The sequence below is a fragment of the Paenibacillus dauci genome (genome assembly GCF_000971985.1).
Lineage (GTDB): Bacteria > Bacillota > Bacilli > Paenibacillales > Paenibacillaceae > Saccharibacillus > Saccharibacillus dauci.
In genome coordinates this window covers 403699-519041 of record NZ_LAQQ01000001.1, presented here as the reverse complement: position 1 = coordinate 519041, position 115343 = coordinate 403699, and the positions used below count along the sequence as shown (strand labels likewise).

Sequence of the window (115343 nt, the reverse complement as noted above, 5' to 3'; positions counted from 1 at the left end):
AGAGATTACATCACCTGGCTCCAACTCTACATCAAAGTAACCATATTCCGGACTTTTAATGATGAAAATACCATTGCCGGATACAATCGCACGAATCTCGTCTTCGGTATGGGTATGAATCTCCTCGAATTTGGCGAGCTTGGCTTCGAGATCCGGTGTTGCTTCGGACAAAGTAATGACATCCCAGGTACGGTAACCACGACGTGCTGAGAGATCTTTGATTTCGGCATCAAATGTAGTCAGAACCGCCTGCTTCTGTTCATCAGTCAGCGTGAAATTCTCACTCAGTTCTGGAGCCATCTTGGACACATCCCATTTTTCGTATACAACTTCATGTTTGTTCAGAAACTCCAGGACGTTGTCATCTCCAGCAATTCGTTCATTGGTATTTCTAATTCTGATTTCAGCCATCGGATTACCCTTCTTTCATCATTTTTATGATGTATTATAAAAGAAAATGCTTTCTTTGTCGACACTTTCATTCAGAATTCATGAGGATCAGACTTTAAAGCATATTTAATGATCATAAAGCAAGATACAGTCATGTTCAACCGAGCAGCATGATAACTTGATTTTATATTTTTAAATAAGGGTATTAGAATAAATCAGGCACTTGTGCCGAATAATTTGCATAGGCTATGAACAGTGCAGGATTTAGTGACTTTTGGAAGTGCCCATATCGTGGTATTATAATAGAGTTGAGCTTGAATGATGTAAGATCCGTGATCGGTACCGGAATGGTTTTCGGGCCGTGACGGTAGGGATAACAAGCACAATCCTCCGAAGTTATCGGAGGATTTTTATTAAACTGCGGCAAGCCTGGATTGTGGGCCTCATTATGACGCTAATCGGCTTGCTGTGCAACAATACGCTAACATCATGAAACGCTATATATAGAGAGAAGGTTGTTTTGGTATGGAATTATATTTTCTGGGAACCAATGCAGGAGTACCCACCCTGCAGCGTAATGTGACTTCAATTGGATTGCGGCTCTATGAAGAGCGCAAAGCGCTTTGGATGTTTGATTGTGGAGAAGGAACACAGCATCAGATTCTTCGCTCTCAGCTCAAACTGAGCAAACTCGAGAAAATCTTTATTACTCATCTGCATGGTGATCATTTATTCGGATTGCCTGGGCTGCTGTCCAGTCGCTCCAATCAGGGCGGAATTACTCCACTGATCGTCTATGGACCTCCGGGAATTAAGCAATTTGTTGATATGACACTTGGATTGAGTCAATCGCGTATGGAGTATGAACTGATTGTTGAAGAGCATACAGGTGGAGTTGTTTTTGAAGATGAGACATTCCGTGTAGAATCCGCTCTGCTGGAGCACCGGATCGATAGCTACGGCTACCGGATCATTGAAAAAGATCGTCCCGGACAGCTTAACCAGGAACTGCTCAAGCAGTACGGTATTAAGCCGGGACCCATTTACGGAAAATTAAAAAATGGTGGTAGTGTACAGCTGGAAAACGGAAATACTCTGCATTCTCACCAGGTAGTGGGACAGCCCAAAAAGGGTAAAATCGTTACAATCCTCGGGGATACCCGTCCGTGTCCCAATGTAGAAAAGTTGGCGCAAGACGCCAATCTACTCGTACATGAAGCAACATTCAGTGACGATCTCAAAGAAACGGCACGCAAATATTATCACAGCACTGCTGTGCAGGCTGCCGAAGCCGCCAAAGCAGCAGGTGTGGGCGAACTCATTATGACTCATTTTAGCTCACGCTACAAAGACGAAGACCAGCTTCATCCGTTGTTGGAAGAAGCGAAAGCCATATTTGCCAACACAGTGCTCGCAGAAGAACACAAACTATTTCCAGTGCATTAATCTGTTGATCTACCCCCCAAGTTGCGGCAAGGTAAGCAAATCGTTTGCCTTATGCCGCAACTTTTTTTACAATGGGGATTGTGAGTAATAGAGAGGATGGCTTGAAGATGAGCAATCGCAAAGGATTACTGATTGATCTGGATGGTACACTTTATCATGGTGATCGGGTGATTCCCGGTGCAGCGGAGTGGATAAGCAGTCTGGATGAGGCAAACGTTCCTTATTTATATGTAACAAACAATTCTTCCCGTACAGCGGAGGGAGTGGCGGGGCATCTGCGTCATCTTGGCATTGAAGCTTCTGCTGATCGTGTATGTACTTCAGCGCTTGCGGCGGCAGCCTATATCGCTGCAGAGTCACCGGCAGCATCCGTATATGTAATCGGTGAACCGGGGCTGCATGAAGCTGTATCTGAAGCAGGGTTGCATATTACCGAGGAAAAGCCGGATTATGTGCTTCAGGGAATAGATCGTTCTTTTACATATGAGAAGTTAACCAGTGCTTTACGGCTGATTGGACAGGGAGCCCGTTTTGTATTGACGAATCCTGATCTTCAGCTGCCTTCTCATGATGGATTGCTGCCTGGAGCAGGTACACTGGGCGCAGCAATTTCTGCAGCATCCGGTGTAGAGCCTGTTGTTATCGGCAAGCCTTCTTCCATATTGATGAAATATGCGATGGAACGTCTTGGACTGCCTGCTGCGGATACGATTGTAGTAGGAGATAATATGATGACAGATATTGCAGCAGGAGCTGCCGCAGGCTGTTATACTGTGCTGGTGACAACCGGTGTGACAACAATGGATAATCTTGCGAGTCATCAGACACGCACAGGCGTGAAGCCGGATCGGATTTGTCATACATTGGCAGAGATTCAACCGGATAAGCTATAAGGATTATACAGACTCATTATCTGTGTAGTCATGAAATATAGGAATGATACTTGGAGAGAGAGGGATACACCTATGCCTGAATTGCCAGAACTCGAAAATTATAAAATCCAACTGACAGGTTATATTCTGAATGTCGCTATTGAGAAAATGGTCGTTCATCGTCCAAAAGCTACAAATATAGAGGCAGATCATGTCAATCTGATGTTGGCGGGTAACCGGATTGCCTTTATAGAACGTCGTGGTAAATACTTGAACCTTCATCTTCACAGTGGCCATCGCTTGCTGATCAGCATTGTGCTTGGAAGCTCGCTCTACTATGGTATTCGCGAGCAGAATGCAGACCGCAAGTCGGATGTGGAGCTCCAATTTGAGGATGGAACTTCGCTGTACTATACAGCTGGGCGTCAAGGACTAATGTATTTCTGCTCCGCCAAGGAGACACAGGCGTATTTTGAAGACCTGGGACCGGAAGCAACCGATCGCAAGCTGACCAGAGAACAGTTTATTGCTCTGTTCAAAAGCCGCAGAGGTGCCCTTAAGACCGCTTTGATCAATCAATCTTTGATCGCCGGTATTGGAAGCTATTATGCAGATGAGATTGCTTTTACGGCAGGCCTGCTGCCTTCTGCCAAAGTACAGGATCTGGACGACGAAGCATTGTCCAAGTTATATGATGCTATACACACCGTATTGGAAGAAGCGATTGAGACAGGTGGACATATGGAAGGACAGCCGCTGACAGCCAATGACGCGCTGACTGGCGGATTCCATGCGCTGCGCCGTGTCTATGAACGAGAAGGTGAGCCTTCTGTAAGGTCTGCTACAGACAAAGTGGTCAAAACCGAAGTGGCAGGCAAAAAAACCTACTACTGTCCGGCATCCCAATTCGAACAATAATAATGGGAGGAACAGGCTGATGATCAATCTGTATATGGATGATTACCGCCCATGTCCCAGCGGATTTGCGCTGGCAAGAGACGGAGAGGAATGTCTGATGATGCTTCGTGATTGCGAAGTGAACATCCTGTCGCTCGACCATGAACTTGGCTTCGGTCAAATGGATGGAACAGATGTAGTGAAAGCCATGATTCATGAAGGACTGTATGCGAAAGAAATCTATCTTCATACATCTAGCATGCATGGCAAAAAAAGAATGTATGAGCTGCTTTATCAGGCGAAGCCGGAGCATGTGACTATTCATAATGGACCGATGCCGGCAGAACTGCTCGAACAGGTTGCCCGCGACGCCGGACGCAGCGAATAATACAGGGAGTGATCGGTATGATTCAGGAATTAACGGAGCAGGAGGCATTGGAACTCGCCTCGCAATCGGGAGAGGCTGCTGCAATCTATATATACACTCCGTTATGCGGTACATGCAGAATGGGCCGGCGCATGCTGGAAACTTCTCTGCCGCTGCTGCCGGATCATATGACCTATGCACTGAATATCAATTTTGCTCCCCGGTTTGTGCAGGCTTATGAAATTACAAGTGTGCCCTGTCTGATTGTTTTTGAAGCATGGCGTGTAAAAAGCCCGCGTATGCTTTATCGGATGGAATCAGTGCAGCGTATACTTGAACATATACGGAGTGTTATTGTATAAACTATTGGAGGCTATAAGAATATTCATGAATGAAGAGAACATTACACAGCAGGAGCAGGACACACAGGCGGAATCACGCTGGATCGGTACGGCTAATCACGGATTTGCCGCCTACGCGCAGGAGGAACTGAAACGTCTTTTTGGCTCAGTCAAAAGTTCGGTTCTGATACACGGTGAAGTGCTTTTGCTGACACTTCCTGCAGCACCAGAGGACGTTATCGCCCGTCTGACAGTGGAACCACCCATGTTCCTGCGTCATATTCAGCCGGTACGTTACGATCTGGTAATGGAGCAGCTGGAGCCTGAACAGCATCCGCTGGATGCACTGACAGAGCTGCTGCTCAAACGGGAAGAATTATACGGAATATCCCTGTCGGTCCAAGTGCGCAAGACAGGCGATGCCGCAGTAGAAGAGAATATGTCTGAACTGCGCCATCTGCTGGAAGAACGATTGTCCTCACTGCATTCCGAGTACACTGTACAGAATCCGGATCTCATTTTGTCCGTTTTCTGGACGACAGATCGTCTGTATGCAGGTATCTCGCTTCCGCAGGATAATCTGTCTGACTGGAACGGCGGCGCTGTACGTTTTCAGCGGGAAGAAGGGCAAATTTCCCGTGCCAAGTTCAAATTGCTGGAAGCAGAAAAAGTATTCGGTATTGATTTTACCAGCTTCCGTTCCGGACTGGATGTAGGTGCAGCTCCGGGAGGCTGGACTTCGTTCCTGTTGGAAAGAGGGATTAAGGTAACAGCAGTAGATCCTGCCAAAATGCATCCTTCCCTACAAAACCATCCGAATCTCAAAGTCGTTCGGCGTAATGCATCGGAAGTGAAGCTAAGCGCAGGTGAATTCGATCTGCTCGTCTGTGACATGAGTTGGAGTCCCAAACTGACTGCCCGGCTTGTGATTGATCTGCTGGACGCTGTAGTTCCCGGCGGTACGGTTATTGTTACTGTAAAGCTGATGCACAAAAAACCGCTGGCACTGATCAAGGAAGTAATTCATACATTTGAGGGAGCGCGTCTTCAGGTTCAACGTGCCAAGCAGCTGTTCCACAATCGTGATGAAATTACACTTTATATGGTAAAGTACTAATCTGTAATAGTTTGTATATCTTTGAGAGGGATGTGCATTATGCAAAATGCAATCTATCGTTATTTACCAGATATGGAACGTTTTATAGAACAGGTACGCTGCTATTCCGAGGCAGAATTGCAATTTAAGCCTGCTCCGGCATCATGGAGCATTCATGAGATCGTTGTTCATCTCTATGATGTGGAGATTGTACTGCAGCACCGCCTCAAAGCTATTCTGGCTGAAGATAATCCGGTGATTGTGGCTTTTGATCAGGATCGCTGGGCGCAGCGGCTGGGTTATGCTTCCCTGGATATGGAGCATCACCTCCAGGCACTTCTGGCGATGCGCAAAGCATTTGCTCCTGTCCTTGAGACCATCACGGAAGAAGATCAGAAACGTACAGGTCAGCATAATGTAGATGGAGAGATTACGGCTCGCGAGCTTGTAGAAAAGCTCTGTGTCACTCATCTGGAAGGTCATGTGAATCAGATTCAGCGTAATCGTGAAGCTTTTGCAGCACAGAAATAACCTTGTTACACTCAAGAGGAGTCTGAAGACTCCGGTTATCCTTTACAAAATCAGATGCAGTTACTATAATACAGATATATAAATACACAACGGATAGGGAAAGCCTCCCGTCTTTTGAACAGACATTACAGTCTGTTTAGATAGACGGAGGCTTTCCTTTTTTTGTTGTGTAGAGAGAGGAGAGCTATTCTATATGATTCATCCAACCCGGCTGTATCAGGGAATGGTACTGGCGGAGCGCTATCGTATCGAGGGCAAACTGGGAAGTGGAGGTATGAGCCATGTATATCTGGCACACGATCTGAGATTACCCGGGAAGAAATGGGCGGTCAAGGAAAGTGTGGCTCTGCCGTCCCAATACAGGGAAATAGCTGCAGAAGCCAAAATGCTTACTGCGCTCAGCCATCCATTCTTGCCGCGAATTGTTGATTTTATTACAGAGGATCCTGATGGCTATACCTATATGGTCATGGATTATATTGAGGGAGAGACACTGGAACAGAAATTCAAAAGGCAGCCTGCAGAAGTAGATGCAGCATTTATTATGCGTTGTGCCGATCAACTCTGTAATGTACTGGAATATTTGCATCAACATGAACCTCCGATTGTATTTCGTGATATGAAGCCATCCAATGTAATGATTACTTCGGAAATGGATATACGGCTTATCGATTTTGGTATTGCACGGATCTTCAAGCCCGAGGAAAGTCAGGATACTGTAAAGCTAGGCACTATCGGCTTCGCGGCACCCGAGCAGTATGGAAGCGGACAGACTGATCATCGTTCCGATCTCTATGGACTGGGAGCCCTCATCTTGTATTTGGCGACAGGAGGGCATTACAGTGAATGGATGCCTGGTATCGAGAAATTTATTAGAAATGATATACCCCGTGCTATGATTCCGGTGATTCGTAAGCTGCTGCATCATCAACCTGCAGAAAGATACCAGTCTGCTGCAGACACTCGGCAGGCACTGGGACAGATCGTAAATGAGCAGTATAACCGAGCGGATAGAAGATCGGGTACTTTTGTTGGTGGGTGGAACAAGATAACACAAGTCATTGCAGTCATGGGAGCTACGTCAGGTACAGGCACTACCCACACTGCGGTAGCGATTGCCCATTATCTGGCGAGAAGTCAGCAAAAGGTTGCACTGGTAGAAATGAATGATCATCCCGGAGCGTTTGCCCGTATACAGCAGGTAGCGGTAAATGGTATGGCCGAACAGCAGATGCTGCTGGAAGAACGGAAGTTTACGCTGGAAGGAGTAGATTACTGGCGTGAGTCTGCCAGAGCAGAAGTAGTCGGTCTACTGGGTGGAAGCTACAGGTTTATTATTCTCGATCTGGGACGTTATCAGCAAAATGCCAGACTGGAAGAATTTTTGCGTGCAGATATCCCTATTGTAGTTGGATCAGGCGCTGAATGGCGTTATCAGGATGTGCTGAAAATGGCTGCAGATTTGCATAGATACCCTCAGGACAAATGGCATTATTATCTGCCTTTGTCTCCAGGCGATGCAGTAGAGCGGTTGAAGCATGAGCTGCATACAGAACAGGTATACAGTATTCCCTGGCATCCAGATCCATTCGATAACCAGCCGGCAACAGCTGCCGTACTAAAAAAACTATTTGGCGAAGAGCTATCTTCATCGGTCAGGAAACGCAAATTATGGTTCAATCTTCGTTAACAAAAAGAAAAGGAGCAGGAAAATGACTACCGTAATGTTCTGGAGTCCAGATGGAGGACATGGTAGAACCTCCTTTCATACAGCAGTTACAGCAATTACTGCTTCTCTGCAGTACCGCTTAAGATTGCTGCTTTGCCATAATCAATGTCGTCATCACGGTATTGAAGCAGGTGTGCTAAGTACCGATATCCTTATGAATCATGCTCACAAACAGCCAGTTCCGGGAATAGATCGACTGCGTTATTTATACAAGTCCGGTATTCTAACCCGCAGCAATGTATCTGATTATATGATTTCACTGATTCAAGATCGGCTTGATCTACTGATAGGTACGGATGAGGAAGGGGATATTCAGCCAGATGACCCGTTCTGGAAATTCCTGCTTCATACGGCGGGACAAGATTATGATCTGATTCTGATGGATGCAGGATCGGGCATAAAGCAAATGCCCCTTCTCGCAGAAGCTGATCTTATTGTTGTTGATCTGGGACAGAATATCATACATCTAAAAATATTTTATGATGAGTATGCTAATACCGAGGTAATGCGCTCCAAGTTATGGATTCCTGTGATCGGCGCATACCAACCGGAATCGTTACTTATCAATTCCAACATTATTCGCCAACTTGGAATCCAGCAAAATGTGTATCGATTGAATTACTACCAAGATTTTCAGGATGCATGGGATACACACAATCTGATTTCTTTTCTGCGTCATCGCTTGATTCTGGATCGCACTCACACTGAATCTGCAGAATTTTTGAGACAGTCCTTTTTCCTCACAGCAGCCATTCTCGAACAGTTAGGTGGAGTTCCCTTCCTTTCAGGATCAGTGGTTAAGTTTCCTGTTTCTACATAAGGGTTTGCTTTATCAGAACAGTTTTGCTAAGATAAATATGCTTAAATTGAATAGCGACAATGCACTAGGGGAGCCTGTAATGGCTGAGATGGCAGAACTGATTGCCGAACCCTTTGTACCTGATCTGGATTATACCAGCGTAGGGAAGTGGTAGAAGAATAATTTTGGATAATATGGATATATCTATTTATCTGGCATAGGCTGTATGAAGGAATAGTAATACAGCAATCAGCATATATTTGTACATATCAGGGATCTATCTATTCCCTGTATATTGCTGGCTGGATGATCAGCATCTCCTGAATTGTATAATTATGGAGTGCATATCGGGATATAATAAATACACCAGATTATACTTCGACAGTCAGCGATATAAGATCGCCCTGTTATTGTTTATAACAAACAACCACTTTCCTTCGGGATGGTGGTTTTTTTGCATTTATTTCGTATTATCCAGTATTTGCGTCCCGGCTTACATCGTGGAAAGGCCATCAGAGTGTCTGCTATTCAATGATACAGATAAAGATACATGTCTGCGGGAGGTGCATAATGGAGCTGCACGTAGTGAGTACAGGTAATCAGACAGCGGAGAACATACTTTTAATTAGTAGACAGATCTATACTCAAGTAACGGCAATTCATATCCGGGAAAAGCAGTGGTCTGATGATCAGGTATACGAACTTGTGCAAGCCATGCGTAAGGAAGGAATACCTGCTGCTGCTATCCGGCTGAATAGTAGAATCGAGCTTGCTACACAACTGCAGCTGGGCGGTGCTCATTTGCCTGAACAACAGAGTCTTAGTCAATTCCGATTTCAGCCGGAAAAGCAGAGTTCAAAAACCGCATTAGGAAGCTATGAGGTTGATATCCATGCAGATAGGCAAAGTCCAAAATATGCTGAGGTTGCCGAAGAACCGGACTTCGCAACAGATTATTGGCGGGTAAATTCTTTTCTGTTGGGTAGATCGGTACACAGTATTGCACAAGCGATTCAGGCAGAACAGGAAGGAATGGATTATCTTTTTTATGGGCATATCTATGAGACAGCATCCAAACCCGGAGTTGCTGCCCGAGGGTTGGAGCAGCTGAAGCAAATATGTGCGGTCGTAGATATTCCTGTTATTGCGATTGGAGGAATACAACCTCATCATGCAGAGGAACTAATAGGTGCAGGCGCAGCTGGAATAGCTGTAATGTCCGGGATCTTCGCAGCAGAGCATCCGGCAGAACAGGTGGCAGCTTACAAAGCGGCATTATCTGCTGCATCTTCTCGTACCAGTAAGAACGGATCAGGGAGGCAGGAGACGTTATGAGAAGCAATGGTCATTACGATGCAACAGTAGTTGGAGCCGGTGTAATTGGGGCATCTATTGCTTATGAATTATCAGTAAAAGGGATGAAGGTTGCTCTGGTTGAGAAAAATCAGCCAGCCTCCGGTTCATCAGGAGCGGCAGGAGGTATGCTGGCAGCAGAGTCAGAGCATTTTGTAAATGATGATCTGCGCAAATTAGCGTTGTATAGCCGCTCACTTTATAACGAACTGACAGAGCAGCTGTATGAGCTGACTGGAATACACTGTGGATTACGAAGTGAAGGTTTTCTACTGCCTATGGATAAGAGCGATCTGAACACAAATTACACGAATGGGTTACTGCGTACTGCAGATAAGATCGATAAGGGGAATCATGACTATTCATCCGGTGTTTCACTAGAATGGTGGGATAAACAGCGGTTAGCCCTGGAAGAGCCATATATCCATGCAGAACAAGGTATGCTCTACAATCCGGCAGAGCAACAGCTTATACCTTCCTTGCTGAATGAAGCATTGGTTGTGGCTGCTGTACATTTGGGAGCCACCTTGTATCGACAGAACGAAGTGACGCGTCTGCTGCGCGAACATGGTGAGTATGGCAGGGTTACAGGAATAGTGACAGAGCAGGGAGTACTGTATGGAGAGCACGTTATTCTAAGTTCTGGAATTGGAAGTGGCAGGCTTGTGGAGAATGAAGGGTATCGACTTCCTTTTCTGCCTGTCAAAGGAGAGCTGCTGGAGATTCGCACACCATCATGTTGGCTGAATCACACCATTTATGGAGACCAGATTTATATTATTCCAAAGCAGGGCAATCGGATATGGGTAGGAGCAACCAGTAAGCCTGGTCGGACAGATACGTGGGTAGAAGCAGGCGCTGTCCCTGAGTTGCTGTTCAAAGCAAAGCAGTATATTCCGTCTATTATCGAAGGTGAACTGGTACGATGTTGGGCGGGAGTGCGCCCAGGGACACCTGACGAGCTTCCATATCTGGGACAGTTTACTCCGATACCGGGTCTATGGATGGCTTGTGGACATTATCGTAATGGGATTCTGCTATCTGCTGGAACAGGGCGGATTATAGCTGATGCTGTAATCTCGGGTCAATCTTCTATAATTCCGGCAGGGTTTTCCCCGGATCGGACACTTCAGCAGCTTGGAGTACAGGCACAGACAGAAGGAGGAACACCGGTATGGAATTAATGATCAATGGAACCAACCGTGTAGTAGCGCCGGATATTCAGACAATAGAACAGCTGCTTGAATCGCTACAGCTCACGGGGAAGCGGGTTATTGTCGAATGGAATGAACAGATTTTGCAAAAAGAAGAGCATGGTACAACAGTAATTGGTGATGGAGATACACTGGAGATTGTACATTTTGTAGGAGGTGGCTGATTTGTTAACAATAGGACAACATTCATTTACATCAAGATTACTGCTTGGAACAGGAAAATTCAGTGATTTGCAAGTACAGACGCAGGCAGTGGAGGCTTCGGGAACAGAGGTACTTACCTTTGCGGTACGAAGACTGAATCTGGAGCAGCCGGATGAGCCCAATTTTCTGGAGCAGCTGGATTTGTCCAAATATACATTGCTGCCCAACACAGCGGGTGCACGAACAGCAGAGGAAGCAGTACGTATTGCCAGGCTCGCCAGAGCATCCGGATTATGTGATATGATAAAGGTCGAAGTGATCGGAGATGACCAGCTGATTTTGCCTGATCCACTGGAAACGGTTAAGGCCTGCGAAATTCTACTGGCAGAAGGTTTTACTGTATTACCTTATATCTCCGACGATTATATGCTGGCCAAGCGGCTGCAGCAAATAGGCGTTCATGCCGTTATGCCGGGCGCCTCTCCTATTGGTTCCGGACGGGGCATACTCAATCCTGCTATGCTGGAATGGATTATCGGTGATGCACGGGTACCTGTTATTGTGGACGCCGGAATCCGTTCTCCCAAAGATGCAGCGTATGCCATGGAACTGGGAGCAGATGCTGTTCTGCTCAATAGTGCGGTATCCGGGGCAGATGATCCGGTCAAGATGGCGCTCGCCATGAAGCTGGCTGTAGAAGCCGGACGACTGGGAAAGGAAGCGGGAATGATTCCGCTGCGCAATTATGCTGTAGCAAGCAGCCCTGCAGAAGGGATGATTACAACTTGAGTCTTGAACATACGCAAGAAGAAACTACCAGCGATACATCTATGAATAACCATAATCCAAATACCGATCATGCAGAACATTTACAGCAGACAACGGTAACTGCCGGGACGCAGCCGGATCCCCATCGCCGCTATTCCAGACAGGAGCTATTCGCGCCACTTGGTAAAACAGGTCAGAATCAGCTGTCCCAGGCTATAGTTCTGATTATAGGCGCCGGAGCACTCGGTTCCAGTTCAGCGGAGACGCTGGTACGAGCTGGTGTAGGCAAAGTGATTATTGCAGATCGGGATTACGTGGAATGGAGCAACTTGCAGCGGCAGCAGCTATTTACGGAAGAAGACGCAGAGAATCGTATACCAAAAGCTATTGCTGCACGTGATCGGCTAATGCAAATTAATTCCTCTGTACAAATTGAAGCGCATATCGCGGATGTAACTGCAGATGAACTGGGAGAACTGGCCAAAGGCGTAGATTTGATCATGGATGCTACAGATAATTTTGAGACCCGCCTCATGATCAATGATATGTCGCAAAAGTATAATATTCCCTGGATCTACGGCGGATGCGTAGGAAGTTATGGAATTACCTTTACGATCCTGCCGGGTGTTACACCTTGTCTGCAATGTCTGATGGAATCTGCACCACTTGGAGGAGATACCTGTGATACATCGGGAATTATTCCACCTGCTGTACAGATGGTTGTAGCACATCAGACGACTGAAGCGATCAAGCTGCTTAGTGGGAATCAGGAACAATTGCGCGGCACACTGCTGTCCTTTGATCTCTGGAAAAATGAACAGGTCTCTATCAAAATGAATGCTGCCCGTAAGCCAAACTGTCCATCCTGCGGATCTCATCCGACCTATCCGCACCTAAGCCATGAGGGACAAAGCAAATCCGAAGTGTTATGTGGCAGAGATACTGTACAAATTCGACCTGCACAACGTCAAAAGCTGGATTTGCAGCAGACTGCCCAGCGTCTGCAAAAGCTGGATCAGCATGAAGTCAGTGTTAATCCATTTTTGCTTTCAATGACAATGGAGCAGGGACGACGAATGGTCGTGTTTCAAGATGGCAGGGTCATGGTACATGGCACCAAAGATATTGCCGAAGCTCGTAGTCTGTATCATAGGTATTTTGGATAATCTATTGAAGTTAAACCTAAATAAAAGCAATCCCCATGCTATCCAGTCTATTGGCATGGGGATTGCTTTTTTGATTTTGGAAAATATATAGATGATCAATAGTAATTTTTCAATCTACCAATGACAACTATCTACTTAATGGATAGTTGTCATTTTTTAATCCCTGCTCTGGATAATGAGCAATAATCCGCCTTCGATACTGACAGTTCCCTGCTCCTCGGCAAGATGATTGCTTACTCCGCGAGACTGTCCCATCCGGAGCATAGCATTTTCCAGCGGATACTGAAATCCTTTGAGATGAATACCAGTTACTTCCGATGTCACGGGCAGCAGCGACACATACGGATAACCCATATTGGAAATAACAGATGTAGTGGAGGTCAGCGATATGTAATTGTTCATATCCTGAATTGCACAATGGACCTGATGCTGCAATGCACGTACCAACAGCTGTACATTCGCCAGCGTATGATCAAATCGTGTACCTACCGCACCGAAAATAAGAATATCATCCATATGCCGCTCCATCGCTGCTTCAAAAGCCGCTTCCGTATCAGACAAATCCTTGTCTACCGGATCAAATACAACCATCTCATCGGAATTTTCTTCAATTCGGCGAAGTTCAGTCATATGATCAGTCAGTGAATCGAAATCACCGATAGCCAGATGTGGACGAATACCGTGTTCGATCAAAAATAGCGCACCACGATCAGCACCAATAATCAGATCATCTTCACGAATCTCGTTCAAAAAATCAGGATGTAACAGACCGCCTGAGAAGATAAGAGCTCGTTTTGCAGCCATGAAATCTCCCTCTTTCCTCAATAAATGAATAATTTTCTTCTATATGTTACGTTATAAGCGGTGAACAGTGAAAATTTCAGTTGCACAATTTTTGTCTGCACCGATACAATAGACGTTGGGAGTTCAATATATGAGATCTCCCGTAAAAGGAAAAGAGAAGCGACGAATATCGCATATTGTAAGCGTAAACATTGCCTTTATCCGTTTGAAGCTTCTCTTTTTAATGTAATAAGTAATGACAGATTATGGAGACAGATTACTGAAGGAAATATTTTAGCGCATCAGGAAGTTCTTTTTGCCAGAATCCCCAGAGGTGTTTTCCGTCTTTCTCAGCATAACGGACGGTCGCACCTCGTTCAAGCAGCAAATCTCGTGTCGCACGGTTGAGCTCGACAAAATCATAGATACCGGTATCGCTCTGGAAATCCCGTTCCTGCAGACCGACGATCATGAACACGTCGAGTGCCGACAGATCTTTCTCGGCAGCAATGATAGTTCGGCTTTCTTCATAATAAGCACCGGACAGGCTGATGATCTGACTGAACATCTCCGGATAGAGCAGGGCGATATGCATGGATACACTGCCTCCGAGAGAGTCACCTGCAAGAATACGCTGATCCGCAGTACGGCGTACCGGATACTTCTGTTCCACATAAGGAATAATTTCTTCGGCAAAACAAGTCGTATATGCTTCAAAGCGATTGCCGAAAGGAGCATATTCCTGCGTACGTATTTTGGTATTGACTTCTACGCCTACTATAATGAAAGGCTCGATATTGTCGTCGAGTATAAGCTCATTGGCAAAGGTAGCGATTCGGCCAAAGTTAAAAAACTCTTCACCATCCTGGCAATATACAACAGGATAGCTGAGCAGTTCATTATAACCAGGTGGCAGATAGATGCGTAAAGTGCGGGATTCGCCGAGATGACGGCTTTGTATTTCCTCTTTCAGGATCGTTCTTTTCAGGTAACGGGAATCTGTCATAGTGATCACCTTTTCATTAGAATTTTTGCAATGAATCCAACAATGGGTTAAGATTAGGTCGTGTGATTTTAAGACACTCTATTTTGAAATGGTTCAACTGTTATACCAAATTAAATAACCTGTTATACATACAATAATCCTATTGCTGCATTAATTTCAATGTATGCTTTGACGAACTCAGTAGAACAGGTGTATAATAATTCTATAACAGCGGAACATGATATTCAAATTTTTTATTGAGGTGAATAAAATGAGCAAGGTTCCATATGAAGTTTACACGGAAGAAGTGGAAGCACTTTCCGTTCTCTCCCCAGAAGGTAAAATTGTCAACCCTGACAAAGTGCCTGATCTGACTGATGATCAATTGAAAGAAATTATGTACCGTATGGTATTTACACGTACTTGGGATGACCGTGCTGTTAACCTGGGCCGTCAAGGACGTCTCGGTTTCTATGCTCCGGTTTCCGGACAAGAAGCTACTATGGTTGGTAGCGTATACGCGCTGGACAAAGAAGATTTCGTATGTCCTGGTTACCGCGATATGCCTCAGCTGGTATGGCATGGCTTGCCACTGTACCAAGCATTCCTGTATTCCCGTGGACATCAAGAAGGCGGACGCATCCCTGAGGGTGTTAACGTTCTGATGCCGCAGATCATTATCGGTGCGCAAATCCTGCATGCGATGGGTCTGGCAATGGGATACAAACTGAAAAAACAAAAACAGGTTGTTATCGCCTACACAGGTGATGGCGGTTCTTCCGAAGGTGACTTCTATGAAGGCATGAACTTCGCAGGTGCTTACAAACTGCCTGTTATCTTCTTTGTACAAAACAATGGTTATGCCATTACAACTCCATTTGCAAAACAAACAGCTGCACTGTCCATCGCTCACAAAGCAGTTTCCGCTGGTATCAAAGGTGTACAGATCGACGGTATGGACGTATTCGCTGTTATCACAGCAGTTCGTGAAGCTGCTGAGCGTGCTCGCAATGGCGAAGGCGCTACACTGATCGAAGCTCTGACTTACCGTTTCCGTCCGCACTCCATGTCGGATGATACAAGCAAATACCGTACCAAAGATGAAGAAGGTATCTGGAGCGAGAAAGATCCTATCGCTCGTCTTGCAAAATACCTGGCTGAAAAAGGTCTGTGGTCTGATGAAGATACAGAGCGTGTAAGAGAAGAAGCCAAAGCAAAAGTAAACGAAGAGATCAAAAAAGCCGAGAAAACAGAGAAAATGACTGTTACTGGCCTGATCGACAGCATGTTCGAAACAACACCTCATGATCTGGAAGAGCAAAAAGCAGATTTCAAATAAGAGGTTTCTGAATACTATATAACCGCAGCACATCCTTGATGCGTGAACATGAACAGTGAAATGTTTAAGGAGGAAATGAAGCAAATGGCACAAATGAATATGAAAGAAGCGATTCGCGACGCAATCCGCGTTGAGATGAAAAATGACCCTAACGTGCTCATTTTTGGTGAAGACGTAGGTAAAGTTGGCGGTGTATTCCGTGCAACAGAAGGTCTGCAAGCAGAATTTGGCGAAGAACGTGTATTCGATACACCACTGGCCGAGTCCGCAATTGGCGGTCTGGCGTTTGGTCTGGGTATCCAGGGCTTCCGTCCAATCGCTGAAATCCAGTTCGTAGGTTTTATCTTTGAAGCATTGGATCAAATGGCTATTCAGGCAGCACGTCTGCGTTACCGCTCCGGCGGTCGCTACAATGCACCAATCGTATTCCGTACACCTTACGGTGGCGGTGTTAAAGCGGCTGAGCTGCATACAGACGACCTGTCCGGTCTGCTGGCTCAAACACCGGGTATCAAAGTGGTTATCCCTTCGAACCCATACGACGCAAAAGGCCTGATGGTCGCTGCTATTCGTGAAAATGATCCAGTATTCTTCATGGAGCATCTTAACCTGTACCATGCATTCCGTGCAGAAGTACCAGAAGAAGCTTACACTGTAGAAATTGGTAAAGCGAATGTAGTACGTGAAGGTTCCGATGTAACGATTATTGGTTACGGCATGACTGTTCATACAGCTACCAAAGCTGCTGATCAGTTGGCAGAACAGGGAATTATGGCAGAGATCATTGACCTGCGTACACTGAGCCCGATCGATATCGATACAATCGTAACTTCCGTTAAGAAAACAAACCGCGTTATCATGGTTCAAGAAGCTCAAAAGAGCGCTGGTGTAGCTGCAGAAGTAATCGCTCAGATCAACGAAAAAGCGATTCTGCATCTGGAAGCTCCAGTACTGCGTGTGTGCCCGCCGGATACAATCTATCCGTTCGCTCAAATCGAGGATGCATGGCTGCCAACACCACAACGCGTTATCGATGCAGTTAACAAAGTAATGAACTTCTAAGACTCTGTTCTTACAGGGAATGATGAAGTAATGAATTAAACACTCAAAGCTCAAGAGGCGGTTTGCATGATAGTGTTCTATTTTTTAACAGCCGACCCGGGAGTGCTGTTGAAATGGAAATACTTTTCTACGGACGCCTTTTGGCTTTGATATATGTGAATACAGAAATACTTATCAAACGTTGTTGAAAGCATGACTATTTGAAGTCTTATTCAACAATTTTAATCAGGGAGGTTTTGCAAGTGGCAAGATTCGTATATAAATTTCCAGAGCTTGGTGAAGGTTTGCACGAAGGCGAAATCATCAAGATGCATATTAAACCAGGTGACAAAGTAACAGACGACAGCATTATCATGGAAGTACAAAATGATAAAGCAGTAGTTGAAGTACCTTGTCCGGTTGACGGAACAGTAGTAGAAGTACTGACTAAAGACGGTCAAGTTTGCCACGTAGGCGAAACAGTAGCAATCATTGAAGCAGAAGGCGAACTGCCTGATCAAGATGACGAGCCAGCTGAAGAATCTGCTCCTGAGCAAAAGAGCGGTCAGGAAACTGACGCTGTTAAAGGAAACGTAGATACTACTTCTTCTCCTGCAGCTACAAGCCCAGCCGATGCAAAAGATGGCCAGGCAACTAACGCTTCTACACCAGCAGCACCTAACAAAGATGTACTGGCAACTCCAAGCGTACGTAAATTTGCTCGTGAGCAAGGTGTAGATCTGGCTCAAGTGACCGGTTCCGGCAGCAATGGCAAAGTTACTCGTGAAGATGTTGAATCCTTCAAACAAGGTGGAGGCCAAGCTTCCGGTACAACTCAAGCGGCAGCAGCTGACGAAAAAGCAGCAGCACCAGTTGCATCTGCAGCAGCACCAACAGCTTCCGCAGCATCCGCTGGCGGCGACGAAGAGCGCGTACCATTCAAAGGTATCCGTAAAGTTATCGCTAACGCTATGGTTAAATCCGCATACACTGCTCCACACGTAACGATCATGGACGAAGTTGACGTTACTGAGCTGGTAGCTTTCCGTACTCGTATGAAGCCACTGGCTGAAAAACGTGGTACAAAAGTAACTTATCTGCCATTCATCGTAAAAGCACTGGTGTCCGCGGCTCGTCAATTCCCGGCTCTGAATGCTTCTATCGACGAAAAAACAGAAGAAATTGTATACAAAAAACATTATGACATCGGTATTGCTACAGACACACCTAACGGTCTGATCGTACCAGTTGTTAAAGACGCTGATCGTAAGAGCATCTTCATGATCGCTGATACAATCAACGATCTGGCTGTTCGTGGTCGCGACGGTAAACTGGCAGCAAACGAGATGAGAGGCAGCACAATCTCGATCTCCAACATAGGTTCTGCAGGCGGTATGTTCTTCACTCCAATCATCAACTTCCCTGAAGTTGCGATCCTGGGTACTGGACGTATCAGTGAAAAAGCGGTAATCAAAAATGGCGAAGTGGTAGCAGCACCAGTAATGGCACTGTCCCTGAGCTTTGACCACCGTATCATCGACGGCGCTACAGCACAACACTTTATGAACCATATCAAATCACTGCTTGGTAACCCTGAGCTGTTAACTATGGAGGTGTAATTCAATGGTAGTAGGAGATGCTTCTATCGATATTGAAACGTTGGTAATTGGTGCGGGACCTGGTGGCTATGTAGCCGCCATCCGCGCTGCACAGCTGGGACAAAAAGTCCTGATCGTTGATAAATCCGAACTCGGCGGTGTGTGTCTGAACCGTGGTTGTATTCCTTCCAAAGCCCTGATCGCTGCAGCTCATCATTTTGAATCTGCACAGCACGGCGAAGGATTCGGCGTAACTGTTGGCGATGTTAAAGTGGACTTTGCCAAAACTCAAGAATTCAAAAACGGCGTTGTTAAGAAAATGACAAGCGGTGTTACTGGCCTGCTGAAAGGCAACAAAGTAGAAGTATTCCATGGCGAGTGCATGTTCATCAACCAGAATGAAGCGCGTCTGTTCAATGATCATGAATCACCACGTTATCGTTTCAAAAATTGCATCATTGCTACCGGTTCACGTCCAATCGAACTGAAAGCATTCCCGTTCGGCGGTCGCATTCTGTCTTCTACAGAAGCACTGAACCTGCCGGAAATCCCTAAATCCATGATCGTTATTGGTGGTGGATACATCGGTGCCGAGCTGAGCCAAATGTATGCTAAATTCGGTACTAAAATTACAATCATTGAAGGTCTGGATACGATCCTGCCAGGCTTCGATAAAGATATGACTTCCCTGGTAGCGAAAAACATGAAGAAATCCGGTGCGGAAATCTTCACGAACGCAAAAGCGGAAAGTGCTTCACAAACAGATAACGACGTTACAGTGAAATTCACTGTAGACGGCAAAGAGCAAGAAGTAACTGCAGATTACCTGCTGGTTACTGTTGGACGTCGTCCAAACACTGACGGCGAACTGGGTCTGGATCTGATTGATCTGGAGCTGACAGATCGTGGTCTGGTGAAAATCGACCATCAGGGACGTACGAACATCCCGCACATCTACGCAATCGGTGATATCGTTGAAGGTCCTGCTCTGGCACACAAAGCTTCTTACGAAGCAAAAGTGGTAGCTGAAGTTATTTCCGGTATGCCTTCCGTTATCGATTACAAATGTGTACCAGCTGTAGCATTCACTGATCCTGAATGTGCAAGCGTTGGTCTGACTGAAACAGAAGCAAAAGCCAAAGGATACACAGTATCCGCTGGTAAATTCCCTTACGCTGGTAACGGCCGTGCAACTTCCCTGAACAACACAGAAGGCTTCGTGAAAATCGTAGCTGATGAAGCAACAGGCGTTGTACTGGGCAGCCAGATCGTAGGTCTGGAATCTTCCAACATGATCGCTGAAATGGGCCTGGCTATCGAAATGGGCGCGACATTGGAAGATCTGGCACTGACTATCCATGCGCATCCAACACTGGGTGAGATCGTTATGGAAGCAGCTGAGCTGGTTATGGGTCATCCGATCCACGTTATCGCTCCACGTAAAAAGTAAGCTTTGATTTGAATGTATTAGCCTGCAGCAGCTATAATTCGCAGCTTATCTCTAATTGTCCCTGTACTTGATTTTACCGCTGCGGGCTGTAAATAGATCGGATCATGATGTCAAAGCCGCCAGAGAGCTCCTGGCGGCTTTTGATATGCTTTGTACAGCTAAATCGAGGGATAATTAATCCGCTAAAATGTGAATACATGTTCGCAAAAATAGCTTGGATTTCATTTCAGTATATGGTAAAATAGATAAGGCATTTCAATTAATGTTTGCGGATTATTAGCTGACTATACAGTTCCAATAAATCTCAGTTGAACATTTATTGTAATTAGGTTAAATTAGTATAGTTGAATAATTTCTGATTACCAATGAAGTGAGGTGAATTCACATGCGCGTTATCGTTACTATGGCATGCACAGAGACTGGCGATCGTAACTACACTACAACCAAGAACAAACGGAACCATCCGGAGCGTCTTGAGCTGAAGAAATATTGCCCACGTCTGAAGAAATACACGCTTCACCGCGAAACTCGTTAATTCTTGTTTAAGCGTGTGAAGTAAGCACCCGACTATATTATAGTCGGGTGTTTATTTTTTATAATTAAATATTTGCTTTTTGTATATCCAGATATTTGACTAGGTTATATTTTATTTGTTATTTAATGAAGTTTATTATGAGGCTATTTTGATAGCTGATACACTTCTATTATCGGCATTTTCACATACATATTTGTTTCTATAGGTTTCTAGGCTTTCCTAATTTTGATTTCTTCTCTGGTATTTATCTATGTTACAATATGGCAGGTGAAGTTAAACTGAATTTGACGGCATATTCTTTGGGGATAGAAGGCCTGACTCTATTTTGGTAACTGTTTGGTTGTCTGAATAGCATCTAATTATCTTATAAGCCTGTCAAATCAAGTCGTATGAATGAGGTGTGATGATGAAAGCATATTTGGAATTATTGCAGGACATTATGGATCATGGAGTAGCCAAGGGAGATCGCACAGGTACAGGTACCATCTCTGTATTTGGACGGCAGATGCGTATCAATCTGCAAGAGGGTTTTCCTTTGCTGACAACGAAACGTCTGCATACACGGTCTATTATTCATGAACTGCTCTGGTTTCTCAGCGGGGATACCAATATTACGTATCTGCGTGAAAATGGTGTAACTATCTGGGACGAATGGGCTGACGAAGAAGGCAATCTGGGGCGTGTATATGGTTCTCAGTGGAGAGAATGGCGCGGTCCCGGTGGGGAAGTAGTTGATCAAATCTCGTCGGTTATTGAGCAGATTAAGAGTAATCCGAATTCGCGTCGTCATATCGTAAACGCTTGGAATGCAGCAGAAGTCGATCATATGGCGCTGCCGCCGTGTCATTACGCTTTTCAGTTCTATGTAGCAGAAGGCAAGCTGTCGTGTATGTTCCAGATGCGCTCGGTCGATACATTCCTCGGTCTGCCGTTTAACCTGGCATCGTACGCGCTGCTTACGCATATGGTCGCACAGCAGTGTGATCTGGAAGTGGGCGATCTGATCTGGACCGGCGGCGATGTACACATTTATAATAATCATATAGAGCAGGTGAAGCTGCAGCTTACACGTGAGCCGCATCCACTTCCACAGCTGCGTATCGAGCGCAAGCCGGATAGCATTTTCGATTACAAGTTTGAAGATTTCCATTTTGAAAATTACGAGTATCATCCAGGGATCAAGGCACCGATTGCCATCTAATCCTTGTAATATACCAATTGAATACCGGTACATTGATTCCGGAGATGGATTTGAGGAGATACACAGCTATGCTATGGAGCAGACAGCTTATCTATATCCTGTAAATCATCTCCGGATTTTTGCTAAGTACCCAACTGATCAAATTTCTGAATCGCTATAGATAAAACATTTGATAGCTTGCTTTTTACCGGATGATCGGTTAATAAGCGAGCAGTAACATTCGTAAAATATTACAAGAAGTTGATGCAGAATGATAGGTTTTAATGATATGATATAGAATAAACCTATCTGGATGAACAAATCCGGATGATAGGAGGACAGCGAGAATGACGATTACACTCATATGGGCACAAGGACGAGAAGGCATTATCGGCAAAGATAATGATATGCCCTGGAAGCTACCCAAAGATATGGCGTACTTCAAACAGCAGACCCAGCATAAAACCATTGTCATGGGGCGCAAAACATGGAACTCTTTTGGTTCCAAACCGCTGCCAAACCGGAAAAATATTATTTTGACCCGAGATGTTTCTTTTGAAGCGAAAGAAGTACAAGTGCTGCATTCGGTAGAAGAAGCGACTCAGCTTGCCAGTACGGAAGAAGAACTGATGATTATTGGCGGATCGCAAATTTATAAGGAATTCTTAAATTATGCAGATCGTCTGCTTGTAACCAGAATCGAACAAGATTTTGAAGGCGATACGTATTTTCCGGAGGTCGACTGGTCGGAGTGGACATTGGTGAATACGGTACCAGGCATTCGTGATGAAAAGAATGATTATGATTACCGGTTTGAAGAATACAAACGCAAGCGGGCAGAACACTAATTTGGGGTGACAGCAGTATAGAGGATATATAATCCTGTAAAAGGGTTTGTCATATAGTATAGGTAAGAGAGCCTGTAATATGCTTATGTCATACGTTAAAATGCATAAATATAACAAAAAGTTTATAATAGCTCACTCTCTATCTGTATAGGTAAATGTTCAAAGCACTAGCAATCCTAAAACCAAATATAAAGTTTATGAATAATGAATAATAAAAGTCAAATAAACATAGCTACAATCTGTTGTTAATGTACGCCATATTGAATATTGCTTATGCAAAATGTATATAGAAAAAGTGAAAGTAACAGAAAAGTTATTGCAAGATGTTTCACCACGGTGTAATCTCTATGTAAAAAGTACAAATAATCATGCGCTTAATCCATTTGTGATTCAATTGTCTCAATGCTACTCTTGAAAATAAACTTACGGCAAGCTGGTGATCGAAAGAAACTCGGCATCGTATAGAACGGATGGGGGAACTGTTAATATGTCTACACCTACTGGATTTATGGAATACAAAAGACAAATTCCCGCGGATCGCGATCCGCTTGAACGCGTAAAAGACTGGGAAGAATTCCATAAGCATATGTCTGAAGACGAACTGCGTACGCAGGGTGCACGATGTATGGACTGCGGAACACCGTACTGTCATACAGGTATGAATATGGCAGGGTCCACCTTTGGCTGCCCTGTTCATAACTTGATTCCCGAGTGGAACAATCTGGTCTACCGTGGTCTGTGGAAAGAAGCGCTGGAGCGCCTCCACAAGACAAATAATTTTCCCGAGTTTACCGGACGGATCTGCCCGGCTCCTTGTGAAGGTTCCTGTACAGTTGGCCTTATTGGTCAGCCGGTAACGATCAAGACGATTGAAGAATCCATTATTGAACGCGGCTTTGCAGAGGGTTGGGTTGTTCCCGAACCACCAGAAAAACGTACAGGACGTCGTGTAGCTGTTATTGGCTCCGGTCCGGCAGGTCTGGCATGTGCTGCGCAGCTGAATAAAGCAGGACATTCGGTAACGGTATATGAACGTTCCGATCGTGTAGGTGGACTTCTCACTTATGGTATTCCGAGCATGAAGCTGGATAAGCAAATTGTAGAGCGTCGAGTGAATCTTCTTCGACAAGAAGGTATTGAATTTATTACGAGCACCGAGATCGGCAAGGATATCCCTGCTCAGCAGCTGGTAGATGATTATGACGCAGTTGTGCTTTGCGGCGGTGCAACCAAACCGCGTGAATTCAATATTGAAGGCAGCCAGTTAAATGGTGTTATTTACGCAATGGATTATTTGAACGGCACTATTAAGAGTTACTTGGACAGCAATCTGGAAGATGGTAATTACATTTCTTCTACAGATAAAAATGTTATCGTCATTGGTGGCGGAGATACCGGATCTGACTGTGTAGCAACTTCACTACGTCACGGCTGCCGCAGTGTCACCCAGTTCGGTACGCATGACAAAGCTCCACTGGAACGTGATCCGATCGCGAATCCATGGCCGCAGTTCCCGAATGTATATACACTGGATTATGCGCAGGAAGAAGCGAAAGCTATTTTCGGCAGTGATCCTCGTGAATTCTCTATCATGACAACCAAGTTTGTCGGTGATGAAAATGGTAATCTGAAAGAACTGCATACGATCCAGATTCAGCGTATCGTCGATGAGACCGGACGCAAAATCTATCAGCCTATTCCAGGAACCGAGCGTATATTCCCGGCAGAGATTGCGCTGATCGCTATCGGATTTGACGGACCGGAACAGACACTGGCTCAGCAACTTGGTCTGGAAACGGATCGCTGGACCAACGTCAAAGCCCGCTACGGTAAATATACGACTAATGTAGACAAAGTATTTGCAGCTGGCGATATGCGGCGTGGACAAAGTCTGGTCGTATGGGCGATCAACGAAGGTCGCGAAGCAGCGCGCGAAGTGGATAAATATCTGATGGGTGCAACGGTACTTGTCTAAATCTAATTGGATCTCTACAATTGCAGACGTTAGACGTTAGACGTTAGACGTTAGACGTTAGACGTTAGACGTTAGGCAGTGTGTTATATGCACAATAACCGTTTTGTGTATGCAAGCTTACCATTACGAATAAACGTATAAGCGATATGGTTGAATAGTATGGAAAAAAGACTGCACCCTCCAGTGTAGTCTTTTTTCCATGCTACAAATGTAATTAATGGAAGTGTGCAGAAGTGTCCTTGTTGCTGCCGATTCTTTCATCGAATTCCAAAACACAATATGCTATAATGTGAAGTGAGTAATAGGTACGTGAGAAAGGGGGCTGCACTCCAGAGTGTAGCTCCTTTTTTGCCGAAATACCAATAGATGAGAATATCGAAAGTTTGAAAAGCTGGGAATGAAGCAATGAGGTAAATCGATAGCTATACAGCAATTAGAGTCTTCAATATCCAGCTCTGGAAGTCACATCGAAGAATGCAACCAACCTTATGGTAGTCCATTCCGGGAAAGGAATGAAAGCATGAAAATTCTAGTTATTGCCGAGAAGCCTGATATGGGCCGGAATATTGCGGCTGTTATTGAACCAAAAGCACGGAATCAGCGCACACATCTCGAAGGGGAACAGTATATTATCACCTGGGCGATCGGCCATCTGATTGGATTGGCTGAACCGGATGCTTATGATCCCAAATATAAAAAATGGAATTTCAGAGATCTACCGATTATTCCTGATGAATTCAAAATTGTACCGAACCCGCGCACCAAAGATCAGCTCAAGGTGATTGGCGATTTGGCCAAACGCTGTGACCGTATTGTTAACGCGTGTGATGCCGGGCGGGAGGGGCAGCATATTTTTGCACTGATCCAGCGTCAGCTCAAGCTGCGTCAGCCGGTCAAGCGGTTATGGATCTCTGACCTGACCCCGGAAAGTATACGCAGAGGTTTTGACCAGTTGCGGGACAGCAGTGAATTCGAGAATCTGACGCGGGCAGCACGTGCGCGCAGTGAAGCAGATTGGTTGATCGGAATGAATGCTTCACGTGCCTTTACAACCAAGCATAATAATCTTCTATCAGTAGGACGCGTACAGACTCCCGTACTGGCCTTGATCTATGATCGGCAAAAGGAAATCGAGGCCTTTGATTCCCAGACCTTCTATGAAGTAAGAGCCAGCTTCAAGCAGCATGATAAAACGTATGAAGGGGTATGGCAGGGAGACCGTATCACCGACAAGGCCAAAGGCGAAGCTATTGCAGACAAGGTGAAAGGCAAAGAAGGACAAATTACCAAGTACGATATTCGTGAAAGCAAGGAATATCCGTATAAACTGTATGATCTGACTCTGCTTCAGCGAGATGCCAATGCCAAATTTGGATATTCTGCCAAAAAAACGCTGGACATTGCCCAGGCTCTGTACGAGCGTCATAAAGTAATTACTTATCCGCGTACCAATTCCAACTATGTAACCGAGCAGAATATTGACGGAATGCATAAAGTGTTGGGTATGCTCAAGAATACGCCTTATGAAGAACTCGCAGGAGGCGCAGATGGCAAACGGGTACATGTCAATAACAAGGCTGTCTGTAACCCCGGCAAAGTGGAAGATCACCATGCCATTTTGCCGACTCTTAAAAAGCCGGGTACTCTCAGCAAAGAAGAGCAGCAGCTGTACGATCTGATTGTGCGTCGTTTTCTTGCCCAGTTCTATCCACCGGCAGAGTACAAGCATCATACAGTCATGACGGTTGTAGAGCAGGAGACGTTCAAAACGGCAGTTAAAGAATTATTATTTCTCGGCTGGAAAGCAACACTTCCTGATAAGGATAAAGCCAAAAGCGGCAACAAATCTTCTGCTCGCAAAAACTCGGAAAAGGAAGAGGATCAAGAAGAAGAAGTTCAGGAGCCTTTTATTATAGACAGCAAGCTGCCTGTTCTGTGCCGCAAAGTAGATGTAAAGGAAAAAGCGACACAGCCACCCAAAGCATATACCGAAGGTACACTGCTCAAAGCAATGGAAAGTGCAGGCAAGCAGATCGAGAACGAAGAGCTTCGGGATGCAATGAAAGAATCGGGTCTCGGTACACCTGCTACACGTGCAGCCACCATCGAGCGTCTAAAGCAGGTGGGATATGTTACTGCTAGCGGCAAAAAGATCGAGCTGACGCTCAAAGGACGTGCTGCGATCGAACTGATTCGCTCTGCTGGCGTCGAGCTGCTCACTTCTCCTGAAATGACGGGGCAGTGGGAACGCCGTCTGAACCAGATTTCCCGTGGCGAAGCTGATCCGGATCGCTTTCTGGAAAGTGTCAAAAAGTTCGCTGTGTCTGTTATTGATAAAGTAAGCACACAGCTGCCAGCGGCGGCGGGAGCATTTGGCGATGAAAACAGCCGTGCCAGAGGTAAAGGCAAATCCGGTGCTGGCAGTTCATCATCACATGCGCGCACAAAAGCTGCATCAGGTCCGAGCAAGAGTAGTTCAGCACGCAGCAGTAGCAGCCGGGGAGCTTCTCCAGCTGCAGCAACTGCGACTGTAGAGAAGAAAGTATCGCTGGGAGCCGCTGGGGAACATGCTGCGCTGGGGAGCTGTCCATGCCGTGGATGTGGTGGTGTCATTATCGAAGGTCGCAAAGGATACGGCTGTTCCCATTTCAAGCAAGGCTGCAAATTTGTCATCTGGAAAGAATATGTTGGCAAAAACATTTCAGTTACGATGTTAAAGTCACTGCTCGAAAAAGGAGAAACTCAGGTGCTGTCTTTTAAAAAGGGTGATCAAACGCATAAAGGAAGAATCAAGCTGGCCGAGAAAGAGACTGGCAAGCTGATGGTTGAAGCAGTGCATTCCTGATCTGCCTGATAGTTGGGTGAGGAAAGGAAGGACAGGCGGCCCAAAAAGAAGCCGTGTAAGTAGGATAAGACAGAGAGACCGTGAAGGGGATAACGCGCAGGTCAATAGATGAGACTAGCGAATAAATGCGCATGATCCACAAAAAAACGGACCCGGGATTATCCCGAAGTCCGTTTTTTCTCATGTATGCGCAGGCTCTGATGAATAACATCAGGTACCTCTGTTAATTTGGATACGGTGTGGAACGATTGCTCACTTCCAGCCTGGAGCTGTATGATATCGTAAGCCCATTCCAGTTCGTGCTTGATATAAATCATGTTTAGTGATGCCTGCAGAGCGGGCTGTACATCCGAACGCAGGGAGTTGCCGATCATCCAGGTATCCTGACGAGGCAGCAGATGAGAAGTAATGATCTCTTCCAGTGCGGTGACATTTTTATGCTGACGGATAAAGATACGGGAATCAAAATATGATGTCAGCTTCATCTGATCGATTTTGCGCTGTTGGATAGCATTTTCACCACCGGTGTACAAATACAGGGTATGTCCAGCCTGTTGAAGCATCTCCAGTGTCTCGACCATGCCAGGATAAGCTTCAACTTCTTTTTCGTAGACGCTACTGCCGAGTATGCGCAGCTGATGCTCTTCCGGTTCGGAGATTGGACGATTGTACAATTCGCTGAAATGGCGATAGGTTTCGACCAGGGAACGAGGAAAGTGTTCGCTGGCAAACCCCACTTGGTGCACGCCAGCTACATCAATCTCGATCTGCTTTTGGCGAATGTCCTGCATTTGCAACCCTTCGTCTGCAAACCAGCCGGACAGCAGGCTGATGAATTCATCAAGGATCAGATTAAAATATTTGTTGCAGTAAATCAGCGTATCATCCATATCGAAGATCAGATGCTGGTGCCGAATGTCTTTCATGAAGTTCACTCCTTAAATACGGATATACGATTCCAAAAACAACTGCAGCTCGGATACTCCATCCTGCCGCAGACTGAAGCGGTCAATATCTTCCCGGCCCAGATGGATACGCAGCAGTCCGGCTACACGCAGCATCATCAGATGATGCATCAGTGTCTCCTGGGGCTGCAGTAGATCATGTGCCATCTCCTGCAGTGAACGGGGCTCACCGCCAATATAACGTAGCATACGAAGACGTTCAGGGTCCGACAGAGCCCTTGTCAGGCGCAGAAGCATATTGGGAGGGTCTTCCTCGCCTTCTTCCGGTACATCGACAGGATACTGGATCAACAGAACACCATCATAAAAGCAGTACGTATTAATCGGCCGGTTATGCACGGTCGGGAACAGAATGACCGTGTGCAGTCCAGGCATCGGAGAGACAACCAGACCGCCGGAAGCATATTCGATCAATGCTTCCGGTTCCATTTTATCGAGCAGGCCGATCTTTTCTTCACCGTCTTCTGTAATAAGCGGCATAATCTGGCCTTCAATCTGATGGAAATAATGCTCGTACCACAATTTGAGCAATGGAGCATAGCTCCGCTGAATACGAATACTGTCATTCAGCGATAAGGAAGGCATGATAGGATGAATCTCATCCCACATGTTACTTTCTGAAGTATGCTCAAGGTGCTCAAGAAAATACTCCACCGAACGTTCGGGCTGCCGGCAGCTGGCCCAGGCATATAGTGCATCATAATCATCGAACGGCCAGGAGGAAGCTTCCAGTATCGCGAGGCGTACTCCATGGCTTAATGTATTGTCAATTTCCCGAATCCACTCGGTACCGAGGTCGATATCCCGTATCCATTTCTTCGTGACATAGACCATGAAACTTCCGAGCAGATCATAAATGGGGGAAACGTCTATTTTCACTTGATAGCTCATGAAACGAGAACCTCCCAGAATATAATCATCAATCAATGCATTCCTGTAACAGGCTTGATTCCTAACTTCCTGTTGTGCTTATTATGGCTTGTCTGTGTACGGATTGTCCACTATAATGTTCGGGTGGTCCGAGTGAACAGACATCGTCATATTATATGAAACAGAAGAGGAATTGCAGTTTGTTGCATACTGTTTACTATACCAAATTACAGCATAGATACAGCGTTTTGTAAAATGCTGATACATAAAAATGGAGGAAATATCGTGTCTGACACAACATCATCCAATCGTTCATCTATTTATTCGAACCAGACATCTCATTTTGTGATTCTGATTATTGCAATTATTACAGCAGGACTAAGCCAGGGCATGCTGCTGCCGGTACTGGCTATTTTTCTGGAGAAGATGGGTGTATCATCCACTGTCAATGGACTGAATGCCGCTGCCTTGTATGTTGGTTCCTTTGCCATGACACTTGCGGCAGAGCGTCTGCTGGGTGTACTTGGATTCAAGAAGCTGATGCTCTGCGGATTACTGCTGGTAGTCATTACCCTGCCGCTGTTTCCGCTGTATCCAAGTATCGCCTTTTGGTTTGTACTGCGTATGCTGGTCGGTATTGGAGACAGTGCTATTCACTATTCGGCACAACTATGGGTATTGATGGCTGCACCTGCCGAAAAGAGAGGACGCAATCTTTCCATTTATGGAATGTCCTACGGAATCGGGTTCAGTATCGGTCCGCTCGGTATCCGGCTGCTGGACTGGGGCATGATGGCTCCATTCCTGATCATGACAATTGTATTTATTATCGTCACTGTACTTGTATGGATAAAGCTTCCTGACGGCAAACCAGCCAAGGAAGAAGGATCTGAACCGCAAAAAGGACGTTTTGGTCGCAGTTACCGGTGGGCCTGGTATGCATTGATTCCTGCTCTGTTGTACGGTTATATGGAAGCGGCAATGAACAGCAATTTCCCGGTTTATGGACTGCGGATCGGTCTGACCACAGATGCGATTGCTTTCCTGCTTCCTTTTATCGGCATAGGAGGTCTTGTCCTGCAGCTGCCGCTGGGTATGCTGAGCGATCGATTCGGCCGCAAAAAGATATTGATGCTGTCCGGAAGTATTGGTGGACTATTGTTTGTACTGGTCCCGCTAGTCGGAACGAATATTTGGATGATGGCGGCCTTGTTCGCTATAGCCGGTGGTTTGATCGGTTCCTTTTTCTCTCTGGGGCTCGCCTATGCAGCAGACATTCTGCCCAAAATGTATTTGCCTGCAGCCAATGTGCTGGCGTCCTTTCATTTTAACTTCGGTAGTATTGTCGGCCCTGCTGTAGGTGGTAAGGGAATTGAGATGGGATCTGCGTCCAGTCTGTTCTGGGTACTTGGCGGCTGTTATATCCTTTTTGCAGCGATGGGGTTTGTATTCCGTGAAAAGCAAAATAAAATCCAAGCGTAGATGGCATTTATCCGCTTTTTCCCCTAAACTATACAATATGAGCAATAATGTTGCTAATACGAAAGAGAGTTGCTAATAGCTGGCAACTGCATCATTTACGTATCAGCAGTACGAAGCAATCCAATATCTGAAACCAGCAGATCACGTTGGGATGAATAGCGCAGAAGGGCGGTTGCAGCAATGTCTATGATTCATGTAGATCATCTGACAAAAATAGTCGGAGAAGATAGAACCAGAGTACTCGATGATATCAGCCTGGAAATTCAGCATGGCGAAATGATTGCACTTGTCGGTCCAAGCGGCAGCGGCAAAAGTACACTGCTAAAATGTCTGGCTATGCGGGAACCCTGGTCGGAAGGAAGCTTTCGAGTGGGAGATACCGATATTCTCAAGTCCGGATTCGGCGGTAAACGTAAAATTAGCCGAGAGTGGTCTTTTCTGGAGCAGAGCCCACAGCTTCATCCGGAACGTACAGCACTGAAGACGGTGCTGATCGGTCAGTCGGGGCAGACACCTGTCTGGCGTATGCTCACCGGTATGGTGCGTTCTGATGATTATATGGGAGCGATGGATATTCTGGAGACGCTCGGTCTGCTGGATAAAGCGCATCAGAAAGCAGGCACGCTCAGCGGCGGTGAACGACAACGTGTAGCCATTGCACGTGCACTCGCCCATGGAGCCAAGGTAGTGCTGGCAGACGAACCAGTTACCGGTCTGGACCCGAAATCTGGCGAAGAAGTGATCAAGACGCTTCGCTCGCTGTGTACAAGTGAACGGCTGACAGTTATTGCCGTTATTCCGCTGGAGCTGGCTGAACGTTATGCTACCCGCATTATTGGCCTGCAGGAAGGCCGGATTTCCTTTGACATTAATGGAAGAAGGTTAACGAGCGCAGAACGAAGATTGCTATAACCAAAATGGCCTGCAAGCAATAGAGCAGGCCGACGAAGAGAGTGATAATAATGAACCGAATGATATGGATCAGGATGTTGGCGGTAGCCGGCTTGCTATTTTTGCTGAGCGGCTGCAGCTTTAACCCGCTGTCTGATCCAAAGACATTGATTCAGACACCAGAACTTCCATCGGACAAGCAGACATTGAACAGCGTCATCAGTGCGGAACTGCCTGAGGGAGCCAGTATTCAAAGTCCCAAAAACGGCAATACCAGCCGGATTCAGACCGTGGATCTGGATGGGGATGGAACGAGCGAGACCATTGTGTTCTACCAGACGACCAATGGCCGCATTAATGGAATGATCTTCGAGCAGTCAGGAGATACATGGATCAAGCAGCTGGATATCATAGGATCTGGTTTTACGCTGGAGAGTGTAGAGATTACAGATGTCACCGGAGATGGGCGACGTAATCTACTGGTCGGTTATTCCAACGATACGGCCAGCAATGATAATACACAAAAGACACTCGATGTATATGATTACGACAAAGGCAAGCTTACCAAAGAAAACCATATACCTTATTCGTATTATGAAACGATTGATATGGATGGGGACGGTATCAATAATCTGACAACAATGACGATGAACAGTAATCCGGATTATGTGGCTGTTACGGTCTATGGGTACGACAATGGATTCAAAAAAATAGATTCTATTGATCTCAATAATATTGTAAGTGCCTATAATGTAGTAGCCGGCAAGGTGGCTCCCGATCAGAATGGTATTATTATGGATCAGGCACTCGGGAAGTCCGGATTCTCGCATTTGTTTATTATGAGAGATGGCAAGTTGGAAGATGTATTCCAACTCAGTCGTCAGGCGACCTGGAAAGACATGCAAATTGTCAGTGAAGATATTAATAATGATGGTATTCTCGAAATTGGCATGGTGGAGATCCCCGCAGGTTGGGAAAATATTGCACCTGTCGAAACTCCTTTGTTCACCAATTATTATCAGTGGACTGGTGGCGGAACTTTAGAAAAACTGGTTAGTCAGCAGTACCGGGATGAAGATGGTCGTTTTGTGATCAAGATTGCTAGCGACTGGATGCAAAAGATTACATTGGATACCAAATCCAACAAAGATAAAGATCTTCGATTTGTACTAAAAGATACCGGTGAAAAGGTCGCGGAAGTCCGGTTCTTTAGTGAAAATGAATGGAATAATCATAACGGGGATTGGGAAATCATCGCCGAAAACAGAGGACAGGTTATAGCACTCTGGGAAAATGAAAAAATTAATATTATTCAAAATTAAGCGCAGGATAAACAGGGAGGAACAGCTGCATGAGCAAAGTGCTAATTATGGAAGACGAAGAGTCTATCCGCAGTTTTATTATTATTAACCTGAAACGTAATGGATTTGAAGTACTGGAAACTGAGAACGGGGAGCAGGCGCTGCATATGCTGGAGACCGTGCCTGATATCGATATCGCACTGCTGGATGTTATGGTGCCGGGTATTGATGGATTTGAGGTATGCCGCCGGATTCGTGAGAAGAATGAACGAATTGGTATTATTTTTCTGACAGCCAAAGTACAAGAGCAGGATAAAGTATATGCATTGTCAGTCGGAGCAGATGATCATGTAAGCAAGCCGTTCAGCCCAACCGAACTGATCGCACGTATTCAGTCTTTGCTGCGCCGTGTCAATGTACAACGTGAATCGGATACCAAGGTGTCTTTTGAATCGGGTCCGTTTACTCTGGATCTGATCTCCAAGCAATTCAAGAAAAACGGCAAAATGATCGAGCTGACACCAACCGAATTCTCACTGGTTCAGTTCTTCCTCGAAAAAGAAAATACGCCACTAAGCCGTGATCTGCTGCTGGATCATGTATGGGGCAAAGACTATATGGGTGACCCCAAAATTGTCGATGTAAACATCAGACGACTTCGCCAGAAAATCGAAAACAATCCGTCCGAGCCTGAATTTTTGCAGACAGTATGGGGACATGGTTATAAATGGAGAGGCCGGGAGTCATAATGATTAAAAAGGGGATGACCCGGCAGATTGTTCTGCATTATTTTCTAGTCGTCTTTCTGACGATTCTTCTGGTCGAAATGGTATTTTTGTTCGCTATTCGTACGTATTATTACGATGGGATCTCTAACTACTTGCAGTCTTCTTTTGATAATACGAGTGCACCGACCAATTCCAGGGATCTGATCTCTACCTATACACTGGACAAAGCCGAAGTGCAGGTGCTGGATCTCAAAGGGAATGTAATCCAGAACTCTACGCCGTTCCGTCTGGACAAGCCGATTCAGACCGGTGATATTCCACAGGCATTGACAGGCTCTACAGGCCGCTGGATTGGCAAACAGGCCGGAACCGGTGAAGATGTGATGGCAGTCACGCGGATGATTCAGATTAATGGAGACAAGTCCTATCTGGTTCGTTATGTGACTTCCCTGGAGCTGGTCAATCAAAAGCTGTTATACATCACGCTTGTATCTACAGGTATCGGCATTATCATATTGATCATCGTACTGATTGTCAGTGTGGGTCTGGCCAATTCGATTGTTAAACCAATCAATAATATTATCAATGTGTCTACCCTGATGGCGAAGGGAGACTTTAATGTCAGGATCAAGGGGAATTATCCCCACGAAATCGGTGACCTGGCGTCTACGCTGAATTATATGGCAGATGAGATTGTACAAAGTAATCAGGTGAAAGATGATTTCATATCTTCGATTTCTCATGAACTTCGTACTCCGCTAACAGGAATCAAAGGTTGGAGCGAGACCCTGGTTTCCGGCGGATTCGATCCGGAAGAGACCAAGCTCGGAATGAGTATCATCTCCAAAGAGACCGACCGTCTGATTGGACTCGTCGAAGAAATGTTGGACTTCTCCAAGCTGCAGCAAAATCAAATGAAGCTGGTAATGGGCGAAGTCAATATGAAAGAACTGCTGCAGGAGACCATGCTGAATGTATGGGCCAAAGCCGAGCAAAAACATATCAGTCTGAGCCTGCAGCCGGGTGAACGTCCATTTCTTGTTTATGCCGATGGCAACCGCCTAAAACAGGTCTTCCTGAATCTGGTTGATAATGCGATCAAATTCTCACCAGATGGATCTATTATTGCTCTGATGATTACTGAAATAGCACCTGATAAGGTACGTATTTCAGTCAAGGATCCCGGAATCGGAATCAGTCCGGAATTTATGGAAAAAGTAAAAGACCGATTTTTCCAGGTGAATCCGAATCAGGGAGGAACTGGACTGGGACTGGCTATTACCCAGCAGATCGTCAAGCTGCACCAGGGCGAAATGCATATCGAAAGTGAACTCGATCAAGGAACAACGGTCAGTGTGGATCTCCCGTTGCTGGATCATACGCAGCAATCCGGACCTTTGACATAATACAGGGAGGCGGAATGATGAATCTGTCAGCAATCAGAGAAGCTATCCATATTCGCAGAGCAGAGCTGGATGAGCAGGAACGTGTTAGACATTTTCTGATCGAAGCAGCAGACTGGATGGAAGCAAAAGGGATTGGGCAGTGGAGAAGAGAACAGTTTACAACAAAGCTGATTCACAGCTATTTTGTAGAGCGTGAAGTCTATATTGCGGAAGTGGCAGGAGAGCCTGCAGGCATGTTTACCCTGCAAAGGGGAGATGCCGATTACTGGCAGCATCTAAACGATGAACAATATGTGTATTTGCACCGATTGACTGTATCTTCACGCTTCCGTTCTATTGGACTTGGACCTGCGATGTTGAAATGGGCGGAGCAGTATGCAGAGCGTCAGGGAAGTAAAGGGCTGCGTCTGGATTGCATGGCTGACCTACTGCCATTGAACCGATTTTATCAGCAACATAATTTTCGCTATATGGGCACGCATAACGTTAGCGGTAAGCTGGCCAATTTGTATGAGAAGCTGCCGCCTGCCCGTAATCATGAGATTCGGCTGCAGTATTTTACAGCTAATGATTATGAACAGTTGATACAATGGTCAGGGGATGCCGAATTTCTGATGCAGTGGAGTGGTCCGCAGTGGCATTATCCGCTGGACATAGCTGATTTGGATGCTTATCTGCAGGATGCTAATCATCCGCTGCATTCAGATCGACTGATCTATACAGCTGTCGACCGCACCAGCAATCGGGCAGTGGGACATATTGCGTTGACCCGTATGGATCGGGAACATCGTTCAGCTCGTCTATCCCGTGTACTGGTAGGAGATCATGAAGCAAGAGGAAAAGGGTATGGTCGCCAGATGATCCAGGAAGCGCTGAGAATCGGATTTGATACCCTGGGGATGCATCGTATAACGCTGGGAGTACTGGATTATAATACGCAGGCCAAATCCTTGTATAAATCGATTGGATTTCAGCAGGATGGCTTGATGCGTGATGCATTGTATCAAAACAATCAATATTATAATCTATGTGAGATGAGTATGCTGGAAGAAGAATGGCATACGAGTCGTCTTGCCGAGATATTATAACGACAGGATTAGATCGTACAGAACATGTATACATTCTAGGGTAAAGAACAAAATGGAGTATGAGGATAGAATAGATTATTATAATGTACTCTATACATCCACTTGAGAAAGTTATAAACGGTTTGTATACCTTGCACATAGCATACAAAAAAGGCGGAGCATATGCTCCGCCTTTTTGCTTTATATTTCGTTCAGTGTTGTTGTATGAGTAGATGTCAGCTATTAAGAAGAAATACCGCCAGCACGTACGCGTCCGGATTTGTCGTATACTTCTTTGAGCAACATAGCAGGCTGGGTACGGACAGATGGTTTTGCATATACTGTTTCGTAAGGAGCAACTACTTTGATCTCGTCCTTAGTCCCCTGAACAATTGCGTTATCTTTGATTACTGCACCTTCGGCGATAATCGCATATTCGATATGAGCATTTTTGCCAATAAATGCACCTGGCATGATAACACTCTCGATAACTTTAGCTTGTTTGCTGATCGTAGAGTCGTTAAATACCACTGAACGCTGTACATCACCTTCCAGAACCGCTTTACTGCTGATCATGGAGCAATCAGGGGCGTCAGCATTTTGAACATCAGGAGTGATCTCCAGATCAGCTGAGAACATCGGCCAGTCTGTTCTTTTCAGTTCAAACTGCTTGCTGTGCTCCAGGATATCCATATGAGCTTCCCATAGGCTGTTGATTGTACCTACATCTCTCCAATAGCCGAGGAATTCGTAAGCAACCACTTTCTCGCCGTCTGCCAGCATTTGTGGAATGATATCTTTACCAAAGTCATGATTGGAGTTCGCTTTGGCAGCATCTGCAACAAGATGCTGTCTCAGGTACTGCCAATCAAACACATAGATTCCCATGGAAGCCAGGTTACTTTCCGGATCAGCCGGTTTCTCGGAGAATTTGGTAATCATCATGCTGTCGTCCACGCTCATTACACCAAAGCGGCTCGCTTCTTCCCATGGTACTTCCACCACGGAGATGGTTGCTTTGGCATTATTATCTTTGTGGGACTGCAGCATTTCAGTGTAGTCCATATGGTAAATATGATCGCCGGATAGAACCAGAACATTTTCCGGATTCAAGGCATCAATATATTCCAAGTTTTTGTAAATGGCATCCGCTGTGCCCATATATTCGCCTGTTGTCTCAGAAGACAGCAGGGTAATGTTCATTTTTATTGCATCTGTGGACCAGGAATCTCCTTGACCAATATGATCGTGCAACGATTCCGCTTCATATTGAGTCAGTACACCCACGGTATCAATTCCGGAATTCACACAGTTGCTAAGAGGAAAATCGATAATTTTGTAGTCTCCGCCGAATGGTACGGCAGGCTTCGCAACAATGGACGTTAGAGGTGCTAACCTACGTCCTTCACCTCCGGCCAGCAACATAGCGACGCATTCTTTATTTGTATTTTTCATGTCGTTTTCCCTCCCATTTTCATGACAACGCTCAGTTGACAATGTATTAGTTTTATAAACCTGCGGGATAGCCCTTGAAACAACAGGATTGTAAAATATTATCAACGCCGAAATTCTGTTCCCCTGTTTTGGGCCATAAGATGAAGAAACATAATTTACAGTGACTGCCTATTTTCAATCATGCTAAAATGGGGTAATAATCAAGGTTAAAAGCTTATAGCCTTGTCGGCAGCAAGCTTCGGCGGTGTTTACTACTAGTGGAGGTGATATTTTGGTACAAAAATATACGGAATATAAATTACCTACTGCAGAAGAAATTTACCTTTTTCATGAGGGGACCAACTATCATACGTATCGTCAATTTGGCTCTCATTTAACATCCGAAGAAGGGCAGGAAGGTGTGAGATTTACAGTATGGGCTCCTCATGCTCAGCAGGTGAATGTGGCAGGGGACTGGAATAACTGGAATGCCGAGGAATATCCTTTACATAAGTTGGATCAATCGGGGGTATGGAGCGGATTTGTCTCCGGGATCTCCGAGGGAACTATATACAAATACGTCATCACTTCACCAAGCGGCGAAGTCTTCTTCAAAGCGGATCCTTATGCAGTTCATGCCGAAGTGCGTCCGGCTACAGCTTCGGTCGTCAAGTCGCTCGAAGGCTACAAATGGAAAGACGCTGCCTGGAAACGCAAACGTCGCCTTCCTTATCAGCGGCCGCTTAATATTTACGAAATGCATTTTGGCACATGGCGTCAAAAAGAAGATGGCAGTCTGTACAGCTATACAGAGCTGGCCGAACTGCTGGTACCTTATCTGGTGGATATGGGATATACACATGTAGAGCTCATGCCGCTTACCGAGCATCCTTATGATCTATCCTGGGGATATCAGAGTACAGGATACTTTGCGCCAACCAGCCGTTTTGGTACACCGCAGGAGTTGATGTATTTTGTGGACATCTGTCATCAGGCTGGGATCGGCGTACTGCTGGACTGGGTACCGGGACATTTTACCAAGGATGCACATGGTCTGCGTAGGTTTGATGGTACACCTCTGTATGAATATGCCGATCCCGACCGGGCAGAAAAGCATGGATGGGGGACATTATCCTTTGACTTTGGTAAACCGGAGGTTCGCAGCTTCTTGATCTCCAGTGCGCTATACTGGATGGACGTATATCATTTTGACGGATTGCGGGTAGATGCAGTGACCAGTATGATCCGGCTTGATTTTGAACGCGAAGGCGGAGGCTGGAAGCCCAATCAGCACGGCGGTGTAGAAAATCTGGAGGCGATCTCCTTTTTACAGCAGCTGAACAAGACGATTTTCCAGTATCATCCGTATGCACTCATGATGGCGGAAGAATCAAGCGCATGGCCAGGCGTAACCAAGCCTGCACATGAAAATGGTCTTGGATTTAACTATAAATGGAATATGGGCTGGATGAATGATACGCTGGACTATGTAGAAGCTTCGTTTGAAGCCAGACCTTCCAAGCATAATCGGCTAACTTTCCCGCTCGTCTATGGTTATTCGGAGAATTTTACACTGCCGTTATCGCATGACGAAGTGGTTCACGGCAAAAAGTCGCTTCTGGACAAAATGCCGGGTACCTATGAACAAAAATTTGCCGGTCTTCGCCTGCTGCTCGCTTATCAGATGACGCATCCTGGCAAAAAGCTGCTGTTTATGGGCGGTGAATTCGGTCAGTTTATCGAGTGGAAAGATCAGGATCAGCTGGATTGGCTGCTGCTGGATTATGAAATGCATCAAAAAGCACAAAATTATACCCGCGAGCTTAATCAGTTGTATCTGAATTCACCTGCACTTTGGGAACGTGATCACGACTGGGAAGGGTATGAGTGGTTGAATGCAGATGATGCGCAAAATAGTGTGATTACCTATATGCGCAAAGGCAAAAAACCTTCGGACACGCTGCTGATTGCTATCAACTTCCAGCCGGTACCACGTGTCAATTATCGTATAGGCGTTCCCAAATCCGGAACCTATACGGAAATATGGAACAGTGATGAACCCAGATTCGGGGGAACAGGTGGTAGAACGATCCAGACAGCTCCCTCGGAGAAAATCGAGTGGAATGGCCAGGAGAACAGTATTATGCTGAATCTGCCGCCACTTAGTGCAATTATCATCAAACGGAGTACTGCCAGACGCAAAAAGGTCTGATTATTCCGTATTATTCCCGCTCTACTATACTGATTTACCATACAGACCAATTTAAGTTAGGGAGGATATAAGGATGAATATTTTATTTGCAGCAGCCGAGGCCAACCCTTTTATCAAAACAGGAGGTCTGGCTGATGTTATTGGAGCTCTGCCTACAGCTCTAAAAAAGGAAAAATGCGATGTCCGCGTTGTGATGCCCAATTACAAAAGTATCAGTGAATCCGTACGTAACCAGGCCACACTGGTAACTGTGATTCAGGTACAAATTGGCTGGCGCAGTCAGTACTGCGGCATCAAGCAGTTCAAGCAGGATGGAATCACCTTCTATCTGCTGGACAATGAATATTATTTCGGACGTGACGGTGTATATGGCTATGGAGATGATGCAGAACGGTTTGCTTTCTTTAGTAGAGCGGTTCTGGATATTCTGCCGGCCATCGATTTCCAGCCTGATATTATTCATTCGCATGACTGGCACACAGGCATGATCCCGCTGCTGCTCAAAGCCCAATATCAATCGGTTCCTTTCTACTCGAATATACGTACTGTATTTACTATTCATAATCTGCTTTACCAGGGAACATTCCCATACTCCGTATTATGGTCCCTGTTTGGTCTGGATGATCGTTATTTCCATGCTGAAGGAGTAGAATATTACGGCAATGTAAGTTACATGAAGGCAGGCATTGTATTTGCTGACAGGGTAACTACAGTAAGCCCTACATATGCGGAAGAGATCAAAATGCCATACTACGGTTATGGTCTGGATGGTCTGCTTCGCTCACTGGGTGGCAAGCTGCGTGGTATTGTAAATGGCATAGATACCAAAAGCTATAATCCCGCTACTGATCCTTATTTGTCTTCCCATTACCGCAGCGGTACCAGCAAACGACTGGAAAATAAAAAGGCATTGCAGGAAGAACTCGGTCTTCCGGTTGATCCGAAGATACCGGTTATTTCCATGGTCACTCGTCTGGTTGAATCCAAAGGGCTGGATCTCATTACCCGCGTACTGGATGAACTGTTATATTATGATAATGTGCAGTTTGTACTTCTGGGTACAGGAGAGTCGGCTTATGAAGACTGGTTCCGTGAAGCGGTGTATCGCCATCCAAGTAATCTGGGAGCGGAAATCCGCTTCAGTGAAGGAGTGGCACGCCGAATGTATGCAGGTAGCGACATGTTCCTGATGCCATCCAAATTCGAACCATGCGGCATCAGCCAGCTGCTCGCTCTGCGTTATGGCAGTATTCCAATCGTACGTGAAACCGGTGGATTGAATGATACGGTGCATTCTTATAATGAAATAACAGGAGAAGGTACAGGTTTTACTTTCAATTCCTATAATGCACATGATATGCTATATACGATCCGTCGTGCGCTTTCCTTTTATCATCAGCCTAAGCATTGGAAGCAGGTTATGAAAAATGCGATGGGTGGAGATTACAGCTGGCAGACTTCTGCCAGAGAATATATGGATGTCTACCGTGAAGCGCAGCAGTAAGCTGGCGTATTCACCGGATCATGCTCATTTCAACTGCATATACTAATTATTCATAATATGGCTATTTTATTGAACAAGACGACATACGGCTGTTTTTCTACAATGATTCATATGTAGGAAGCAGCCGTGTTGTTGTATATGCGAGTGGAAGACACGACAGTCAAGCAGTGATTTGCCCATTAAGAGGGAGAGTATATAGAGGATGAATGAAGTAACAATTAGCAGTCAAGAATACGCAGAGCTTCGACAGATCAAGCATCATTATCAAAGTATTATGAATTACACCAGTGACCTCATCAGTCGTCATTCATTGGACGAGCGTTCCACCTATCTGGACGTTTCTCCTTCATGCGTAGAATTAATGGGCTATAGACCGGATGAATTGCTTGGGACCAGTGGTTTTTCCTATGTGCATCCGGATGATGTAGAGCAGCTTGTCAATCAGATTCAATCCGAGCTGATCGATAATCACTCGGTGACAGTGGTATTTCGTAATCTGCGCAAAGACGGCTCCTATTTCTGGGCAGAAGCCATTTGCCGTCTGGTCAAAGATATCGATGGTAACGAAATTGAACTCTTGGCCATTATTCGGGATATCAGCATACGCAAAGAAATGGAAGAACAGCTACAGGATCGGGAAAGACAGCTGCTGCTGCTGACCAATCATACGACTGACTTTTTATCCCAACACAAAGCAGACTTTGGAGCGACCTATGTATATGCTTCACCGGCATGTGAGCCTTTATTTGGCTATACAGTAGAAGAAGTGATGGGTACCGATGGATTGAGTTATATTCATCCCGATGATCTGCCCCATGTACGGGATTATCTGGAGAATATCGGTCACGGCAAGCTGACGAATGCATCCGATGCAGTCAGTTACCGTTACCTTCTCAAAAGTGGATCTTATATCTGGGTCGAGAGTACCTGCAGATATATCTATAATGAGCAGGGAGAACGAGAATATATTATTGGTGTCACCCGGAATATTCATGAAAGACGGGAACAGGCACGCAGGCTGAAAGAAAGCGAAAGCCGATATAAGTCCCTGTTCGAATTCAATCCGTTGGGGATACATGCACTTAGTCTGGAAGGATATTATTTATCGGCAAATGCCAGCTTTCAACGGATGCTTGGATATACAGAGGAAGAACTGAAACGCAGCTCATTTGAATCGATCGTCTATGCCGAAGATCTGGAATGGACCAAGTCCCATTTTGAAAAGGCCAAGCAGGGACAGACACGGCTATACGAACTGCGAACCATTCACAAAGATGGACATCTCGTTGATGTCGAAGTAACCAATGTTCCTATCTATGTAGGCGATGAGCTGGTCGGTGTCTATGCGATCGTTCAGGATATCACCGAAAGCAAAAAGAATCTGGGCAAAATCTACAAATTGAGCAATGAACAAAAGCTAATTCTGGGTTCGGTGTCCGAAGGGATATTCGGTATCGATCTGGCTGGACAGACTACGTTTGCCAACCCGGCAGCAGTGAAAATGTTCGGTTATGAAGAAGGGGAGATGCTGGGGCTCAAGTTGCTGCATCATATGGAGCAGAGCGAACCGGACGGCAGTCCCAATTTGTCTGGGAGCACGCCGATACTGGATGCGCTGCTGCAGGGAGAGACTCGCCAGCGTGATGAAGCGGTACTGTGGCGCAAAGACAATACCAGCTTTCTCGCTTCCTATCAGGTAACACCGATCATTGATCACGGTCAGCGTATAGGAGCAGTAGTAGTGATCCGTGATCGAACCGAAGAGAACAAGATTATTCAGGCACGGGAAGTAGCAGAACAGGCAGATCGTGCCAAGTCCGAATTCCTGGCCATTATCAGTCATGAGCTTCGCACGCCGATGAATGGCATGATCGGTATGATGGATCTGCTTCGTGATACTCTGGAAACAACAGAGCAGCAGGAATATGCAGATATTGTAATGGATAGCAGCAATGCACTGCTGAAAATAGTAAATGAACTGCTTGATTTCAGCAAAATCGAGGCCGGTCGTATGGAGCTCGAATATGAACCTGTTCATCTGCAGGAGTTGTTGGAACAGATTACTGAATTATTCGAAAAGCCTGCCTCCGACAAACAAATCACCCTGAATACAAGAGTGGATCCTACACTGCCCGAATCTATTATTAGCGATGGCAACCGTCTTCGCCAAGTGCTGATCAATCTGGTCGGTAATGCGGTCAAATTCACTGATGTAGGTGGTGTGATGCTGTCAGTACAAAGAAAGCCGCACCCCGACTGCAGTCTGATTATGATCGAGTTTGTGGTGCAGGATACCGGCATGGGCATCCCTATCGATCAGCAGGCCAAGCTGTTCCAGCCTTTTTCGCAGATTGGTACAGCGAGACATGGGGGCACCGGACTCGGTCTATCGATTTGCAAAAAAATTATCGAACTGATGGGCGGAGACGTTCAGATGGAGAGCCAGGAAGGACAAGGTTCTATCTTCTCTTTTACACTAATGCTGAATGTAGAAGATCATGCAGGACTTAGCACTACGCTCCCTGAACAATTGCCGGCACAAGAGCAGGATAAAGGAACCTATGGAGCACTTCGTATCCTGATTGCCGAAGATCATCTGATCAATCAAAAGCTGCTGCGTACCATTCTGACCAAAAAAGGCTACCAGCCAGATATAGTCTATAACGGTCAGGAAGCGATCACTGCAGTCAGCCAGGAGAACTATGATCTCATCTTCATGGACGTGAATATGCCTCATATGGATGGGCTTCAGGCGACACGTCATATCCGCCGCATGGATGAACTGAATCATCAGCCTATTATTATTGCAGTAACCGCTTTTGCCCGCAAGGAAGAGCGTCAGCTCTGTATCGAAAGCGGCATGGAAGATTTTATTCCAAAACCGCTGCGGATCAGTGATGTGGAACACAGCCTGGAGCGCTGGTCCAAAGTAGTCCATCAGCGCAAGATGAGAGTGTAGTATTTCTGTTTCAGATTATCTAAATAGATAGGATTAAGGTAATTGAGTGATGAATGCAAAGCTCTATTACTTGAAGAAGGATGTCTGGTACTTTTACAGACATCCTTTATTTGTATTTCGAAACAATAAATCAAACGAATGATATATCGAACAAGTAGCATATAACTGTAAAAGTAACAAAATAAAAAGTTGTTGGACGGAAGGTTTACTTTAAAGCGATAAACCACTATACTATAAAAGTTGATAATAATTATCATTATCATCTAATCAAGTCTACATATGAAGGAGAATTACATTATGAAAATGCATCAATGGATCAAAAGTCTGCTCGTTGCAGGCACATGCACAGCTATCCTTGCTGGTTGTGGAAATGCTGCACAAAGCACAGAAACTTCATCAAACAGCGGATCTTCTGCTGCTTCGGCGGCGTCCGCTATTACGATAAAGCATGATATGGGACAAACCGAACTGAAAGCACCTGCCAAAAATGTAGTAGCTTTAGAGTGGTCATTTGCTGATGATCTGCTGGCACTGGGAATGACGCCAGTCGGTATAGCTGATGATAACAAACCCGAAGCGATGAACAAGCTCGCTGGTAAATCGATTGAATATATGCCGATGGGCGAACGCGAGACACCAGATCTGGAGAAAATTGCTGGTGCTGCACCGGATCTGATTATTGCTGATACCGATCGTCATTCCAAAATCAAGCAGCAGCTGGATCAGATTGCACCTACAATCGTATTGAACAGCCGCAAAGGATCATACAAAGACAGCCTGAAGGATTTTGAAGTGATTGCCAAAGCTGTAGGCAAAGAAGACGAAGCCAAACAGCGTCTGCAACAGCATGACCAGATTATGGCTGATCTCAAAAAACAGGCCGATACCCTCAAAGAAAAAAGAGTGCTGATTGGTGTAGCGCGCAAAGATGGATTCAATGCTCATACGACCGCTTCTTATGCCGGTGCTGTTTTGCAGGATCTTGGCTTTGAGAATGTAGTCAAAGGAACAAGTGCCGATCCATACCCGGATACCAATCTGGAGACAATCACTTCACTGGACCCGGACATTCTCTTTATCGCTACAGACGATTCCGAAGCAATCACGAATGAGTGGAAGAAATTGCCGGTATGGAACAACCTGAAAGCTGTCAAAAATAATCAGGTATATCTAGTAGACCGTGATATCTGGACCCGTTTCCGCGGAATTACACCTGCCGAGAAGATCGGACAAAATGCAATAGACCTGGTTACCGGCAAAGTACAATCCAAGTAAATAGGATGTATAGGTACTTCTCATAGCAGAGAGGGGATCATTTTATATAAAAAGTGCGCAGTTACCTGTTCAACAGGCTACGGCGCACTTTTTATGTATATAGAGTGAGACTGCTTGGTTATTAAGAAGTTTATAAAGATAAGAATAGAATTTTGATTGTATAAAAGAATCAGATTATCATTCTTATACTTGGCATACTTGGCATACTTGGCATACTTGGCATACTTGGCATACTTGGCATACTTGGCATACTTGGCATACTTGGGTCAGACTTATCAATGCCAGCTGGCTCTTATAGCGCATTTTGCAGATTACGATTCTGGTAACGCATAATTAACAGATATGCTGCTGCAAAAGCAAGAATAATCAGCCAAACCGGAATACGTGGATCAAAAGTATATGCCCAGCCGCCGATAATGCCTGCAGGTGAAGTGATCAGTAGAATCAATACAGACAGCATCGAGAAAATTTTAGCTCGCTTCTCATCGTCTATCGCATTGGCGACAGCAGCTTCCAGATAAGGAGAGCTAATCATCATACCTACTGCAGCAATGATTGTGCTGGCAGCGATCCATGCCAGATTCGTAATGGGACCGATCACGAGCATCAGATTGGATAATACCGACAACAGGAATCCGACCATCATGGACTTGTAAATGGACTGTTCTGGAATGCGAGGTGTGAGCAGCCAGAGCACCAACAGCATTACGACTGAAGACACTGCAGGTACGAGCGAGATTAGGTCGCTGTCCACATGGAGATAGTCGGCCATGTAGAGCGATAGATAAGTTGTCTTGAGCGTTGTCTGAAAATTAAACAAAACATATACACTGAAGATCAGCAGCAGCGTTTTACTGGCTGTAATCTCTTTGATCGCGCCGGCATAATCAATCAGGCTTTTGCTCAAGCCCAGTTCACGGGTTTCTTTCATTTTACGATAGCCCATCTCGGTCTCCCGGGTAGTCAGATGACGGCCAACAAACTGGAATGTCATAAGCAGGAATGCGAGCGCATACATAATTCTCGTACCGGGTACCAGACCATAGGCGTATACGAGCAGACCGCCCAGTGGAGCAAACAAACCACCAATCACACTAATAATCTGCAGTAGGGTAAAGACATATGTACGATCCGCGGGCTTCGTATCTTCGACGACCAGACAATAAAAAGCAGTGGAAGGCACACGCTGAAACCCGTTCACCAGTGCAGCAGCAACGAAAAACCAAACATTTTGCGAGACTGCCCATAAAATAGCAGCGAGGCTCCAGCTCAATAGATCAAAATACAATACGGCCTTTTTACGACCCATCCGATCGGTCAGATAACCGCTGATAAAAGAGGAGAATACCTGTACGATCAGACTGAGCGTCGTAATCCAACCAATAGCCGTCTCGCTCACACCGAGTTCATACATATACAGGGTGGCATAAGTCATTACCATACTGTAAGGAATCAGAAAAAAAGGTTCAAAAGCAAGACAGCCGCGACTATTGCCTTGCAAACGTGGAAAAAAGGTACGTGTCATAGTGTGTTAGTTCCTCCGGTAGTAGGTGAGATAGTAACTAGAATAGGAATTCTCGGATGATTAAACTTTTCTAACTTCGTTGTGGGCTTCATTACTAAGCCATGTACCGATCAAAATAATCTCCCTTAGTGATCTCCAAAATCTCCCTTCGGTTTTAAATGTTGATCTCATTGTATCATAAGGATTTTTTGGAGTGTCTACTTGAAAGAGAATTCTAATAAATTCCGAAACTGGACAAGGTAGCTCTGAAATAATATTCTCGACTGAGAGTATATTAATATCTGAAACATAATATTATTAATAGTATTAAAAATATTAACCGACATTTCACACTGAGTAAAACAATGGGAGAACAAATTCATTGAGAATAGAAATTGAGAAAACATTTACGGTGCAGGGTAAAGGTAAAGTCAATTTTTCAACAGAATATGGTAAGACAACAGCGTATTGGGACGGAGAATTACCTGAAGAAGGCAAGTCATACATTGTTGAAATCGAAATTGAAGAAGTATGTTTTTTGGGAAAAAATCTGGAAATACACGAAGAACACAAATTTTCAATAGAAATGGACAATGAAACAATCTATCTAATAGGTTATCTTGAATCGATTGAAGAGGATGGTTATGCTGTGTTAAGGCTTGGAGACTCTATAGTTCCTTTAGAAGTAAAAAATAGTATTACGCCTGGAAGCTTTGTAAAGATCGTGTCGAACAACATTACTCTGTATGATATGAAGTATTGATGAAGAAATGTACAATCAATACTCGAGTATTTTTTGGGGAAAATTTATAATAATTGAGGGGGATAGGATCTATGCTTTACTTTACTTATAAGGAATTTAACGAAGAATGGTATTATGAATCAGATGAGAACGGAATTGTATTGAGGCAAATCGTTAAACAAGAAGGGGAAAAGCCCAAATTATCCAATCAAAGAGATTCTCAATTTTATATGGCTGAACATCCTATTGATTTGGAAGACTCTATGTTGGATCCATTACAAAAGACTGATTTTGAAAATGAATGGGTCAAACTGAATGCTGATTATATGAGTGAGTGGGAACAGACCAAAAAAGAAAATGTGATAGGGCAAGAAGTAAAAGCCACTATTGAAGTCATATATCCTCAAGGAATAATTGTACGATTAAATCACACTCAATACCCGGGATTAGCCTCTTACGATGAATTTGCTCAAAACGCTCAAGTTAAAAATATTTACCCGGATATAGAGATGATCGCTACGATCAGTGGTTATGATGACATCAATGGTTGGATTAAGCTTGAAAATGCGAGATTATCAACTCGATCATAGTATGAATTATAGAAAAAGGAACCTTGTGATCATATTCGATCATAAGGTTCCTTTTTGTTGTTTACATTTTGATAGATTCTCTCAACAGAACCTGTGTTAATTCATACAAAATTAGTGCAGTTATTCACCGCCACCGCCACCACAGGAACTACCGCCACTGCTGCAAGAACTTCCACCACTACATGAACTGCTGCTGCACGAACTTCCCGAAGAATGATCATGTCCATGATGGGAGTGATGGCCGTACGTATCATTCGTTGCCGAATACCCGGTACCACATGAAGAACCCGAGTTGTTATACTGCTGCTGCACATCTGGTGGGAGATGGGGATTCATCACGGAACTGAAACTCCATGGATTGTCATGAGAATAATAGACAGCTGCCGCACTTGCTGTACCAAGTCCATAACTATCTGCATATGCAGGTACATAGCTGCTGTCTGCACTGCTATCCCGGCGCGAGCGATCTGTACGCGAATTAGGTGGGATACGGTCGAGTACAGCCTGACTGTGAGCACGGAAGCGCTCAATCAGATAATCGATACCGTCACGTGCCTCCGGAATATTCGTATAAGCCGCTCCATTAAATAGCGAATACTCTGCCTGATGCGGGTTAAACGCCAGCATATTGTTCATCATATCCTTATCCAGTGGATACTGGAAAAATCCTGCCCATACATAGGCATTGGCCCTTGTAATCGGGAACAATTCCGCATAGGCCCAATCGAACAGTGCCCGTTGATCGGGCTGGAATAGCGATCCGCCATGCGGGGAATGATGCAGCATATATCCATAGAACCGCTCACAGAACTGCTGGTACTCTCTGGTGAACATCAGCATTTCATGCCAGATATCATCTACTCTTGAACTGAACATGGGCATCTGGCGGAACAGGGCGCACATCAGCAGATAGCGCTTCATCTCGATCCAGCGCCAAGCCCATTCTTCCTCGCTCAGTTCAGGATGCTCGGTTAATACGCGCTGGCGAAGCTGGTGTTCATAGTCAGAGGGCAGGGACTGTTCCAGTCGACGCGCCAATGGTTCACAGGGATGCCCTGATGGCACCAGATTTGTTGGTGGCATGCCAACCTTTTGGAAAAAGCGTCCGTTTACTCTGCCTGTACGGCCATACCCCCTAAGATTTCTCGAACGTACAATGATAATGACGAGTACAGCCAGCAGAATAAAAAATACAATTGTCATATAGAAACCTCCAGTCTTGTTAAACCCTCACTGTAAATAGAGCAAGCGTTAGGGCTGCAGGGACGGATCGGTATTCGGTTAAAATAGAACAAATCTTTAATCGGGTAGACAATAGCTGTTCTATGCAGAAACCAATAGTTGAATCAAGGTGAATAAAAGAGTCAACACAGTCGGTACACTCAATACAAAATTAATCCAACAGTTAATATATCAAGGTTACCCCCTAAATTAAAACAGTGATTTGAACAGAATTTGATTGCTTTCAAAAGCCTTATTATATTTTTTGCTATTGTCCTGCTCCCATCATTGCGAAGCAGTCACGGTAGCATCAAATTCGGCACGAATACGTGCCAGAAGATCCGGCTGGGTCATCACATCAAAGGCAGTCTCGGCGAGCAGGGTAGCAGTGAAGATCATGGCTTCCAGCGCCTGCGGCTCCTGGGCACGATCGCGGAATCCGATGCTGTGCAGTTCATGCTTTTCGTCTGTAATCTTCACATACGGATGAATCGCTGGACAACGTACCGATACATTACCGAGATCGAGTGAACCGGCATCTTTGCCGGAATGGATCTCTTCGCGGCGTATACCATGATTCATTAGGTTATGGGTAAAGGTCTCGGACAGCGTCTGGTTGGTAATCAGCTCATCATAGGAATATTCATAATTAGAGATTTCCAGACGGCAGCCTGTCTGCAGGGCAGCACCTTGAGCCACCTGCTTGACCCGTTCGACCAGTTCATTTGTATAGCTGCGGCTGCCGGAGCGAACATAGAATTGCGCGGAAGCATAATCGGGAATCACATTGGCTGCAACACCGCCATGATTAATAATGCCATGAATTCGCGTATCGCTGCGCGTCTGCTGACGCATCGCATTAATACCATTGAACAACTGTAAAATAGCATCCAGTGCATTGATGCCATGCTGCGGACTGGCAGCGGCATGAGCCGATTGACCAAAATATTCAAACTGCAGGGCATCCATGGCGAGTGAGATCCCTGATTCTTCATAGGCATAATAAGGATGAGCCATCATGGCAAAGTCACAGTCATCGAACAGGCCCGCTGCTGCCATGGGTACTTTGGCACCGCGTGTTTCTTCGGCTGGCGTACCATAGACGCGAATCGTACCGCCAATCTCGTCGATAACCGATTTAAGACCGATCGCAGCACCGGCGCTCATCATGCAGATCAGATGGTGACCACAAGCATGACCAATCTCGGGCAGCGCATCATATTCACACATGAAGGCAGCAATAGGTCCAGGCTTGGCTGATGTATAGGTAGCAACAAAAGCAGTTTCAATATCTAGCACAGGCGCTTCGATACGAAATCCGTGGGATTCCAGCTCCTGTTTGAGCCGGGTAGAAGCTTTATATTCTTCATTACCCAATTCGGGATTTTGCCCGATATAGGTGGATACCGCTTTGAACGCTTCAGCATGCTGCTGAATATGCTCGCTTATTTTCATTTTGAGTAGGGTAGGATTCATGGATGTATACTCCTTTTATGTATAATGGTATAAATAGTACTAATAACAGTAAAGCTGTCCTGTTATTGAATAGTCTGACTTCGACTATACCTCATTATAACGGATTATTATGCTACTTTGGATATAACCTGAGTATAGCATACAGGTAGCCTATCAATGAAACCGTTCTCTTCGAAAAATGAATGAAATATATACAAAATGATTGAATAATCATACAATTTCATTTATAATAACCCGGTTGAGTGATATGAGAGTAAGTCGTAAAATGTACAACAAAATGCAAATTATTTTAACAGAGTAAAGGAGATAGAAGGTTGAAAGCACTAAAACCATGGTTTGCATGCTGCCTGAGCATGCTCATGTTGTTCTTTACAGTGATTCCGCTGGCTTCTGCTGCACAGGACAACCAGAAAGTCATCACGGTTGGTCTGAGCGCAGACTTCCCGCCGTATGAATTCCACAAAAAGATTGATGGAACAGACCAGATTGTCGGTTCCGATGTAGAAATTGCCAAACGGATCGCTGCAGATATGGGAGCAACACTGCAGATCCAGGATATCCCCTTTGACAGTCTGCTGCCGGCGCTAAACAGCGGCCGGATCGATATGATTATCTCGGGAATGACACCGACGGAAGAACGTCGTCAGAATGTAGATTTTTCCGAATCGTACTATATCTCCCGCCAGGTGATTATGACCCGTGTGGAAGACAAAGATAAATATACATCGGTTGACAGCCTGCAAGGCGCATCTATCGGTGTACAAAAAGGTTCTATCCAGGAAGATATCGCCAAAGATATCAAAGATGCCAAACTGACTTCTGTGGATCGCATTGCCGATATCGTATTATCTCTTGAATCCGGCCGCGTAGATGCTGCCGTCATGGAAGGCCCGGTTGCCGAGGGTCAGGTCGCGAATCATGACGATCTGGCAATCACATCCGCAACGATTCCGGACAGTGATACCGAGATGGCGATTGCCGTGAAAAAGGGCAATGCCGAGCTGCTCGGTCATATCAATGGCACCCTGGCTAAATTGAAGCAGGGCGATCAAGTGAAGAAATTTGTTCAGGATGCAACTGCCTTGAACTCGGGCGAACAACAAAAGTCCAATAACATATTCACTATCTTCTGGGATTACCGTCAGTATTATATGAAAGGCATCCAGTATACACTGCTGCTATCTGCAGCAGGCGTACTGTTCGGGTTCCTGATTGGTCTGGTCGTTTCGCTGTTCCGCTTGTCCAATGTAGGTATTCTGCGCTGGATCGCTGTAACCTATACCGAGATTCTGCGTGGTACACCAATGTTGGTACAGCTCTTGATTATCCACTACGGAATTGCCCAGACGTTCCATATTGAATTTAGCGTATTGGAATCGGGTATTATTACCTTATCCATCAACAGTTCTGCTTACTTGGCCGAGATTTTCCGCGCGGGTATTCAGGGTGTCGATCGTGGACAGATGGAAGCCGCCCGTTCACTCGGTATGTCTCACGGAATGACGATGCGCAGCATTATTATTCCGCAGGCGGTTAAAAGTGTACTACCGGCGATCGGTAATGAATTTGTCGTTATTATCAAGGAATCGTCGATCGTCTCCTTTATCGGGGTGGCCGATCTGATGTTCCAGGCACAGGCTGTTCGAAGCATTACCTATTCGGCGCTGAACCCGCTGCTGATTGCTGCAGCGATTTACTTTATCATGACGTTCGTGCTTTCCAAGCTGCTTGGAATGCTGGAAAGGAGATGGAGTGTAAGTGATAAACGTTAAAGGACTCAAAAAGTCATTTGGTAAAAATGAAGTATTGACCGGTATAGATGTGGAGATTGCCCAAGGTGAGGTTGTCGTCGTGATCGGACCGAGCGGATCGGGGAAAAGTACGTTCCTGCGTTGTCTGAATCTACTGGAACAGCCAACTGCTGGCGAGATTTATTTCGAGGACGAGCTGATCACCCAGCGCAAGTATGATATTGATAATGCCCGCAAAAAAATGGGTATGGTCTTCCAGCACTTTAATCTGTTTCCGCATAAGACAATCCTGCAGAACCTGACGCTTGCTCCGATCAAGGTCAAAAAAACCAACCCGGCAGAAGCGGAGAAAATCGCTATGGAGCTGCTGCATACGGTAGGTCTGGAAGACAAGCGGGATACGTATCCAAACCAACTGTCCGGCGGACAAAAACAGCGGATCGCGATTGCACGCGCACTGGCGATGCAGCCCCATGTGATGCTGTTCGATGAGCCTACATCTGCACTCGATCCTGAGATGGTCGGTGAAGTACTGGAAGTTATGCAGAAGCTGGCACACGAAGGAATGACGATGGTGATCGTTACACACGAAATGGGATTTGCCCGTGAAGTAGGGGATCGTATCATCTTCATGGATGGCGGACAGATCGTGGAACAGGGCCCCCCTGAACAGGTATTTGGTGCTCCTACCCACCCGCGTACCCAGGATTTCCTGAGCAAGGTATTATAAAGCAGACTATAAGTGGAAGATACCGATAATCGGTTGCTATATAGACGATTGATGAATAGGTATCGATGTATAAATGAATAAAACTATGCATAAAAGGGATGTTCGGAAAATGATGTATCTGTCCCTGACCAGCATGCTGTATCCGTTAGAGTGTTCTCATCGGGTGCAGCATGCTTTTTTATTTGCAGTAGCAGGATGAACGCAAAGTTGAATAAATGAAGATAGGATGAAAGTATTGTTTGAACTCTCAAAATCTTTGTTATATTTCGTAATATGCTATATAATGATAACTGTTGATTTTATTGTTCAATGCAGATATTGAGCAGTAGAAAACGGAATTATATAAAAGAAGTGTTTATGAAGCAAAGTATCATCACCTTATTTTTTATTGGAGGAATGAACAATGGCCAAATTATTCACCCCTTATACATTCAAAAATATGGAGCTCAAAAACCGCGTTGTCATGCCGCCGATGTGTCAATATTCAGTAGATACCAAAGACGGTATGCCAAACGATTGGCACCATGTTCACTATATTAGCCGCGCTGTAGGCGGCACCGGTCTGATCATCGTAGAGATGACAGCTGTACATCCGGATGGACGGATTACCGATCAGGATACAGGCATCTGGGATGACCATTTTATCCCTGCCTATCGCAAAATGGTAGATGAAGTACACGGCTATGGAACGAAGATCGGCATTCAGCTTGGTCACGCTGGCCGTAAAGCAGAAGATGCAAATCCACCGGTGGGTCCATCCGCTGTTCGTTATGATGGTGAAGGATACAAAGAACCTCGCGCACTGACCACAGCAGAGGTAGAAGAGATGATTACGGCTTATGCCGAAGGCGCACGCCGTGCTGTAGAAGCCGGTTTTGATACAGTAGAGATTCATGGCGCACACGGCTACCTGATCCATCAGTTCCATTCTCCACTGGTCAATCAGCGTGAGGATGAATATGGTCAGGATCTGCCACTGTTTGGCGAACGTATCGTACAGGCAGTACGTCAGGCAGTGCCGGCTGATATGCCTGTGATCATGCGTGTCTCGGCCCGTGAATACGTAGATGGCGGATATGATGTGGATTATATTACCGAAGTCTGCCGCCGTTATCGTGATGCCGGTGTGGATATTATGCATGTATCTTCTGGCGGCGAAGGTCCTGTCGGTGCCGGTGGTATGCCGGTAGGTCCAGGTTACCAGGTCGAGATGGCTGCCCAGCTGAAGCAGGCGCTGGATATGCCGGTAATTGCTGTAGGTATTCTGGATGAGTATGAAGATGCCGAGAAAGTACTGGAGAATGATCAGGCTGATCTGGTAGCAATCGGACGAGCGATGTTGCGTGATCCGTACTGGGCAGTTCATGCAGCCAAAGCATTAAATGCAGAAGCAAATGTACCTGTACAATATTTACGTGGATATCGTCACTGATCCTGTTCATTTGTATTAGAATCGTCAAAGCCATTATTTTCTATTCATTAGGAAATAATGGCTTTTTTACTGCATTTTTTAAATTTCTCCGTTTGCAAAATAAAATAATATTTAAAAAGAAAATAGAAAGATAACGAGCTGAAAATCCTTTGAATATCATGGTTTTCGAAAGTTTTGATATCTCCTAAAATCCCCAATTGAATAAAATTTTAATTATAAAGTGATCCATCCTTCATCTCTCCGCGTTGATAGGAGTAAGAATGATCAACACCAACTTGACTTACAAAGGAGACTATTTATGAAGATGAAAAAAATTATCGCACCCGTACTATCCTTATCTCTACTTGTTCCCGCAGCAGGTGCTTTTGCAGCAGACAGCACATCATCTACTTCCATGGCCCCGACAGTAAGTACCAAAGCAGCGGATTTACGTGCAGGCTTGGATTACCTGTTATCCGAGCATTTTGCTCTTGCTGTAACAGCAATGACCAAGGCCTATGAAGGTGCACCAGATGCCAAAGAGGCTTATGATGCACTGGATCAAAATGCTGTCGATATGCAGCCAGCTATTGAATCTATCTACGGTAAACAAGCAGCTGCCGAGTTTGAACGTATTTTCCGCGCTCACAACAAATATACAGATGATCTGGTCAAAGCGACCAAAATGAACAACCAGGAAGCTGTAAAACAGGCAGAAGCCAATGTACAGGGATTTGTAGATGAGTTCGCTGATTTCCTGTCCAAAGCGACCGGTGGCAAGCTTCCCGAGCAGGCAGCTGAACAGGCTATTCGCCTGCATGAAGATGAAGTACAAGATGTATTCGAGAAATATGTAGCCGGTGACTATACAGGCGCTTACACCGAGTATCGTGAAGGTTTGAATACAATGTTTACGATCAGCAAAGCATTGTCTGGTGCGATCGTCTCCCAGAATCCGTCGATGTTCGATAACACCACGGTAGATACACCAGCAGCCGATCTGCGCTCTGCACTGAACCATCTGGCAGCTGAACACTTTGCCCTGTCTGTGCTGCAAATGCAAAAGCAATACGATGGCAAAGCGGATTCCCAGGCACTGATTGATGCCGAAGCAGGTAATACCGCTGATTTCAAAGCAGCGATTGCTTCCATTTATGGCAATACCGGAGCCGATCAATTCGAGAAAATCTGGGTAACCAATCATATCAAAGCCCAGAGTGATTATGTAGACGCACTCAAAAAAGGCGATCAACCAGCACTGGAAACAGTAAAAAATCGTATTAACGATTTCACCAAAGAATTTGCCGCTTTCCTGGGTACAGCGACAGCCAATAACCTGCCTGCAGCCGCAGCCGAACAAGCGCTGATGACGCATGAAGGTCAGGTACAAAAAGTCATCGATAACTATGCTGCGAAAAATTACACTGCAGCTTATCAGGCTGATCGTGAAGGCTACAAAACCATGTTTGGTATCGGTGAAGCACTGGGTGGTGCTATCGTCAAGCAGAATCCTGACAAATTTATGACTGGTGCCGCACAACCAGCACCACAACAGCCTACGATGGAACAACCAGCACCACAGCAGCCAGCGATGGAGCAACCTGCAGCGACCGAGCCTGCCGCTTCCGATAGCTCTATGATGACGATCTGGATGAAGCTGAACAGCAAATCACTGAAAATCAATGACAAAACAACCATGATGGACACCATGCCGATGGTAATGAATGGTACGACCTATATCCCGCTTCGTTACCTGGGTGAAGGTATCGGTGCCAAAGTAAGCTGGAATGCCAAAACCGGTGAAGCCACTGTTATGGCAGGCTCTGATACAATGAAATTCTGGGTGGGCAAAGACACAGTAAGTGTAAATGGACAAAACAAACAGCTGGATGCAGCAGCTATGGTCAACAAAGATGGACGTACCGTTGTACCTCTTCGTTCGATTACCGAATTACTGGGTTGGGATGTGAAATGGGACAAGAATGATGGTTCTATTACACTGACCAAATCGATGTAAGCTGCTATTCTATTTTGTGTAGCTTCATTAAATTGCTTCGGGATCCATCTCAATAAAACATTTCAAAATCACCCACAATATCTTAAGTATCCTAACCATGATATTGCGATAAATTCAGGTTATAGACCGAATAGTAAACCCCCTGCCATTTTTGGAGCAGGGGGTTTTTATATATTTTTCATATTGGGGCAGAGAAGATGTACAGCAAGCTGCGTATAAATCGCTCATATGGGTTATTGATACAATAACCGGATCAACATCGGAGGAAAATTATTTGCCGCCGCTGTGAAACCTTATGTATATTTCTTCGTAATACCTGTTAGTAACAACGCTTATGCATAGTAGCGCATGTAACGTATTACGATGATCATTTTATTATTCAAGTGGAGGGAACTAATTTATGTCAATTTTCAAACGTCTGCGTGATCTTACTCTGTCCAATGTGTATGCTCTGATCGAGAAAGCGGAAGATCCTATTAAAATGACAGATCAGTATATTCGTGATATGGCAGCCGATCTGGAGGATGCCGAGAAAGCGGTAGCTTCACAGATTGCTATTGAAAAACGCTTTAAGCAGTTGTATGAAGAACAGGATGCTCTGGTGAAAAAACGTGAAGAGCAGGCGCATATTGCTGCTCAGAATCAGAACGTTGATCTGGCTCGCCGCGCACTGGAAGAAAAGAAAAATGCAGAAGCCAAGCGTGATGAATACAAAGCCAACTACGACCAGAACAAAGCAGCTGCCGATAATCTGCGTGGCAAGCTGGAAGAGATGCGCAAACAGTTGAGCGATATGAAAAACAAACGCGAAACACTGGTAGCACGTTATAATGCAGCCAAAGCCCAGACTGAAATCAACAAAACAATGAACGGATTCAGTGCTGACTCTGCAACAGCCGGCCTCAGTCGTATGGAAGAGAAAATGCTGCAAATGGAAGCCAGAGCAGAAGCGAGCAACGAGATGAACAGCAAAGGCAAGTCGCTCGATGATGAGATCGATGCACTGGGTGCCAACAAGGAAGTTGAAGATGAACTGGCCGCTCTGATGAAGCAGTACGAGAACAAATCCTAAGCAACCTGTATTCATTTATTTAAAGAAAGATAAGATAGATTAAAATAACAGCAGCCTGGAACGAAACGAAGGCAAGAACAGCACATTCCGTTCTTCCTTCGTTTTTGTTTCGTGCAAATGGGTTATCTATGGATTATGAATAGATGGGCTGTAACCAATTATGCTAAATAAGTGGAGGATGGCAAATTATGAGCTGGGATATTGTACTGCAAATTCTGGTATGGACAGGTGTGGGCGCAGTATTGCTGTTCGCACTCATGTACCTGGATTCATTTTTCACAAAATACAAGGATATCGCCGAGATCAAGGCAGGCAATACGGCAGTCGCGATCAGACTGGCGATGAAGCTGTTTGCGCAGGGATACATTTTATCCGTATCCATCAATACGTCATGGAGTCTGTGGGAAGCTGTGCTTGTATCGGTAGTTTCCTTTATTATTCTGCTTGTTCTGGAGCAGATTGCTCGTCTGCTCCTCAAAAAGATAGCAGGTCTGGATCTGGACGAAGGAACGCGTCAGGGAATGGTTAGTCATGGATTGATTGGTGGCGCGCTGCAGCTGGTAGGTGCCTTTATTATTTCGGCTTCCCTGTAAATTCAGAAGTATGTAAAGAAATAAGGTTTAAGCAAAGAAAGGAAGTTACAGGTTATGGGATTATGGAAACGTATTACGAATCTGGTCTCCAAGCCGGAGCCTCCAAAACCGGAAAAGGGACCACTGGATTTGCAGACAGGAGATATCTGTGAAGTGTCGCTGGTTACATATGAGGTCGTCGGAACGGCCCGTAATCGTGCGCGCAATGCGGTAATGTTGACTCTTCAGGATGGAACGAACATCTCCTATCTGCATGTAGAGCTGCAAGAAAAGCTGCGTTATACGCTTTATCAACCTATCGATGGTGGTCTGGAAAATCCAAATGAGGTACCTACACATATCGAGATGGATGAAACCGATTATTATATGGATGAGCAGTATCATGGAAGTGTGCTGGCAAGCGGTCGTACGCCGGTGCTGCCGGGAGTACAAAACGGAGAACAGCATGTATGGCAGTATCAATCGGATAATCGTAAACTGCTGCGCATTGAATGGCAGGGCGGACGATTTACACTATATGAAGGTGAATTTGTACTCAACGGAGATGTTCGTGTCATCCGTGCCAGTTAGGAGCGAAGTCCAATGAAATCACGCGCATCATGGTTGATCAAAATCGTGCTGATGCTCAGTCTGGTGACGTCGCTGCTCTCCGGCTGTGGTATAGGCTCGAACAATTCCAAGCTCAATTATCCGCTCGAATCGGTCAGTCGGGAAGGTGACTCGACTTCCTATGTATATCGGGCAGCCGGACAGACCGTACCTGTAGTAGCAGAGCAGCTGTCTGACCAGCGTACTCCGCAAAACATGTCCGTTGAAGACCCGAAGCGCATGTTCCTCGTCTATGAGAATGAACTGATTCAGGTACAGCAGGACCCGAACAAACCGGAAGATACGATTATTGAAGTGGATTCGCATGAATATGTGCGTCGTAACTATGATTCGAGCTTTCTGCAGGGTTATTTGACAGCAACGCTGATCAATCAGCTGTTCGGTGCGCTCAGTGGTTTTGGTGGTGGATATGGAGGTTATTATGGCGGCGGTCATTATCGCGGCTATGCCAGCCAGAAAACCTATCCGCCTCAGACCCAGTACAAGAAGCCGACCATGCAGGATATCCAGCAGGCTCCGCCGATGACGGTGAACAAGTCGGGCTCCATTTTCAAGCGTGGCAATTCATCGACTTCCAAACGATCACAGTATGACAGCAATACACCAAGCCGCGGTTCGCCTTCTTCCAGCGGGACAATCAATCGTGGCAATTCATCCAATCGTTCAGGTGGAGGATTCTTCTCTCCATCGGGTAACAGCGCACCCAAATCGAGCTTTGGTTCAGGCAAGATTCGCAAACGTGGACGACGATAATAGTTTTGCTTTATTACATGCGTTTCAGAAATGATTGAGCGTTATTGAGAAATAATACAAAGAGAGGCCAGCTGTATATGCACAATTTGTGTATAGGCAGCTGGCTTTTTTTGTGCTTGCCAGAGATAATCAGCTGTGACTGGTGACTGGTGACTGGTGACTGGTGACTGGTGACTACATCCGATGATTGTCTACCCTGGTACCGAACAGATTCACCTTATAAAATGATAGCGTTTCCATTACACTTTGGATATTCAATAATCAGAGGAGGGACATAATGAAAAAGATTACTGCTTTGACACTGTCCATTATATTACTGATTCTGCTGTCCGGCTGTGGAGGCGAAGAGAACGCGCAGGGTGCAGGTACAGCAGATGACCCGGTCAAACTGACCGTATGGCATAACTGGACGGGACAGGATGCCAAATCGATTGCTATGCGCAAGCTTCTGGATGACTTCCGCACAGCTCATTCGGAGATCGAACTGGAAGATGAGCCGCTGCCTACCGATGGGCTGAAGACCCGCCTTCGTACAGCCGCTGCAGCAGATGAAATGCCCGATCTGTTCGTTATGTGGCCCGATGCGATGACCAAGGAATTTGTCAAAGGAGATCTGATTCAGCCGATTAATGAATTCCTGGACAGCAAGCCGGAATGGAAAAACAATTTCATTCCAAATGCTCTCGATGGATATACGGTGAACGAGCAGATTTACTCGGTACCAATGAACCTTGCACCATCCTCATTGCTTTTTTATAACCAGGCAATATTTGATCAATACAAGGTAAAAGTACCGGAAACATGGGAAGAACTGATGAAAGCAATCGATACTTTTAATCAGAATAAAGTGATTCCGATCGCGCTGGGTAACAAAGCAAACTGGGTCGCCCAATCTACCATTTTCAGTACGATTGGTGATCGTGTTACCGGTACAGACTGGTTCCTCAAGGCTGCCGAGCAGAATGGAGCTTCTTTTACCGATCCGCAATTTGTACAGGCGCTGACCGTGATGCAGGATCTGGGTAAAGCCAATGCCTTCCAGAGTGGATTTGACAGTATTGATGAGACCCAGATGATGCAGCTTTATTTCCAGGGGAAAAGTGCCATGGTTATTAACGGCGGATGGGCACTGGCGAATCTGGTAAATAACGCACCTGCTGAAGTGTTGGATCAGACCCATGTAACTATCCTGCCGCCTGTACCCGGTGGCAAAGGAGAAGCCCAATCTACTGCCGGTGTCGTCGGAACAGGAATGGGACTAAACAAAAAGCTGGAAGGCAAGCAAAAAGAAGCAGCACTGCAGCTGCTGTATGCACTTTCTGGTCCGGAAGGTCAGCAGGCTACGCTGGATAGCAGTACACTTGTCAGCTATAAACTGGAGCTGGATAAGAGCAAAGCCCATCCGTTATTCGTGGAACTGTATGATCTGATCCAGAAAACAAAGATCAGCCCGGTCTATGATTCCAAGCTCAGTTCGGCAGCCGTGGAAGTTACCAATAATGGTCTGCAGGAGCTGATGATGGGTGGTAATCCGCAGGATATTGCAGCCAAAATCCAAAGTGCACAAGCTGGAGCACTCGGCAAATAGCTGGGGCTCCTACAGAATACGATGCTGGCTGTAGAAGCCAGCATGACGGCAAAATGAAATGATGAAGCAGGCTGTCGTTAAGAATAACTGTACAGCAGATGATCCAGCAGGATAAGGTGCCGGATTATCTGCTGTATATCCTTATGCCATTCAGGCAAGCATGGACAGCAGCAAATCATAATAAGAAATGAGGCAGCAGGCAAAATTGAGGGCAAGGAGTGATGATATGAATGCTATGAGCAGCCGCAAGTTTGTTATGTTTGGTCTGGCACCGGCTCTGCTGATCTACGGTCTGTTTGTATTTGTACCGGTCGTCTGGTCGGCATATTATGGATTTTTTAACTGGTCCGGGTTCGGGGATAAGCAGTATATCGGTCTGGCTAACTACACAGAGATCATTCACGATTCTACATTTTGGCGTTCTCTGAAAAACAATATTATTTTCGTGCTGGCTGCGGTATTTGGTCAGGTACCTATCGCGCTCGCACTGGCAGTCATTTTGCACAAAAATACATGGATGCAGCGATTTTTGCGCTCGGCTATTTTTCTGCCGATGGTAATGTCTACAGTCGTTATCGGAATGGTCTGGCAGTACATTTACCATCCTCAGATCGGGATTCTGAATTTTCTACTGGATGCGGTAGGGCTATCCGGTTGGAAGCTGAACTGGTTGTCCGATTCAGGCATAGCGATCTATTCGCTGGTTCCGCCGCTGATCTGGAGCTTTGTTGGTTTGTACCTGATCATTTTCAGTTCGGCACTGCAAAATATACCCGGCGAGATTCACGATGCTGCCGAGCTTGACGGCGCTATTGGCTGGCGAAGGTTGGCTTATATTTCGCTACCGATCATCTGGACGACCGTACAGGTAGCGATTGTACTGTGTATCTCCGGTAGTCTCAAATCATTCGATCTGGTCTATATTATGACCCGTGGAGGTCCGGCACATGCGACAGAACTGCTGGCTACCTATATGTATAACTCGACTTTCACTTCATATCGTTATGGCTATGGCAGTGCGATCTCGACAATGATTGTGTTGATCAGTCTGGTACTGATTGGAACGAGCCAGTGGCTAACGAGCCGCAAAAGCCGCAGCTGAGAGCATATGCATTTAATAAATATTGAACAATAACGGGACATATCAATAGGCAAAAGGAGGAGATATGATGAATCAGACGGCAACAGCCGGTTCTCATCGTCAGGTATCAGGGATATCTGGTCTGATGGGCAGAAGTAAATCCATTATTTTTTGGACGATCCTGATGGTTTATGGTATTTTTACCTTGTATCCGTTTTTTTGGCTGATTGTGAGCGCATTCAAAACCAATGAAGATTTTTATAGCCATCCGTTTGGGCTGCCAGCCCAATGGAATATCGCTAATTTTAGCAGAGCCTGGGAGACAGCCAAGCTTGATACGGCATTTGCCAATTCATTGATTGTATCGATCGGCTCGCTGATCCTGACGCTGTTTATCGGAGCGCTAGCTTCGTTTATTCTGGCTCGATTTCAATTTCGGCTTAAAGGAGCGGTGTTTGCTTTCTTTGTGGTTGGGATGCTGATTCCGATTCACAGTACACTGGTACCGCTGTTCATTCTGATGAAACAAATCTCGCTGCTAAATACGTATTGGGCGCTTATTTTGCCGTATACAGCATTTGCTCTGCCAACCGCGATTTTCGTACTGTCTGCTTATTTGATGTCTTTTCCAAAAGAGATTGAGGAAGCTTCCTTTATCGATGGTACAGGTCTGTGGGGATTATTTTTCCGCATTATTCTGCCCATGTCCTTGCCGGCTTTGTCGACAGTGACTATACTCAGCTTTTTGCATGCGTGGAATGACTTTTCATTTGCGCTTGTATTTATTAGTAAAACAAGTCTGAAAACGCTCCCGCTGAGTATTGCTAATTTCTCGGATGGATATCAGACAGATTATGGACTGACTCTTGCAGCAATGGTCCTGTCTGTATTGCCCACTATTATTCTGTATCTGGTATTTCAGGAACAGGTTATGAAGGGAATGACAGCGGGAGCGGTAAAAGGATAACGTGCGCCAGTAGCAAGCATAAAGTTATTGAGTGTAGATCCTGCTGATTATCGAAGTAGTAACTGTCTGAGCAATAGCAAATGAAAAAAGGAACATTAACGATACAAAATTATAAAAGTGCAATTATAAAAGTATAAAAATGTATACTGCAAAAATCTGCTCTCCCAAAAGAACAACCTTCAATCTTCAATAACGTACATTCTTGTTCAATAATCAAATTCTACGAACAACAGCAACCGGCTACAAGCCAAAACGCTAAACGACATTGATTAAGTGACCATCTTAATAAATCAACAAGCCGGGCATCATCAGGCAGGGAGGAATCACAATGAGACGATGGATGCAGTCATCATTGCAGCGCAAGCTGTCTGTCATCATCATACTGTCCATGATTGTGCCGCTGCTGCTGCTCGGCGTATTTGCATTTACGATCTCGACCCATATCACTGAGGACAAAGCACGTTTGTCGGGTATGGATACACTGACACAGATGAACAATAATCTGGATTTTGTAATCCGGGATGTGGAGAATGTATCGATGTTCATGATCAGCCAGCAGGAGATTCAGCGATACATGAGCAGTTCCCGCGAAGATAGTATTGCCCGCAGCGAGATTATCGGACTGTTGACCAATCTCGCCGCCTCCAAAAAATATATCGCTGATATTACCATTTATGCTCCGCGATTTGATACTTCTTTATCGACATCGGCGCTGTATCATTCAGAATTGTCCAGTCAGGTGGAGATTAGCGAAGTTAAGCATAAGCAGTGGACAGGAGTCTATGAAGTAGAGAATGCTTCCGGACGCCAGCCGGTAATTACTTTTATCCGTCCGCTGCGCAGTACTCATGATTATCGTCCGCTGGGCTGGCTGTCGATCAGTCTTAATGAAAAGGTACTGGCCCAGTCTTGGTCCGTGCTGCCAAGAATTGGAGACGGTCAGGGACAAGTATGGCTGATTAATGAGCAGGGACACATATTATCTACTGCTGATAAATCTCAACTTGCCGTACCCCTGGAGAGCAGCTATCCCGGATTGTTAGCAGAGATTGTACCGTCCGCATCCGGTACCGCAGAAGATGGCTCCCTGTCTTATGGAAAAGGAGAAGCCAAGCAGACGGTAATGTACCAGCATAATCGCGCTGCTAACTGGACGCTGGTCATGATGATTCCTTCGGATCAGTATACAGCCCAGAACCGGTTTATTCTGCAGCTTACCCTGATTGTTGTTCTGTTATCCATGCTGGTTAGTGCGGCACTGATCTGGCTCGTAGTTAGCCGTGTAGTGCAGCCGCTGCGTCATCTGACCCGACTGCTATACCACAGTGATCCTGCATATCCGCTGCCGGCTTTTGCGATTGAATCCCATGACGAGATAGGCAGGTTGAGTCGAAGTTATCACCGATTCGGCAATCATATCGCCCAGCTCAAGCAGCAGTTAATCCGTAATGAAGCCCGCAAAAAAGAAGCCGATCTGCGCGCGCTTGAGGCGCAGATTCATCCCCATTTTATGTATAACACATTATCCTCGATTCACTGGATTGCCCTGATGTCAGGCGAGAAAAAGATTGGAGCCATGGTGCAGGGACTTAGCGATTTTCTGAGGCTCAGTCTGAATCAGGGCAAAGATTACTGCTCTGTAGAGCAGGAGCTGAACCATATCCGTAACTATATGCAGGTACAGGAGATCCGGTTTCCGGATAAAGTGCGAATGAGCTGGGCTGTAGATCAGAGTCTCTATGGACATACTATGCTCAAGCTGTTGCTGCAGCCTCTTGTAGAAAATGCGCTGATTCATGGTATTCAGAAAAAAGATACGCCGGGAACGATCACGATTCATTTGGAACAGGAAAGTGGCTGGATTCGCTTTATGGTACTGGATGACGGTATAGGTATAGAGCCGGAAAGACTGAAGCAGCTGCGAACCATGATCAGTCAGTCTATTGATTCAGCCGCACAAGAACGTCAACCCATGGAACATTCATATTCGGATACAGGATACGGGCTGCGCAATGTAAATGAACGTCTGCTACTGCATTATGGAGCCAAATCCTGTCTGCACATAGAGAGCAGACCACAAGCAGGCACACAAATATCATTTGCCATTCCATTGGAGGAGGGGTACCGTGAGAATCTTGATTGTGGATGATGAGGTAATTATCCGTACTGGACTCGCTTCGGTGATCCAGTGGTCAGAGCTTGGCCTGGAACTGCTGGAACCTGCTGCATCGGCAGAAGAAGCACTGGAACGTATGATAGATGAGCAGCCCCATATTTTGCTGACCGATATTCGCATGACCGGTAAGACCGGATTGGAACTGGCAGAGGAAGCTCAGCAATTGCTGTCGGATTTGAAAGTCATTATTTTATCGGGGTATGACAATTTTCATTATGCCCAGCAGGCGATCCGTCAGAATATCGCGGACTATCTGCTCAAAACAAGCCCACCGGAAGAAATTATCAAAACGGTACTGGGTGTCAAACACAGCATTGAACAGCAAATCTCGATGCGTCAGCAGGAGCGGGATTATCATAGGCAGACGACTGAACAGCTGTTTCGCCGCTGGATCATAGATGAACCAGCACAAGAAAGTCTGGACACCGAACCTGGATGGTTCCGGCAGATGCTGCAGCTTCATAATGGAAATGGTAATCTTGCAGATGCTGCCCTGTGTACAGTAGAACCTGCTCGTTGGCAGATTGTAGTGGTGCAGGCTGAAGGATGGGGACAGGATAAAAACTATCATGCACTGCTCCTGTTTGCTGTTCATAATATGCTGCAGGATATAGTGGGCCTGCCGGCATGTATTCATCAGCAGTATATAGTGGTGTTAAGCAGGGTTACAGATGAAGAGACGAATCGGGTGCAGAAAAGCCCGTTGCAGGAATGGCAGCATATAGTGACACGTATAGAGCATTTGCTCAAGTGCCGACTAACTGCTGCATTGGGAGAAGCGGTCGATACCGCAGAGAAACTGCATACTTCCTGTCGTGAAGCGATAGAAGCGAGCGATTATGCCCCATTACTGCCAGACATTGCAGTCTGGAATTATGGACAGATTGCCGGACGTCGGGGTGGACAGCGTCTATGCAGTTATGAGGAAGAAATGCAGCTGTCTTCTATTTTGCTAAGGGAAGATACGATCGCGCTGCGCAGCTGGATTGATCACTGGGTCGAACAGCTGATGGAACACAACGAAGCGACACCCGAGTCGGTTCAGAATGCGCTACAGTCAGTGATGATCGGCGCAAGCCGCTGGCTGGAGCGGGCAATGAGCAGTATTCATACAGGTATGGCTGCAGTTCCGTCTGGAGCTGCTATGACTATTACGTGGCAAGCAGGTACCTTTATCAAAGAAGAACTATTCCAGCAGCTATACCGGATTTCCAGAATATATCATACCAGCTGTGGTGAAGGTCCACGTATGCATGTGCAAAAAGCACTCGTCTATATTGAAGAGAATCTGGGAGGAGATACCAGTCTGGCCGCAGCGGCCCGTCATGTTCATTTGCATGCCAGTCATTTGAGCGAAATTTTCAAAAAGGAAACGGGTCTGACCTACAGCGATCTGGTACTGAAACGCAAGATGGAATATGCGGCCGAACTGCTCACGATCTCCTCGGCCAAAGTTGCAGACATCGCCGGTCAAATTGGCTATGAAGATGTGAAATACTTTAGCAAGCTGTTCAAAAAATACAACGGCTGTACGCCAACCGATTATCGGGAACGTTATCCGTTGCAGTTGCACCCACCGTCTGACGCTGCCTTGTATCCGCTGCTCTAACACGTCTGCAGTCCATCAATCTGTACAATAGATTGGATGAATGAGGATACTTTTTCGGTAATTCGTACAATTCCCATCCTGTTGGAATACGCGTAATATATATCGATGAACCTTACAGAATATCTGAACGTACAGGAAGGAGCATAATGTCATGGACAACAAAAATGCATCATATCCGGACTTGTCGTGTCTCAGTCTGGATGGAACCTGGAGAATTCAGCATTATCGACCGGGAGAAATGAAAGCGGTTGATCTAGCAGCACCCGGACTGGATGACCGCTACTGGATTAGGGGTCTTGTACCCGGTGATATACATACTTCACTGATGAAACGTCAGTTGATTCCTCATCCATACTATGGACATCAGGATCAGCTGAGTCGCTGGATCGAGCAGGAAGAATGGTGGTACCGCACCACATTTGATTATGAATTGTCCGGGGGGGTCACCGAGCGGCATGAACTTACTTTTGAGGGGCTGGATACATTTGCGACTGTCTATGTCAATGGACATGAAGTAGGGCAGACAGCGAATATGCATCGTACGTATATCTTTGATATCAGCCGTGTGGTCCGTAATGGATGGAACAGCGTGGCTGTACGATTCGATCCATTGCAACCTCATCATCAGGAGAAAGAGCTATTTGACTGGTCTTCCTATACCAAAGAACGACCGTGGCTGCGCAAGGCGGCGATGAACTTTGGTTGGGACTGGGGACCACGCATAATTACGGTCGGCATATGGGGCAGTGTCAACATACGTCGTACCCGGATTGCCCGACTGGATCAAGTGTATGCGTATACACGCAGTGTCAGTTCGGAAGAAGCTGTACTGGAGGTGCAGACATCGGTTCGTGCTGTACCCCGTCTGCGTTATACGAGTTATAACGAACACATACACGCTGCAGCCGATACGACAACAGCGCAGGCACTGCGGGCAGAAGTTGTTCTGCTGGATCATGAAGGCAGAGAAGTCACCCGCCAGCATACCTTGACCGCTGTTGATCATAATCGTACAGATACATGGAACGTACAGTTGCATATTCCCCAGCCTCATCTGTGGTGGACGCATGATCTGGGAGAGCCGTATCTGTATCATCTTCAGGTTCTATTATATTCCGGCGAAGAGCTGGTAGATCGGTATGAACACGAAGTAGGCCTGCGGACGATTGAGCTGCAATTGGAGGGAGAAGAGGGAGAGCCTCTGTTTGCTTTTGTACTGAATGGTGTACGCATCTATGCCAAAGGAGCCAACTGGATTCCGGTTGATAATCTGATCGGTTCAGCTGGCGATGCGCGTTATGTGGAGCTGATCGAACTGGCAGCGCAAGCGCATATGAACATGCTGCGTGTATGGGCAGGCGGCATTTATGAAAAGGATATTTTCTATCAGCAATGTGATCGGCAAGGCATTCTGGTCTGGCAGGATTTTGCTTTTGCCAATGCGTTGTTCCCGGATTTCAATCAGGACTTTATGTCAAATGTACGTGCAGAAGTGGTGGATAATGTGAAAAGGCTGCGTAATCATGCTTCTCTGGCTCTCTGGTGTGGCAACAACGAGATCGACTGGTTATATGATATGAAAACAGCCGCCGGTGATATCCGCAGCCCTTTTTATGGAGAAGCAATCTATCATGAGCTGATTCCCGATGTGCTGGCAGACAGCGATCCATATCGACCGTATTGGCCGTCTTCTCCCTATGGTGGCAATGATGTGAATGATCCGGATATTGGAGACCGGCATAATTGGCAGGTCTGGCACGGATCGGTGTATCCGCGTCAATATGGAGATAAGCCGATTCTGGATTACAGTATCGAAGGAGTCAGCTTCCATCACTATAAGCAGGATCTGGCATTGTTCAGCAGCGAGTTTGGCATGCATGCCGCAGCCAACCGGTATACCCTGTCACGTTACATTCCGGAGGAATCCTTTTACTGGGGCAGTGAAGAGATGGATTATCGGAACAAGGATACCAATCATCGCAAAGGCATTCTGCTGATGGAAGGGTATACTGGCATTCCGCAAAATATCGATCAGTATCTGGACTACTCCATGCTCACCCAGGCAGAAGGGTTGAAGTATGGAATCGAACATTACCGCCGTCTCAAACATCGCAACAGCGGAAGTCTAATCTGGCAGCTCAATGACAGCTGGCCGGGTACAAGCTGGGCGATCGTGGATTATGAATTGCTGCCGAAGGCTGCCTATTTCTATGCCCGGACATTCTATCATCCGCTGCTGTTGTCGCTGGATCATGAGCCGGGGCAGGATATGAATCTATGGATCATTAACGATACGCTTCAGGCATTTACGACACAGCTGGAGATGAAAGTGATGACATGGCAGGGAGAAGTAGTCTTCCGTCGTAGCTTTGCAGCAGAAGTACCGGCGAATGGCGCTATTCAGGTAGAGCAGATAAGTGAAGTCGAAGTCCTGTCTTCCACCGATAAAACAACAGAGTCGGGTCAAGAACAGAGTATTACAGGATGGCAGGCACATGAGGTATTTGTCGTGCTGAGTGCGGATCATCCCGATATTCCGGATAATCATTATTATCTGCGTTCGCCCAAGGAACTTCATCTCCCGACTGCTGACTGGCAGATCCAGGTGGATAAGCAGAAGCAGACCGTTACGCTTATCGGTGGTGCTGTACTGGCTCGGATGGTCAAATTGGAGATTGCACAGGGAAGACTGCGGTTCAGCGACAATTACTTTGACCTGCTGCCCGGTCAGCGGAAAGTGGTTCATATCCGTCATTCAGGCGAAGAACCAATTAATTGGAGCAGTCTACAGGTCAGTGCATTGAATCGTCCCCTATAGCAAGCAGACAATCATCCGTGAGGACGAGGATTCCTTTTAACAACCCCAAAAAATATTTTCGCAGGAAGATGTCAGTCGATAAGACGGGCATCTTTTTTGTGCAGAACACTCTATATAAGTTATTTATACTATTTAATTATATGAAAAATTCATAATAGTAAACATACATTCGTTCGGATTCATCATACGGAATACTCATTAACTAACAGCAAACTCGATACTTCTATTGACGTAAAAAGGAGGAGTTATTCATTTTCTGTGAAAATTGTACTCTATCGAATTCATTTTGTTGTTTATAAATAGAAGTTAAATCAAATTCCATGTGCCTTTATCCCAAATAGACGTGGCTGAATGCTCTTATCGCCGTACAATACTTGCATGAAAGTTAGGCTTGAGCTATAACTGTAAGGAAAGTAACGGACCAGGCTGTCCGGCAGACAGCTATAGAAACAGGGAGGAATCATAATTATGACAGCACACAATCAACCGGAATCACAGGCCGCATCAGCAGCGGAACAGGATCGTGGCAAATTCCATCGCAGACCGATTACTCCGGCCGAAGCCCAGAAGCGCATAGCCGGCTATGTTCGCCCTTCGGATACGGAGCAGGTGAGACTGGAGGAGGCGGGTGGCAGATTTCTCGCCGAGACCGTAACAGCTCATCATCCATATCCCCATTTTCGACGTTCGGGTATGGACGGTTACGCTATGATCGCAGCCGATCTGCTGGAAGCATCCAGTGATCATATGATCTGGCTGGAAGTGGTCGATAATATTCCGTGCGGATATACTCCATCTGTCTCGATTCAATCCGGACAGGCATCGCGCATCATGACAGGAGCCATGGTACCGGATGGAGCGGATGTAGTGGTAATGCTGGAAATGACAGAGACCAAGATGGAGCAGGAACGTACCTGGGTTGGTCTCAAGCGTCAGGTCGAAGCAGGCCGCAATATTACGCCGATCGGCCTGGAAGTTAAAGAAGGAGATATTCTGCTGCAGCAGGGTGCATGTATCGGAGCCGGCGAAATATCGGTTCTGGCTACATTTGGCGTACATACGGTTACGGTATACCGCCGTCCGCAGGTAGCAGTATTTTCGACAGGGACCGAGCTTCTATCGGTTGAAGAACCGATTGAACCCGGCAAAATTCGTAACAGCAATTCGCTGATGCTGGCTGAGCAGATTCGTGCAGCAGGTGGTGAACCGCATCTGCTGGGAGCAGTAGAGGATGATCTGGAACTAGCGCGTACGATGCTGATGAATGCGCTGGCGCAATATGATCTGGTCGTATCCAGCGGCGGTGTATCGGTGGGCGACTATGATGTTATGGGGGATCTGGTACGCAGCGGCGAAGTAGAGATGTTATTTAACAAAATCTCGATGCGTCCCGGCAGTGTCACTACCGGTGCAGTCAAGGATGGCAAGCTGCTGTTTGCGCTATCCGGTAACCCGGGAGCTTGCTTTGTCGGCTGCGAGCTGCTTGTGCGTCCGACGATCCGGCAGATGATGAACAATACACGGGACTATTTGCCGGAATGGACCGCTGAACTGGGACGTGATTATAGCAAGATCAACAGCTTTACCCGTTTTGTACGCGGTCATGTGGATGTGGAAAATGGACGGGTCATCGCTTATCCGGCATTACTTGATGAATCCAATGTAATGGTCACGATCAAGGATAGCGATTGCCTGATTGTCATTCCGCCTACGACAGAACCTATGCCCGCTGGTACACCTGTATCGGTGCTGAAGCTGGCGGTGCAATAATGAACGGAGCTTCAGAGAGCATACCTGCTTCACAGCCGCCGGTTATCCAGATCGTCGGCTACAAAAATTCAGGCAAAACGACTCTTATCACCGAACTTCTTCGTCTCTGGGCTGCAGAGGGTACGAGGGTGGCAGTGATCAAACATGATGCCCATCAATTTCAGATGGATCATCGAGGTACGGATACATTTGCCCATACCGAAGCTGGTGCAGCCGCGGTCGCGATTACTTCGCCTACCCGCACCGCTATTATTCGTGAGCAGTCATCGACGCTGCAGCAGCTGGTTGCAGAGCTGTCATCCTCATCTACAGATAGTTATGATCTGATTCTGGTCGAAGGGTTCAAGCAGGAGCCTTATCCCAAAGTAGCCTTGATGGCTCGTGTGTCGGATGTACCCCTACTGGAACAGCTGACAGGGCTTCATTGGATCTATACCCGCCTGCAGCCGGAGGAATGGACAACGCTGTTATCCGGAAATGAGAACAATAGTGAACCAGCTGTTCAGACACCCGGCGAAACTTTAAATTTGAAAGAAACACCTATTATTCCGGCTGGAAAAGATGGTATTATGGAATTATTCGTTGCACTGAATGCTTACATAATGTCATATGCCAAGCACTAACAAATAAGTGTGAATGAAATCAGGCTGCTGCCAATCTACGATCCAGGAGGACAATCTATCCATGAAAGTTACACTTATCGCCGGGAGTACGCGCCCGGACGCATCAACTACCAAACTCTGTCACTATATTGCCAAACTGCTGACCGAACAAGGCCATGAGGCTGAAGTATTCAATCTGCAGGAACATGCACTGCCGCTCTATGGACCGGGTGAAGCTTACGGTCATGAAGAAGTGCTGAAACTGGCTGCCGCTGCCAAAAGCGCCGATGCTCTTGTACTGGCGACGCCGGAATATCACGGTTCGCTGTCCGGTGTACTGAAGAATGCGCTCGACTTTTTGAACAGCGAATACTTTAACAATAAAGTCGTATTGTCTGCCAACTCGGCAGGCGGTCTGATTGGAACAGCTTCTCTGCTGCATTTGCAAAATATCGTACGCAACCTGCATGGTATCAACTGCCCGGAATGGATCTCGATTGGTGGATCACTGCGTGAGTTTAATGAAAACGGTGACCCGGTGGATGAAGGCACAGAACTGCGTATTCGTACTGCCGTTGCTTCTTTTGTTACACTGGGTGAGAAGCTGAAAAACGCCCAGTCCTAAAGTCTGCTGCTCTGTCAATCTATGCGTGATCATAACCAGACTGTATGGTATGACATCTGCAAGAACAGATAGCGAAATTGCATAAAAGCTGAAAAGCTGCCATGATTTTTAATCTGGCAGCTTTTTGTATAGAATCAGGAGAAATAAACCTCTTCCGTAAGCCATTTTTTAGTATACAAAGCAAAGAAGGAGAGAACATGATGGAGGAAATCGTAATTAGTCGACCGAAGGTTCAAGACTATGAGCAGTTAGCTTCCTTTTTTCGCCTTGTGCTTACAGATACGTTTATACAGAATGGCATTCAGGAACAAAAGGAAGATTTGGAAGCAGAAATACGTAACAAACTGCTCTACCTCACACAAGATTTGCGCAGTCAGGGGAAGCAGCGATATTTTCTGACAGCTTGGCGAGGAGAACAAATCATAGGAACGATTGAAGCCGGTACTGCCAACGATCTAATTCGTAGCATCATCAGCCCTGAATATCAGCAGTTGCTCGAAGTAGGAACGATTCTGGTACATCCGGAAGCACAAAGGCAAGGAATTGCCACCCGGCTGCTAACCGAAATAGTCTCATTCTTACATGAGCAAGGCTGCAGCAAGTTCTGTCTGGACAGCGGATACCCAATCGCCCAGCGGATCTGGGAGCGCAGATTCGGCGAACCTGCGTATACACTGAAAGACCAATGGGGACCAGGTGCAGATCATCTGATCTGGATTATCGATATAACCGGCAAATAAAAATCCTCCTGCTGTTTGTGGACAGAGGAGGATTGAATATCCCGGTACAGTTGAGTATTTGTTGTAACAGCATACTTTTTATAATGGGCAATATAGCTATTAATCCTCGTTACGCTTCTCAATCGCTTCGGACATTGTCTTGTCAGTGAGATGGGCGTAGATTTCGGTCGTCTCGGTCGATGCGTGACCGAGTTGTTCCTTGGTTTTGTAGATATCATTTTGCAAATAATAATCGGTAGCAAAAGAATGCCGTAGCTTGTGTACGGTCAAGTAAGGTTTGCCAAAGTATTTGGCGTATTTGATAATCATTGCCTGAATTGCTCGCTTGGTCATCCGGTTGCCTGATGCCTGGCCATTTGGCTTGGCGACAAATAGCGCCTGTTCATTACGCGGTGTACGATAGCGGGATTCACGCAGCTGCAAATACGTCTGCAGTTCATCCCGTGCCTGCTCGCGGAAGTAGACTGGTGTCTTAAACGTCTCATCGTTATTGCCTTTGCGGGAGACATACAGCATCTTCTGGTTCAGATCCAGATCATTCATATTCAGATTGACCACTTCGGATACGCGCAGACCGGAGTTAAGAATCAGGCTGGCAATACAGGCATCCCGCTCACGATTGAGCTCGTAGGAGTAGAGTGCCTGCTTGTTGCCTGCGATGGTCTCACGATGACCTTCCAGAATATAGCCGACAAATTCCAGCAGTTCTTCATCTTCGAGAATTTTGCCTTTGAGCTTGGCGGCAGTGTCCTTGGGCTTGTGCAGGCGCTTAACTTCGATCTTGGCCATAATATTGCGTTTGAGAAGCGGATAGAAGTCTTCATCCTCGGCAATCTGACTGAGATAATGGAACAATGAACGCAGCGAAGACAGCTTGCGGGATACGGTGACACGGGTATTGGCGCTCTCGGCGCGTGTTGTCAGATATAGCCGATAGCTGGTTACATCCTCCATACGTAGTGTCTCAAGTTCGATCAGCTGTACCTCTGCATAGGTACTGGCAGCGGATAATCCTTCGGCAATCATCCAGCTTAAAAAAGATTCATAATCCCGTATGTATTCCAATAATGTGGACGGAGACAAGTCCGGTAATTTGTAATTGATAAATTGTTCAATATACCAGGGCATGGATGGCAATTTCTCATCCAGCTTGCGGCGGTCATGGATCTTCTGTATGGTCATGTCGTTAGCTCACCTCATGTCCCGATTGTACCATAAAATGACTGGAATATGATTTGCGTCACTATACAGGAACGTTATATAGTGGTAAGAAGGCACAAAATGATATACAAATTTTTCCTGATATGATATATACAAATTGCAACGATTAGACAAGACAACGGAGGGAACAGGATGGCGCTGGCGCTGGAATTGGTACCGAGAAGCAAGAAGCGGGTGATCCGCGAAATGATGCAATTCTATCTTTATGATTTTACATATTATTTGAATATTGAATTGAATGACAAAGGACGTTTCCCCGAGTATCCGGGACTGGATGAATTCTGGAGCTATCCGGGGCGCAAATTTCCTTTTCTAATTTATTCGGGCTCTTATATTGCAGGCTTTGCATTGGTAGACCGGTATATAGACAGCAGTGAGAGTGACTACTATATGACTGAGTTTTTTATCCTGCACAAATACAGGCGTGCAGGGGTCGGCCGCTGGGCAGCGGAGGAACTTTTCAACCGTTATCCGGGCCGCTGGAAAGTTACCCAGGTGCACAATAATACGGCTGCCCAGGCATTCTGGAGACGGGTGATTGGAGAATATACAGCCAATCGGTACGAAGAGATTCTTCATCCGGAGCATGGGGGGCCCAGTCAATACTTTACGAGCTTCCGTCAGAATTAAGCGGACAGCAGGAAAGGGAGTCGTTACAATGTATTTACCATCATTTTCATTATCCAATAAAAAGGCAATCGTTACCGGAGCAGGCAAAGGTATCGGTCAGGCACTTGCTATCGGGCTGGCGCAAGCAGGAGCGGATGTGGGATTGATCTCGCGTACAGGCGCCGATCTTGACGCTACCAAGCAGCTGATCGAGAAGCACAGCAGCCGTCAGGCGATTTGCATGGTGGCCGATGTAACAGACCGTCAGCAGATGAAGGATGCGTTCGAGCGGTTTGAGCTGGCTTTTGGAGCGCCGGATATTCTGGTCAATAATGCAGGTATGAATATACGCAGCAAAGCGCTTGATGTAACAGATTCGGAATGGAACAGGATCGTCCAGACGAATCTGCATTCTGCATTAATCGCATCTCAGCTCGCTGCCGAGCAAATGAAAGAAAATGGCGGTGGGCGGATTATCAATATTGCTTCTGTAGCCGGGCAGGTGGCACTGCGTACCGGTGTCGCTTATGGTGCGACCAAGGCAGGACTGATCCAGATGACCAAAATCCTGTCCATGGAGTGGGCGCAGTATGGTATCCAGGTGAATGCGGTGGGACCGTGGTATTTCCGTACTCCGCTGACCGAGCAGATGCTGGCGAACGAGCAGTATATGCAGGAGATTCTGGATCGTACGCCGATGAAGCGGGTTGGCAATCTGGAAGAACTCGTAGGACCGGTCGTATTTCTGTCCTCCGAAGCAGCCGGTTATATTACCGGACAGACGCTGATGGTCGATGGCGGCATGTCCGTATTCGGATTTTAATAATGGGAACATGTCTCATCATACAGCAGTGCTCGATAATGCAAATCATATAATAAACAAGCCCCTGTACACAGTCTTGAACCCGATTGGGAATGACCGCGTAAACAGGGGCTTTTTTTGTATCATTCAGAACGCTGACAGCAGAGTAAGTGATCCATAAAAAATATCGTAATAGCTGATAAAATAAATTATTTGTAAAATTTAAGTTTTAAGCAAATTAATTGTTGACAATATATAACAGTGGCGGTACGATAATATTAAATCACTGTGCTGCTTATGATGAACCAAACACAAAGAAATTAGGTGAGAAGAATGGAATCAACAAGTGTAACAGCTCTGGAACAGCATATCTGCTTCTCCCTTTATGCAGGTTCACGAGCCATTACGAGAATGTACTGGCCGATGCTCGAAGAAATGGGAATAACCTATCCGCAATATATTACGCTGGTGGTCTTATGGGAAAAGCAGGAGTGTACAATCAAGGAACTCGGCAAAGAGATTTATCTCGATTCCGGTACGATGACCTCCATGCTCAAACGGATGGAAGAGAATGGTCTGATTACCCGTCAGCGTTCTACCGAGGACGAACGGGTTGTAAATATTAAGATTACGGACAAAGGAATGGCTCTGCAAGAGCAATCCCGCTGTCTGCCGCAGTCACTATTGGATGCAACAGGATTATCCAGTGAAGAACTGCAGACGCTGAATCAACAGCTGCGTCAGCTGATCAGCAAGCTGCAGGCCTGACTATTACAGCATATTCACAATATCGATTGAGTGAACTCTCTGGCTAGCATAGCAGAGAGTTTTTGTCATGGAATGGAGTGATACTATCCCATGGGAACTTGCTGGAGCAACTTCAGAAGAATATGATACACTGAGTAAGCAGATGGAATTCTCCCAAATATGCAAAAGAAAGTAAAATATCATCTATGTATACCAAGCTATGAAGAAGTGAACAGGGAGAAGTATAACAATACATAATAAAGGGGATTACCTGGAATGAAGCAAGCCAACAAGCGTGTACTGGAAAGTGAGCGTCTATATCTGCGTACGTTTACTATAGATGATATCGACATGTACTATCCGACACTGATGAATGAAGAAATGCGTCGTCTGACCGGTACCCATGCTCTATTTACCCGTGAAGGTGTGGCGCAATTTATTGAAGAAAGTGCTGGTGATTCCAGCCGGATCGATTTGCTGATTACACTCAAGCCTGAAGAACAGGTGATTGGTGAAATCTCGCTGATGGATATCGATCGTACCAACCGGAATGCACATATCCGGATAGCCATATTTGAATCATCCAACTGTGGACAGGGCTATGGTACCGAAGCGATGGAGATGCTGTTGGATTATGCTTTTGGTAATCTGAATCTGCACCGGGTAGAGCTGTCGGTATATTCATTTAATGAACGGGCCATTGCTTCCTACGAAAAGCTCGGATTCAGCAGGGAAGGCATTCAGCGGGAAGTACTGTACTATGATTATCAGTACCATGATGCTATTGGCATGAGTATTCTGGAGCATGAGTTCCAGGAAAGGCAACAAAAGTGAATACATGTCTTCAAAACAGGGTACGATATGAATAGATTATATATAATCAGACATATCAAGCTGCTGGAGGAAAGCGATGAATACAATAAAGGCTGTTATTTTTGATCTCGATGATACGCTGCTGGATCGAAGACAAACCATGGAAAAACTGGCTCATCGGTTAGCTAAAGAGTACGCGGCGTATCTGGAGGAAGGACGCCATGTACTGGAGCGAATCGTACATTTGGACTGGCATGGAGCGGTAGAGCAGCGGCATGTATTTGCCACGTATATTGACCAGCTTCCCTGGAAGAAGCGTCCCGAGGATCAGCATCTATTGGAATTCTGTCAGCAGCAGTACGCTCAATGTGCTGTACTGACCCACCAGGCCAAAGAAACGCTGCAGTATGTTCACCAGCGATATCGAACCGCCCTGTTAACCAACGGACAGGCAGATCTGCAGCATCAGAAACTGGCTCAAATGGGGATCCGGGATGAGCTCGATAGGGTACTCACTGCAGAAGAAGCCGGAACAGCAAAGCCAGATGTACGAATCTTCTATCAGGCGGCTGAGCAGCTACAGGTAGACCCTGCTGACTGCATGTATGTAGGAGATCATGCTATCAGCGGAATCGGGGGCGCTATCCAAGCCGGTATGCAGACGGTCTGGATCAGGCAGCATCTTGGTCCGCGCGATGCCAAACATGTACAACCGACACACACTATCGATACGATTGCGGAGCTGGGTAAACTGTTATAGTTTATCCAGCTTTTTATATAAGACTGGAAATGGACAATACATTAAACACATATTACATCTTATATATGATACGGATAACAACTGGATAACGATGATTATCATATACTACATATCCTCAATCATAGAAATGCCATATTTACCCGTTGATGATCCTTGCCTACAATGAGCAGTATTCCATATATCTATTGCCAAATAAAAGTGCAATAACCAGCCCAGAGGAGGTCACATGAATGCGCAAATTATCAGCTGTTCCTGAGCCGCAAATTACATTCAATCCCAAAACCTATCGATGCAGGCGTGCTTCGGGAATAAGTGAATGGACCGGACGTCTGGATCAGGATTTCTGGCAGACCGCCGAGTGGACAGAAGATTTTGTAGATATAGAAGGAGATCGCAGGCCGCTTCCTGCCAAAAGAACCCGGGTGAAGATGCTCTGGGATGATCAATACTTTTACATAGGAGCCGAGCTGGAAGAAAATGAGATATGGGCTAACCAGACGGAGAGGGACTCGGTGATTTTTCAGGATAATGACTTTGAGATATTTATCGATCCGGATGGGGATACGCATCAATATTATGAATTTGAAATCAATGTGCTGAATACCGTATGGGATCTGCTGCTGGTCAAGCCTTATCGCGATGAAGGGCCAGCAATTAATGGGTGGGACATCAGCGGATTGCGTACTGCAGTATATGTAGATGGTGAACTGAATAATCCTGAAGCCAGCAACCGGATGTGGTCGGTCGAGATCGCTCTGCCCTGGCGAATTCTTCAGGAATGTGCAGCAGAGAAACGTCCGCCGCTACCTAGTGAGTACTGGCGGGTGAACTTTTCCCGGGTCGAGTGGGAGGTAGATGTAATAGATGGTCAATATGTGAAGCGATGCGATCCAGCGACCGGCAAGCCGCTGCCTGAAGATAACTGGGTATGGAGTCCGCAGGGTGTGGTGAATATGCATTATCCGGAACTATGGGGATATGTGGTTTTTGAGGATGAAGAACAAGCAGAAAGTGAATCGGTAGAACATGCACCGCAGATAGCAGCAGACGCTCCTAATGGTCTGCCATCTGAACTGGAAACAGAACAGATCAAATGGGATCTGCGTGTACTCTACTACAAGCAGCGTCTATATGCTCAGACACATCAACGTTACTGTACGAGTATAGAGGAGCTGCTGCAGATTGGAGAGTTGAAGCTGCGCTCGAATGATATCGAGCAATGGAACATCGAAGCAACCAGCAGTATGTTCCAGATATCCGCACTGCTAACAGACGGAGAGTCACGGATCTGTATTCGTGAAGATGGCTGGGTATGGCGGGAGCAGGCAGCAAAATGATTATATCGTAATACTCATTTACAAAGGAGGCTTACCTGCATGACGGTGACTGTATCGTATGGATTGGATCTGGATAAGGTAAATCACAAGTTCGAATGGAAAAGGCAGCAGGCTGCCCGGAGAAAGTCATCCCTATTCAGCGTATTCGAACTGCCGCTAACGGATGAAGAACAGCTGCTGCTTCGGTTTCTGTACGCTTATATGCCGCTGCATGATCTGGCCGATTATGATGGTGAATACTTTTTGAGACATGTACGGCATGCACTGCATGTACGCAATCAAATGCCATGGGGAGCATCTATACCGGATGAGATTTTTGTACATTTTGTGCTGCCTTACCGGGTGAATAACGAGAATATCGATAATAGTCGCCAAATCATTTATAGCGAACTTGTCGATCGGGTTCGTAATCTGCCGATGACCGAGGCAGTGCTGGAGACCAATTACTGGTGCCATGAACGAGCGACCTATGTAGGTACGGATATTCGTACCGTCTCGCCACTGACGATTATGCGTACAGCGCAGGGACGGTGCGGAGAACAATCCACGCTGGCAGTAACGGCACTTCGGAGCATCGGTATTCCGGCGCGTCAGTGCTATACGCCGCGTTGGGCGCACTGCGATTCCAATCATGCATGGGTCGAAGCATGGGCAGATGGACAATGGCATTATCTGGGTGCCTGTGAACCTGAGCCGGTACTGGATGAAGGATGGTTCCGGCTGCCGGCGCGCCGGGCAATGCTGGTCAACACGAGGGTCTCTGCAGACTATACCGGACCGGAGGAAGTCTGCTCCAGACATCCATGGTATACAGAAATTAATATGCTAAAGCGGTATGCTCCTGTCCATCCGCTTACTGTTCATACCGTAGATGAACAAGAGCGGCCAATCTCTGCAGAAGTGCAGTTCCAATTATACAATGCAGCAGAATTCTCTCCGCTGGCAACGATGAAGAGTGACAGCACCGGTCGTGCCCAGCTGACGACCGGATATGGAGATTTGCTTATTCATGCGCGTGCAGGTCAGCGCTGGGGTGAGACATGGTGTCGTGTAGATCAATCCGAAGTAACTGTGAGTCTCGGTCTGTCATCCTTTGCAGAAGGCAGTATAGACTGGAAAATGACTGCCCCGGTAGCTCCGCCAGTCGATGAAGGTCAAGCGGTCTCTCCAGAGGATAAACATAAACATGAGCAGCGCATACAGGAGGGCATTGCACTTCGTACTGCCTATGAAGCTGGATTTTTGAACCGCGAAGAATCCGATCAGCTGGCAGCGAAGTGGCAGTTGCCTGCCGAACGGATCTGGAAAGTGCTGGAGGCGGCGAGGGGGAACAGCCGGGAACTGGCTGATTTTCTGGAAAAGACGGTACCGGAAGAACGCTCGCTGGCTTTGCGGCTGCTGGAATCGATGCGTCCCAAAGATTGGCAGGATACGTTTGAACCTGTCCTGCAGGATCATCTAAATGGTAGCAAAGTCTATGTCACGCTGGAAGAAGCAGAAAGAGAGCGATTTGATCGCTATGTGCTGTGTCCGCGGATTCATTTTGAGATGTTGTCTGAATATCGGGCTTATTTTCAGTCGTTATGGTCTTTGGACAAGCAGGAAGATTATCGTCGTCATCCACAGCAGCTGGCTGCCGACCTGGAAGCTGAAGTACGTATATACAATCAGGTGGATCGTTATTCCGGTATGGCGACGCCGGCAGGTGCCCATCAATTGGGAGTGATGGACGCGCTGAGCCGGGATATGATGTTTGTTGCTGCTGCCCGCAGTCTGGGCATTCCGGCGCGGCTGGAGCCGCTGCAGTTGCAACCGCAGTACTGGCAGCATGGTGGATGGACAGAAATGCAGTTTACGCCGCACCTTGAAGCAGATGAGGTAGACGGTTATCGAAGTACCGGAATTGCTGAAGATGCGGCTAACGATATTCAGAATATTCGACCGGAACCGGAACATACTGCTGAATTCACTTCTGTATCTTCCGACAAAGGTAAAGTCATTTTCCGTCTTGCAGCAGCATCTGCAGATGAAGAAGCCGGATATTATCGTAATTTCACACTGGCAAGGCTGGAGGATGGAGCGTACCGGACAGTTCATTTTCCATACGGAGAAAAAGAGATGTGCGACAAGCCGTATGACGTCATACCGGGAGCGTACCGGCTGACGACAGGAACACGTCTCAGCGATGAGAGTGTAGAGGGACGGTTTATGCATTTCCATGTATATCCGGAGCAGACGACAGAGGCTGAACTGCTATTCCGCAGTGAACAGCACACGGTCCCACTGATCCATTCTTCGCTGCCGGATCAGGTGAAGGGCATATTGTCTGGCAACGAAGCTGAGTCTGTCGCTCATCCGGCTGGCTGCATTATTACTTGGCTGGAGCCGGAACGTGAACCCACCAAACATTTGCTCAGAGAACTATCCGAGCGGAAGTCCGAATGGTCGGCATGGGGTGGTCCGGTGTATGTATTGACTTCAACATTGCAGGATCAGGAGCGGATAGCGACAGATCTACTGCCCGGACAGATACATCTGCGGGTAGATCAGAATCTGAATATGCTATCCGGGTTAAAGGAAACCATGCAGCACATACGCGGCGAACAGCGTCCGATTGTACTGGTAGTAGACCCGTATCAGAATATACGTTATGCCCAGCAGGGATACAAGTTGGGAACCGGCAGTGACCTGCTGCAGGTACTGGAACAATTGGCTGCGCCTCATGAATAAAACGATCGGAGATCAACAGCGAGACCCTATACACGCAGTACGTTGATCCATGGATCCATGCTGCTGGCACCACATAAAGCTCTTGCCCATACAGCCGGGTATAGAGCTTTTTGGCGTTAGGAATTCCTTATAAAACACAAGCACGTCTGAGCAGGATTGGCAACAGTCACAAGACTTGTGTTACGCTAAAAGGAAAATATGTATCATAATTGAACTTGCAGGATTGAGGAGCGTACATAGCATTATGAAGTCAAAGAAAAGCAAGACGGGGCATTCCCTTAAGCTTCACCGCTTGAAAAAAATATGGCGTGCACATCCACGCACAAGATGGACATTATTAACCGTGTTCAGTCTGTTTTTGCTATCATTCATCATTTGTGAAGCACTGGTGTTATCGCAATTTGATCGGGATGATAGCAGCTCTTCCCATAGTCCATATGTTCTAATCCTAGGCTCCGGGCTTAAAGAAGGAGATCAGCTGCCAGTCACTTTGCGTCAACGTGTAGACACCGGTCTGGTGTACTGGCAGCAGCACCACGATAGCAAAATTATCGTCTCCGGCGGTCAGGGAGTGGATGAGACCGTACCGGAAGCAGTAGCGATGAGGGATTATCTGTTAAAACAGGGCGTTCCACCTGGAGCCATACTGCTGGAAAGCCGCTCTACCAGTACATACGAGAATCTGCTGTTCAGCCAAAAAGTAATCGATGCAGATCGTGATACGGCTCCGGGTACCTATAATGCCATTATCGTAACCAGCAACTATCATATGTATCGTGCCCGTTATATTGCGGAACATCTGGGCTATACAGCATACGATGGCATCTCCAGTCCGTCACCGCTGCGCTTGATTCCGGTTAGTATGCTGCGTGAATATCTCGCTATGATCAAAACAGTGCTGACAGTATAACGTCTGATCATGAATTATCGATTGAACATGTAATTTATGCAGAAAATAATATTATCCATAATTTGTAAGCAAAGAGAGGGATATTACCATGAATACACTCACAGCCAAACGTCCTTCAGGATCAAGAGATTTTATTGGTATCCTTTTAAATCTGGTGGTTCTGGGATCTATATTGGCAAGCCTCACTTTCACAGCATATCGTCAATATTTGTATTACACTTTGTGGATAGTGCTTGTCCTGTTCGTCGTTTATTCATTTATTATTATTCGCCGCCGCATGCAAAAGCCGTTTTTGGTGCAGTTGGACAACTCTGCTATTCGGTTAGGCAATCAGAACATTAAAAGTGCCGATATTCAGCAGATTTGGCTAAACGGATATGAACGACCGCTGGTTGGTATTCAGTCACGCGGACGCCGAATTCTGCCGTCCAGTCATTGTTTTGTTTTTACTGGAGATGAAGAGATATCATTGGAGCAATTGAGCGAGTGGGCGGGAAAGCACGACATCCAGGTAGTGAACAAACCATTTCTGCGCTGGATCTAAACAGAGTCGAACTGTCTGTATCCCAAATGGAACACCATTGGTCAACCAATAAATCAGCATCCATTATCGAAAAAGGCATCGGTATAAGGGAAGTTAATCTCTTATACCGATGCCTTTTATATTAGAATGAATTTCAAATATTATTATTAACGCAGTGCACAGGAGTTGGAGGCGGTGCTGGCAGGAACATCCATGCCACGTAGATCTCTGATTTTGACATTGCTGCTGTATAGCATGGAATCACTACGCAATTTGAAAGAAGTGAAGTTAGGCTCTGCATCCAGATACATGGCAGCTTCAAAATAAATCTCGTGCTGACGGTCGATCAAAATAGGCAGGGAATTAGTCTCGATCACACTATCGTTGGCATCCTGCTGATCTACAATCAGGAGTACCGGAATACCATCACAACCACAGCCTTCACCAGTATCGTACAGTAATTTGTACATACCTGGTTGTTCGCCAAGACTTGCTTTTAATTTCTGATCTGCGAGTTCGGTTAATTGGATTCTCATGATAATCACCGGTCCTTTTACATTTAATTTATTAAAATTAAATTTTTTACAATATTATTATAGCATGAATATAAATTGTATACAATACATTATTTATCTTTTAGTATTCTTTTATTTCTAATCATATGTATTACCCGAGCAGACAAATAGTCACACAGCAGCAATCATATCCTGTTCGAGTCATTTTGCAGTATAATAGAGCAGCTGACGCTTCTGGTGAAGAGAATCGGGTTATTAATACTATTATGATTACATAGCCATAATGTTACAAGTATCAGCTTATCATGGTAATGGAACGGATAGACGGGAGAGGATGTTGCCTATGAAAATAACAATGGATTACATACGGGGCTATCTACAGGGAGTTGCCCAACTGAATATGATGGATAACTGTGCGCTCGATTATGATTTGGATGAGATTCCGGCGATTGGCACATTGGTAGAGAGTGTTTGCGGGTATATGCAGCTAACACCTGACCGGGTAAGTCTGGATCGGCTGCAGGATTGGCAGGATCATCTGCTGAAAATGCTGCCTGGCTGGCTATATTATCGCTGGCGCAGCGCGGATGCCGCCCAGCAGGGAGTCATCCCCTTCGATCAGGAGCATGGAAGCCGTCATTTTATACATATTCTCAAAGAAGGATTGTCGAATGTAGGCAATGTGGTAACTGTATTTAAAGTAACCAGTACACCGGATTCCTTTTATGAGCTGGAATGGGACGATTATCTGTTCTTCACCAATGGCAAGCTGTATCTGCTGCATTTTGGCATGAGTGATTAAGATTCGATATTAGATCACTGAGGCATAAGACAACACTATATACCGACCAAAAAAAGAAAGTCCGGCAGCGGATTTTCTTTTTTTGCATATGAAAAGCACCTACCGGATAGGTTCTGGCAGGTGCTCTATACTATAATACATGATCATGCGCTTGATTTCAGGGCTGAATGGGAGAATGGATAGAGACATTATCCAGGCTCAGATTGCCTTTTTCCTGTTCCGGCGTCTGGGCAGTAAAAGTAGCAATGGTAGCAACTTTGTTCATAAATGGAGCTTTTTTGGCCACCAGCTGGTCGTTCATGTAAATGTCTGCAGTCTGACTGGCGATATCGGCAATAACAATAATACGATACCACTTCCCTGGCTGTGGTATCTCGTCACCAAGTGGGCGTACTTCCTTGGAAGAAGCATAATAGGAAAAGCCCTGCGGACCGGCGTTAATAGCGACAGCGGCATAACCACCGGGTGTATTTAGCAGCTGCAGCATTCGGTCATAGGAAGCCTTTTCGTTCAGCTGAATACGGGTATCGAGTATAACTTGGCCGGTCTGTTCCTTGAAACGCTTGGTGATCCGGGTAGTCTCTTTACCACTATCCGAGAGAATCAGACCCTGACTGCCCAGAGCAGGATGTTCTGCGGATGACATATCTGCAGAAGGGGTGAGATTGCCAATCAGCACATGATACTCGTCCGTACCTGGATGTGCCGGTTCCAGCGTATAACCCGCTGGAGGAGAGCCGGCTGTATCCTGCTCAAAATCATCCAGTGCCCAGTAGGCAGTCACCGGTTCTCCGGAAGTCATTGCAGCGGAGACAGGTGCCGAAGGCAGACTGCTATTGGCTGCGTTGACTGCAGTGACCCGGTAATAATACAGCTGTCCTGTAGCAGCTGTATTGTCTGTATATTCCGTCGGTTGTACTTTGTCGGCGACAATGGCATAACGTCCAGTCTCGACATTGGCACGCTCAACAGTGTACGTATCGGCTTCAGCAACTGGTGTCCAGCGAATCTGGATACCTTTATTGACGGCTGTACCATACACATTATCCGGTACAGACGGCATATGTTCCAGATTACGTATGGAAATATCGGAAAATTGCGCAGTATTGTAATTGTGAATCTCGTTATCGATCGCTGCAGCATCAGCGGCAAAACCTGCATAGACCGTATCCGGCATATCAGGCAATGTGACGGAGCCAGCCTGAATCCATTCTTTTCCGTATTGGGAGAGAAAAGCATAGACTGTATCTCCGGTGCGTACCAGCTTCATATAGCCCGGAGCGAGAAAGTCTTCGGTCTGCTTGTCGACAGCTTTGGCTCCGGGATTCAGACGATGAATAAACCGTCCGGCCTGACCGTATTTGACGGTAGATTGGGTTAGTGCAACCATCTGTGCATCAGCATCCAGACTGCTGCGGATCATCATGCCTGCCTGGGCATTATTATCGATACGTGATTGACGATCTATTCGTGATATCATTTCAAAATCGCCGGTTAACTTCTGATAAGTGAGCGAGAAGTCATCTCGCCGCTGACTGGTACTCAGGGAATCGCTTTCTCCATAACGACCGCTGCCGCGTACGATTAGATGGTCTGCCCAAGCTGTCGCTGTACCGTGTACACCGACTTGACCAATATCTGCTGTGGTCCATGGGTCATCTGCTTCAGGTCCGACCACATGCAGGGTAATCGTTGAGCTGCTGGTAGCAGTGCCTGTATTATCTACTGCTCGGGCAGTTATATAATGTGTTCCTTCCGGTACGGCATCCCAGCGATACTCATAAGGCGCAGTAGTATCCCTGCCAATCCGTTTGTTACCGGCATAGAAATCGACGTTTACGATACTGCCATCGGGATCATAGGCGTCAGCTGTTACCGTCAGCGACTGATTGGTCTGAATCAGCTGGTCTTTCTCCGGGGTACGGATATTGACTACTGGATTTAATGATGTATCATGGTCAGCCAGTTCGTTCAGATAATTCTCCAGATACGTATATCCGTCTGTACCCATCAATAGACTGTCCGAGGCATCAGTCGGATTCAGTCCTCGCTCGATCTCCCAGCCATCCGGTATACCATCATGATCCTGGTCTACAGGAGCAGCAGTACTTAGCATCTCTGGATAGCCGCCTGCTTCGGCAGGTGAGTTCAGCATTCTGCCACTGCGCTGGGATACTTCGTTCATAATGCGCGCATCGATCGAATCGCGCTTGGGCAGCGTCGCACCGGCTTCTGCCAATACCGATACATAGGCCTGCTCTGCGCTCTCGGTCTGAATCGGATTAGGCATTGCTACCGGTTCGTTCAAGCGGGATGCAGCAGGGGCATCCGGCATACTAAGCCAGTTATTTGCTGTTAGTTCCGGATATCCGTCCACATGGTTACCATCAATATACCACTGGCTGGTAGCGGACGGAGTATCCCGAATCATACCGCGTACGCTGCGGGCGGTGTCAGGACCATATTTGTAGTAATTACCGACTATATTGGCTGCAATATTTTCACCGCCATAAGTCGCCATGAACTGCCAGTTATAAATAATATTATTGCGAAAATCGACTGTATCGCCGGCATCACTGGCAAAGCGCGGATTCCGGCTGGCATTATGAGCGATCAGATTATGGTGAAAGGTAACATTGCGTCCACCCCAGATTCCGCCGTAACCATGCCGTCCCTTGGAATGATGGGACATGAGCATGCTCTCGGAGGCGATAGACCATTGGACCGTCAGATTCTCGTTCTGGTAGGGGGATAGTACTTCGTCTACCGAATTACTGAAAGAACAATGGTCAATCATGATATTTTGGTGTTTGCGCAGCCCGAAAGCATCACTTTCAGTAGAATGGGCATCGCCCAGACGAAAGCGCATGTAGCGAATAATCACATTGTCGCTATCAATTGTCGTATCATAATCCAGCACGGCAATCCCATCTCCCGGTGCAGTCTGTCCGGCAATCGTCAGGTTGGAACCCTTGATTTTGAGCGGGGATTGAAGATGGATATTGCCGGAAATTCGGAAGATAATCGTACGATTGCCTACGGATACAGCATCACGCAAAGATCCGGGTCCTGAATCATTCAGATTGGTAACTTCATAAATGCTGCCTCCGCGTCCGCCTGTTGTATACATGCCGCCACCTTCTGCGCCGGGAAAAGCAGGAAGAAGTGCACCGATTGCAGATGCGTTATCCGTTGGGGGAATCGTCTCTGCAGCTTCGGCAGTAGCAGGAATCATCATCGGGACAGCTACGGCTGCTGCCAGCAGGGAGCGTGTCCACCGTGAAATCATAGGGATCATTGGATTCTCCTCTCACTTGATGAGTATGATCTGCGTTAAATCATTTTCTGATCATTTTGCAGGGTTCCATCCGTCGTTACCAGCGAGCACCGATGAGATGGTAATGGCCGCTGCTTCACTGGAAGAAAGGAGTTTGGACCAGCCTACTCTTGTACCGACAGCACCCGGTCCTTTGCTGTTATATTCCGAATAGCGGGCAGTCTGCTCGTTGGCTGCATTGCCCCAATTGTTCCAGCCTTCGGGCCGGATATGACTGTCCATCGTAGTATTGATATAGGTGACCGAGCTGTATGGGCGCCATGGACGTCCCAGATGTACCGAGGCATTGCCAACTGCGCTACTACGTGTCAGCTTGCTGTTCAAAAACACATAGCCATATGGCTGCTCGACAGGTGTAGACGCGGCAGTTATGTAGCCATTGCCCAGACTTTTCAGCTCGCAATTATTGAATACCGCTGTAGCACTGCCAAAGACAAAGTCTACGGTGCCTTCAATATAGCAGTTCTCATAATATTGTCGTCCGCTACCAGGTGTATAAAGCGTATCCTGATGGCCCAGCATCCGCACATTTTTGAATATCGCCCGATCACCGCGCACGTACAGGGCTACTGCCTGTCCGGCATCTTTGCCGGCAGTATTGGCAAATGTAATATTCTGCGCTGTAAAATGATCGGACATAACAAAGGTGCTGGAACTATTAGTTGTTCCGCCAGCAGATGCGGATGTGTCGCTGTACGTAAGAATCGTACCGGTAGCACTCTCACCGGTTAACGTAATATAAGGCTTATCTTTTGGAAATGTAATCTTTTCTCGATATGTTCCATTTTTGACGTAGATAGTCACGGGTGATTTGTTACCGCTTGCAATAGAGTCGATGGCAGATTGCACCTTACTGTACTGGCCTGATCCATCCTGGGCGACAGTAATCGTTTTGGTCTGACTGGCTTCGGCGACTAGAGAGGAGGTAGCTGGCTGATCCTGGGCCTGGGTAGACTGGACAGGCAGCAGTGATAACCCGACTGCGCATGTGCACACCAGAATCATTGATGTATTCCAATAGGATCGCTTGCCAGCAGGACGAGCAGATGGTTGCCATAATTTCAATTTCATACTAATACAACTCCTTTGGGATAAAAGAATGCAAAACAGATTGTACCCTGCTGGATTCCGGAAGACCTGCAGGTGGGAAATAGCCAATATAACCATTAATTTACAAGTGATCACAGAGCCATTATAGTACAAGTAAAACAAAGAAATTTTGCATTTCTTGTCTGGAATACGCTTACATTTTGCTTTTGTTGTCTTTTAGTGGAGTAGGAAAGGAACGAATAGATTGTAAAAGCGCAAGGAGGAATGAAGATGGAGACTCTGGAAGCAGTTGGTTATAGTGTGGATCCACAGGAGAGTATGCGCATTCATTATTTGAGGCAGATTGGCTACAGCGCTATGCCACGTTATCATTCCCATGCCAGCTACGAGATTTTTTATGTACAGGATGGAGGGAGAACCTACTTTATTAATGAGACGGCTATTCATGCAGCCAAAGGCGATCTGGTTTTTATTTGTCCTACCGATCTGCATCGTACCGTCAGTACAGATGCGCTATTATGCGAACGGATTCTGGTTAATTTCACCGAGGAATTTATTCGTGAAGGGGGTGGGCTATTGTTCCCGCTGCAGGAGCTGGGACGCGATCCGCTCTATCATTTGCCGTTCGAAGAACAGCATGCCGTCCAGCAGTGTCTGCAGGAAATGCTGTCAGAGATGCAGCGTCGGGACGCCGGATACATCGAATACAGTCGCTGTCTGCTCACCGGGCTTCTGATTCGTTTGTACCGGATAAGACGGCGAGAGCATGGTCAGCCTGCTGCAGTAACATCAGTTATACATCCCATGGAGACCAAAATTACCGAGATTGCCCGCTATATCAATGATCACTTTGATGAGCCGCTGACACTGCAGGGAATCGCCGAATTGTTTTATATCAGCCCATCGTATCTGTGCCGAATCTTCCCACGGATTACAGGCTTTCATTTTCGGGAGTATTTGCAGACGATTCGGCTGCGTGCAGCACGTGAGCTACTGCGTCATAGTACGCTGAGTGTCGCCATGATTGCCGAGCGAACCGGCTATGCACATACTGCCAACTTTAGCGTGATCTTCAAAAAACTAACTGGCTGTACGCCCAGTCAGTATCGGATCATGAACCGGCAGAAGCGGAATATACAATAGCTGACTCCTGCATTGTGATGCCGGGCGCACGGATAAAAGGTCGGATCGATAAAGATTATTTTGCAATTCTCAATAATTGTCATTGAGGCATCGGGCAGAGTGGGTTAAAATATAACCTTATGCGTGAGATATACTTTAATCACATTGATCTGGAGGCGGCAAAAGGAACGGAGCAGCAGTTAATCAGGCGTTAGTGTACATATACACATCGGCGCGTTGAAGCGGAACAGCTGTATCTTCCGTAAATGAAAAGAATTTCGAACGCATGGCATCCGGCACCTGGAGCACTGTAGGAGTGGAGAGATAGATCCGGACCGGATGACAAATAGAATTGCATAGCGATTTATCGGAGGTTCGTTCTTTGGAGAAAAAAATACCATTTTCATTCATCGTAGTTATTGGATTAATGCTGTTTGCGCTCTTTTTCGGTGCAGGGAATCTTATTTTCCCAACCATGCTGGGTCAGTCTGCCGGAACCAACTTTTGGCAGGCCAATATAGGCTTTTTGATTACAGGAGTAGGACTGCCTACCCTGGGCGTGATTGCGCTGGGATTCTCCGGCAAGGATGATCTGCAGTCGCTGGCAAGCCGGGTGCATCCTGTATTTGGTCTTATATTTACGACTGTACTATACTTGGCGATTGGTCCGCTGTTTGCTATTCCACGGACCGGTAATGTTTCGTTCGAGATTGGTGTCAAGCCATTCCTGTCTGCGGATTGGTATACGACAGCTGCAGCTATTTTCTCGATTATATTCTTTGGAATTACCTGTTTCTTCTCACTGAATCCGGCGCGTATTGTGGATATTGTCGGTAAAGTTCTTACCCCCATCAAGCTGACCTTTATCAGCGTGCTGGTTATTGTAGGACTGCTATATCCTATCGGTGGATTCCAGGCTCCAACCGAGAAGTATATGACACATGCGCTGTTCAACGGATTCCAGGAAGGGTATCTGACCATGGATGCGCTGGCAGCTTTTGTATTTGGTATTATTGTCATTAATGCGATCCGGGAGCGCGGAGCAACGAGCCGCAAGCAGATTGTTACAGTTTGCCTAAAAGCAGCGTGTATTGCAGCACTGATTCTCTCGGTTCTGTATGTGGCGCTTTCCTATATTAGTGCTTCCAGTGTGCAGGCTTTTGGCTATCTGGAAAATGGTGGTCAGATTCTGGCGAGAATGTCCAGTTATTATTTTGGCACATCCGGCGGGATCTTCCTTGGTCTAATGATCACGATTGCCTGCCTGACAACCAGTGTGGGTCTGATCACTTCATGTGCATCGTACTTTCACAAACTGCTGCCGCGCTTTAGCTATAAAAAGCTGGTAGTTGGTCTGTGTCTGTTCAGTGCGGTAATTGCGAATATCGGACTGAATGAACTGATTACCATTTCGGTACCGGTTCTGACCATTATTTATCCACTGGCGATTGTACTAATGTTCCTGACATTTTGTCATTCCCTGTTCAAAGGAGAGCGACTTGTATATCAGGGCAGTATGCTGCTCGTCTTCATCATCAGTCTGGCAGATGGACTGAAGGCAACTCCATTCCATCTGGCAGCACTGGATCATTTTCTGGAAAGTTATCTTCCGATGTATACAATTGGTCTCGGCTGGATTCTGCCGGCGATCATTGGTGCGGTAGGAGGATATGTAATCAGCATTATCCGCAAGGATTCTTCACTGGTTAATTCCTGATTAACAGCCGCCTTCTATGGTATATCTCACTGCCCGGACAGTTCTCAGAGCTGTTCGGGTTTTTTGTCTATATATAAATCCGGTCAAAACTACTATTTTCTTATCAATTAGGGTAATACATAACGTACAGCAGCTTGGAACATACAGCATGGCACCATTCTGGGAGTTGGTTACACACTCCAGACCACATAACCGGAGGAGGCTATACATCATGGAAAAGCGTAAATATGGCAATACAGATATGCAAGTAAGTGTACTCGGATTTGGCGGTTCGGAAATTGGAAGCGGTGTCTCACAGAGTGAAGTTGATCAGCTTTTGCATAGTGCACTGGATGCAGGGCTGAATATTATTGATACAGCAGAATGTTATGGAGATAGCGAGGAGTTGATCGGTAACGCACTGGCAGACCGGCGTGATGATTATTATCTGTTCAGCAAATGCGGTCATGCAGCCGGCTTTGAAGCGCCTGACTGGGATCGCAATATGCTGGAACAGAGCATTGATCGCAGTCTGCGTCGTCTGCAAACCGATCATCTCGATATGATCCATCTGCATAGCTGCTCGGAAGAAGTGCTGCGCCGGGGAGAAGTGATTGAAGTGCTGCAGCGTGCCAAGCAGCAAGGCAAAACGCGTTATATCGGTTACAGTGGAGATAGTGCAGATGCACTGTACGCGATTGAGACAGGAGTATTTGACAGTCTGGAGACATCTGTCAACATTGCCGATCAGGAAGCGATTTCCTTGACGATTCCGGGTGCACGTGAGCGTGGTATGGGCATTGTTGCCAAACGTCCGATTGCCAATGCAGCATGGACACGGGAGCAGGTAGAACCGCAGGATTATGCATTTGTGTACTGGAACCGGCTGCGCGATCTGAATTATACATTCCTTCAGGATAAAGATGTACAGAATAGCATCAAGCAGGCATTGCGATTTACCCTGAGTATTCCCGGTGTGGATACGATGATCGTTGGTACAACCAAGCCTAATCGCTGGTCTGAAAATGCAGCTCTGATCGCGGATGGCGTATTGTCGCAGGAGGAGTTCGATCATATCCGTCAGCGCTGGTTCGCTACTGCCGAATCGGAATGGGTTGGACAGATTTGATATGAATGCATAACCTACAAATATAATCGTTGAAGCAGTGGTGCATTTTGTATCTGCTGTTGGCTATATCCAGTCGTATAAGAATGAGCTGGTATATCATATACAACGTATGGTTATAATAATTACCAGTATTAGTTATTACAGAGTCTTTCGGTCGGCTGTGCAAGCAGGATCTGCACAAGCAATCGAAAGGCTCTGTTTTCTGTGCGCAGGAAAATCCATACAGCCTGACGACCGCAACAAATTCCTGTATAATTACTATCTGTATAGGTATATTTTGAAAGGCAATCCCTTAAAAGAAAACTATTCTCAAATAGACGGGTGGTCACAACAATGCAATCAACAGGTTTGGCATTTGTAGGTGCAGGTTTTCATGCAACAACAAATATCTATCCGGCAGCCGTAGCGGCAGGAGCCGAGATTCAAGCAATCGCAACACGCAGTCTGGAGCGCTCACAACAGGCATTGCTGCGTTTTGGAAGTCAGGGGCAGGCTTACGATCGGTATCAGGATCTGCTGGATAACGAGCACTATCGCAATATTGTGATTGTAGCCCAGCCGGAAGATCAATTTCAGATGACCATGACTGCTCTTCAGGCAGGCAAGAATGTATATACCGACAAGCCGCTTGGATGGAATGCAGTACAGGCCCAGCAGGCTGCCGAAGCCGCTGCAGCCAGCGATTCCATATTGATGGTAGGCTTTATGAAGCGTTATGCGCCCGTCTATCAGCAGTTGAAAGAATTGATTGACCGTCGCGAATTGGGACGTGTACGTTCTTTTCAGATGAACTTCGCGGTAGATGGCACTCCTTTTTGTAAAAATGAAGAGCAGTTTATCAAACTGGCTGCTATTCATATGGTAGATCTGATTCGCTATCTGTTCGGTGAAGCAGTCGATGTCACCGGTCTGAGTATGGATGAGCAGGGTCATCTCTCGCAAAGTATTTCATTGCGTATGGAAGATGGAGTCATTGGCAGCGCCTACTTTACGAGTATGACGGCATGGTCGCGGGAGAGTGAACAGGTGACGGTCACTTTTGAAAATGGCTTTGCCATTGCTCATGAGATTAATGAACTGCGTATACATAAGTCGCTGGTAACAGACGATCTGCCCTGGAAATCACTTCAGGAACAAGATACTATCTATACGCCATCTGCGACACCGATGTCGGGCAGCTATCGTGATCTGTATCTGCGTGGTTTTGTTGGCGAGATGAATCATTTTATGGATTGCTGCAATCAGGGAACAATACCTTTGTCCAGCGGTCAGGACAACATCGCTACAATGGAACTCTGTGACCGTATATTGAAAGCGCTGGCTCGCTAAGCAGGAAGTTGTCCGACATTCCAGGTTGAAGCAATGAATACGACAGGAGCAGGGGATACGTTTAATGCTGCATTAATTGGAGTAGCGCTGACCGAAGGGAGCTCGCTGCAGGGCATTCTGCAATTTGGTAATCGTGCTGCTCCCCTCTCGATTACCAAATTGGGAGCGCAGGGCGGTATGCCAACATATGAAGAAGTGAAAGCTGCGCCCTCCTGACTGAATAATCCACTCATACTCCAGTAAAATGGAGCACTTATAAATAACCGGTAGATCTGCCGCAACAGCAGCAGATCTACCGGTTATTTTTGCAGGAATACATATGTAGAGGTATGCATATTTAAAATTTGGGTAATGGCTTATGACCTTGTATAAATATTACGATCCTGTGCAATGCCTTATTTTGGCTCTGCCTATTAGAGGAGGTACAGCATGAACCCATTATTGCCTTATTGTGAAGCCTTGTCAGAAGATGTTAATCAGGTGCTGGAGCAGACGGCTCCAATGAAGCATCCACTTATTGAACTTATTCGTTATTCGCTTGAAGAACAGCAGGAAGCGCTAAAAAAACTGATTCCTGTATTGACCGCCGATTTGGAGCAAATACCGTCCGACGATAACGCAAGTCATCAGCAGTCATCAAATTCCGATCAGCATCCCGATCAGCCTGCATTGTCTCTTGATCAGATTCGTCCCTACCTATCGATCTTGTATCAGAATAATGAAGTGGCAGAACCGACTATGCGGGCATGGGTACGGGCTGTCCATTGGATACCTTCGTTTGAGACGGAGCATACCGAACAGATTCGTAACCGGTATAAGCATATGCGCGAGCAGCTGGATGAGATTGCTGTGAATCTGCGCGAAATTTATGGTCAGGCAGCGATCAAGTATGTCGTGCCGACCTTTTATCTGGAGGTAAGCCTATGAGTTGGCAAAAAGAACGTATAGATATGAACATATACAGTCAGGGTGAAGTCGACAAATGGGTGTACAGCACATGTAATATTTGCTCAATCGGCTGCGGCTGCCATATTGCAGTCAAAGACGATAAGATCGTCGGTATCAAAGGTAACGGCCAGCATCCGATTAACCGTGGACGGCTCGGTCCCAAAGGCGAAAATCAGTGGTACGCCAACAATAGCTCCGATCGTCTACTGACACCGCTGATTCGTCGCGATAATGGACAACTGGAACCTGCAAGCTGGGAAGAAGCGATGGAACTGATTGTCTCCAAAGCAAGAGAATCCCTGGAGCGTCAGGGCAGCAATAGTATTGCGATCTATTCTACGGGTCAGGGATATCTGGAAGACTATTATACGATTGCCAAAATCGGTCGTGCCGGTCTGCATACTCATCTGCTGGATGCCAATACCCGTCTCTGTACGGCAACTACGGAATTCTGTCTGCTGCAGTCCTTTGGCGCGGATGGAACACCGGCTTCCTTTGATGATGTAGACGTAACCGATACGCTGATGCTGTTCGGTCATAATGTGGCGGAGACCGGTACGGTTCTGCACGAGCGGATCATGCAGCGCAAGCAGCGGGAAGGCAAACCCTACATTATTGCGGTTGATCCGCGTCACACGTTGACTGCCCGCCATGCGGATCTGCATCTGCAGCTGATTCCGGGTACGAATGTGGCGCTGCTCAATGGACTGGTTCATCTGATGATCAAGAACGGGAATATTGATCGACAGTTTGTCGAACAGTATACGATTGGGTTTGACGAGATGCAGCAGTCGGTTGCTGACTGGACGCCGGAAAAGACTTCAAAAATCACCGGTATTCCGGTGGAGCAGCTGCATGAAGCCGCCCGGGTGCTGGGAGAGACGCCATCCATGGTAACAACGACTTTGCAGGGAACGTTCCAGAGCGCAGATGCTACTACTGCCTGCGTAGCCATCAACAATATGCATCTCATCCGCGGACAGATTGGCAAGCCCGGTTGCGGACCACTGCATATGGCGGGTCAGCCCAGCTCCTCTGCCAATCGTACAGCAGGTGGAGTGGGTACCTATCCGGCTCAGCGTAATCCGATGAATCCGCAGCATCTGCAGGAGATGGCCGATCTATGGAATGTAGACGAAGCGACACTGCCGGCTGGTCCGGAAAAAGGAATCGAAGAGCAGCTGGATATGATCGAGCAGGGCAAAGTTACTTTTTTCTGGAATATTGGTACCAATCCGATGGTATCCCTGCCGAACCGTCGGCGTGCTCGCAAAGCGCTGGAAAGCATCTTCGTGGTTGTTCAGGATCCATTCCTGACCGAGACGGCCAAAGTGGCGGATGTCATCCTGCCTGTCGCGCTCTGGGGAGAGAAGGAAGGCACTATGGAGAATGCCGACCGGACAATCAATGTATTGCGCAAAGCCGTAGAAGCACCACAGGGTGTCAAAAGTGACCTGCAGATTCTGATCGACTTTGCCCGTCGTATGGATCTCAAAGACAAGGATGGTCAGCCGCTGATCGGTTACTCGACACCGGAAGAATGCTTTGAAGAATGGAAAACGGTCTCGCGCGGACGTCCATGTGATATGACCGGCATGACCTATGACAAGCTGGAGCAACATAACGGTATGCGCTGGCCGGCCAATGAACAGCATCCAACAGGAACCCCGCGTCTATACAGCGATTACAAATTCCCTACGGATGCAGATTATTCCCAGAGCTATACCAAGGATCAATTCAGCGGCCGCGCATTAAGCCGTGATGAATTTGTCAGCAAGCAGGCAAATGGTAAAGCAATCCTGCATGCTACCCGTTATCTGCCGCCGACTGAGCAGCCCAATGAAGAGTATCCAACCTGGCTTACCACTGGACGGCTCGTATGGCACTGGCATACCCGTACGAAGACGGCCCGCTCGCCGTATCTACAAATGGCTGCGCCAAATGCCTATGTAGAGATTCACGAAGAGGATGCAGCCGCATTATCCATCGTGCAAGGAGAGGTCGTACGGATCAGCTCACCACGAGGATGGATCGAAGTACCGGCTCGTATCGGTACAGCCGTACAAAAAGGACTGGTCTTTGTACCATTCCACTATGGTAGCTGGGAAGGTCATGAATCCGCTAATGATCTCACTGCCGATTTTACCGATCCGCTGTCCAAGCAGCCGACATTCAAGCAGGCCGCCTGCCGGATTGATAAACTGCGCAAGCAGCATATTGTGGTTGGAGAAGAATCAGCAGACTATATTGCCGAGCAGTACCAGCTTACCGTCGAGCATCTGCTGCAGGCGAATCGACTGGTCACCCCTTATGATATCCAGAGCGGACAGACACTGGAAGTACCGATTTCGGTCGTTAATGCACCGATTCCTCCGTATATTCCACAGCGCGGATAGTGCAACGTGCAGTACAGGAATACGGGAGTACACTACCTTGGTGATGTGATATACTAGAGCTTATATCTGTTATAAAGGAGAATCACTATGCTGATTATTTTGCTGCTGTGCTGCATGATTGTGGGTCTGGTCGCATTTAGTGCAAATAAAAATCTACATGTTGCACCCACTGCAGCGGGCAGCATTGTTATGGCGCTCGGTATTTTCATCCAGGGAGTATGGCAGCATATGTCCGGACAGGGACCGCATAGTCTGATGACCAGACTGCTGGTAATCGGTACGGCTCTGATCTGGTTATATTTGCTGGTAAGTTATATTGCTTCGATCCGTCGATCCAGCTTTTACCGGGATCATCTGGCTGATCCGGTACAGCGGTTTGCGATCGGTACCTGGGTGGCAGGTACGTCCACGCTGCTGATTAATTTATTTGCTTCGTTTGGTGTCTACTGGGTGCAGGAGACGATTCATATTATAGCTGTGCTCAATGCAGGGCTATGGTTATTTTTATTGTATTTTATGTGTCTCGGCTGGTACCAGATTTTGCTGCAAAAGCAATATGACCGTATTCATGGTGTATTGCTTCTGTCAGCCGTGTCCACGCAGTCAATTGTACTGCTTTTTCATCAAGTGTTCAGTAATGGGTATGTAGCATTCTGGCTTAATCAATCCATGATTGCGCTCGGATTATTATTTTATCTAATCAGTGCTTCGCTGATTCTGTATCGTTATAGCCGCAGACCGGAGCGCCTGATAGCAGATTGGACCGATACGAACTGCATCCTGTACGGTGCGCTGGCGATTACCGGTGCAGTCGTTCAGGCAACCCATGCCTGGAGCGATACGGCTATTCTGATACTCTGGTGGATAACGCTGCTGATTCTGATCGCGGTAGAGTGTACGGAAGGGCTGCGAGCCATTCGCCGAATTCGGCAAAAAGGCTGGCGCCATGGTATTGGCATCTACAATACAGCACAGTGGACTCGGCTATTCACACTCGGAATGTTCTATTTTTTCACGATGCGTACCGAACAGCTGTATGTGGAGCATACCGGTTCGACTGTAGCCCTCGGCATCCATCGCTGGATTCTAAGTGGTGGCGCCTGGATCATCAGTATTCTGCTGATCATTGAGCTGGTCCTCTGGATTCAGGCGATGATAGTCCGGCGTTCCAATCGGATTGAAGCCGATAACCAGCATTCTTCAATGGTCGAATAAATAGGTAAAAAATCAAATAAATAAAAAAAGATCGTGCATACTCTTTCAGGCAGAAAATCAGGGCTGTACCAAGGCCCGCAGCAGACGATTTCTGCTGCATCGCAAAGAGTCATGCACGATTTTTTTATTATTTTGGCAAAAGGATGCTTGACTTGGAGTGTACTCCAAGTTGTAGTCTTGCTGTAGGCGGCCGCCAGATGACACTATATAATAGAGGAGACGGTATAGATGACACAGGAACAGACAGTTTTGATTACAGGTGCCAATAAAGGAATCGGTTATGAAGCAGCGAGACAGCTGGGACAAAAAGGATACTACATTTATCTGGGAGCACGTCAACCTGCTTATGGACAGCAGGCAGTAGAGAAGCTGCAGAGCGAAGGTATTCAGGCAGAGTATGTACAGATCGATGTAACCGATGTAGCGACGATTCATAGCGCAGCAGAGCAGATTCGCCAGCGGTCGGGATCACTGGATGTGCTGATCAATAATGCAGGTATTGCAGCAGGCAGCAATGCGCCGAGTGAGGAGGCAATCGAGGATATCCGTAAAGTCTACGAAGTCAATGTATTCGGCGCGATTCAGGTACTGCAGATTATGCTTCCTTTAATCAAAAAAGCGCCGCAGGGACGAATCGTCAATGTATCCAGTGGTCTCGGTTCGCTCGCATTCAATAGTGATCCGTCGCATGAACATTATGAAGCCAATTCGCTGTCGTATAACAGCTCCAAAACAGCACTCAATGCAGTAACGGTCATATTTTCTAAGGAATATAAAGAAACTCCGATCAAGATCAATTCAGTAGACCCCGGCTATACCGCAACCGATTTGAATGGAAATAGCGGTCCACGTACAGTGGAACACGCTGCGCAAACGGTAATTGGTCTGGCGCTTATCGACGAGAATGGACCTACCGGTCAATTTTATGATGAGAATGGACCTATTCCCTGGTAAACTATACACTTACAAGGTAACACTTATTCAGGAAAATATTGTCTGATGAGAGGATGAGCAGGATGATTGAAATACCGGATATGCCCATGACCATACGTGAGGCTGCTGAACTAACGGGACTCAGTGAAGACACACTGCGCTATTATGAACGTATTGATCTTCTGCCACCCGCAGAGCGCAAGTCAAATGGACACCGTTTTTATACGGCCGAGCAGGTACAGAGCATTATTTTCATGACCCGGCTCAAATCGATCGGTATGACATTGGAAGAAATGAAAGAATTCCGTGCACTAGTTAGCCAGGGAGAGAGTACACTGGAACAGCGCAAGACGATACTTAGACAGCAGTATGAACATATCAGCAGTGAAATCCGGAGACTGAAGGATGTGCAGGAAGTGCTGGAGTATAAGCTTAAGCACTATGATCGATTATCCGCTAATCCACAGGTGGAAGATATGGGCTGTGAGCTTCCGAACCCTTATCGAAAGCAATAAATAGGGTATGGTTGCGTATTCCTTTTCATCATATGAATAAAAGAAGAGATTTGCCTGAACTGCGGTTTTCGCGTGCAGTATCCTACAAGCTCTTCCTATCGATTTGCATATCCAAAAAAGAAGCCGCCCGGATGGAACCGGAAGCGGCTTCTTTTTGGATGGCAGAGTATCAATGCCGGGAGTATTGGCTTACAGCTGCTCGCCATTGCTGGCGATAACCTGCTTGTACCATGCGAAGGAATCTTTGCGGGAACGGGCGAGTGTACCATTGCCATCATCATCCTGATCAACGTAGATGAAGCCGTAACGTTTGGACATCTCGGAAGTAGACATACTTATCAGATCGATTGGACCCCATGCTGTGTAGCCCATCAGATCCACGCCGTCTTTGATAGCTTCTTTCATCTGCTCGATATGCTTGCGCAGATATTCGATACGATAAGGGTCATGTATGGAGCCGTCTTCTTCGACTTTGTCATAGGCACCCAGACCATTTTCGACGATAAACAGTGGTTTTTGATAACGATCATACATCGCATTCAGCGTAACACGTAGACCGATCGGATCGATCTGCCAGCCCCAGTCGGAGGTCTCCAGATAAGGGTTCATGACACTGCCTACCACCAGGTTACCGGCAGCTTCGTTGTCACCTTCCGGATTCTCTGCAACGGTGATACTCATGTAATAACTGAAAGAAATATAATCGACTGTATATTGTTTCAGCAGCTCGTCATCGCCGTCTTCTTTTTGCAGGACGATATTGTTTTCTGCAAAATAACGATCCATGAATTTTGGATACTCACCGCGTGCATGAACATCGGTAAAGAACAGATTCATCTGGTTAGCCAGCTGCGCCTTACGTACATCCTCAGGATTACAGCTGTTCGGATACGTCTCCATACGAGCCAGCATACATCCGATCTGAGCATCCGGAATAATCTCGTGACACAGTTTGGTAGCGATAGAGCTGGCTACAAACTGATGATGCAGTGCTTGATACATACCCTGAAGTTTATTGTCCAGACGGTCAACAACCACACCACCGCCGGTAAATGCACTTATTGTGATTACATTGATCTCATTGAATGTCAGCCAATATTTTACTTTGTCCTTATAGCGTTTGAATACGGTCTCCGCATAGCGTGTAAAGTGATCGACCACTTCACGGCTTACCCAACCGTTGTATTTCTCTGTCAGACCCAGCGGAGTCTCATAGTGAGAAAGTGTAACAAGTGGCTGGATACCATGTTTGAGCAGTTCATCGAATACATCATCATAGAATTGCAGACCTTCCTCGTTAGGCTGCTCATCGTAGCCATTCGGGAAAATACGGGACCAGTGAAGGGACATGCGGAATACTTTAAAACCGAGTTCGGCAAACAGGGCGATATCTTCTTTGTAACGATGGTAGAAATCGATACCGTCACGTTTTGGGAAGCGTGCTTCGAATTCGCCGCTTAGAATTTTTTCGATGCGCTCGGAAGTAATCTCCATAGCATGGGAGATTTCTTTGCTGCGTTTTTCTTTTGGAATATAGGCGATCATGTCCGCACTGGACAATCCTTTTCCGCCTTCATTATAGCCACCTTCGAGTTGATTGGCAGCTGTTGCGCCGCCCCAAAGGAAGTTTTTCGGAAAACCCTGGATTACATTGGACATAGATATAACCTCTTTCTGTTGGGAAGTAGTGAGACCGATCAACCAGATCATACGGGATCATTATGGCTCCAAGGCAATAAAAAAAACCTAAACCGGAACAAAAGCAGCATCATACGACGCCGGTTTCGTTGCCAATTTAGGTTTTGCCTGCTTCACCAGTAACAATCCTGTTTTAGTTGTACCTCCACATTGTATATCATCGAAAAAACGTTTTCAAGTTTTTGTGGATGTTCACTGTTTTGACTATGATCATGTCGATTTTTGTCTTATGCATTTGATTTGGATAGAGTATAATAGCTATATTATGACATAAGGAGGTGAAGACTTTGGCCGAGTTCCATGATTTGCTCCCGTATCTGCTATCCATCGGGCTGATTCTGACAGTGGGTTACGCATATATTGCCCACTTGTATTGCGGCATTACCGAATTCTGGACAGTAGGCGGCAAATCCCGCCAGCATTATTTCTATCCGCTGATTCTGTCCATCAGCAGCCATCCTGCACCACTGCGCCTTTCGCGCATGATACGCAGGAAAGAAGCGCCTGATGATGATAGTTCCGATTGCACCACCTCGTTGATTGCCGGTATGAACCATCAACGAGGAGGAACAACATGGAAACGATCAAAGGATTCACATTTACGGGTAAAAGAGGCCGTCTGCTTGGCCTGATATTGGCATTGATGATGGTAGTCTTGCTGTCCGGCTGTGGCACGGGCGGAGCTACCGAGATTCACTCCGACACACCGGGATTTTTTAATCATTATGTAGTATTCCCGCTATCTTACAGTATGCAGCATATTGCTTCATGGTTTGGCGGAAGTTACGGGCTGGCGATCATTGTACTGACGCTGACCGTACGATTTGCGCTGATGCCGCTGATGATGAGACAAGCCAAATCCCAGCAGGCGATGAAGCAAAAGATGAATGTCATGCAGCCGGAGCTGGATCAACTCAAGAAAAAATACGAGAACAAAACCGATACGGCCTCCAAGCAGCAGCAACAGCAGGAAATGATGGAGATTTACAAAAAGCATAGCTTCAACCCGCTGAATATCGGCTGCCTGCCGATTCTGATTCAGCTGCCGATTCTGTCGGGGATGTATACAGCTATCCGGTTGACGCCCGAGCTGTCGACCCATTCCTTTCTCTGGTTCAAGTTAGGGCATCCCGACTGGATTATGGCGATTATTGTAGCGGTACTGTATTTGTTCCAGGCCAAGGTGTCCCAGGTTAACATGACGCCCGAGCAGCGCAAGCAGTTTGCGATAATGGGGTATGTGTCACCGATTATGATGGCGTTCTTCTCCTTTAGCGCACCGGCAGCGATGCCTTTGTACTGGATGGTCAGCGGATCATTCCTGATTCTGCAGACGCTGTTATTCCAGCGTATGTATCCGACTCAGCCAACAGCAGCTATTGCCGATGTAGCAGTATCTTCGGCGACGCTGGATGCTGCTTCAGCAGCTCTGGAACATGAAGCCGAACGAATCGCGTCTCCTGCCCGTAAGCAGGGGAAAGGCAAAAATAAATCTTCCCGTTCCAAAGGAAAATCCGGCAAACCAGCATCAAATGCCAAGTCTGCCGGTGTCTAATAATAGATCTGAGTGTCGGCAAGCGACCCAGGCAGATCGTTGGTGTCCTGATAGACTAATTATGACTATTTTGCGGGAACATTAGATTTACCCTTATCCATTTCGAATTTAAAGCCATCCTATATTTGTGAGGATGGCTTTTTTTGTGGAAAAATATACATACCTATTGCGCAATAACGAGTATATTTCTGGTAAGCTATACGTATATAGATACTCATACTGTGATAGAGAGAATACAAGAGTGAAGGGAAATGAATCATGAAAGTCATTCTGATTGTTGTCCAGATCATGCTGCTATACGCCATTTATCTGGTGGGCAGCTATGTGCAGGCGTGGCTGAATTTGCCGATCCCCGGCAGTATTATCGGCTTGCTGCTGTTATTTGTTTTGCTGTTATGCCGGGTGATTCCGGTCTCATGGATCGAGAAAGGAAGTACTACCATTTTATTTTATCTGCCGTTATTTTTTATTCCGGCAACGGTAGGGGTTATGAACCATCTGGATCTGTTCGCAGGCAAAGGATTACTGCTGGTTGTAGTAGTCATTGTCAGTACGATCCTGACTATTGCAGTCGCTGGACATGTAAGCCAGTGGCTGGCAGGAAGACCTGGAGCACACACTGCCGAGAAAAAAGTGCTATCTCAGGGACAGCCTGGTGCCAGTAGAAATAGTGTTCAATACCGGGAAAAGGAGACTCGGGTATGAACATCATGCTGAGTGCAGGTATTGTCGTATCGACTGTATTCATTTATGTTGTCATGGCTATGATTTACAAAAAATTCCGCTTGCCGGTGCTGATGCCTGCACTGACGGGAACCGCCATTATTGTAATCGTGCTGATTAATCTGAATATTCCTTATAGTACTTATATGAAAGGCGGACAATGGATCAATCAGCTACTCGGGCCTGCTGTAGTAGCGCTAGCTTATCCGCTCTATAAGCAGCGACATCAGCTGTTAAAGAACTGGCTGCCTATTGTCGGTGGATCGCTGGCTGGTGTATTTGCAGGGATGCTCAGCGGTATGCTGCTTGCGCTGGCACTGGGATTCAGCAAGCCGTTTATTTTATCCATTGTCCCCAAATCGGTGACGACGCCAGTAGCGATTCAGATCGTCAACCATTTGGGAGCAGACTCTTCGCTCACTTCGGTATTTGTTATGATTGCGGGATTTACCGGAGCAGTATGTGGAGTCTATCTGCTGCGTCTGTTCCGGATTCATCATGTGATTGGCAGCGGAATCGCGCTGGGCAGCTCGTCCCACGCTCTGGGAACGGCAAAGGCTCTTGAAATTGGAGAACAGGCGTCTTCAATGAGCTCGATTGCGATGACGATCAGTGCCATTGTTGCTTCTTTTATCGCACCGGTTGTAGTATGGATCGTATTTCATTGAGCAATTCCATCTAATGAACATTATACCTAAACAAACAAACGGCAAGCTCTTATTCTCTGGAGCTTGCCGTTTGTTTGTTTAGATAAGGTACAGTGTACATTATTGATCTGCTCATTCATGTTAGTTGACTATCGTAGTATTCTTTTAACATGAAATCGTTAACTTCATCCTTTTTTATTTCCTGATTCTGCTGATCAGTAGATTATTCATAGGGTCATGCATGAATGGCAGCTTATTTTTGTATATCTTCAGCCCAGCGCTACATCCAGAATCATCATTACAGTAAATCCAATCATCAGGCACATGGATGCAAAATCCTTGTTGCCTTTTTCCTGTGAGCCGGGAATGACTTCTTCAGCGACAACAAAGATCATGGCACCTGCAGCAAAGCACAAGGCATAGGGCAGCAGCGGATCGATCAGTGTTACGGCCAGCACACCGAGCACTGCAGCTACAGGCTCGACCATTCCGGACAGTTGCCCATAGAAAAAGGCTTTGCGCCGACTCATACCTTCGCCGCGCAGCGGCATCGATACCGCCAGTCCTTCGGGAAAGTTCTGAATCCCGATTCCGATAGCCAGTGCCACTGCTCCTGCAAGTGACTCGGTAGAAGTACCATTCGCTACTGCACCAAAGGCGACGCCGACTGCCAACCCTTCTGGAATATTATGAAGAGTAATCGCAAATACGAGCAGTGTACTACGGCGTTTATTTTTGGTACCCATGCCCTCTGCCTGATTGCTGGCAGAAGAGGGATGAAGATGCGGAATAACTTTGTCTGCTCCCCACAAGAACAACCCACCCAGCATAAAGCCTACGGCTGCCGGAATCCAGGCAGGAAGCGAACTGTCTTCCGAAGCCATCTCCAGCGCCGGTGCAATTAATGACCAGAAGCTGGCTGCGATCATCACTCCGCCTGCAAAGCCGAGCATCCCATCGTATACTTTCTGGTTCAGATTCTTGGAGGTAAAGACCAGAGCTGCACCCACAGCAGTCATTCCCCATGTAAATAATGTTGCCAGCAGGGCCTGCATTACAGGTGTGAGTCCGGCAAAGAAATCGATCATATGTAGCTGTCACGCTCCTCGTCGTATGGTCATATCTAGAGTATACATCCTACTGCTATGGTTGATTACCCAAATCGGAACCATGTACATCAAGCAATGTATTGGATTTGAATCTTTGGATTAATATAGGTTCTGTAAAAAAATGTTGTAATTGTTCTAATAAGTGAGTTTAACCATATAACAAATAAGTGAGTTTAACCATATAACAAAATAATCCTATTCTCCGATATTAATAAAGAAATGTATCTGAAGCAGTAAGGGGGCAAGTATGTGAGAAGAAGTTACTTATCCAGAATGTTGGCAGCGTTTTTGGTTGTTGTACTGATATGGACCGGAGCGGTCCCGGGTGCAAGCCAGGCTGCGGCACCGGTGATTCAGGCAATCAACAGCCCCGTTGCACCATGGCCAGCCAGCTTCACGCCTTATGTGGATCGACAAGGGAATGTGTTTTTTGATCCGGCTAATGAACCCGGTATCAGTCCGGATGATGTGGATTTCCAGAGCGGAGTATCCAAAGGATCGGGAGACAAGCCTTCTTTTTATGCAGCAGGAGACGGTAGCAATCTGTTTTTCCGTATTCGACTGCTGGGTGATCCCAGTGACATCAAGGGAGGATTTCTATCCTCGGTCTGGATGGTTCAGGTTCTTCAAAATGGAGTACCGCGTGCAACTATAGGTCTGGATGGCAAATCGCCACATGAAGATTATATTTATGTATCCAATGCGTCCGGGTCTGTTATTCATTATATTAACAAAACAGATGGTTCCGGCAGTAAGGTCCCGGGTACACGGGTAACAGAAGATACCAACGGAGACTATTTCCTCGATGTGCAAGTGCCTGTTAGTGCGCTGACGGATATCGACTCCAATATCAAATCTTCTTCGATTTTGCAGTTTAACTTTGCCAGCTCCAAAGCAGCCAACCTGGCTGTTATTAATAAAGATGGAATGAATGGCGCAGGAGCATATTCGGCAATCAGTCCGGCTTTTGCCATTTATCGTCCCACTATTGCGATCACAGGACTGGCTGAGACCGCCAGTACGTTCCCTGCCTCCATCAGTGGTACGACAACATCAGCACGTGATCAGAGTCCGGTGTCAGTAACGATTAGCTCTGTTACTCAATCCGGAATATCCAAAACGTACAACACCGTCGTGAACCAGGGCAGCTGGACGGTCTCGGGAATCACCGGATTGGCTGCTGAAGATAATTATCTGGTCAGCGCCAAAGTTACCAATGAAAATCAGGATATTGCTCAGACAAGCCAGAAGATCGCTATATTCAGCGATTTGTCCAATGTAACAATTAATGGCAAAGAAGATTATTCAACCTATCAATTCCCGACTTCCTTTAGTGGAGATTATGTTCGTTCGACAGGTGGAGCACGTAAAGTGGATCTGACCATTTATCAACTCTCGGATGCCACACCGCCCGTACGGACATCGGTATTTACCAAGACAGGTATTGTTGTATCGGGCAATCCAGGCAGTTGGAGCAGTGGTGCACTCACTTATCCGGCAGCCCTGACTGCAGGCAAGACGTATCAGATCGTTGCTGTAGCAGCTAATAATGCACAGATTCTGGATACACAGACGATTCATTATTTGTCCAGTAATCTGGCTATCACTTCACCAGTCAACTCTACTCGAGGAACAGCTACACCTGTCATTACAGGTGAAGCCAATCCCGGAGAAAAAGTGAAGCTGACGATTGATAACGCAGCTTATCAGGAAGTTCAAGCAGGCAGCGATGGGAACTGGACACTCGCTATTGACCGTCCATTGTCTCCAAATGCAAATACAACGACGTATCATGCTATCAAAGCCGGTGTAACGGATGAAGCAGGCAATACGCAGACAACAAGCGTACTGAATTATGGAGTAGACGACGTCTCCGTGAATATTGAAAATGGCTCTCATGCCTACACGTACTATACCAATGTGACTCCGGTACTGCGGGGAAGATCGACAGATACATCCGTCAATCTGAAAATAACCAATGATCAGGACCCGACGGACAACCGTACGTTTAATGCTGTTCCGGTATCCAATGGCAAATGGTCATTGACTGTTCCAGCCGGTCAGGCGCTGCAGGATCTGTCAGCTTATACCGTAGTCGTGACAGCAGGCAGTAATTCCAGCAAGCAGGCGACATTGAAGCTTCGTGTAAAAACAAAGACCAATATCGCGATCCAGAGCCCCGCCTCTGGAGGAAGTACCAGTGTACAAGCAAATGTATACGGCATGACCGAACCTAACGCTGCGGTCAATCTGGTAATCGATAATACAATTGTGGCTGATGTAACTGCAGACTCAACAGGAGCATGGATGTATACTCCTGCTGCACCTTGGTCACAAACCTCTCATACCGTAAGAGTTGTAACTGCCGATGAAGCAGGTAATTCAGCTGAAGATGTATCTGTATTCCAGGTTGGTCGTCCGCTTCCCGTACATGCGGTTGGCAGTACCAATGGAGAGGGAACAATCACAGTGTCAGGAGCCGAACCTTTGGCTGCTTTGATATTGTACAGTCCTGGAAAACAGGCAATAAGTAACGGTACTGCAGATCAGACAGGACATTATACGTTTACCGGTGTTCCTTTTGATCAGAAGTATACGGTAACCCAGATGGTAGATAGTCTGGAGAGTGACTTCTCCAATGCAGTTGATGTAGAAGCAGCCGTTATTGTAAGTCCCAACGCTCCGGATCCTGTAACGGCGACCGGAGATGTGTATGACGGAGAAGGCATGATCCATGTAACTGGAGCCGTCTACCGGGCACAATTGCAGCTGTATAATGTAGAAAATGTAGTAATTGCGAATGGCACAGCTGATGAAGACGGAAAATATACTTTCCGTCATGTCCCACCAGCTGAAGGATATACAGTTACCCAGACAGTGGATCAGCTGGAGAGCAAGCGATCCAATATAGTCAACATCGGATCACCGCCACCTGTTCAACATGCACCGGAACCTGTGCTTGCAACAGGCAGTATCAACAATGCTCGTACAGTCAGCGTATCGGGCGCAGAACCATCCGCATCGCTGAAACTGTATCATAACGGTATGCTGATCGATAACGGTATAGCAGAACCGACAGGAACGTATACGTTTATCGGTGTTCCAGTCGCTGATAATTATTATGTTATTCAGATCGTGAACGAAATACCTTCACTATCGTCCAATAAAGTGAATGTAGAAGCTGCTCCGGCAGCGATTCAAGCCGTGCTTAAGCTGACTGCCAATCCTGCACGAATTCTGGCAGATGGCAAAGCAACTACTCAGCTTACAGCTGTTCTGACAGATCTGGATGGCAAAGCAATCGCCGGCGTACCGGTAGCTTTCCGCTCATTGTCCAATGTAGGTACGCTGCTCAAAGATGGACAGCCGCTCCAAGACGGTGAAAAAGTATTAACAGATAGTACCGGAAAAGCGGTAGTAACCTACCGTTCGGCAGCTACCGAGACCGACCAGGAGATGGAGTATGTCGTTCAGGCAACTGCCAATGATCCTGATCGCGGACTGGAAGCACAGGATCAAATCAAGATTGCCTTCCAGCCCCCAGCTATTAGCGGTATTGTGACAAGAGGTACTGGCAATGTCCGTGTAAACGGAGCCATCGTCAAAGCATCACTTGATCTGAATGGCAACGGTGTTATGGAGCCGGGTATTGATTTTGTCAAGTCCGTGGTAACGGGTACAGATGGTTCCTATAATATTACTGTTCCGCGTGCAGATCAGCAGTATGCACTCGAGATTACAGAAATGATGGATATCGGGGGCGTAGCTACTCCGATTAAATACAATCAAAAAGCGATTGTAGGTTCAGTCAAAGGAGATAACCAGCAGAACTTTAACTCCGAGAAAACCGTTACAGGCGTTCTGCTTATGAAAAAGGCGGATGGCTCCACGGGTATTCTGCAGGATAGTTTCCTCAACAAAACCAAAGCTTATCTGATGAATAAAGCAACAGGCACTTATATTAGAGACGGTAATGGCCGTCCTAAAGCATTTGCTATGCAAGACAATGGAGTGTTCAGTGCCGAAGGTCTGGATACTGGATCTTACACGCTGGATATCCGGTATGATCTCGGTGGGGGTCAGGAAATTACTGTAACCCAGAGTGATGTACAGGTTACCGCCGATGGTGAGATGAATATTTCCCAGGAACTGGTCGATCCGTATGGTACGGTAACGGATCAGAACACGGGAGCACTTATTCCGGGAGCAACCGTTACCTTGTATTATGCCAAAACAGATCGTAACGGCAGTAAAGCAGATACGAGAGTAACCTTGCCTGCTATTCCAGGATTCGAACCTAATAATAATGCAAGTCCGGTCCAGCTGACGGATGCCAAAGGTTTCTATGCGTATATGGTTTATCCGTATACTGATTATTATCTGCTGGTTCACAAAGATGGTTACGCTGATTATAAAAGTGAGACAATTTCGGTAGAAACCGAGATTGTACGCAAAGATATTCAGCTGGCACCACTGGTTGCATCATCAGGTGGTCACTCTGGCGGAGGAACTTCCGTATCTGTAGTATCTGGTACACCTCATGTTCTTGTCAGCGTCACCGCGGATAAGACTCAGGTAGAAGAAGGATCGGTCAGCACGCTTACTGTCGATTATCAAAATGATGGTACAGCACCTCTGACCAGCGGCACGGTCAATCTGAAGCTGCCAGTCGGTACAGATGTGGTTGCAGCCGATGGTGGAGTTACCCAAATGGCTGCTGACGCAGTAATCATCCACTGGCCATTAGCCCAGTTGAAAACAGAGCAGCGCGGTAAATTTACCGTGCAGGTGAAATGGCCTCAAGCCCATGCAGCCAATGAGAACTTTGTAGTTGCTGCTTCTGTTACTTCTGGCGATAGTGCAGTAGAGACAGCAGATCAGTTGTCATCAGTTATGATTCGTGTATTCTCCCAGCGTTATGATCATCTGGGACACAAGCGTTATATGCAGGGTTATCCGGATCGGAATTTTTATCCGAATCGTTCACTGACCAGAGCCGAACTCGCTGCCATGGTAGCGCGTCTGACTGAAGATACCGGTACAGTAACCAAAGCCGGATTCCAAGATGTACCTGCTGACTACTGGGCAGCAGAATATATTGATATTGCAGTTCACCAGGGCTATTTCCAAAAAGGGACGTATTTCCGTCCCGATGAACCGGTTACCCGCTCTGAACTTGCCGCAGTAGTTACGCGTTTCAAAGAGCTTCCGGTTAGTCCGTTGTCTACGTATCATTTTAATGATATCAAAGGTCACTGGGCAGCCAGCTCGATCGAGCAGCTCTATCAGAACCAATGGATCAAGGGCTATCCGGATGGAACATTCCGCCCGAATGCCAAGATCCGCCGGGTAGAGGCAGCGACGATGATGAATGTGATGCTAAATCGAGGTCCACTGCTGAATCGTGAAAGCATGTTCCCGGATGTGCCAAAAGGCTACTGGGGATTTGGTAATATCCAGGAAGCGGCAATTTCCCATGAATCGGTGATCAACGCACAAGGCAGTGAAGACTGGATTCAGGATCTGTCCCAGGATATCCGCTAATAAATCACAAAGACGTTCGGTAGACATGTACGAACAAAAAAGAGATAACATCAAAGAGTATCCGAAAAGCCTTCTTTCCATAAGTGGAAAGAAGGCTTTTTTGGGATGGAAAATGACTTGTCTACATCCTTTACGCCGATCTGGATCATTATGATCCTTCTATGTTGCCAGAATAGAAGAGGTATACTATAATAAACACATGAATAGTTGCTCATATGTTTTTTGAGACGGGAATAAGATAAATAATAATACAAGGAGCGGATCATCATGACCTCTACCCTTCGTACGACCCCTATATCTGACGGTGAACATGCCGATCATCGTCATGAACATTCTCACCATGGTCACTCTCATCATCATGGACATGGTCACAGTCATTCTCATTCACATAATGCGAACAAAAAGGCACTCGGACTCGCTTTCTTTCTGATTGCAGCTTTTATGATCGTAGAAGTGATTGGAGGAGTGATGACGAACAGTCTGGCGCTGCTATCGGATGCTGGGCATATGTTTAGTGATGCAGCAGCATTGGGACTCAGTTTTGTCGCCATGGTATGGGGACAGCGTCAAGCCAGCGGTACCAAGACTTATGGATACAAGCGCTTTGAAGTGCTGGCTGCCTTTTTGAACGGAATCGCGCTGGTTGTTATTTCGCTCTATATTTTCTGGGAAGCATTCCAGCGACTCAGTGAGCCGCAGAGTATTATGAGTTCCGGCATGCTAACGATTGCTGTTATCGGATTAATTGTTAATATACTGGCAGCTTATATCCTGATGAAAGGCGATACGTCCGAGAATCTGAATATTCGCAGTGCTTTTTTGCATGTTATCGGTGATCTGCTTGGTTCGGTAGGTGCGATTGTTGCTGCGCTGCTGATTATGTTCTTCGGCTGGACGCTGGCTGATCCCATTGCAAGTATCATCGTGGCTGTACTTGTACTGATCAGCGCTTATCGGGTCACACGGGATTCTGTGCATATTCTGATGGAAGGTACGCCGGTTCATATCCATACCGAAGAGATTACCCGTGAGTTGGCCGGTATCCCGCATGTACAGGGTGTTCATGATCTGCATGTCTGGTCATTGTCATCAGATCTGCCGCTGCTGAGTTGTCATCTGATGATTGATGATACCATTTACGGAAGTCAGATTATGAAATCTGCACGTGAGCTGATCCAGCACCATTATGGTATCGGTCATATTACGATTCAGCTGGATACACCGGACATGCAATGTGAAGGCAACAAGCATTAGCTATCTAACCGATCATATTAATTTATAAATGCCAAAAAGGAAGTCTCGGGATAGAGACTTCCTTTTTATATGGTTACATGGAGCAGCAGCAGGTTGCTTTGTATAAACGCAGCAATTATTTATGGGTTAAATGCTGATGGGTCTGTCTGAAAATTTCTTCCACATGATAATCATCCAGTGAATAAAAGACCGTTTTGCCGACTTTGCGTGGTTTGACGATACGCATATTGCGCAAATAACGGAGTTGATGAGATACTGCAGACTGGGTCATATCCAGCACTTCACAAATATCATGGACACAAAGTTCCTTTTGAAGAAGAGCATAGATCAATCGGACACGCGTAGGATCACCCAGTGCTTTGAAAATCTCTGCCATCGACAGCGCAGTATCGTTATTGATCAATTCCTGCTTCAGACGAGCAAGTTCCTGCTGTGAAGCTTCCGTAGCATCATTGCAATGGCTGCATTCTTCTATAATGGCTTCCTGCTTCACGTTTTTCACCTTCCTCGCAGATCATATAGTATCATTATAACAAAAATCGTTGTGATTACGAATAGAGGAAATAAAAAAGAAACAGCCGATTGTATACATAGTAAACAAAAAGGATTGACGATGTCATTTGTAGTCTTTACTATATAAGCATATGCTTATATAGTAATTAACACTGATGACTCTGGCTATGGCATTATAGACTATATCTATATGGATACATCTATCAGGTTTCCATAACAGGAGGGATCAAGTTGGAAACGGAGCTTCATTTTAACAAGCTGGATCAGATGACGGAGCTGGCGGAACAGATCAAGCTGCTGGGCGACCGGACTCGATTAATTATGCTGGCACTGCTTAAGGAACGAGAGTGGTGTGTATGCGATTTTGTAGAAATTTTTGAAATCTCGCAGCCAGGTATCAGCCAGCATATGCGCAAGCTGAAATCTCACAAAATTGTCAAAGAAGAGCGCAGGGGGCAATGGGTCTACTATTCGCTAAATATTGCAGACAAGCCGCATATTCAGGCTGTACTGGATCATATGCCCGGTAGCGAGGAGATTTTGCGAATGATGAACAAAACAGAATCAGACTGCTGCAGCCCTGGTAATGACAGCTGCTGTTAATATAGTGTAGATTCTTTTAGGTGAAAC

Annotated in this window: 94 protein-coding genes, 2 pseudogenes and 1 riboswitch (1 of these 97 running past the window's edge); of the genes and pseudogenes, 80 read left to right on the top strand and 16 right to left on the bottom strand. The window is 46.3% G+C overall.

Annotation, left to right across the window (positions count from 1 at the left end):
- A protein-coding gene (locus WH46_RS09650) for a cupin domain-containing protein (RefSeq protein ID WP_017812450.1) crosses the window boundary here: on the bottom strand, positions 1 to 411 show its 5' portion. Its footprint begins 129 nt before the window's first position; only the first 411 of its 540 coding nucleotides appear in the window; its start codon is at positions 409 to 411; its stop codon lies beyond the left edge, outside the window.
- Between the two features lie 504 nt (positions 412 to 915).
- Here WH46_RS09650 and rnz point away from each other — a divergent pair.
- The 14 genes from rnz to WH46_RS09580 all read left to right on the top strand — a co-directional run bounded on the left by rnz (position 916) and on the right by WH46_RS09580 (position 13113).
- Positions 916 to 1836, top strand: a complete 921-nt coding sequence (rnz, locus tag WH46_RS09645; RefSeq protein WP_046226555.1) for a ribonuclease Z — start codon at positions 916 to 918, stop codon at positions 1834 to 1836.
- 107 nt (positions 1837 to 1943) lie between these two features.
- Positions 1944 to 2729, top strand: coding sequence for a TIGR01457 family HAD-type hydrolase (locus WH46_RS09640; protein ID WP_046226554.1), 786 nt, complete (start codon positions 1944 to 1946; stop codon positions 2727 to 2729).
- 72 nt (positions 2730 to 2801) lie between these two features.
- Positions 2802 to 3626, top strand: coding sequence for an Fpg/Nei family DNA glycosylase (locus tag WH46_RS09635; RefSeq protein WP_017812447.1), 825 nt, complete (start codon positions 2802 to 2804; stop codon positions 3624 to 3626).
- Between the two features lie 19 nt (positions 3627 to 3645).
- Positions 3646 to 3993 carry a cyclic-phosphate processing receiver domain-containing protein gene (locus WH46_RS09630; RefSeq protein ID WP_046226553.1) on the top strand — a complete coding sequence of 116 codons (348 nt, stop codon included), beginning with the start codon at positions 3646 to 3648 and terminating at the stop codon, positions 3991 to 3993.
- Positions 3994 to 4010: 17 nt separating this feature from the next.
- Entirely contained in the window at positions 4011 to 4334 is a 324-nt protein-coding gene (locus tag WH46_RS09625) for a YbbN family protein (protein ID WP_052714182.1), read from the top strand.
- 25 nt (positions 4335 to 4359) lie between these two features.
- Complete coding sequence (locus WH46_RS09620) at positions 4360 to 5430, top strand: SAM-dependent methyltransferase (RefSeq protein WP_046226552.1); 1071 nt, start codon at positions 4360 to 4362, stop codon at positions 5428 to 5430.
- A 39-nt stretch (positions 5431 to 5469) separates the two neighbouring features.
- The gene (locus WH46_RS09615; protein ID WP_052714181.1) at positions 5470 to 5940 is read left to right on the top strand and encodes a DinB family protein; all 471 of its coding nucleotides are present in this window, start codon (positions 5470 to 5472) and stop codon (positions 5938 to 5940) included.
- Between the two features lie 193 nt (positions 5941 to 6133).
- Positions 6134 to 7630 (top strand): serine/threonine-protein kinase, encoded by a 1497-nt coding sequence (locus tag WH46_RS09610; protein WP_046226551.1) that lies wholly within the window; start codon positions 6134 to 6136, stop codon positions 7628 to 7630.
- 22 nt (positions 7631 to 7652) lie between these two features.
- A complete protein-coding gene (locus WH46_RS23355) occupies positions 7653 to 8489 on the top strand; it encodes a hypothetical protein (protein ID WP_052714180.1) in 837 nt (278 codons plus the stop codon).
- 56 nt (positions 8490 to 8545) lie between these two features.
- A riboswitch (TPP riboswitch) is annotated at positions 8546 to 8652 on the top strand.
- A 386-nt stretch (positions 8653 to 9038) separates the two neighbouring features.
- Positions 9039 to 9803, top strand: a complete 765-nt coding sequence (locus WH46_RS09600) for a thiamine phosphate synthase (protein WP_046226550.1) — start codon at positions 9039 to 9041, stop codon at positions 9801 to 9803.
- Entirely contained in the window at positions 9800 to 11005 is a 1206-nt protein-coding gene (gene thiO / locus WH46_RS09595) for a glycine oxidase ThiO (protein ID WP_046226549.1), read from the top strand. The genes WH46_RS09600 and thiO overlap by 4 nt, the downstream gene beginning before the upstream one ends.
- Entirely contained in the window at positions 10996 to 11199 is a 204-nt protein-coding gene (thiS, locus tag WH46_RS09590) for a sulfur carrier protein ThiS (protein WP_046226548.1), read from the top strand. The genes thiO and thiS overlap by 10 nt, the downstream gene beginning before the upstream one ends.
- Position 11200: 1 nt before the next feature.
- A complete protein-coding gene (locus WH46_RS09585) occupies positions 11201 to 11968 on the top strand; it encodes a thiazole synthase (RefSeq protein ID WP_046226547.1) in 768 nt (255 codons plus the stop codon).
- On the top strand, positions 11965 to 13113 hold the full coding sequence (locus WH46_RS09580; RefSeq protein ID WP_082208358.1) for a MoeB/ThiF family adenylyltransferase: 1149 nt from the start codon (positions 11965 to 11967) through the stop codon (positions 13111 to 13113). Before WH46_RS09585 ends, WH46_RS09580 begins: the two co-directional genes overlap by 4 nt.
- A gap of 156 nt (positions 13114 to 13269) precedes the next feature.
- Here the strand turns inward: WH46_RS09580 and WH46_RS09575 are convergent, their stop codons facing one another.
- Both WH46_RS09575 and WH46_RS09570 read right to left on the bottom strand, forming a co-directional pair.
- Positions 13270 to 13917 (bottom strand): thiamine diphosphokinase, encoded by a 648-nt coding sequence (locus WH46_RS09575; RefSeq protein WP_046226546.1) that lies wholly within the window; start codon positions 13915 to 13917, stop codon positions 13270 to 13272.
- A gap of 256 nt (positions 13918 to 14173) precedes the next feature.
- Complete coding sequence (locus tag WH46_RS09570) at positions 14174 to 14902, bottom strand: alpha/beta hydrolase (RefSeq protein ID WP_017812433.1); 729 nt, start codon at positions 14900 to 14902, stop codon at positions 14174 to 14176.
- Positions 14903 to 15152: 250 nt separating this feature from the next.
- Here WH46_RS09570 and pdhA point away from each other — a divergent pair, with 250 nt between their 5' ends.
- The 9 genes from pdhA to WH46_RS09530 all read left to right on the top strand — a co-directional run bounded on the left by pdhA (position 15153) and on the right by WH46_RS09530 (position 27692).
- Entirely contained in the window at positions 15153 to 16220 is a 1068-nt protein-coding gene (pdhA, locus tag WH46_RS09565) for a pyruvate dehydrogenase (acetyl-transferring) E1 component subunit alpha (protein WP_017812432.1), read from the top strand.
- Positions 16221 to 16304: 84 nt separating this feature from the next.
- Positions 16305 to 17282 (top strand): alpha-ketoacid dehydrogenase subunit beta, encoded by a 978-nt coding sequence (locus WH46_RS09560; protein ID WP_017812431.1) that lies wholly within the window; start codon positions 16305 to 16307, stop codon positions 17280 to 17282.
- Positions 17283 to 17524: 242 nt separating this feature from the next.
- A complete protein-coding gene (locus WH46_RS09555; RefSeq protein WP_046226545.1) occupies positions 17525 to 18880 on the top strand; it encodes a dihydrolipoamide acetyltransferase family protein in 1356 nt (451 codons plus the stop codon).
- Positions 18881 to 18884: 4 nt separating this feature from the next.
- Positions 18885 to 20309: a dihydrolipoyl dehydrogenase gene (gene lpdA / locus WH46_RS09550; protein WP_046226544.1), complete on the top strand. Its 1425-nt coding sequence runs from the start codon at positions 18885 to 18887 to the stop codon at positions 20307 to 20309.
- Positions 20310 to 20694: 385 nt separating this feature from the next.
- The gene (gene rpmG, locus WH46_RS23815) at positions 20695 to 20844 is read left to right on the top strand and encodes a 50S ribosomal protein L33 (protein ID WP_081604078.1); all 150 of its coding nucleotides are present in this window, start codon (positions 20695 to 20697) and stop codon (positions 20842 to 20844) included.
- A gap of 406 nt (positions 20845 to 21250) precedes the next feature.
- Positions 21251 to 22045, top strand: a complete 795-nt coding sequence (gene thyA / locus WH46_RS09545) for a thymidylate synthase (RefSeq protein ID WP_046226543.1) — start codon at positions 21251 to 21253, stop codon at positions 22043 to 22045.
- Between the two features lie 326 nt (positions 22046 to 22371).
- Positions 22372 to 22872, top strand: a complete 501-nt coding sequence (locus tag WH46_RS09540; protein WP_046226542.1) for a dihydrofolate reductase — start codon at positions 22372 to 22374, stop codon at positions 22870 to 22872.
- Positions 22873 to 23359: 487 nt separating this feature from the next.
- Complete coding sequence (locus WH46_RS09535; protein ID WP_046226541.1) at positions 23360 to 24847, top strand: glutamate synthase subunit beta; 1488 nt, start codon at positions 23360 to 23362, stop codon at positions 24845 to 24847.
- 520 nt (positions 24848 to 25367) lie between these two features.
- Positions 25368 to 27692, top strand: coding sequence for a type IA DNA topoisomerase (locus WH46_RS09530; protein ID WP_046226540.1), 2325 nt, complete (start codon positions 25368 to 25370; stop codon positions 27690 to 27692).
- 158 nt (positions 27693 to 27850) lie between these two features.
- Here WH46_RS09530 and WH46_RS09525 read toward each other — a convergent pair whose 3' ends face one another.
- Both WH46_RS09525 and WH46_RS09520 read right to left on the bottom strand, forming a co-directional pair.
- Complete coding sequence (locus WH46_RS09525; RefSeq protein WP_046226539.1) at positions 27851 to 28618, bottom strand: HAD family hydrolase; 768 nt, start codon at positions 28616 to 28618, stop codon at positions 27851 to 27853.
- A 12-nt stretch (positions 28619 to 28630) separates the two neighbouring features.
- The gene (locus tag WH46_RS09520) at positions 28631 to 29548 is read right to left on the bottom strand and encodes an ArsR/SmtB family transcription factor (protein ID WP_046226538.1); all 918 of its coding nucleotides are present in this window, start codon (positions 29546 to 29548) and stop codon (positions 28631 to 28633) included.
- A gap of 171 nt (positions 29549 to 29719) precedes the next feature.
- Here WH46_RS09520 and WH46_RS09515 point away from each other — a divergent pair, with 171 nt between their 5' ends.
- The 6 genes from WH46_RS09515 (at position 29720) to WH46_RS24245 (ending at position 36423) form a co-directional block, all read left to right on the top strand.
- A complete protein-coding gene (locus tag WH46_RS09515; protein WP_331458230.1) occupies positions 29720 to 31009 on the top strand; it encodes an MFS transporter in 1290 nt (429 codons plus the stop codon).
- Between the two features lie 186 nt (positions 31010 to 31195).
- On the top strand, positions 31196 to 31921 hold the full coding sequence (locus tag WH46_RS09510) for a phosphonate ABC transporter ATP-binding protein (protein WP_046227185.1): 726 nt from the start codon (positions 31196 to 31198) through the stop codon (positions 31919 to 31921).
- Positions 31922 to 31971: 50 nt separating this feature from the next.
- Positions 31972 to 33222 (top strand): hypothetical protein, encoded by a 1251-nt coding sequence (locus WH46_RS09505; RefSeq protein ID WP_046226537.1) that lies wholly within the window; start codon positions 31972 to 31974, stop codon positions 33220 to 33222.
- Between the two features lie 29 nt (positions 33223 to 33251).
- Positions 33252 to 33950: a response regulator transcription factor gene (locus WH46_RS09500; protein ID WP_017812419.1), complete on the top strand. Its 699-nt coding sequence runs from the start codon at positions 33252 to 33254 to the stop codon at positions 33948 to 33950.
- Positions 33950 to 35335 carry a HAMP domain-containing sensor histidine kinase gene (locus WH46_RS09495; protein WP_017812418.1) on the top strand — a complete coding sequence of 462 codons (1386 nt, stop codon included), beginning with the start codon at positions 33950 to 33952 and terminating at the stop codon, positions 35333 to 35335. Before WH46_RS09500 ends, WH46_RS09495 begins: the two co-directional genes overlap by 1 nt.
- 14 nt (positions 35336 to 35349) lie before the next feature.
- Positions 35350 to 36423 (top strand): GNAT family N-acetyltransferase, encoded by a 1074-nt coding sequence (locus tag WH46_RS24245; protein ID WP_197088264.1) that lies wholly within the window; start codon positions 35350 to 35352, stop codon positions 36421 to 36423.
- A 222-nt stretch (positions 36424 to 36645) separates the two neighbouring features.
- Here WH46_RS24245 and WH46_RS09485 read toward each other — a convergent pair whose 3' ends face one another.
- Entirely contained in the window at positions 36646 to 37857 is a 1212-nt protein-coding gene (locus WH46_RS09485) for a glucose-1-phosphate adenylyltransferase (RefSeq protein ID WP_046226536.1), read from the bottom strand.
- Positions 37858 to 38128: 271 nt separating this feature from the next.
- On the opposite strand from WH46_RS09485, the gene glgB reads away from it, so the two are divergent.
- From glgB to WH46_RS09465, 4 genes are all read left to right on the top strand, one after another.
- Positions 38129 to 40048: a 1,4-alpha-glucan branching protein GlgB gene (gene glgB, locus WH46_RS09480; protein WP_046226535.1), complete on the top strand. Its 1920-nt coding sequence runs from the start codon at positions 38129 to 38131 to the stop codon at positions 40046 to 40048.
- 73 nt (positions 40049 to 40121) lie between these two features.
- Complete coding sequence (glgA, locus tag WH46_RS09475) at positions 40122 to 41552, top strand: glycogen synthase GlgA (RefSeq protein WP_017812414.1); 1431 nt, start codon at positions 40122 to 40124, stop codon at positions 41550 to 41552.
- A gap of 202 nt (positions 41553 to 41754) precedes the next feature.
- The gene (locus WH46_RS09470; protein ID WP_052714179.1) at positions 41755 to 44511 is read left to right on the top strand and encodes a PAS domain S-box protein; all 2757 of its coding nucleotides are present in this window, start codon (positions 41755 to 41757) and stop codon (positions 44509 to 44511) included.
- Between the two features lie 297 nt (positions 44512 to 44808).
- Positions 44809 to 45786, top strand: coding sequence for an ABC transporter substrate-binding protein (locus WH46_RS09465; protein ID WP_046226534.1), 978 nt, complete (start codon positions 44809 to 44811; stop codon positions 45784 to 45786).
- 292 nt (positions 45787 to 46078) lie between these two features.
- On the opposite strand, the gene WH46_RS09460 is transcribed toward WH46_RS09465, so the two are convergent.
- Positions 46079 to 47311 (bottom strand): MFS transporter, encoded by a 1233-nt coding sequence (locus WH46_RS09460; protein ID WP_046226533.1) that lies wholly within the window; start codon positions 47309 to 47311, stop codon positions 46079 to 46081.
- A 361-nt stretch (positions 47312 to 47672) separates the two neighbouring features.
- Between WH46_RS09460 and WH46_RS09455 the strand changes: the two genes are divergently transcribed.
- Both WH46_RS09455 and WH46_RS09450 read left to right on the top strand, forming a co-directional pair.
- Entirely contained in the window at positions 47673 to 48053 is a 381-nt protein-coding gene (locus WH46_RS09455; protein WP_046226532.1) for a hypothetical protein, read from the top strand.
- A gap of 71 nt (positions 48054 to 48124) precedes the next feature.
- Positions 48125 to 48622, top strand: a complete 498-nt coding sequence (locus WH46_RS09450; RefSeq protein ID WP_046226531.1) for a hypothetical protein — start codon at positions 48125 to 48127, stop codon at positions 48620 to 48622.
- 120 nt (positions 48623 to 48742) lie between these two features.
- Here WH46_RS09450 and WH46_RS09445 read toward each other — a convergent pair whose 3' ends face one another.
- Together WH46_RS09445 and WH46_RS09440 are read right to left on the bottom strand one after the other, a co-directional pair.
- Complete coding sequence (locus WH46_RS09445; protein WP_052714178.1) at positions 48743 to 49825, bottom strand: glycine-rich domain-containing protein; 1083 nt, start codon at positions 49823 to 49825, stop codon at positions 48743 to 48745.
- A gap of 303 nt (positions 49826 to 50128) precedes the next feature.
- The gene (locus WH46_RS09440) at positions 50129 to 51319 is read right to left on the bottom strand and encodes a M20 family metallopeptidase (RefSeq protein WP_046226530.1); all 1191 of its coding nucleotides are present in this window, start codon (positions 51317 to 51319) and stop codon (positions 50129 to 50131) included.
- 314 nt (positions 51320 to 51633) lie between these two features.
- On the opposite strand from WH46_RS09440, the gene WH46_RS09435 reads away from it, so the two are divergent.
- The 18 genes from WH46_RS09435 (at position 51634) to WH46_RS09350 (ending at position 74231) form a co-directional block, all read left to right on the top strand.
- On the top strand, positions 51634 to 53091 hold the full coding sequence (locus WH46_RS09435; RefSeq protein ID WP_407944406.1) for an ABC transporter substrate-binding protein/permease: 1458 nt from the start codon (positions 51634 to 51636) through the stop codon (positions 53089 to 53091).
- Positions 53078 to 53800: an amino acid ABC transporter ATP-binding protein gene (locus tag WH46_RS09430; RefSeq protein WP_046226529.1), complete on the top strand. Its 723-nt coding sequence runs from the start codon at positions 53078 to 53080 to the stop codon at positions 53798 to 53800. The genes WH46_RS09435 and WH46_RS09430 overlap by 14 nt, the downstream gene beginning before the upstream one ends.
- Positions 53801 to 54203: 403 nt before the next feature.
- Positions 54204 to 55232 carry an NADH:flavin oxidoreductase/NADH oxidase gene (locus WH46_RS09425; RefSeq protein WP_046226528.1) on the top strand — a complete coding sequence of 343 codons (1029 nt, stop codon included), beginning with the start codon at positions 54204 to 54206 and terminating at the stop codon, positions 55230 to 55232.
- A 298-nt stretch (positions 55233 to 55530) separates the two neighbouring features.
- Entirely contained in the window at positions 55531 to 57228 is a 1698-nt protein-coding gene (locus tag WH46_RS09420) for a copper amine oxidase N-terminal domain-containing protein (RefSeq protein WP_046226527.1), read from the top strand.
- 400 nt (positions 57229 to 57628) lie between these two features.
- Positions 57629 to 58300, top strand: a complete 672-nt coding sequence (locus WH46_RS09415; protein ID WP_017812400.1) for a PspA/IM30 family protein — start codon at positions 57629 to 57631, stop codon at positions 58298 to 58300.
- A 188-nt stretch (positions 58301 to 58488) separates the two neighbouring features.
- A complete protein-coding gene (locus tag WH46_RS09410) occupies positions 58489 to 58893 on the top strand; it encodes a DUF350 domain-containing protein (RefSeq protein ID WP_017812399.1) in 405 nt (134 codons plus the stop codon).
- 54 nt (positions 58894 to 58947) lie between these two features.
- Complete coding sequence (locus WH46_RS09405) at positions 58948 to 59463, top strand: DUF4178 domain-containing protein (RefSeq protein WP_017812398.1); 516 nt, start codon at positions 58948 to 58950, stop codon at positions 59461 to 59463.
- 12 nt (positions 59464 to 59475) lie between these two features.
- A complete protein-coding gene (locus tag WH46_RS09400; RefSeq protein ID WP_046226526.1) occupies positions 59476 to 60255 on the top strand; it encodes a DUF4247 domain-containing protein in 780 nt (259 codons plus the stop codon).
- 277 nt (positions 60256 to 60532) lie between these two features.
- On the top strand, positions 60533 to 61843 hold the full coding sequence (locus WH46_RS09395) for an extracellular solute-binding protein (RefSeq protein WP_046226525.1): 1311 nt from the start codon (positions 60533 to 60535) through the stop codon (positions 61841 to 61843).
- A 226-nt stretch (positions 61844 to 62069) separates the two neighbouring features.
- Positions 62070 to 62945, top strand: a complete 876-nt coding sequence (locus WH46_RS09390) for a carbohydrate ABC transporter permease (protein WP_017812395.1) — start codon at positions 62070 to 62072, stop codon at positions 62943 to 62945.
- Between the two features lie 124 nt (positions 62946 to 63069).
- The gene (locus WH46_RS09385; protein WP_046227180.1) at positions 63070 to 63891 is read left to right on the top strand and encodes a carbohydrate ABC transporter permease; all 822 of its coding nucleotides are present in this window, start codon (positions 63070 to 63072) and stop codon (positions 63889 to 63891) included.
- Between the two features lie 328 nt (positions 63892 to 64219).
- The gene (locus WH46_RS09380; RefSeq protein WP_046226524.1) at positions 64220 to 66040 is read left to right on the top strand and encodes a cache domain-containing sensor histidine kinase; all 1821 of its coding nucleotides are present in this window, start codon (positions 64220 to 64222) and stop codon (positions 66038 to 66040) included.
- Entirely contained in the window at positions 66018 to 67676 is a 1659-nt protein-coding gene (locus WH46_RS09375; protein WP_046226523.1) for a response regulator transcription factor, read from the top strand. Before WH46_RS09380 ends, WH46_RS09375 begins: the two co-directional genes overlap by 23 nt.
- Before the next feature lie 151 nt (positions 67677 to 67827).
- Complete coding sequence (locus WH46_RS09370; protein ID WP_046226522.1) at positions 67828 to 70494, top strand: beta-mannosidase; 2667 nt, start codon at positions 67828 to 67830, stop codon at positions 70492 to 70494.
- A 468-nt stretch (positions 70495 to 70962) separates the two neighbouring features.
- Positions 70963 to 72264: a molybdopterin molybdotransferase MoeA gene (locus tag WH46_RS09365; protein ID WP_046226521.1), complete on the top strand. Its 1302-nt coding sequence runs from the start codon at positions 70963 to 70965 to the stop codon at positions 72262 to 72264.
- Positions 72264 to 72887 (top strand): molybdopterin-guanine dinucleotide biosynthesis protein B, encoded by a 624-nt coding sequence (gene mobB, locus WH46_RS09360; RefSeq protein ID WP_052714177.1) that lies wholly within the window; start codon positions 72264 to 72266, stop codon positions 72885 to 72887. The genes WH46_RS09365 and mobB overlap by 1 nt, the downstream gene beginning before the upstream one ends.
- Positions 72888 to 72948: 61 nt before the next feature.
- Entirely contained in the window at positions 72949 to 73491 is a 543-nt protein-coding gene (locus WH46_RS09355; protein WP_017812388.1) for an NADPH-dependent FMN reductase, read from the top strand.
- Between the two features lie 197 nt (positions 73492 to 73688).
- Positions 73689 to 74231 (top strand): GNAT family N-acetyltransferase, encoded by a 543-nt coding sequence (locus WH46_RS09350; protein ID WP_231584316.1) that lies wholly within the window; start codon positions 73689 to 73691, stop codon positions 74229 to 74231.
- A gap of 99 nt (positions 74232 to 74330) precedes the next feature.
- Here WH46_RS09350 and xerS read toward each other — a convergent pair whose 3' ends face one another.
- Entirely contained in the window at positions 74331 to 75413 is a 1083-nt protein-coding gene (gene xerS, locus WH46_RS09345) for a tyrosine recombinase XerS (RefSeq protein ID WP_046226519.1), read from the bottom strand.
- 171 nt (positions 75414 to 75584) lie between these two features.
- Between xerS and WH46_RS09340 the strand changes: the two genes are divergently transcribed.
- From WH46_RS09340 to WH46_RS09300, 9 genes are all read left to right on the top strand, one after another.
- The gene (locus WH46_RS09340; RefSeq protein ID WP_017812385.1) at positions 75585 to 76082 is read left to right on the top strand and encodes a GNAT family N-acetyltransferase; all 498 of its coding nucleotides are present in this window, start codon (positions 75585 to 75587) and stop codon (positions 76080 to 76082) included.
- A gap of 28 nt (positions 76083 to 76110) precedes the next feature.
- The gene (locus WH46_RS09335) at positions 76111 to 76884 is read left to right on the top strand and encodes an SDR family NAD(P)-dependent oxidoreductase (protein ID WP_046226518.1); all 774 of its coding nucleotides are present in this window, start codon (positions 76111 to 76113) and stop codon (positions 76882 to 76884) included.
- A gap of 312 nt (positions 76885 to 77196) precedes the next feature.
- On the top strand, positions 77197 to 77631 hold the full coding sequence (locus WH46_RS09330; protein ID WP_046226517.1) for a MarR family winged helix-turn-helix transcriptional regulator: 435 nt from the start codon (positions 77197 to 77199) through the stop codon (positions 77629 to 77631).
- 255 nt (positions 77632 to 77886) lie between these two features.
- Complete coding sequence (locus WH46_RS09325) at positions 77887 to 78444, top strand: GNAT family N-acetyltransferase (protein ID WP_046226516.1); 558 nt, start codon at positions 77887 to 77889, stop codon at positions 78442 to 78444.
- A gap of 76 nt (positions 78445 to 78520) precedes the next feature.
- Positions 78521 to 79183, top strand: a complete 663-nt coding sequence (locus WH46_RS09320) for an HAD family hydrolase (RefSeq protein ID WP_046226515.1) — start codon at positions 78521 to 78523, stop codon at positions 79181 to 79183.
- Positions 79184 to 79413: 230 nt separating this feature from the next.
- Positions 79414 to 80520, top strand: coding sequence for a carbohydrate-binding family 9-like protein (locus WH46_RS09315; protein ID WP_046226514.1), 1107 nt, complete (start codon positions 79414 to 79416; stop codon positions 80518 to 80520).
- Positions 80521 to 80559: 39 nt separating this feature from the next.
- On the top strand, positions 80560 to 83250 hold the full coding sequence (locus WH46_RS09310; RefSeq protein WP_046226513.1) for a transglutaminase-like domain-containing protein: 2691 nt from the start codon (positions 80560 to 80562) through the stop codon (positions 83248 to 83250).
- A 244-nt stretch (positions 83251 to 83494) separates the two neighbouring features.
- Positions 83495 to 84160 (top strand): YdcF family protein, encoded by a 666-nt coding sequence (locus WH46_RS09305; RefSeq protein WP_082208355.1) that lies wholly within the window; start codon positions 83495 to 83497, stop codon positions 84158 to 84160.
- An 88-nt stretch (positions 84161 to 84248) separates the two neighbouring features.
- Positions 84249 to 84704 (top strand): hypothetical protein, encoded by a 456-nt coding sequence (locus WH46_RS09300; protein WP_046226512.1) that lies wholly within the window; start codon positions 84249 to 84251, stop codon positions 84702 to 84704.
- Between the two features lie 146 nt (positions 84705 to 84850).
- Here WH46_RS09300 and WH46_RS09295 read toward each other — a convergent pair whose 3' ends face one another.
- Complete coding sequence (locus tag WH46_RS09295) at positions 84851 to 85219, bottom strand: iron-sulfur cluster biosynthesis family protein (RefSeq protein ID WP_017812377.1); 369 nt, start codon at positions 85217 to 85219, stop codon at positions 84851 to 84853.
- Positions 85220 to 85541: 322 nt separating this feature from the next.
- On the opposite strand from WH46_RS09295, the gene WH46_RS09290 reads away from it, so the two are divergent.
- Entirely contained in the window at positions 85542 to 86000 is a 459-nt protein-coding gene (locus WH46_RS09290; RefSeq protein WP_046226511.1) for a hypothetical protein, read from the top strand.
- Between the two features lie 157 nt (positions 86001 to 86157).
- Here the strand turns inward: WH46_RS09290 and WH46_RS09285 are convergent, their stop codons facing one another.
- Together WH46_RS09285 and WH46_RS09280 are read right to left on the bottom strand one after the other, a co-directional pair.
- Positions 86158 to 89298 carry an Ig-like domain-containing protein gene (locus tag WH46_RS09285; RefSeq protein ID WP_052714175.1) on the bottom strand — a complete coding sequence of 1047 codons (3141 nt, stop codon included), beginning with the start codon at positions 89296 to 89298 and terminating at the stop codon, positions 86158 to 86160.
- Positions 89299 to 89349: 51 nt separating this feature from the next.
- A complete protein-coding gene (locus WH46_RS09280; RefSeq protein WP_046226510.1) occupies positions 89350 to 90408 on the bottom strand; it encodes a pectinesterase family protein in 1059 nt (352 codons plus the stop codon).
- Positions 90409 to 90657: 249 nt separating this feature from the next.
- Here WH46_RS09280 and WH46_RS09275 point away from each other — a divergent pair, with 249 nt between their 5' ends.
- The 10 genes and pseudogenes from WH46_RS09275 (at position 90658) to WH46_RS09230 (ending at position 101670) form a co-directional block, all read left to right on the top strand.
- Positions 90658 to 91530 carry a helix-turn-helix transcriptional regulator gene (locus WH46_RS09275; protein ID WP_046226509.1) on the top strand — a complete coding sequence of 291 codons (873 nt, stop codon included), beginning with the start codon at positions 90658 to 90660 and terminating at the stop codon, positions 91528 to 91530.
- Positions 91531 to 91891: 361 nt separating this feature from the next.
- On the top strand, positions 91892 to 93226 hold the full coding sequence (gene brnQ / locus WH46_RS09270; RefSeq protein WP_017812372.1) for a branched-chain amino acid transport system II carrier protein: 1335 nt from the start codon (positions 91892 to 91894) through the stop codon (positions 93224 to 93226).
- A gap of 211 nt (positions 93227 to 93437) precedes the next feature.
- Positions 93438 to 94334, top strand: coding sequence for an aldo/keto reductase (locus WH46_RS09265; RefSeq protein WP_046226508.1), 897 nt, complete (start codon positions 93438 to 93440; stop codon positions 94332 to 94334).
- A 333-nt stretch (positions 94335 to 94667) separates the two neighbouring features.
- Positions 94668 to 95663, top strand: coding sequence for a Gfo/Idh/MocA family protein (locus tag WH46_RS09260; RefSeq protein WP_046226507.1), 996 nt, complete (start codon positions 94668 to 94670; stop codon positions 95661 to 95663).
- Between the two features lie 12 nt (positions 95664 to 95675).
- Positions 95676 to 95879, top strand: a pseudogene (locus WH46_RS09255) (carbohydrate kinase family protein); the annotation flags it as partial.
- 213 nt (positions 95880 to 96092) lie between these two features.
- Complete coding sequence (locus WH46_RS09250; RefSeq protein ID WP_046226505.1) at positions 96093 to 96590, top strand: hypothetical protein; 498 nt, start codon at positions 96093 to 96095, stop codon at positions 96588 to 96590.
- On the top strand, positions 96587 to 99007 hold the full coding sequence (locus tag WH46_RS09245) for a molybdopterin-dependent oxidoreductase (RefSeq protein ID WP_046226504.1): 2421 nt from the start codon (positions 96587 to 96589) through the stop codon (positions 99005 to 99007). Before WH46_RS09250 ends, WH46_RS09245 begins: the two co-directional genes overlap by 4 nt.
- Before the next feature lie 87 nt (positions 99008 to 99094).
- Positions 99095 to 100222, top strand: a complete 1128-nt coding sequence (locus tag WH46_RS09240; RefSeq protein WP_046226503.1) for a TDT family transporter — start codon at positions 99095 to 99097, stop codon at positions 100220 to 100222.
- 228 nt (positions 100223 to 100450) lie between these two features.
- Positions 100451 to 101176: an SDR family oxidoreductase gene (locus WH46_RS09235; RefSeq protein ID WP_017812365.1), complete on the top strand. Its 726-nt coding sequence runs from the start codon at positions 100451 to 100453 to the stop codon at positions 101174 to 101176.
- Positions 101177 to 101238: 62 nt separating this feature from the next.
- Positions 101239 to 101670, top strand: a complete 432-nt coding sequence (locus tag WH46_RS09230; protein ID WP_052714174.1) for a MerR family transcriptional regulator — start codon at positions 101239 to 101241, stop codon at positions 101668 to 101670.
- Between the two features lie 189 nt (positions 101671 to 101859).
- Here WH46_RS09230 and WH46_RS09225 read toward each other — a convergent pair whose 3' ends face one another.
- Positions 101860 to 103329 (bottom strand): glycoside hydrolase family 1 protein, encoded by a 1470-nt coding sequence (locus WH46_RS09225; protein WP_046226502.1) that lies wholly within the window; start codon positions 103327 to 103329, stop codon positions 101860 to 101862.
- A 326-nt stretch (positions 103330 to 103655) separates the two neighbouring features.
- Between WH46_RS09225 and WH46_RS24240 the strand changes: the two genes are divergently transcribed.
- The 4 genes and pseudogenes from WH46_RS24240 (at position 103656) to WH46_RS09205 (ending at position 106314) form a co-directional block, all read left to right on the top strand.
- The gene (locus WH46_RS24240) at positions 103656 to 104000 is read left to right on the top strand and encodes a hypothetical protein (protein WP_069202832.1); all 345 of its coding nucleotides are present in this window, start codon (positions 103656 to 103658) and stop codon (positions 103998 to 104000) included.
- A pseudogene (gene yidC, locus WH46_RS09215) lies at positions 103943 to 104776 on the top strand (membrane protein insertase YidC); the annotation flags it as partial. The gene WH46_RS24240 and the pseudogene yidC, both read left to right, overlap by 58 nt.
- A 405-nt stretch (positions 104777 to 105181) precedes the next feature.
- Positions 105182 to 105628: a CidA/LrgA family protein gene (locus WH46_RS09210; RefSeq protein ID WP_046226501.1), complete on the top strand. Its 447-nt coding sequence runs from the start codon at positions 105182 to 105184 to the stop codon at positions 105626 to 105628.
- Positions 105625 to 106314 (top strand): LrgB family protein, encoded by a 690-nt coding sequence (locus tag WH46_RS09205; RefSeq protein ID WP_046226500.1) that lies wholly within the window; start codon positions 105625 to 105627, stop codon positions 106312 to 106314. Before WH46_RS09210 ends, WH46_RS09205 begins: the two co-directional genes overlap by 4 nt.
- A gap of 248 nt (positions 106315 to 106562) precedes the next feature.
- Here WH46_RS09205 and WH46_RS09200 read toward each other — a convergent pair whose 3' ends face one another.
- The gene (locus tag WH46_RS09200) at positions 106563 to 107381 is read right to left on the bottom strand and encodes a ZIP family metal transporter (protein WP_046226499.1); all 819 of its coding nucleotides are present in this window, start codon (positions 107379 to 107381) and stop codon (positions 106563 to 106565) included.
- A 270-nt stretch (positions 107382 to 107651) separates the two neighbouring features.
- Here WH46_RS09200 and WH46_RS09195 point away from each other — a divergent pair, with 270 nt between their 5' ends.
- Both WH46_RS09195 and WH46_RS09190 read left to right on the top strand, forming a co-directional pair.
- On the top strand, positions 107652 to 112946 hold the full coding sequence (locus WH46_RS09195) for an S-layer homology domain-containing protein (protein ID WP_156172243.1): 5295 nt from the start codon (positions 107652 to 107654) through the stop codon (positions 112944 to 112946).
- A 267-nt stretch (positions 112947 to 113213) separates the two neighbouring features.
- Positions 113214 to 114200 (top strand): cation diffusion facilitator family transporter, encoded by a 987-nt coding sequence (locus tag WH46_RS09190; protein WP_231584315.1) that lies wholly within the window; start codon positions 113214 to 113216, stop codon positions 114198 to 114200.
- A gap of 115 nt (positions 114201 to 114315) precedes the next feature.
- Here the strand turns inward: WH46_RS09190 and WH46_RS09185 are convergent, their stop codons facing one another.
- Complete coding sequence (locus WH46_RS09185) at positions 114316 to 114693, bottom strand: ArsR/SmtB family transcription factor (RefSeq protein WP_017812355.1); 378 nt, start codon at positions 114691 to 114693, stop codon at positions 114316 to 114318.
- Positions 114694 to 114980: 287 nt separating this feature from the next.
- Here WH46_RS09185 and WH46_RS09180 point away from each other — a divergent pair, with 287 nt between their 5' ends.
- Entirely contained in the window at positions 114981 to 115316 is a 336-nt protein-coding gene (locus tag WH46_RS09180) for an ArsR/SmtB family transcription factor (protein WP_193746767.1), read from the top strand.
- Positions 115317 to 115343 lie beyond the last annotated feature (27 nt).

What these genes read in the sequence shown, in the direction of transcription:
- WH46_RS09210 (WP_046226501.1), top strand. Translation starts at nt 105,182, where the DNA reads ATGAAAGTCATTCTGATTGTTGTCCAGATCATGCTGCTATACGCCATT.
- WH46_RS09575 (WP_046226546.1), bottom strand. Translation starts at nt 13,917, where the DNA reads ATGGCTGCAAAACGAGCTCTTATCTTCTCAGGCGGTCTGTTACATCCT.
- WH46_RS09310 (WP_046226513.1), top strand. Translation starts at nt 80,560, where the DNA reads ATGACGGTGACTGTATCGTATGGATTGGATCTGGATAAGGTAAATCAC.
- WH46_RS09330 (WP_046226517.1), top strand. Translation starts at nt 77,197, where the DNA reads ATGGAATCAACAAGTGTAACAGCTCTGGAACAGCATATCTGCTTCTCC.
- WH46_RS09235 (WP_017812365.1), top strand. Translation starts at nt 100,451, where the DNA reads ATGACACAGGAACAGACAGTTTTGATTACAGGTGCCAATAAAGGAATC.
- WH46_RS09290 (WP_046226511.1), top strand. Translation starts at nt 85,542, where the DNA reads ATGAAAATAACAATGGATTACATACGGGGCTATCTACAGGGAGTTGCC.
- WH46_RS09320 (WP_046226515.1), top strand. Translation starts at nt 78,521, where the DNA reads ATGAATACAATAAAGGCTGTTATTTTTGATCTCGATGATACGCTGCTG.
- WH46_RS09285 (WP_052714175.1), bottom strand. Translation starts at nt 89,298, where the DNA reads ATGATCCCTATGATTTCACGGTGGACACGCTCCCTGCTGGCAGCAGCC.
- WH46_RS09300 (WP_046226512.1), top strand. Translation starts at nt 84,249, where the DNA reads ATGAATACACTCACAGCCAAACGTCCTTCAGGATCAAGAGATTTTATT.
- WH46_RS23355 (WP_052714180.1), top strand. Translation starts at nt 7,653, where the DNA reads ATGACTACCGTAATGTTCTGGAGTCCAGATGGAGGACATGGTAGAACC.
- WH46_RS09240 (WP_046226503.1), top strand. Translation starts at nt 99,095, where the DNA reads ATGCTGATTATTTTGCTGCTGTGCTGCATGATTGTGGGTCTGGTCGCA.
- WH46_RS09425 (WP_046226528.1), top strand. Translation starts at nt 54,204, where the DNA reads ATGGCCAAATTATTCACCCCTTATACATTCAAAAATATGGAGCTCAAA.
- WH46_RS09295 (WP_017812377.1), bottom strand. Translation starts at nt 85,219, where the DNA reads ATGAGAATCCAATTAACCGAACTCGCAGATCAGAAATTAAAAGCAAGT.
- WH46_RS09325 (WP_046226516.1), top strand. Translation starts at nt 77,887, where the DNA reads ATGAAGCAAGCCAACAAGCGTGTACTGGAAAGTGAGCGTCTATATCTG.
- WH46_RS09540 (WP_046226542.1), top strand. Translation starts at nt 22,372, where the DNA reads ATGACGATTACACTCATATGGGCACAAGGACGAGAAGGCATTATCGGC.
- WH46_RS09485 (WP_046226536.1), bottom strand. Translation starts at nt 37,857, where the DNA reads ATGAAAAATACAAATAAAGAATGCGTCGCTATGTTGCTGGCCGGAGGT.
- WH46_RS09535 (WP_046226541.1), top strand. Translation starts at nt 23,360, where the DNA reads ATGTCTACACCTACTGGATTTATGGAATACAAAAGACAAATTCCCGCG.
- WH46_RS09440 (WP_046226530.1), bottom strand. Translation starts at nt 51,319, where the DNA reads ATGAATCCTACCCTACTCAAAATGAAAATAAGCGAGCATATTCAGCAG.
- WH46_RS09445 (WP_052714178.1), bottom strand. Translation starts at nt 49,825, where the DNA reads ATGACAATTGTATTTTTTATTCTGCTGGCTGTACTCGTCATTATCATT.
- WH46_RS09525 (WP_046226539.1), bottom strand. Translation starts at nt 28,618, where the DNA reads ATGAAAGACATTCGGCACCAGCATCTGATCTTCGATATGGATGATACG.
- WH46_RS09625 (WP_052714182.1), top strand. Translation starts at nt 4,011, where the DNA reads ATGATTCAGGAATTAACGGAGCAGGAGGCATTGGAACTCGCCTCGCAA.
- WH46_RS09395 (WP_046226525.1), top strand. Translation starts at nt 60,533, where the DNA reads ATGAAAAAGATTACTGCTTTGACACTGTCCATTATATTACTGATTCTG.
- WH46_RS09470 (WP_052714179.1), top strand. Translation starts at nt 41,755, where the DNA reads ATGAATGAAGTAACAATTAGCAGTCAAGAATACGCAGAGCTTCGACAG.
- rnz (WP_046226555.1), top strand. Translation starts at nt 916, where the DNA reads ATGGAATTATATTTTCTGGGAACCAATGCAGGAGTACCCACCCTGCAG.
- WH46_RS09420 (WP_046226527.1), top strand. Translation starts at nt 55,531, where the DNA reads ATGAAGATGAAAAAAATTATCGCACCCGTACTATCCTTATCTCTACTT.
- WH46_RS09200 (WP_046226499.1), bottom strand. Translation starts at nt 107,381, where the DNA reads ATGATCGATTTCTTTGCCGGACTCACACCTGTAATGCAGGCCCTGCTG.
- WH46_RS09640 (WP_046226554.1), top strand. Translation starts at nt 1,944, where the DNA reads ATGAGCAATCGCAAAGGATTACTGATTGATCTGGATGGTACACTTTAT.
- WH46_RS09385 (WP_046227180.1), top strand. Translation starts at nt 63,070, where the DNA reads ATGGGCAGAAGTAAATCCATTATTTTTTGGACGATCCTGATGGTTTAT.
- WH46_RS09635 (WP_017812447.1), top strand. Translation starts at nt 2,802, where the DNA reads ATGCCTGAATTGCCAGAACTCGAAAATTATAAAATCCAACTGACAGGT.
- WH46_RS09400 (WP_046226526.1), top strand. Translation starts at nt 59,476, where the DNA reads ATGAAATCACGCGCATCATGGTTGATCAAAATCGTGCTGATGCTCAGT.
- WH46_RS09630 (WP_046226553.1), top strand. Translation starts at nt 3,646, where the DNA reads ATGATCAATCTGTATATGGATGATTACCGCCCATGTCCCAGCGGATTT.
- WH46_RS09560 (WP_017812431.1), top strand. Translation starts at nt 16,305, where the DNA reads ATGGCACAAATGAATATGAAAGAAGCGATTCGCGACGCAATCCGCGTT.
- pdhA (WP_017812432.1), top strand. Translation starts at nt 15,153, where the DNA reads ATGAGCAAGGTTCCATATGAAGTTTACACGGAAGAAGTGGAAGCACTT.
- rpmG (WP_081604078.1), top strand. Translation starts at nt 20,695, where the DNA reads ATGCGCGTTATCGTTACTATGGCATGCACAGAGACTGGCGATCGTAAC.
- glgA (WP_017812414.1), top strand. Translation starts at nt 40,122, where the DNA reads ATGAATATTTTATTTGCAGCAGCCGAGGCCAACCCTTTTATCAAAACA.
- WH46_RS09530 (WP_046226540.1), top strand. Translation starts at nt 25,368, where the DNA reads ATGAAAATTCTAGTTATTGCCGAGAAGCCTGATATGGGCCGGAATATT.
- WH46_RS09180 (WP_193746767.1), top strand. Translation starts at nt 114,981, where the DNA reads ATGACGGAGCTGGCGGAACAGATCAAGCTGCTGGGCGACCGGACTCGA.
- WH46_RS09410 (WP_017812399.1), top strand. Translation starts at nt 58,489, where the DNA reads ATGAGCTGGGATATTGTACTGCAAATTCTGGTATGGACAGGTGTGGGC.
- WH46_RS09600 (WP_046226550.1), top strand. Translation starts at nt 9,039, where the DNA reads ATGGAGCTGCACGTAGTGAGTACAGGTAATCAGACAGCGGAGAACATA.
- WH46_RS09275 (WP_046226509.1), top strand. Translation starts at nt 90,658, where the DNA reads ATGGAGACTCTGGAAGCAGTTGGTTATAGTGTGGATCCACAGGAGAGT.
- WH46_RS09370 (WP_046226522.1), top strand. Translation starts at nt 67,828, where the DNA reads ATGGACAACAAAAATGCATCATATCCGGACTTGTCGTGTCTCAGTCTG.
- WH46_RS09230 (WP_052714174.1), top strand. Translation starts at nt 101,239, where the DNA reads ATGATTGAAATACCGGATATGCCCATGACCATACGTGAGGCTGCTGAA.
- WH46_RS09620 (WP_046226552.1), top strand. Translation starts at nt 4,360, where the DNA reads ATGAATGAAGAGAACATTACACAGCAGGAGCAGGACACACAGGCGGAA.
- WH46_RS09380 (WP_046226524.1), top strand. Translation starts at nt 64,220, where the DNA reads ATGAGACGATGGATGCAGTCATCATTGCAGCGCAAGCTGTCTGTCATC.
- WH46_RS09500 (WP_017812419.1), top strand. Translation starts at nt 33,252, where the DNA reads ATGAGCAAAGTGCTAATTATGGAAGACGAAGAGTCTATCCGCAGTTTT.
- WH46_RS09495 (WP_017812418.1), top strand. Translation starts at nt 33,950, where the DNA reads ATGATTAAAAAGGGGATGACCCGGCAGATTGTTCTGCATTATTTTCTA.
- WH46_RS09510 (WP_046227185.1), top strand. Translation starts at nt 31,196, where the DNA reads ATGATTCATGTAGATCATCTGACAAAAATAGTCGGAGAAGATAGAACC.
- WH46_RS09315 (WP_046226514.1), top strand. Translation starts at nt 79,414, where the DNA reads ATGCGCAAATTATCAGCTGTTCCTGAGCCGCAAATTACATTCAATCCC.
- WH46_RS09190 (WP_231584315.1), top strand. Translation starts at nt 113,214, where the DNA reads ATGACCTCTACCCTTCGTACGACCCCTATATCTGACGGTGAACATGCC.
- WH46_RS09465 (WP_046226534.1), top strand. Translation starts at nt 44,809, where the DNA reads ATGAAAATGCATCAATGGATCAAAAGTCTGCTCGTTGCAGGCACATGC.
- WH46_RS09520 (WP_046226538.1), bottom strand. Translation starts at nt 29,548, where the DNA reads ATGAGCTATCAAGTGAAAATAGACGTTTCCCCCATTTATGATCTGCTC.
- thiO (WP_046226549.1), top strand. Translation starts at nt 9,800, where the DNA reads ATGAGAAGCAATGGTCATTACGATGCAACAGTAGTTGGAGCCGGTGTA.
- WH46_RS09450 (WP_046226531.1), top strand. Translation starts at nt 48,125, where the DNA reads ATGCTTTACTTTACTTATAAGGAATTTAACGAAGAATGGTATTATGAA.
- WH46_RS09305 (WP_082208355.1), top strand. Translation starts at nt 83,495, where the DNA reads ATGAAGTCAAAGAAAAGCAAGACGGGGCATTCCCTTAAGCTTCACCGC.
- WH46_RS09415 (WP_017812400.1), top strand. Translation starts at nt 57,629, where the DNA reads ATGTCAATTTTCAAACGTCTGCGTGATCTTACTCTGTCCAATGTGTAT.
- mobB (WP_052714177.1), top strand. Translation starts at nt 72,264, where the DNA reads ATGAACGGAGCTTCAGAGAGCATACCTGCTTCACAGCCGCCGGTTATC.
- WH46_RS24245 (WP_197088264.1), top strand. Translation starts at nt 35,350, where the DNA reads ATGATGAATCTGTCAGCAATCAGAGAAGCTATCCATATTCGCAGAGCA.
- WH46_RS09265 (WP_046226508.1), top strand. Translation starts at nt 93,438, where the DNA reads ATGGAAAAGCGTAAATATGGCAATACAGATATGCAAGTAAGTGTACTC.
- WH46_RS09570 (WP_017812433.1), bottom strand. Translation starts at nt 14,902, where the DNA reads ATGACAGATTCCCGTTACCTGAAAAGAACGATCCTGAAAGAGGAAATA.
- WH46_RS09335 (WP_046226518.1), top strand. Translation starts at nt 76,111, where the DNA reads ATGTATTTACCATCATTTTCATTATCCAATAAAAAGGCAATCGTTACC.
- WH46_RS09505 (WP_046226537.1), top strand. Translation starts at nt 31,972, where the DNA reads ATGAACCGAATGATATGGATCAGGATGTTGGCGGTAGCCGGCTTGCTA.
- WH46_RS09610 (WP_046226551.1), top strand. Translation starts at nt 6,134, where the DNA reads ATGATTCATCCAACCCGGCTGTATCAGGGAATGGTACTGGCGGAGCGC.
- WH46_RS09250 (WP_046226505.1), top strand. Translation starts at nt 96,093, where the DNA reads ATGAACCCATTATTGCCTTATTGTGAAGCCTTGTCAGAAGATGTTAAT.
- lpdA (WP_046226544.1), top strand. Translation starts at nt 18,885, where the DNA reads ATGGTAGTAGGAGATGCTTCTATCGATATTGAAACGTTGGTAATTGGT.
- WH46_RS09225 (WP_046226502.1), bottom strand. Translation starts at nt 103,329, where the DNA reads ATGTCCAATGTAATCCAGGGTTTTCCGAAAAACTTCCTTTGGGGCGGC.
- thyA (WP_046226543.1), top strand. Translation starts at nt 21,251, where the DNA reads ATGAAAGCATATTTGGAATTATTGCAGGACATTATGGATCATGGAGTA.
- WH46_RS09280 (WP_046226510.1), bottom strand. Translation starts at nt 90,408, where the DNA reads ATGAAATTGAAATTATGGCAACCATCTGCTCGTCCTGCTGGCAAGCGA.
- WH46_RS09365 (WP_046226521.1), top strand. Translation starts at nt 70,963, where the DNA reads ATGACAGCACACAATCAACCGGAATCACAGGCCGCATCAGCAGCGGAA.
- WH46_RS09390 (WP_017812395.1), top strand. Translation starts at nt 62,070, where the DNA reads ATGAATGCTATGAGCAGCCGCAAGTTTGTTATGTTTGGTCTGGCACCG.
- WH46_RS09245 (WP_046226504.1), top strand. Translation starts at nt 96,587, where the DNA reads ATGAGTTGGCAAAAAGAACGTATAGATATGAACATATACAGTCAGGGT.
- WH46_RS09615 (WP_052714181.1), top strand. Translation starts at nt 5,470, where the DNA reads ATGCAAAATGCAATCTATCGTTATTTACCAGATATGGAACGTTTTATA.
- thiS (WP_046226548.1), top strand. Translation starts at nt 10,996, where the DNA reads ATGGAATTAATGATCAATGGAACCAACCGTGTAGTAGCGCCGGATATT.
- WH46_RS09460 (WP_046226533.1), bottom strand. Translation starts at nt 47,311, where the DNA reads ATGACACGTACCTTTTTTCCACGTTTGCAAGGCAATAGTCGCGGCTGT.
- WH46_RS09405 (WP_017812398.1), top strand. Translation starts at nt 58,948, where the DNA reads ATGGGATTATGGAAACGTATTACGAATCTGGTCTCCAAGCCGGAGCCT.
- WH46_RS09340 (WP_017812385.1), top strand. Translation starts at nt 75,585, where the DNA reads ATGGCGCTGGCGCTGGAATTGGTACCGAGAAGCAAGAAGCGGGTGATC.
- WH46_RS09355 (WP_017812388.1), top strand. Translation starts at nt 72,949, where the DNA reads ATGAAAGTTACACTTATCGCCGGGAGTACGCGCCCGGACGCATCAACT.
- WH46_RS09205 (WP_046226500.1), top strand. Translation starts at nt 105,625, where the DNA reads ATGAACATCATGCTGAGTGCAGGTATTGTCGTATCGACTGTATTCATT.
- WH46_RS09260 (WP_046226507.1), top strand. Translation starts at nt 94,668, where the DNA reads ATGCAATCAACAGGTTTGGCATTTGTAGGTGCAGGTTTTCATGCAACA.
- WH46_RS09350 (WP_231584316.1), top strand. Translation starts at nt 73,689, where the DNA reads ATGATGGAGGAAATCGTAATTAGTCGACCGAAGGTTCAAGACTATGAG.
- xerS (WP_046226519.1), bottom strand. Translation starts at nt 75,413, where the DNA reads ATGACCATACAGAAGATCCATGACCGCCGCAAGCTGGATGAGAAATTG.